Origin of the sequence: Gemmobacter fulvus (genome assembly GCF_018798885.1) — a bacterium.
GTDB classification, from domain to species: domain Bacteria; phylum Pseudomonadota; class Alphaproteobacteria; order Rhodobacterales; family Rhodobacteraceae; genus Gemmobacter; species Gemmobacter fulvus.
On the sequence record NZ_CP076362.1, the window covers coordinates 57,672 to 169,729 of the forward strand.

Below are 112,058 nucleotides of genomic sequence, written 5' to 3' on the forward strand. Positions count from 1 at the left end.
GGTTGCAATTGGGCCTTATTCCGCCAGATCGACGGTATCGAAGGTGAAATCACCCAGCGGGCTCATCACGAAGCCCGAGACCTTGGCCGACATCGGCACGAAGGCGGTGGAGTGTGCCAGCGTGGCCCACGGCGCCTGATCCTTGAAGATCACCTGTGCCTCTTCATAGAGCTTGGTGCGCTCGGCCACATCGGAGGTCTGCTTGGCTTTCGACAGCAGCGCCGAGAAGTCCTCATTGCACCATTGCGCGCGGTTGGCCCCGCCTTCGCCAGTCGCACCGCAGGACAGCAGCACGCCGAGGAAGTTGTCCGGGTCACCGTTGTCGCCGGTCCAGCCGAGGATCACCGCACCGTCGCGGGCCACTTCGGTCGACTTCTTCAGGTATTCGCCCCATTCGTAGCTGACGATTTCCACCGTCACACCGACCTTGGCGAAATCTTCCTGCATCAGTTCGGCGGTGCGGCGGGCGTTGGGCATGTAGGGACGCTGCACCGGCATCGCCCAGACCTTCATCGCCAGATCCTTGACGCCTTCTTCTTCCAGCATCTTCTTGGCGGCTTCGGGATCATAGGCGTCATCCGTCACCGCGTCGTTATACGACCACATGGTCGGCGGGATCGGGTTCTTGGCGGGCTGGCCTGCGCCCTGGAACACGGCCTCGATGATGGCGTCCTTGTTGATCGCCATGTTCAGCGCCTTACGCACCTTCGGATTGTCGAAGGGGGCAACGGTGGTGTTATAGGCGAGATAGGCAACGTTCAGCCCGGCCTGCTCGTCCATCTTCAGCGTGCTGTCGGCGCGGATCGTATCCAGATCGGCGGGCGACGGATAGGGCATCAGGTGGCATTCGCCGGCCTTCAGCTTTTGCAGGCGCACAGCAGCATCCGGGGTGATCGCAAAGATCAGATCGTCGATCTTGGCCTGTTCGCCCCAGTATTCGGTGTTCTTGGTATACCGGATCACCGCGTCTTTCTGATAGGCGACGAACTTGAACGGGCCAGTGCCGATCGGCAGGTTGTTCAGGTCTTCCTTGGTGCCTGCAGCTTCCAGCGCATCGGCATATTCTTTCGACACGATCGAGGCGAAGGGCATGGCGATATTGGCCATGAACGGCGCTTCGGGCCGGTTCAGCACGAATTTCACCGTGTAATCATCGACCTTGACGATCTCTTTGATCAGCGCGGGCATATCCATCGAATTGTAATATTCGTAGGTGATGCCGGCGATATACTGGTTCCACGGGTGATCCGCCGAAGCCTGGCGCATATAGCTGAACACCACGTCATCCGCATTGAAATCGCGGGTCGGGGTGAAGGTTTCACTGGAGTGGAACTTCACGCCCTGACGCAGCTTGAAGGTATATTCCAGACCATCGGCCGAAACTTCCCACGATTCGGCCAGACCCGGCTCGATCTCGGTCGTGCCCTTCTTGAACTCCACCAGACGGTTGAAGATCGGGTGGGCCGAGGCATCAAAGGTGCCGCCTGCCGTGTAGGGCGACGGATCGAACCCTTCGGGCGAGGCTTCCGAGCAGTAGACGAAGGTTTTGGCAAGGGCGGGCATGGCGGTGGTCATCGCCAGGGCCGAAGCCGCAATAAGGCTACGCGTCAGCAGTTTCATGTCTCAGTCCTTTCACTCTCTGTTGAGGTCTGCGCCGGCCACTTGGTTCGGGCCGGTATTCTTGTTGTCCTGTCTCGGCCACGAATGGGGCGGCCTTCAAGACATGACGGAACGTCAATCGGGATCGGGGGCGAAGGGATCCTCCAGCCGCGAGGCCGGGGGCACGAACCAGCGCGGCCCGGATTCCGTCATATATACAATGTCTTCCAGCCGAACCCCGCATTCGCCATAGACACAGAGCATCGGCTCGATGGAAAAGCACATGCCCGGCGCAAGCGGGGTTGCATTGCCCTCCACGATATACGGTTCCTCGTGAATATCGAGCCCCAAACCATGACCGGTGCGATGCGGCAGGCCGGGCACCTGATAGCCGGGGCCGAATCCCGCTTCGGTCAGCACCCGGCGCGCGGCGGCATCCACCCCGGCACAGGGCACCCCCAGACGGGCGGCGGCAAAGGCGGCAAGCTGTGCCTGCCGCTCCAGTTCCCACAACTGGCGCTGGCGGGCGGTGGGCGCGCCGAACACATAGCTGCGCGTGATGTCGGACCGATAGCCGTGCAGGATGCCACCCATATCGACCAGCACCATATCGCCCTCAACCAGCTTTTGCGGATGCGGCACGCCATGCGGATAGGCCGTCGCCTCGCCAAACTGCACGGCGGCAAACAGCGGCTTCAGGCCAAGGGCAGAATGGGCAGCGGTAATGAAATCAGCGACTTCGGTGGTCGAGATGCCGGGCCGCAGCCCGGCATGAACCGCTTTCTGCACCGACAGGCTGGCAGACATCGCAGTCTGGATCAGGGCAAGTTCGGCGGCGGATTTGATCTGGCGCTGCGCCACGATCATCGGCTGCGCCGAGGTGACTGGCCCCGCCACCGCCTGCATCAACGCCGCCGCAAAGACAAAGGGCGTGGCCGGATCCAGCGCCAGCCCCGCGCCGGGGGCAGCAAGCCCTGCCAGCCAGGCGGCGATATGGGCATAGGGGCTTTCATGCTCCTCCCACAGAAGAAACTCACCGGGAACGCGCAGCAGGGTTTGCAGCTTCGGGGCCTCGAACACCGGCGATACATAGGTCAGCGGCCCTGCCGCAGGCACCAGCGCACCATGGATACGTTCTGACAGTCCCAGCGTCAGCCCGGTATAATAGATCAGCGACGACGACGCATCCAGCCAGACCGCCTTCACACCGCCTGCCTGCATCCGCGCCTGCAATCCGGCGATCCGGGCGCGCAGTTCGGCATCCTCAATGGCAGGGGCAGTAACCGGCACAAACCGGGATAGGGCAGCAGAAAGATCTGTCATCAAATGTCCATGACCTGTGGGGGCGGGCAATTGGCCTGTGCAAGTGGAATGCGCAGCGCCCTCCCCGGCGCGTCGCCCCTAGGTCGTAACCCGGATTGGATCCGATATACAATATCAATTTGCTTCCCGTTCCGATCTGCGCAGATTAAAGCGGAATGCGGGGGAACAGGGGGGAAACGCGATGGCCTTGAAAGCTGTGGATGTATCCAAGACGGTTTCGGCGGGTGGCATCGTGTTCGAGGCCCTGCGCCGCGCCATCATCGAGGGCGAGTTGAAAGACGGCGATCCGCTGCGGCAGGATGAAATCGCCCGCCTGTTCAACACCAGCCGCATCCCGGTGCGCGAAGCCATCACTATGCTGGAACAGCAGGGGCTGGTGAAAACCCAGCGCTACAAGGGCGCGGTGGTTCTGGGCCTGTCAATGACGGATGCCGCCGAGATTTTCGATTTCCGATGTCTGGTCGAGGCGCATGTGATGCGCATGGCGGTGCCACGCATGACGCCTGCGGTGATCGAAGAGGCCCGCGCGATCTGCGCAGCCTTTTCGGCGGCGGATGATCCGATGCAATGGGGCGATCTGAACCGCGCCTTTCATGCCACGCTCTACCGCTCCAGCGCCCTGCCCTTCCATCTGGCGACGCTCGACAATGCGATGGACCGGCTGGACCGCTATCTGCGCGCGCAGCTGTTGCTGACCGAAGGCCATGGCCGCGCCAATGCCGAGCATCTGGGGATTCTGGCGGCCTGCGCCAAAGGCGATGCCGAGTCAGCGGCGGTGCTGACGGTGGCGCATATCCGCGGTGCCCATGCCTCGCTGCGTGAACACCTGTCGCGCATCAAGGCGCAGTTCAGCAGCCCGCCGCAACCATAAGGCTTTACGGCTGTGGATCGGCGGACAGCCCGTCAAAGATCGTCGGGTCCAGATCCTGCCAGAAGGCAAAGATCGCCCGCGCATTGAGCGAGCTGGCCCAGCCGAAACGGCGAAAATCCTCGCGGTCCAGTTCGTCTTCGATGCTCGACAGGAACAAACGTTTGTCGGCATCGCGCTGCGTCGGGTTTCGCCGCGAAACCGCCTGCTCCACCGCATCGAAGCGCCGCCTGCGCGCATCGCGTTCGGCGAGCCGCTGGGTAAGCGCGGCATCCGCCTCGGCTTCGGCCTGACGGCGCGCCACCACACCGGCAACCAGCGCCGGATCGACAGGCGCGGCCACCGCCTTGCCTGCCGGGCCATAGCCCTTGGCCAGCGCATCGCGCAGATAGCCCGCCGTATTGCGCACCCGGCCCTGCCCCGCGACGTAAGACAGCTTTTCGGCCACCACCGCCTCGCCATGTTCGGCCAGCCATTGCCGCGCCAGCCGGTCTGACACGCCCTGCCCGATCAGCCGCGCATAGACCGCCGTTTCGCGCACATCATCATCGCCCTTGATGTCGAACATTGCCAGTTGCGGGTTTTCTTCGATCAGAAACCGGATCTCCGACACCGCCCGGCCCATGCGGCGCAACTCCGGCGTCAGCCGGATGTTCGAGGTGCGGTTCACCTCTTCGACCGCCGGTTTGATGATCTTGGCATTCAACTGCTTGAACACCTCGTAATAGGCGCTGTCCTCCACCCCCATCAGCCGACGAAAGGTCTCGATTGGCCACCACCCGGTCGATCCGGTGCGGATGAAGCGATAGCAGTTTTCATAAAGCGCCAGCCCGTGCCCCGAGGTGAAACGCCGCTGGATGTTCAGATTGATCAGCGCATAGACTTTGGGGTCATAGAGCTTTTCCGCCAGCGCGGGCGAATAGGCATATTCGCAGATGCCGCCCTTCAGCTTGGCATAGGACAGCAGCGCCGACACGCCCCATTCCTGCCGCCCCTTGTCATCCAGCATGTCCCATTCGGCCACGGTTTCAGCCAGGCCGCGCAGCGCGTCGCGCAGCGTGTCCATATCGTTGGAATTATAGCCGATCATCAAGGACAGCGTGCGCGCGTCGATTTGGTGGCGGGTCGCGGTCAACAGCGTGTCATAGGCATTCAGCAGCAGCACATTCGACAGTTTGCGCTGCAACAGCGTCAGCTTGCCCGAGACATGGATCGCCGCCACATTCTTTTTCACCGAGCCACGCCGCATCGCGCCGGTGAAGCGCGGATCGGTGCTGAAATCTATATCCGGGCTGGGCGAATCTGCACGGGCCAAGGGGCTCTCCATTTTGTGGCAGTATCGGCAAAAAGGTATCCGGTTGCAACACGCGCAAAGGTGCCTGAATACAGGATGGCCGCCGCACCGTATCCGGGCACCTTACGCCATAGAGCGCCCGTGTTGCGCGAGGCGCGCAGGCGGCGCACGCTGCATTCACGAATCGCGCGGACGAAATTTGTCGAATCGCGGCAGTTATCCACCGTTATCTGTGGATAAGCCGCCCCTGAAACCGGGTTCCCGTCCTCCCGAAGCCGGGAACCGCTCTGCCTGACTCTGGGCACCGCTTGTCCTGCAAACGGGTACCCATGATACCGTAGGCAGATACCTGTGGCGAGATTTCTCTTTTGTACTCAATGGGATCGCATACCCAAACATCTTAAAGATTCTCAAAGACTCAAAACAGATTTGCTGTGCCTGACCGGCTGATTTTCAAGGGAAAAAGGCAGCCTTTGCCCGATCTGAAACCCGGTTTCGCCACGAAACCCTATATTCATCGAGCGGTTTTGACTTTTCAGAGGGATGTGCGATAGAATGGCAGACAAGCCCCAAAGAAGCGCACATTGAGCAGGAACCCGCACATGAGCCGCAAACCAGATTCGGCGCTGCCGCCCTATTTCAACATTGATCCGGCCCGCGCCGCAAGCAAACTGGGCGATACCGTCACCACCGAGCGTTTCGCCAAGGCCGCGGCCTTTTGCGGCCGCGGCCGCGACGATCTGGCCAAGCGCGGGTATTCCCCGGATGGCCGCAAGCATCTGCGGCGCTTTTCGATGTGGGAGGTCACGCGTTATCTGCTGCCCGTCGCCTCGGCCCATCTGCGCCGCGTGCTGAAATCGCATCCCGAATTGCCGCAGGGCGAAGGCGATGCCAATTCCCGCAGCTTCACGCTGGAAGAGGTGCTGGCCCTGCGCGACTATTTCGACCGTGAAGGATCGGCGGCCAAGGAATACCGCCCGTGGCGCCCCGAAGGCCTGCCCGCCAAGATCTGCGCCGTGACCAATTTCAAGGGCGGTTCGGGCAAGACCACCACCTGCGCGCATCTGGCGATGGCGGCGGCGCTGGATGGCTATCGGGTGCTGGTGCTGGATCTCGACAGTCAGGCCTCGATGACCTCGCTGCTTGGGGGGCAGGTGCAGGATGAATGGCAGACGGTGTTCCCGCTGATCGCGCGCGATTACGCCCGCGCCGTGACGGCGGAAAACGAGCTGCGGGCGGCGCGCGGCGAAACTGCCCTGCCGCTGGACGAAACCCTGACCGAGGCGCTGACGGTTTCGTCGCGAAACCTGATCCAGAAAACCCATTGGCCGAATATCGACCTGATCGGCGCGCAATTGAACCTCTATTGGGCGGAATTCCAGATTCCGGTCTGGCGCATGGGGCTGAAAACCTGGGCGCTCTGGGATGCGCTGCGCAACTTCCTGACCGAAGACGGCTTGCTGGACGAATATGACATCGTGTTTCTCGATACGCCGCCGGCCTTGGGTTATCTGACCATCAACTCCTTGGCGGCGGCGGATATTCTGCTGGTGCCACTGGGCGCGTCCTTCCTTGAGTTTGATTCGACCGGGCGCTTCTTCGACATGCTCTATTCCACCTTTGCGTCGATCGAGGATGGCGAAAACGCGCAGCGGCGCATTGCGGGCCTGCCCGAGATGCGCTTTGAATGGGATGTGGTGCGCGCCATCATCACCCGGTTCGACGCCAATCAGCAAACCGATCTGGCCAATGTCATCCAAGCCTATTTTGGTGATTTCATGACCGCCTACCGGCAGGAATTCACCGCGCTGGTCGGGCAGGCGGGCGAGCAGATCAATGGCATCTACGAGGCCGATTATCGCGAATTCAACCGCGACACCTATCTGCGGGGCCGCGATGCGTTTGATCGCACCTATGCCGAATTCAAGGAGCTGCTGCTGGGCACCTGGTGGCGCGATGATCAGGAACGGAAGGCGGTGTGACCATGGCAAAACGACGCAAGCTTGAAGCCCCGTCGCCCGAGGCCTTGGCCGAAATCGCGGCGGAACTGTCGCGCGCCCCGGCGCAGTCGCGCAGCCATGCCGCGCCGATTGCGCAGGTTGCCGCCGAAGTGGCCGCCGCCCGCCCGGCCACCGATCACGCCACGCAACTGGCGCGGCTGCGCGAAGGCGCGGATGCCGAGGCCTGGCGCGCCGCAGATGCGCAGGGCCGGGTGCTGCGCATGTTGCCGATTGCGTCGGTTGATCTGGACCATGTGGTTCGGGATCGCTTTGTGTCAGAGCCGGAGGCGATGGCCGAACTGAAGGCCTCGCTCAGCGCCTCTGGGCAGCGGCTGCCGGTCGAGGTGGTGGCTCTGGAGGGCGGGCGTTATGGCTTGATCTCGGGCTGGCGGCGCATCACCGCGCTGGCCGAACTGGCCGCCGAAACCGGGCAGGCGGCCGAGGTTCTGGCGCTGGTGCGGAGCGGGCGCGAGGCGGCGAGTGTCTATGCCAGCATGGTCGAGGAGAACGAGATCCGCGCCGCGCTGTCGCCCTATGAACGCGGCCGTATTGCGGCGGTGGCGGCGGGGCAGGGGGCCTTTGCCGCGATTGACGAGGCGGTCGAGGTGATCTTTGCGGCGGCGTCAAAGGCCAAACGCTCCAAGATCCGCGGCTTCGCGCTGGTGCATGAGGTTCTGGGCGATCTGCTCGCCTTTCCGGCGGCGATCAGTGAAAAGCAGGGTCTGTTGCTGGCGCAGGCGTTGCGCGATGGGCAGGCAGACCGGCTGCGCGCCGCCTTGGCCGAAACGGCCGCAAGCCCCGAGGCCGAATGGGCGCGGCTGGCCGCCGCCATGGCCCCGCCCAAGGCCGAGCCGCAAAAGGGCGGGCGTCCACGCAAACTGCCGCCGCTGGTCCGCGAAAGCCTGCCTTCGGGGGGCGCGCTGGAATTCGGCTGGTCTGCCGAAGGGCTGGTGATCAAGGCGCAGGGGGTGAATCTGCCGCGCGCCGATTTTGACCGGATGATCGCCGAGTTGCGCCGGTTGGGCCGGGCAGAGTAACGGTCAGACCGAGGGAGGCGGTGTCTGGCGCAGCACATCGCGCAGGCGGTGCAGGATCTGCGTCACCCCGGCAATCTCTTCGCCGGGCAGATCAAGGCAGGCCGCGATACATTCGGGAATCGCCGCAGCCCGTATCGCCAAGGCCTTGCCACTGTCGGTCAGTTGCACCATCACCCGGCGCTCATCCTCGGCCATGCGGGTGCGCGACACCAGCCCCAGCGCCTCCATGCGTTTCAGCAGCGGTGACAGGGTGTTGGTATCCAGCATCAGTTCTTCACCCAAGGCACCCACACCCCGCCCATCGTCGCGGCTAAGCGCCAGCAACACTAGATATTGTGGATAGGTCAGCCCCAGCGGCTCAAGGATCGGCTGGTAAAACCGGGTAAAGGCGTGGCTCGCGGCATAGAGGTTGAAGCACAGCAGCGCCTGCGGATCGGGGGCTTGGGTCATGGCATCGGCCTTTTGTGGCACCGGGACACCAGATTATATCGCAGCCGACACAACCGCAAGCGATGCAGAAATCCTTCAAGATCAAAATTTCAAGCTTGAAATTAATTCGACTCGGTGTCAGCCTGTCTGAAACGCGCCGCAGAGCATGTTGGGAGGATATACCATGAAGGTTCTTTGTCTCGGTGGCGGCCCTGCGGGGTTGTATTTCGCAATCTCGATGAAACTGCGCGATGCCACGCATCAGGTGACGGTGCTGGAACGCAACCGCGCGAATGACACCTTCGGCTGGGGGGTGGTGCTGTCGGATGACGCGCTGGGGCGGATGCAGAAAAACGATCCGGTCAGCACCGAGGCGATCCGCGCGCAATTCGCCTATTGGGACGATATCGCCGTGGTGCATGATGGCGTGCGCACGGTGTCGGGCGGCCATGGCTTTGCCGGGATCGGGCGCAAGGCGATGCTGGTGCTGTTGCAGGCCCGCGCGCGGGAACTGGGTGTGGATCTACAATTCGAGACCGAGTTCAAATCGGTCGACGACTATCGCCGCGATTATGAGCTGGTTGTGGCCACCGATGGCATCAACAGCCTTGTGCGCCGCGATTACAGTGACGTGTTCCGCCCCGACATTGATCTGCGCAAATGCAAATTCGTCTGGCTGGGCACGCATCAGAAATTCGACGATGCCTTCACCTTCATCTTCGAGAAAACCGAGCATGGCTGGGTCTGGGCGCATGTCTATCAATTCGATGACAAGACCGCGACCTTCATCGTGGAATGTCTGCCCGAAACCTGGGATCGCTGGGGTTTCGAAGCAATGTCGAAGGAGGAAACCGTCGAGACCTGCCGCAAGATCTTTGAACGTCATCTGGGCGGGCATGATCTGATGTCGAACGCGGCGCATCTGCGCGGCTCGGCGGTGTGGATGCAGTTCCCGCGGGTGATCTGCGACACATGGTATCACGACAACATCGTGCTGATGGGCGATGCGGCGGCGACGGGGCATTTTTCCATCGGTTCCGGCACGCGGCTGGCCTTCGACAGCGCGATTGCGCTGGCCGAATATCTGCACAGCGAACCGACGATGCAGGCGGCATTCCAGCGCTATCAGGACGAACGCCGGGTCGAGGTGCTGCGCCTGCAATCGGCGGCGCGCAACAGTCTGGAATGGTTTGAACAGGTTGAACGCTACCTCGACATGCCGCCGGAACAATTCGCCTATTCGCTGCTGACACGCAGCCAGCGCATCAGCCATGAAAACCTGCGCCTGCGCGATCCGGCATGGCTGCGCAAGGCCGAGGACTGGTTTCAGGCGCAGGCGGGCGGGCAGGCGGGGCGGGCCCCGATGTTCGCGCCGTTCCAGCTGCGCGGGATGCGGCTGGAAAACCGCGTCGTCGTCTCGCCGATGGCGCAATACAAGGCGGTGGATGGCATCCCCGGCGATTGGCATTTCGTGCATTATGCCGAACGCGCCAAGGGCGGGGCAGGGCTGATCTATACCGAGATGACCTGTGTGTCGCCCGAGGGGCGCATCACCCCCGGCTGTCCCGGCCTTTATGCGCCCGAACACGAGGCGGGCTGGCGGCGGCTGGTCGAGTTCGTGCATGCCGAAACGCAGGCGAAGCTCTGCTGCCAGATCGGCCATTCCGGCCGCAAGGGGTCGACGCAGCTTGGCTGGCAAAAGATGGATGCGCCGCTCGACAGCGGCAACTGGCCGCTGCTGAGCGCATCAGACATCGCCTGGCAGCCGGGCAATGCGGTGCCCAAGGCGATGGACCGCGCCGATATGGATGCGGTGACAGCGCAATTCGTGGCCGCCACCGAAATGGCGGCGCGGGCGGGCTTTGACATGGTGGAACTGCATGCCGCGCATGGCTATCTGATCTCCAGCTTCATCAGCCCGCTGTCGAACACGCGCAGCGATGCCTATGGCGGCAGCCTGAGCAACCGGATGCGCTATCCGCTGGAGGTATTTGCGGCGATGCGGGCGGTCTGGCCCGCCGACAAGCCGATGTCGGTGCGGATTTCGGCAACCGACTGGCGTGACGATGCGGGCGTGACCCCGGCAGATGCGGTGGAGATTGCGCGCCTGTTCCGGGCCGCCGGGGCGGATATCATCGACGTGTCGGCGGGGCAGACCTCGACAGAGGCGCGCCCGGTCTATGGCCGCATGTTCCAGACCCCGTTCAGTGACCGGATCCGCAACGAGGCGGGCATTGCCACCATGGCCGTCGGCAATATCTTCGAGGCCGATCACGTCAATTCGATCCTGATGGCCGGGCGCGCAGATCTGGTCTGCCTCGCGCGGCCCCATCTGGCCGATCCCTATTGGACGCTGCATGCTGCCTTGCAGATGGGCGATACCGCAACCGCCTGGCCGCTGCCCTATCTGCCGGGCCGGGATCAGGCGCTGCGCCTGCAAAAACCGGCAGAGGTGATCCGGGCATGACAGTTGCGGGCAAGCGGGTTCTGATCACTGGCGGCGGGTCCGGTCTTGGCGCGGATCTGGCGCGCGGCTTTGTGGCCGCTGGGGCCGAAGTGGTGATTGCCGGGCGCAGGCAGGCCCCGTTGCAAGAGGTGGCGGCGCGCGTCGGCGCGCGGGCGGTGGTGGCCGATGTGACGGACGAGGCCTCGGTTGCCGCGATGTTTGCGGCGGCAGGCCGCTGTGACATCGTGATCGCCAATGCCGGGGCCGCCGAGAGCGCACCCTTTGGCAAGACCACTCTGGCGCAATGGAACGCGCTGCTGGCCGTCAACCTGACCGGGGTGTTTCTGACCTTCCGCGACGGGCTGGCGCAGATGTCGGGCTGGGGGCGGCTGATTGCCGTGGCCTCCACCGCCGGGTTGAAAGGCTATGCCTATGTCGCGCCCTATGCGGCGGCCAAACATGGCGTGGTCGGCCTGACGCGCAGCCTTGCGCAAGAGGTGGCCAAACGGCCCGTCACCGTCAACGCGCTGTGCCCCGGGTTTCTGGACACCGAGATGACCGATCGTTCGATTGCCACCATCAGTGCCAAAACCGGCATGGATGCGGCGGCGGCGCGGGCGGCGCTGGCCGGGCAAAGCCCGCAAAACCGGCTGATCCAGCCCGCCGAAGTGACGGCGGCGGCACTTTTCCTGTGTGGGGCAGGGGCGGAAGGCATTAACGGTCAGGCCATCGCCATCGCCGGAGGAGAGCCATGACCGATTTTGACAAGACCGATCCGCTGTCGAAGCGCCGCCTGAAAACCTGGATCCGGCTGTTGGGTGTCACCCGCAGCGCCGAAAACCACCTGCGCGAATTCCTGCGCCTGAACCACGATACCACCCTGCCGCGGTTCGATGTGATGGCCGCGCTGTGGCGACGGCGCGAAGGCGTGACGATGAGCGAGCTGAGCCGGATGCTGCTGGTGTCGAACGGCAATGCCACGGCGGTGATGGACCGGCTGGAAAAGGACGGTCTGGCCAAGCGCACCCAAAGCGCCACCGACCGCCGCACCATCCATGTGGCGCTGACCGAAGAGGGGCTGCGCCAGTTCGAGGGGCTGGCCGCCGATCACGAACGCGAGGTGAACCGGGTGTTCGGGGCACTGACCGAGGCGGATCTGGATGCGCTGACCGACATCCTGAAACGTGCTGCCGGAAAAGGAGACAGCGCATGACCACACTGGCCGGGCTGACCCCCCGACATTTCCTGTGGCAGGTGGAGGACCGCATCGCCACGATCCGGCTCAACCACCCCGACCGCAAGAATCCGCTGACCTTCGACAGCTATGCCGAGCTGCGCGATACCTTCCGCGCGCTGGTCTATGCCGAGGATGTGGACGTGGTGATCTTTGCCTCCCATGGCGGCAATTTCTGTTCGGGCGGCGATGTGCATGACATCATCGGGCCGCTGGTGGGCATGGACATGAAAGGCCTCTTGGCCTTCACCCGGATGACCGGCGATCTGGTCAAGGCGATGATCGGCTGCGGCAAACCGATCATTGCGGCGGTCGAGGGCGTCTGCGTCGGCGCAGGCGCGATCATCGCCATGGCGAGTGACCTGCGTCTGGCCACGCCCGAGGCGAAATGCGCCTTTCTGTTCACCCGCGTCGGCCTTGCGGGTTGCGACATGGGCGCCTGTGCCATGTTGCCGCGCCTGATCGGGCAGGGCCGCGCGGCAGAGCTGCTGTATACCGGGCGGGTGATGGGCGCCGCAGAGGGCGAGCGCTGGGGCTTCTGGAACGCGCTGCACGATGCCGAGACGCTGGAGACCGAGGCGGTGAAACTGGCGCACCGGCTGGCGGCAGGCCCGGTTTTTGCGCATGGCATCACCAAGACCCAGCTCAATCAGGAATGGAACATGGGGCTGGAACAGGCGATCGAGGCCGAGGCGCAGGCGCAGGCGATCTGCATGCAGACCCGCGACTTTGAACGCGCCTATCACGCCTTTGTCGCCAAGGAAAAACCGCTGTTCCGCGGGGATTGAACGCCGGGGGCTGCGCGCCCCCGGACCCCCGCGGGATATTTTCGCCAAGATGAAAGACAGGATATGGCAGATCGCAGCTTTCTGGACTGGCCGTTTTTCGAGCCCCGGCACCGCAGCCTGAAGGCGGCGCTGGAGGCATGGTGCGGCACGCATCTGCCGGTGGATCATGGCGATGCCGATGCGGCCTGCCGCGATCTGGTGGCAGGGCTGGGGGCGGCGGGCTGGTTGCAGCACAGTGCAGCGGGGGAGGGCGAGGTGCTGGATGTGCGCAGCCTGTGCCTGATCCGCGAGACGCTGGCGCGGCACGATGGTCTGGCCGATTTTGCCTTTGCCATGCAGGGGCTTGGCATGGGGGCGGTATCGCTGTTCGGCACGCCTGCGCAGCGCGGCTGGCTGGAGCGGACGCGGAGTGGTGGGGCGATTGCTGGCTTTGCGCTGACCGAACCGGGGGCCGGATCGGATGTGGCGCAGACGGCGACCACGGCCGAGCGGGTGCCGGGTGGCTATCGGTTGACCGGCGAGAAGACCTATATTTCCAACGGCGGCATTGCCGATGTCTATGTGATCTTTGCCCGCACCGGCGAGGGGCCGGGGGCCAAGGGCCTTTCGGCCTTTCTGTTGCCGGCCGATGCGCCGGGGCTGGAGGTGGTGGCGCGGATCGCGGTGATCGCGCCGCATCCGCTGGCGCATCTGCGGCTCGACGGGGTGATCCTGCCGGACAGCGCGCGGATCGGGGCGCCAGGGGCGGGGTTCAAGATCGCCATGTCGGTGCTGGATGTGTTCCGCGCCACCGTGGGGGCGGCGGCGCTGGGGTTTGCGCGCCGCGCATTGGACGAGGCGTTGGTTCGGGTGCAGCGGTCGCGTGTGGGTGGTGGCTGTCTGGCCGATCATCAGATGGTGCAGGGCCATCTGGCCGATATGGCGCTGGAGATCGATGCGGCGGCGCTGCTGGTCTATCGCGCCGCCTGGACCAAGGACCAAGGCGCGGCGCGGGTCAGCCGCGAGGCCGCGATGGCCAAGCTTTACGCCACCGAGGCGGCGCAGCGGGTGATCGACACCGCGCTGCAACTGCATGGCGGCGACGGGGTGCGCCACGGCTTTGCGGTGGAAAGCCTGTATCGGGAAATCCGCGCGCTGCGCATCTATGAAGGTGCGAGCGATGTGCAAAAGCTGGTCATTGCGCGGAATGTGCTGGCAGAACCGGGAGGGATCGGATGACACAATCATTGCAGGGCGGCATCACGCGGGCGGTGGAAGGGCTGGAGGGGATCGAATGGAATATCCTTGGCCAGCGCTATTTCCCCAAGGCCGATTGCGGGTCGAGTTTCGCCTTTGAAACCAACAGCGAGGCGGGCCAGTTCGTGCCGGTGCATGTGCATCCGACGCAGGATGAATTCATCCTGGTGCAGGAGGGCGAGCTTCATGTGAAGCTGGATGGCGTCTGGTCGGTGGCCAAGGCCGGTGATCTGGTGCGGATGCCGCGCGGGGTGCCGCATGGCTATTTCAACAAATCCGACAAGCCGGCACGGGCGCTGTTCTGGGTTTCGCCCGCCGGGCAGTTGCGCGCGCTGTTCGAACAGCTGCACAACATGACGGATATTCCGGCGGTGATTGCCACCTCGGCCCGGCATGAGGTGGATTTCCTGCCGCCCGAGGCGAATGACTGATGTTGTATGCGCGCGAAATTCCGGTCGAATTCAACCACTGCGACCCGGCGGGCATCGTGTTTTACCCCCGCTATTTCGAGATGACCAATTCGGTTGTCGAGAATTTCTTTGCCGATGTTCTGCGCTATCCCTTTGCGCGGATCACGATGGAGGAACATGCGGGTGTGCCGACGGTGCGGATCGAGGCCGATTTTCGCGCGCCTTCGCGGCTGGGGGACCGGCTGGCCTTCACGCTGGAGGTGAAGCGGATCGGGCGGACCAGCGTTGCGGTGCAGATCCGGGCGGCGGTCGGGGCGCAAACCCGGATGGAGGTCGATCTGACGCTGGTCTGGATCACACCTGAAGGGCAGGCCGCGGTCTGGCCCGATCCGATCCGGCAGCGGCTGACAGAATTCAAGGAGGCAGAGGCATGACACATGAGGTGCTGCACCCGAAAGGGTGGAAGGCGACGCCGGGCTATTCCAATGGCATCGCCGCCACGGGCCGGATGGTGTTCACCGGCGGCATGATCGGCTGGAATGCCGATCAGGAATTCGAGACGGATGATTTCGTGGGCCAGGTGGAGGCGGCGCTGCGCGGCATCATCGCCGTGCTGGCCGAGGCCGGGGCCGGGCCGGAGCATCTGGTGCGGCTGACCTGGTATGTGACCAGCAAGGCCGAATACCTGGACAATCTGAAAGACCTGGGCCGCGTCTACAAGGCGGTGATCGGCAAGCATTATCCGGCCATGGCCCTGATGCAGGTGGTGGCGCTGGTCGAGGACCGGGCCAAGGTTGAAATCGAAGCGACCGCCGTCATCCCGTAAGCGGGGCGGCTGCACGCCATTCCGGGGCACAGGGCACGTCAGAGGCCCGGCCCCGCTGACATCCTCCAGACAGGGAGACCGAAGATGAGAGGCCATCCGCTCGGCCCGTCGGCCCATACCGACACGTTCACGCGCGACAACCTTCCGCCCGCCGATCTGTGGCCCGAGCTGCGGCTGGAGGGGTTTGCCTACCCGGACCGGCTCAATGCGGCGGTGGAGCTGACCGACCGCATGGTGGCGGCGGGGCATGGCGACCGCCCGGCGCTGATCGGCAACGGGCGGATGCGCACCTACAAGGAGCTGACCGACTGGACCAACCGCATCGCCCATGCGCTGATCGAGGATTACGGCGTCAAGCCCGGCAACCGGGTGCTGATCCGCAGCGCCAACAATCCGGCGATGGTGGCCTGCTGGCTGGCGGCAACCAAGGCGGGGGCGGTGGTGGTGAACACCATGCCGATGCTGCGGGCGGGCGAATTGGCCAAGATCATCGACAAGGCCGAAATCAGCCATGCGCTCTGTGACACGCGGCTGATGGACGAGCTGGCGCTGGCGGCCAAGGACAGCGGCTTTCTGAAAACCGTGGTCGGCTTTGACGGCACCGCCAATCACGATGCCGAACTGGACCGGGCGGCGCTGTCAAAGCCGGTGCAATTGCAGGCGGTTCAGACCGGGCGGGATGATGTGGCGCTGCTCGGCTTCACTTCGGGCACGACGGGAGAGCCGAAGGCCACGATGCACTTTCACCGCGACATCCTGATCATCGCGGATGCCTATGCCAAGGAAGTGTTGGATGTGCAGCCCGAGGATGTGTTTGTCGGCTCGCCGCCCTTGGCCTTCACCTTCGGGCTGGGGGGGCTTGCGGTGTTTCCCTTGCGCTTTGGGGCCTCGGCGGCGCTGCTGGAAAATGCCTCGCCCCCCAATATGATCGAGATCATCCAGAAATACCGCGCGACCGTCTGTTTCACCGCGCCGACCGCGTATCGTGTGATGTTGCGCGCGATGGAGGAAGGCGCGGATCTGAGCAGTCTGCGCGCGGCGGTTTCGGCGGGCGAAACCCTGCCGGGGCCGGTCTATGACGAATGGATCGCCAAGACCGGCAAGCCGATGCTTGATGGCATCGGATCGACGGAACTGCTGCATATCTTCCTGTCCAACCGCTTTGGCGACAGCCACCCCGCCTGCACCGGGCGGCCGCTGACGGGGTATGAGGCGCGCGTCATCGGGCCGGACGGGGCCGAATTGCCGCGCGGGCAGACGGGCCGTCTGGCGGTGCGCGGGCCGGTGGGGTGCCGTTACCTGAACGCACCGGAAAAGCAGCGCGATTACGTCAAGGATGGCTGGAACCTGACCGGCGACAGTTTCTGGCAGGATGAGGCGGGCTATTTCCACTTTGCCGCCCGCACCGATGGCATCATCCTGTCGGCAGGTTACAACATCGCCGGGCCAGAGGTGGAGGCGGCGCTGCTGGCCCATGCCGATGTGCTGGAATGCGCGGTCGTGGGCGCGCCCGATGCCGAGCGCGGCCAGATCGTCGAGGCGCATGTGGTGCTGCGCGCGGGCTGCGTGGGCGATGCCGCCATGGCCAAGGCCTTGCAGGATCACGTCAAATCGGTGATCGCCCCGTTCAAATATCCGCGCCGGGTGGTGTTCACCGCAGCACTGCCCAAGACCGAAAGCGGCAAGATACAGCGATTCCGCCTGCTTGAGGGGCGGAGCTGACGGTTGGGCTTGGCAAGGCCCGCAAAAACGCAAGACTGAACAAGAACCAACAGGGAGCCAACAGGATGAAACTGAAAACCGGATTGATGGGCACGATTGCGGCGCTGGCGCTTGGCCTCGGCATGGCGCAGGCCGAAGGGGTGAAGGTCGGCATGATCACCACCCTGTCGGGTGGCGGCGCGGGTCTGGGTGTGGATACGCGCGACGGCTTTCTGCTGGCGCTGAAACAGGCGGGCGATGCCGCGAAGGGGATCGAGCTGATCATCGAGGATGACCAGCAGAAACCCGATATCGCGGTGCAGATCGCCGACAAGATGATCCAGTCCGATCAGGTTGATGTGCTGACCGGGATCGTCTGGTCCAACCTCGCCATGGCGGTGGTGCCAGCAGCGGTGGGGCAGGGCAAGTTCTACCTGTCGACCAATGCCGCGCCTTCGGCGCTGGCCGGGGCGGGCTGCAATCCGCAGTATTTCTCGGTCTCGTATCAGAATGACAACCTGCACGAGGCGGCAGGGGCCTATGCCAGCGGCGCGGGCATCGACAAGACCTTCATCATGGCCCCCAACTATCCGGCAGGGCAGGATTCGCTGGCGGGCTTCAAGCGCTTCTACACCGGCGAGGTGGTGAACGAGGTCTATACCCAGGTCGGTCAGACCGATTACGCGGCAGAAATCGCTCAGATCCGCGCTTCGGATGCGGATGCGGTGTTTTTCTTCCTGCCGGGCGGCATGGGCATCGCCTTCATGAAACAATATGCGGAATCGGGTGTGGGCAAGCCGGTGATCGGCCCGGCCTTCAGCTTCAGCCAGGACATTCTGCCCGCCGTGGGCGATGCCGCCCTGGGCGTGAAGAACACCGCGCAATGGGCCAAGGATCTGGACAACGCCGCCAACAAGGCCTTTGTCGAAGGGTTTCAGGCCGAATATGACCGTCTGCCCTCGCTTTATGCCGCACAGGCCTATGACACGGCGAACCTGCTGATCTCGGCCAGTGCCAAGGCCGATGTGGGCGATACCGAGGCCTTCCGCGCCGCCCTCGCCGCCGCCGATTTTGCCAGCGTGCGCGGCAAGTTCCGCTTTGGCCCGAACCAGCACCCGATCCAGGACATCTATGTCCGCGAAGTGGTGAAAGAGGGTGATGTGCTGACCAACAAGATCATCGGCACCGCGATGACCGACCGGGGCGATGCCTACGCCGATCAGTGCAAGATGTGATCCCTGGTGGGGCCGGGGCATCCCCGGCCCGCCTTCCCCGAGCATGAGGAAAGGAAGCGCGTGATGCTTCTGGCGGAACAGGCCCTGAACGGCCTGCAATACGGGATGATGCTGTTTCTGATGGCGGCGGGCCTGACGCTGGTGTTCGGTGTCATGGGGCTGATCAATCTGGCGCATGGCTCGCTTTACATGATCGGGGCCTTTGCCTGCGCCTGGGTGGCGGCGGCGACCGGCTCGTTCTGGCTGGGGCTGGTGGCGAGCCTCGCGGCGGCGGCGGCGGCCGGCGCGCTGGTGGAAATGGTGGTGATCCGAAGGCTTTATGCCCGAGACCATCTGGATCAGGTGCTGGCGACCTTTGCGCTGATCCTGGTGTTTTCCGAAGGCACGCGCTGGGTGTTCGGCTCGTTCCCGCTGTATCTGACCCTGCCGCCGCTGCTGTCGGGGGCGATCACCTTGCCCGGCGGGTTGCAGTATCCGCTGTTCCGGCTGGTCATCATCGGCGTTGGTGCGGCGGTTGCGATCGGGCTGTGGCTGCTGATCACCCGCACGCGGCTTGGAATCCGCATCCGCGCGGGCGAGGCTGACCGCGAAATGATCGGCGCGCTTGGTGTCGATATTGCCAAGCTCTACACCATCGTCTTTGCCCTTGGCGCGGCGCTGGCCGGGCTGGCGGGGGCGCTGGTCGGCGCGATCCAGTCGGTGCAGGTGGGCATGGGCGAGCCGGTGCTGATCCTCGCCTTTGTCGTGATCGTCATTGGCGGTATCGGCTCGATCAAGGGCGCGCTGGTGGGGGCGCTGCTGGTCGGGCTGACCGATACGCTGGGCAAGGCGCTGCTGCCGGGGCTGTTTGCGCAGGTGATGGCACCGTCCAGCGCCAATACCGTCGGCGCGTCGGTCGCCTCGATGCTGATCTATATCCTGATGGCGGTGGTGCTGATCTGGCGGCCACAGGGGCTTTACGGGGCAAGGGGCTGATCCATGAACCGCGACACGATCCTGAACATCACCATTTTCGGCGCGCTGGTTGCCACGGCGCTGCTGGCGCATGTGGCGGGGCAGGGCTTTACCGTCACGCTGGCCACCAAGGCCGCGATCTTTGCGCTGGCGGGGGTGGGGCTGAACCTCGCGCTTGGCTATGGCGGCCTTGTGTCCTTTGGCCATGCCGCCTTCTTTGGCATCGGCGGTTATGTGACCGGCATCTTTGCTAGCCATGCCGCCGCAGGCACCCCGGTGCTGACATTGCCCTTCACCGTGATGGGCAGCACCGACATGCTGGGCATCTGGCCGGTGGCGATGGCGGCGGCCGGCCTTGCGGCGCTGGCAATCGGCGCGCTGTCGCTGCGCACCAGCGGGGTCTATTTCATCATGGTCACGCTGGCCTTCGCGCAGATGCTCTATTACTTCGCGATCAGCTGGCCGCGTTATGGTGGCGAAGACGGGCTGAGCTTTTACACCCGCAACAACTTTCCCGGCCTCAATCCGTTTTCGCCACTGCATTACTTTGCCATCTGCGCCACGCTGCTGGGGTTGGCGCTGATCTTCACCGCCGTGGTGACGCAAAGCCGCTTTGGCCTTGCGCTGCAAGCGGCGCGACAGAACAGCCAGCGCACCGTGGCCGTGGGCATCCGTCCCTATGCGATCCGGCTGACCGCCTTTGTGCTGTCGGGCATGATCGTCGGGCTGGCGGGCGCGCTTTATGCCGATCTCAACCGCTTTGTCAGCCCGGCGATGCTGTCCTGGCACATGTCGGGCGAGATCATGGTGTTCGTGATCCTCGGCGGGGTGGGGCGGCTGTGCGGGCCGGTGGCCGGGGCCGCGATCTTTATCCTGTTGGAACATCTGCTGGGCGGGATCAGCGATTACTGGCAGGCGCTGCTCGGGCTGCTGCTGCTGGGGATCGTGCTGTTCGCGCCCGGCGGCGTGCTGGGGCTGCTGAGCCGGAGGGGCCGTCATGTCTGAACCCGTGTTGCAAATCCAGGGTCTGCGCAAGGCTTATGGCGCGCTGACCGTCACCGATGATGTCAGCCTCGATCTGCGGCCGGGCGAGATTCATGCGCTGATCGGGCCGAACGGCGCAGGCAAATCCACGCTGATCAAACAGATCGTCGGCGAGGTGCGGCCCGATGCTGGCACCATCCGGTTCGAGGGCCAGCAGATCGACCGGCTGGATACGGCCGCCCGCGCCCGTCTGGGTCTGGCGCGCAGCTTTCAGGTGTCGTCGATCATCCCCGATTTCACCGTGCTGCAAAATGTGGTGCTGGCGGTGGCCGGGGCCAGTGGCCATGTGTTCCGCTTTCATCTGCCGGTGCTGCGCGACCGCAACCTGACGGAACCCGCGATGTTCCACATCGGGCAGGCGGGGTTGCAGGGGCGGCAGCAGACGCGGGCGGCGGAACTGTCGCATGGCGAGCGGCGCAAGCTGGAAATCGCGATGGCGCTGGCACTGCGCCCGCGCGCCTTTCTGCTTGATGAGCCGATGGCGGGCATGGGGCTGGAGGGCGGCAAGCAGCTGACCGCGATCCTGTCGGATCTGCGGACCGAAGCGCCGATCCTGCTGGTGGAACATGACATGGACGCGGTGTTCGCGCTGGCCGACCGCATTTCGGTGCTGGTCTATGGCAAGATCATCGCCAGCGGCAGCGTGGCCGAGATCCGCGCCAACCCGCAGGTGCGCCGGTCCTATCTGGGAGAAGACGCATGACGCGGCTGTTGGAGATCGAGGGGCTGACGGCGGGCTATGGCCCGGTGCAGGCGCTGTTCGGCATCTCGATGACGCTGGACGAAGGCGAGGTGGTGGCGCTGATGGGCCGCAACGGCATGGGCAAGACCACGACCATCCGCTGCATCAGCCGCTTGTTGCCCCATTCCGGCGGCAGTCTGCGGGTGGCGGGGCAGGATGTGGCGGCGCTGTCGGCCCCGCGCGTGGCCCGGCTGGGGGTGGGGCTGGTGCCCGAGGGGCGGCGCTGTTTCGCGCCGCTGACCGTGGCCGAAAACCTGACCGTCGCGGCGCGTCCCGGCGCATGGGATATGGCGCGGGTCTGCGCGCTGTTCCCGCGTTTGCAGGAACGCATGGGGCAGGTGTCGCGCACCCTGTCGGGGGGCGAGCAACAGATGCTGGCCATCGGTCGTGCGTTGATGACCAATCCGCGCCTGCTGATCCTCGATGAGGCCACCGAAGGGCTGGCCCCGGTGGTGCGGCAAGAGATCTGGGCCGGGGTGCGGCAGCTGAAGGCCGAGGGCCTGTCGATCCTGCTGGTCGACAAATCGCTGAAGGAAATCGCCTCGGTCGCAGACCGCGCCGTCATCGTGGAACGCGGCAGCACGGTCTGGCAGGGTCAGATCGCGGCACTTGGCCCCGATCTGACCGACCGGTATCTGGGCGTCTGATCCTGCCGGGCCTCAGGGGGCCAGCAGGATCTGCTGGCTGAGGCGGGTTTTGGCGAAATCGGAAATCAGGATGTCCAGCACCACTTCCCACGGGCCGGGGCCGGGCAGGGTGACGGGCGGGCTGCGCCATTGGCCATCCGGCTGGGCGGTGGCATGGGTTTCAATCGGGCCAAGGCCGCGCGCGGCATCAGTGAAGCGCAGCCGCACCTCCAGCGGAGTCAAGGAATTGAAATCGCCATCGGCAAAGCCGAGCGTGACAGTGTTGCGGCCCGCGCGCCCGGGCGACAGCTCCAGATCCGCCATGGCGGCAGTGCCGTGCAGATGCACGCTGACCGGAACCACGGCGGCGGCGATGCGCGGCGGCGGGGTCAGCCGGAAGGCCGAGGCCAGCGCCAGAATGGCGACGCACAGCACAAGTTCCGCCGTGATGCTGCGGCGCAGCCGGGCGGGCGCATCGGGTGCGGCACTGCTGAGCGCCGGGGTCAGCGCCACGCGGTTCCAGAGGGCAAGGCCGAGCAACAGCCCGACCAGCGCCAGCTTTGCCGCAAGGATCTGGCCCCAGCCACTGACCAGAAGCGCCGCCACCGACCCGGCTTGCAGCACTGTCAGTGCCGCGCCGCTGCCGATCAGCAGGATGACCATCGGCACCGCCAGCGCCGAAAACCGCCGCAACCTTGCGGTGGCATCTGTTGCGCGCAGCCCGGCCAGCAGCGGCGGCAGCGCGCCCAGCCAATAGATCAGCGCCACGCCATGCAGCGCCAGAACCGGGCCTGAAAACCAGCGCGGCGGTGCCTCGGCGGCATGGCCCGAAGCCGCGAAAGACAGCGCGGCAAGCGCCCAGGCCAGCAGCGCCAGTGCCTTGCCGCGCGTGACCAGCGCCACCAGCCCAAGGGCGGCGGCCAGCGCGGCCAGCGCGATGCTGCGCGCCACCGGGGCGGCGACGGCGGCCTGCCAGGGCGCGGCCTCCAGCAACCGGGACAGCGGCAGGCCCAGCATGTCCAGCCCATGCAGCCCCAGCGCCAGCCCGGCGGCGGGCAGCGCCAGCCCGGCTGCGACGATGCCCAGCCGCCGGGTGCCAGAGGCCAGCGGTGCGACCACCCGGTCAAACACCCCGGCGCCCACGCTGATCACCAGCAGCAGCGTCAGCGCAAACCGCCCCGCCGCCGCCCAAGCCGCCGATGCGCCCTCGGGGGCCGCAGCCGCATCGCTGCGCGACGGCGCGCCCACGGCAAACACCAGCACCCGGCCATCGGATGCCCATCGGTCGAGGCGACGCGCCAGCTCAGCAGGTAACTGCCCGCCCCGGCCTCGGTCGGGACCACAACCAGATCATTGCCGCGCAGGCTGGCTTCGGCATCGACCTCGCGGCCATCGGGCAAGATCCAGCGCAGCACCAGCGGGGCCACGGGTTCGCTGAAGGTCAGGGTCACGCTGTCGGGCAGCGCCGCGATCACCGCCTCGGCGGTGGGCAGGCTTTTCTGAAGCTGGGCATGGGCATGGGCAACAGGTGCGATGAACAGCAGCACCAGCAGCAGCAAAGAGGACAGGATACGCATGGGATCACTTTTGTCTGGCGGATCCCCGCCCGGAGCGGCTGCACCGGGCGGGGCCGAACGAAGGCAGGCGGGGCGCAGACGCCTCCGCGCCCCGCCTGCCTTCAATACGAAACATCAATGTGCGTGGGTGGCTTCGATCAGCTTCAGCCCGGGGGCCGGGCCTTCCAGATCATCGGGGTTCTGGCCTTCGGCGGGAATCTCGATCCAGCGTTCCGCGCCATTGGCACATTCCTGCACGGTCGGGAAATAGACGGTGGAGCCGACCGCCAGATCCTCGGTCAGTTTGCCGCGGAAGGTGAATTCGTCGTAGTGATCGTTCGACAATTCGCCGGTCCAGACCAGTTCCTTCACGCCTTCGGTCATCGGCGTGCCGTAGTAATCATAGGTCTTGGCATAAGCGCCCTTGACGATTTCCACCGTCCAGCCCGGCTTCGGCATCGGTTTCACCGCGATCACGCCTTCGGGGATCTGGATGCGCACTTTCAGCGTCGGCTCGGTGCCGCAGCCATGGCCGATGCGCATCACACCCTTGTAGGTGGAAGAGGCTGGGGCTTCCTGTTTTTCCAGTGTGGCATGGGCCGAGGCGACCGAGGCGGCAGCAGCAAGAACGGAGGTGAGGACAAGAGTTTTCAGCATGAGGCAAATCCTTTGCTCAGGGGTGGGAAAGAGGAGCAGCCCGACGACCTGAATGGGCCGTGCGGTGCAGCGATTTGGGATCAGGGACGGGCAGGGGACTGCGCGGCAGCGGGCCGTTGCGGGTTACACCCGCAGATCACTGCCCACAGATTGCAGGCAGATCAGGCCAACGGGGGCGCACGCCCGCCAAGCGCCGGGTCGCGGGGCGCACGGGCGGCATGGGTCTGGGCGGGAATCAGGATCGTGGCGGCAATGACGCGCTCCACCGCCACCGGGCACAGCACCGGCTCGGCCAGAACGGCGGCCCCCACCAGACGACAGGCATCGCAGCCGCCGGGCATCTGATGCGTCTTGCCGCTGTCATTGCAGATGTCGGCCAGATCGCCGCCCGCCATCACAAAGCTGGCCAGCGCGGTATCCTGTGCGGCAGGCATCTTGTGCGCAAAGCCCGACATCAGCACCGCAATGCCCAGAACCAGCGTCAGGAGGATTCCGGTCAGGTATTGGCGGGACGGCATGCGCATGGGCAAAAGTGTAGCAAGTCACGCCGCCGTGAAAAAGCCCTTTGTTGCCGCCTGCGGCAGCTTGACACCCGACCGGCGGTCGGTGTCGCAAGAAATTTCTGTGCAAAACCTTGATTTCATGTAATTTGGTAACGTGACCATCGAAATGGGATGAAAGATTACCAAAATGATGGAATTCAATACGTTAGATGCAAGAACCCTGCGCGAACAGATTGAAATGGGCCAGATCTGGTCCGCCTGGATCGACGCCGAGGATCAGAAACGCCACAGCTTTCGGGGCTCGTTGCGCTGGGAACAGCGCAGCGGCCGCGACTATCTCTATAGCCGCAAACGCGCTGTGGTGAAATCCCTTGGTCCCCGGTCCGAGGCGACAGAGCAGATCTTTGCCGCCTTTCACGCCGGCAAGGCGGCCAATGCCGCGCGCCTGTCCAGCCTTGCGACCGAGATGGAGCAGCAGGCCGCCATCCTGCGTGCGCTGGGGGCGGGGCGGCTGCCGGTGATGGCCGCGCGCACGCTGCGCAGCCTGCGCGTTCAGGGCCGCCATGTCGCCGTGCGGGTGATCGGCACCACCGCGCTTTATGCCTACGAGGCGCTGGCCGGGCTGCGCTTCAACGCCGCCAGCACCGCCACGGGCGACATCGACATTCTGGTGGACGACCGCAACAAGCTGCGGCTTCTGGCCGAGGACGATCAGGAAATCGGCCTGATCCGGTTGATTCAGGACAGTGTCGACAAGACCTTCCTGCCGCGCGGCGCGCGTGATTTCCGGCTGACCAATGACAAGGGTTACATGATCGAATTCGTGCGGCCAGAGCCGAAGCCGGTGTTCCGCAAGATGCCCGGGGCCGATCCGCTGGTGGCGGGGGATGTGGAGCCTGCGCCGGTGATCGGGCTGCAATGGCTGGTCCATGCCCCGGCGGTCGAGGTGGTGGTGCTGGACGAACGCGGTTTTCCCGCGCCGATGCGCTGCCCCGATCCGCGGCACTGGATGGCGCACAAGCTCTGGCTTGCGGGACGCGAGGACCGCGACCCGGCGAAAAAGCTGCGCGACCGCGAACAGGCGGCGGTGATGCTGCGCGTGCTGCGCCAGCACCTGCCACAATTTCCGCTGGATGCCGCCTTCCTGCGCGGTCTGCCCGGCGATCTGCGGCGGGCCCTTGCGGCAGACGATCCCCCCGCCCGCAGCACGCCGCAGTGGTAGCCGGTTATTGGGCGGCAGATTCCTGGGCGGCAGTCTGGCGCAGACGCAGATCTGCCTCGCCCGCCTGCACCGCCGTCACCGCGATGGCGGCCAGAACATCCTCGGGCGTGCAGCCGCGCGACAGGTCATTGGCCGGGCGGGCCAACCCTTGCAGGATCGGGCCGATGGCCGACAGCCCGCCCAGCCGCTGCGCGATCTTGTAGCCGATATTGCCCGAGGCGAGATCGGGGAACACAAACACATTGGGCCGCCCCGACAGACGGCTGTCCGGCGCCTTGCGCAGGCGGATTTCATCATCCAGCGCGGCGTCGAACTGAATCTCACCGTCGATCTCCAACTCCGGCTCTGCCGCGCGCACCAGCGCCAGCGCCTCGCGGATGCGGGTCAGGCTGGCATGTTCCGCCGACCCGGCGGTGGAAAAGGACAACAGCGCCACGCGCGGCGTGTCGCGCAGCAGCGCGCGGGCCGAGGCGGCAGAGGCGCGGGCAATCGCCGCCAGTTCCTGCGCATCGGGGGCGACGACCAGCCCGCAATCGGCAAAGATCATGCCGCCCTTGATGCGGGTCTCCGGGCCACAGGACAGCATCAGGAAAAAGCTGGAGACGGTCGCAATGCCGGGCGCGCGCCCGATGAATTGCAGCGCGGCGCGCACCGTATCGGCGGTGGTCGCCACCGCGCCGCCCACCGTGCCATCGGCCAGCCCCAGCCGCACCCGCAGGGCCGCCTGCACCAGCGGATCGGCGGCCAGCGTGCGCGCCTGTTCGGCGCTGACGCCCTTGGGGCTGCGCAGCCGGTGACATTCGGCGGCCAGCAGATCCAGATCGGCGGCATGGGCCGGGTCGATCACACTTATCCCCTCTGCCTCTGTCCCCAGATCGGCGGCGATGCGGGCGGGATCGCCCAGCAGGGTGATGCGTGCCAGCCCCTGCGCCGTGGCCTGCACGGCGGCGGCCTGAATCCGCGCATCATGGCCTTCGGGCAGCAGGATATGGCGGGGTTCGGCGCGGGCGGTGGCGAAGATCTGGTCCAGCGGTTTCATTGGTTCATCCCATCATGTGCAGGCCGAGAAGGACAAACGCGCCAATGAACACCGTCTCGGCGACGATCATGGCGATGGCAGCGGGGCCGACATCCAGCATCCGCGCCAGCGAGGTCTTGATGCCCACGGCGGCGATGGAGATGAGCAGCGCCCAGCGGGACAGCGCGCCCGCCGCCTCGGACACCACGGGCGGGATCAGGCCCAGCGAATTGATCGCGGCCAGCGCGATGAAGCCCAGCACGAAGCCCGGCAGCAGCGGCGGGCGCTTGCCATCCACCGCCGCTGCGCCGCTGGCACGGATCAGCAGCGAGGCCCCCAGCACCACCGGCGCCAGCATCGACACCCGGATCAGCTTGACCAGCGTCGCTGTCTCGCCGGTTTCTTGCCCGACGGAAAAGCCCGCGCCGACCACCTGTGCCACATCGTGAATCGTGCCGCCGATGAACACGCCACCTTCCAGCGGGGTCAGGCCCAGAGCGGCGGACAGCATCGGATAGACCACCATCGCCACGGTCGACAGCACCGTGACCGACAGCACGGTGAACACCAGATCGCGTTCGGATTTTTCATGTTTCGGCAGGATGGCGGCAATCGCCATGGCCGCCGAGGCACCGCAGATCGCCACGGACCCGCCGGTCAGCAGGCCAAAGCGCCAGCCGCGCCCGAAGATGCGGGCCAACAGCAGCCCGCACAGGATGGTGGCCCCCACGCCGCCCGCAACCAGCGCAATCAGCCCCGCACCCAGATCGCCCAGCATCTCGACCGAGACGCGCGCGCCCAGCAGTGCCACGCCCAGGCGCAGCACCGTGCGCGAGGTGACGGCGATGCCCGCCGCCGTGCGCGTGCCATCCTCGGCCAGAAAGTTGAGCGACAGGCCCAGCAGCAGCGCCAGCAGCATCGCCGGCGCGCCGTAATGTTCCGACAGGAACTGTGCAGTGGCGGCCACAAGGACCGAAACGATAAACCCCGGAAACAGCCCCCGGATACGGGACTGCGCGGGCGCAAGGGCGGTGATCATGGGAATGCTCCGGGGGAGGGGAGGGCGCGCGGCCACAGACGGGCCGCGCGCCGGATCGGATTACAGCGCGCCGGTTTGCGGGCGCATGTCCTCGCGGCTGATGCCTGCCACGACGACCGGCTTTTTCATCGCATCGCGGCGGAACGGCTCGCCCAGTTCCTGATTGAGCAGCACTTCGATGAAGGTGGTTTCCTTGGCCTTCATCTGACGATCGACCGCCGCGCGCAGCGCCTCGGTCAGCTCTTCGGTGCTGCGCACCTGCACGCCATGTGCGCCGCAGGCTCGCGCGATCCCGGCATACGAGGTTTCGCGGTCCAGTTCGGTGCCGACAAAGTTGTTGTCATACCACAGCGTCGTGTTGCGCTTTTCGGCACCCCACTGATAGTTGCGGAAGATCACCATGGTGATGGCGGGCCAGTCCTCGCGGCCACAGGCGGTCATCTCGTTCATCGAAATGCCGAAGGCACCGTCGCCCGCAAAGCCGATCACCGGCGTGTCGGGGCAACCGATCTTCGCGCCAAGGATCGACGGGAAGCCATACCCACAGGGGCCGAACAGGCCCGGGGCCAGATATTTGCGGCCCTGCTCGAAGGCGGGATAGGCATTGCCGATGGCGCAGTTGTTGCCGATGTCGGACGAGATGATGGCATCGGCGGGCACAGCCGCCTGAATCGCGCGCCAGGCCTGACGCGGGCTCATCAGCCCGGCATCGCGGGCGCGGGCCTCTTCGTTCCAGACGGTGCCCGGATCATCCTGCTCGTGATCGAGGCTCGACAGTTCCTGCGCCCAGCGGGATTTGGTCTGTGCGATCAGGTCGCGCCGGGCCTGACGGCCCTCGTCGCCTGCGGTGCCGGAGAGCTGCGCCAGAATCCCGCGTGCCACCTTGGCGGCATCGCCTTCGATCCCCACGGCGACCTTCTTGGTCAGGCCGATGCGGTCGGCATTGATATCCACCTGGATGATCTTCGCCTCGCGCGGCCAATAGTCGATGCCATAGCCGGGCAGGGTGGAGAAGGGGTTGAGCCGGGTGCCAAGCGCCAGCACCACATCGGCCTTGGCGATCAGCTCCATCGCCGCTTTCGAGCCGTTGTAGCCCAACGGACCCATGGCAAGCCGATGCGTGCCGGGGAAGCTGTCATTGTGCTGGTAGTTGGAGCAGACCGGCGCATCCAGCCGTTCTGCCAGCGCGGTCAGATCCGGGATGGCCCCCGACAGAACCACGCCCGCCCCCGACAGGATCACCGGGAACCGGGCCTCGGACAGCAGGCGCGCGGCCTCGGTCACCGCCCCTTCGCCGCCCGCCGGGCGTTCAAAGCGCACGATCTGCGGCAGGTCGACATCAATCACCTGCGTCCACATATCGCGCGGGATGTTGATCTGTGCCGGGGCCGAGCCGCGGAGCGCCTTCAGGATCACCCGGTTCAGCACTTCGGGGATGCGCGTCGCGTCGCGCACTTCTTCCTGATAACACACGCTGTCGGTGAACAGGCGCATCTGTTCCATTTCCTGGAAACCGCCCTGGCCGATGGTCTTGTTGGCGGCCTGCGGCGTCACCAGCAGCATCGGGGTGTGGTTCCAGTAGGCGGTTTTCACTGCGGTCACAAAGCCGGTCACGCCGGGGCCGTTCTGGGCGATGGCCATAGCCATCTTGCCGGTGGCGCGGATGTAGCCGTCGCACATCAGGCCGCCATTGGTTTCATGCGCGCAGTCCCAGAAGGTGATCCCCGCCTTGGGGAACAGATCCGAAACCGGCATCATGGCAGAGCCGATGATGCCGAACGCATGTTCGATCCCGTGCATTTGCAGCACTTTGATGAAGGCTTCTTCGGTGGTCATTTTCATGGCGTGTCTCCTCGATCCGCGCTCAGGCGCGTTCGTCGCGTTGATGGTAGATGTGATAAAGCCCCCACTGGCCGAGCCGCCGGAACGGCGTTTTCCAGCCTTCATGGGGAAGTTCGCTGCGGAAGATCGGCAGCTGCGGCACTGCCGCTTCCTGCCCGGCCACAAGCTGCGCCATGCGCCGCCCGGCCTGTGCCGAATACATCACGCCGTTGCCGCCGTATCCCAGCGCGTAATAGGCGTTGCGCAGACCCGGCACGCTGGTAATGCGCGGCATCATGTCGTGGCTGACATCGACCCAGCCCCACCACGAATAGTCCAGATCAATGCCGCGCAGCGCCGGAAACTTGCGGGCCAGCCCTTCGCGCAGACTGGCCAGATGGCGCGGGTTGGCGGCATCGCGCCCGGTGATGGCGGCGCGCGAGCCGATCTGCACCCGGTTGTCGGGCAGCAGCCGGTAATAGTGGCGCAGCGTGCGGGTATCGGTCAGCGGCGAGCCGGTGCGGAAGCCGCATTCCGCCAGTTCGGCAGGGGTCAGCGGCCGGGTGGTGATCGAATTCGACAGGATCGGCATCAGCCGGTCGCGCAGGCGCGGATGCAGCCCGCGTGGGGCATACCCCGCCGTCGCCACCGCCACCGCCTTGGCGCGCACCGTGCCACCGGGCGTGCGCAGATGGTGGATGCCGTTCTGCGTGGTCCAGCCTTCGACCGGGCTTGCCACATGCACCTTGGCACCCAGTTCGCGCGCGGCGCGCAGATAGCCGAAGGCGAGCTTGGCCGCATGGATCGCCGTGCCATCGGGTTCCCACATCGCGCCGTGGGCCTCCATGTCGCGCACCGCCGTCTCGAACAGCTCGTCCCGGCTCAGCATCCGCGCGCCATAACCGAAGGTGTCGCGCAGCAGCGCCGCTTCCTTGGCCAGCACCGGCATCATCCAGGGGCGGTGGGCGATGTAGTAATGCCCGCCGTCCTGCGGATCGCAATCAATGGCGTGATCGCGCAGCAGGCCGCGGAACAGATCAAAGGCCTCGGCCATTTCGGCATGCATGCCCTTGGCCACGTCGAGGCCCCAGCGCGCCATCCATTGCGAGCGTTTCAGCCGCCCGGCGGAAATCTGTGCCTGGCCACCATTGCGGGTGGAACAGCCATAGGCGACGCCGTTCGCCTCCAGCACATGCGCCTTGATGCCGAATTCCTTGGCCAGATGAAGAGCGCAGGACAGGCCGGTATACCCCGAGCCGATCACCACCACATCCACATCCATGTCGCCCGTCACCGGGCCGTCATCGGCAGGCGGCGTGCCTGCGGTGCCGATCCAGTAGGTGGGCGCATAGGCGCTGCCCCGTCCGACCGACGCATCGGTCATCGGATCGTATAAGGGGTTGTAGGGCTGCGACACGCGCCCCATGAAACTGCCTTGCATGGCGGTTGCTTTCCTGAAAAGTTTTGGGGGCTTACTTGGCCGCGACGACCGGGCGTTGCTTGCGGAAGGCCTGTTTCATCACCAGCTTGCCATCGCGGATGGTGAACAGATCGACGCCCTGCGCCTCGGTCCGGTTGCCTGCGGCATCGGTGCCGATGAAGGTCCATTCCGAAACGGCCCGGTCGCCCTGCACGAAATGGCTGTGCCCGGCCCATTGTGCATCGGGCATCGCGGTCCAGACCCCGACAAAGGCGCGGGCAATCGCCTCGCGGCCTTCGATGCGGGTGCCGAACACCTCGGGGCCGGCCACGGTGGTAAAGACGCAATCCTCGGCGAAATGTGTCATCACACCCGCGATGTCATGGCGGTTGAACGCATCGAACGTGGCTTTCAGATCGTCAGCGGTAAGGGTCATGGCTTTGGTCCTTTCAGTCGGTCGCATAGGGAACGATCAGCGTGGGGACGCGCGCGCGGCGCAGCACCCGTTTCGCCACCGTTCCGAGGAAGGTATGGCTGATCCCATGGGCATGGCTGCCCATCAGGATCATGTCGGCAGGCAGGCTTTCGGCCCGGCGCAGGATCGCCTCGGCGGCGAAACCTTCGATCACCTCGATCTCGTCCACCTGGTCGCGCAGCACCATTTCTTCGGGCGTCATCTGTGCCCAGAAGGTTTCCTGCCGTTCATCCAGCAGGCGGCGCGCGGTTTCCATCCGGCGGCGCAGGGCGTCTTCGCGCGCGGTGGGGTCGGTGATGAAGGCGGTCAGCGTCATGCGGGCCTCCTCGCTCATCGGTTCCACCGCGTGCAGGATATGCAGCCGCGCATCCAGCGCCTTTGACAGGCAGGCGGCATAGCGGAAGGCATAGGCCGAGGTATTGGACAGATCGGTCGCGTAAAGGATCGTGCGGATGTGTTTCAGCATGGCATTCCCCTCTCAATATCCAACCGCACGGGGCAGCCAGAGCGCGATTTCCGGGAAGACGGCGATCAGGAAGATCGCGGCGGTTCCGGCCAGGGCGAAAGGCAGGGCGCGGAGCGAGATTTCCTCGATCGACACGTTGGAGATGCCCGAAGCGATGAACAGGTTTTCCCCAAGCGGTGGCGTCTGGAAGCCGACAGACAGGGTGCAGATCATCACGATGCCGAAGTGGATCGGGTCGATGCCCATCTGATAGGCCACCGGCAGCATCACCGGGACAAGGATCATGATGGCGGCCAGCGTCTCCATGAACATGCCGATGATCAGCAGGAAAAAGATCACCAGCGCCCAGATCAGATAGAGGTTGTCCGTCAGCGACAGCATCGCATCGGCAATCACCCCCGGCACATTGTTTTCCACCAGGATGCGCCCGAAGATCGTGGCGGTGAACAGCACCAGCAACACACGGCCCGCAAGCCAGGTTGTGGTTTCCAGCGCCTCGTTCACCTTCTTGAAGTCCAACTCGCGGTAGATCACGCCGCCGACGAACAGAGTATAGACGATGGCGACGATGGCGGCCTCGGTCGGGGTGAACAGACCGGTATAGATGCCACCCAGGATCACCACCGGGGCCAGCAGCGCCCAGAAACCCTTGAGCGAAGCTTCCATGATGCGGCGCGGCGACAGCGGCTCGGCCGATCCGCGATAGCCAGCGGCGCGGCAGCGGAAGTAGTTGGTGATCAGCAGGGCTCCGGCCATCACGCAGCCCGGAAAGAAGCCGGCCATGAACAGTTTGGAGATCGACACACTCTGGAACGTGCCGAATTTCTCGATGGCTTCCGGCGGGGCTTGCAGGCCCATGGCCGAGATGCCGAAGATCACCATCGGGATGGACGGCGGAATGATGATGCCAAGCCCACCCGAGGCGGCGGTGATCGAGGCGGCATAGCCCCGTGCATAACCCGCCCGAGCCATCGCCGGGATCATCAACATGCCGACAGCCGCCGTGGTGGCCGGGCCAGAGCCGGAAATCGCGCCGAAGAACAGGCAGGCGACCACCGTTGCCGCCGAAATGCCGCCGGTGAACGGCCCGGCAAGGGTTTCGGCCACGGCGATAAGGCGGCGCGACAGGCCTGCGGCCTCCATCAGGGCGCCGGCCAGAATGAAGGCAGGCAGCGCCATCAGCGGGAAGGCTCCGACCGAGGAAAACGCGATCTGCACCATCTTGATCGGGTTGTCGCCCAGATACAGCATGGCCGCCAGCGCCGAGACGCCCAGACCCACGGTGATCGGCGCCCCCAGCGCCATCAGCAGGAAAAAGGTGCCGAACAGGATTTCTACAAGAAGGCTATCCATCACACGCGCCCTCCGGCCACAGTATCGGGCATTGCCTCGATCTCCACCTTGTCGGGGTCACGCGGGTCGCGGCCCAGCACGAGCTTGATGTAATTCACTTGCAGGATGCGGATCGTCATCAGGGTGAAGGCGATGGGCAGGATCAGGTAGACCCATTTCATCTGCCACCCGAGGGTCTGCGCCTTCACAAAGGGCTTCAGCGCGTCGATGAAGCGGATCGACTGGATGATGAACACGATGTTGAAGCCGATCCAGAACAGATCGCCCACCGCCTCGATCAGCCGGGCCACATGGCGCGGCAGGCGGTTCAGGTGGAACGACACCCGGTTGTGCGCCGCCATGCGCGCCGCATAGCTTGCGCCGAAATAGGCAAACCAGATGAACATGAAGACCGACAGCTCTTCGATCCAGGTGACCGAGACGCCCAGAACCTGACGGGCGCTGATCTGGATGAACAGCAGCGTGACGAAACCGGCCAGAAGCGCGCGGCAGAGATAGCTTTCCAGCTTGTCGAGATGGTGCCAGAACGATGCCATGGGGAACCTCGTGCGATAGGGGGAGGGGGCCGGGCTGCGCGCCCGGCCAGGGGCATCACTCGACGGCGGGGCGGCCAAGCGCGGCCAGCACGCCGTTCAGCACCTCTTTGCCGCCGATCGTGTCATAGAATTTCGGCCAGACCTGCGTGGTGGCGCGTTCGATGAATTCGGCCTCGCCATCGGCCGGATCGCTGATTTCCATGCCACGGGCCTGAAGGTCGGTCTTGATCTCGGCTTCCTTGGCGCGCAGGAATTCCGCCGAGGCCGCTGTGGCCACCTTGCCTGCCTCGCTCACCGCCGCCTGTTCTTCGGGCGACAGCGACTGGAACAGCTGTTCCGAAACGATCAGCGGTTCGATGGAAAAGATGTAGCGGATGTTGGTGACATATTTCTGCACCTCGTCGAACTTCATCGCGTTGACGGTCATGTAGGGGTTGTCCTGCCCGTCGACGACCTTCTGTTGCAGGGCGGCAAAGGTTTCAGACCAGGCCATCGGCGTCGGGTTGATGCCCCAGGACTTGTAGGTCTCGATCATGATCTCGTTTTTCGGCACGCGGATCACCAGATCCTGAAGATCGGCGACGGTGGTGACGGGGTGCTTGGAATTGGTCAGCACCCGGAAGCCGGAATAGGCCCAGCCGATGATGCGCACGCCTGCATCCTCGACCGTGCGGTCGACCATCTGCTGGCCGATCTCGCCCTGGGTGATGGTTTCGGCCTCTTCCAGCGACAGGATCACATAGGGCAGCGTCAGCGTGCCGACCGAGGGCGAAAACGGCGTGATGTTGTTGATCGCGAGGATCGAGAAATCCAGCGTGCCGGTGGCGGCGGCGGTGACGGTATCCTGCTCGTCGCCCAGCTGGCCGTTCAGGAACAGTTTGGCGCTATGCGCGCCTGCGGTCTTTTCAGCCAGCGCTGCTGTGAAGGCGAGGCCAAGCGCCTCTTGCGTGCCGCCTGCGCCGTCACCGACAGCAACGCGGAATTCCCGCGCCGAGGCTGGAAGGGCGGCGGTGATCAGCAAAAGGGCGAGGGCGGTGCGGCGCAGTGCGCGAAAGTGAAATGTCATGGTTTCCTCCCAGAACGGCCGACTCTTGCGTTCGGCCCTGCGGCACATTGTCATCCGGGGTGGCTTCTGGTTATATCCAGTTTGGATCACATTTAAGTCCAGAGGCGCAGGATGCAGATTGCGGGCGAAATGGCGGTCGAGATGTTCCGCGTTGACAAGACGCAGCGCCGCCCGTTGCAGATGCAGCTTGCCGCCTCGGTCGTGGCGGCGGTGCTGGACACGCGGGCGCTGCCCGGCACGCGGATGCCCTCCACCCGGCAGATGGCGGCGCATCTGGGCATTTCGCGTCTGACCGTGACGCTGGTGTATCAAGAGCTGGTGGCGCAGGGCTATCTGGAGCCGCAGCCGCGGTCGGGCTTTGTCGTGTCGCAGAAGGTGCCGCACCGGCGACTGACGGCGGAAGATCTGCCCACACCGCAGCGCCCGGTCGACTGGCGGCAATGGCTGCCCGATCTGACCCGCCGCCGCCAGATCACCAAACCACGCAACTGGCGCGAATATCCCTATCCGTTCATCTATGGTCAGGCCGATCCACGCCTGTTCAACCACGCCGCCTGGCGCGATTGCGCGCGGCGGGCATTGGGGGCGCGCGAGTTTGCGGAACTGGCGGATGACCGGCTGACCCAGGATGATCCGGTGCTGGTCGATTACATCTGCCGCAACACCCTGCCGCGCCGGGGCATCCGCGCCCAGCCCGAAGAGGTGCTGATCACCCTTGGGGCGCAGAACGCGCTGTGGATCGCGGTGCAGCTGCTGGCCCGGCCCGACCGCAGCGCCGCGCTGGAGGATCCGGGCTTTCCCGATTTTGCCGAAACGCTGCGGCTGGCGCAGATGCCGATCCGCTATGTGCCGGTGGATGGCGAGGGGCTGAACCCCCATCTGCTCGACCCCGATACCGGGCTGGTGATGATCACGCCCAGCCACAACATCCCCACCGGGGCCACCATGCCGCTGGCCCGCCGCCACGCCCTGCTGGCCGCCGCCGATGCGCGCGATTTCCTGATCATCGAGGATGATTATGAATTCGAGATGAGCTTTCTGGAGCCACCCAGCCCCTCGCTCAAGTCGCTGGATCGGGCCGGGCGGGTGATCTATGTCGGCAGCTTTTCCAAATCGCTGTTTCCGGGGCTGCGCATCGGCTATCTGGTGGCCCCGGCCGAATTCGTGCGGCAGGCGCGGGCCTTGCGCGCGATTATGCTGCGCCATGCACCGGGGCATATGCAGCGGGTGACAGGTTATTTCCTCGCGCTTGGTTATTACGATGCGCATATGGTCAAGCTGCGCGAAACCTTCCGCCAGCGGCGCGAGGCGTTGGTGGCGGCACTGGCCGATACCCCGTTCGAGATTGCGGGTGCGGCACGGCACGGCGGCTCCAGCCTCTGGGTCGCCGGTCCCGAAGGGCTGGATTCGGCGGCGCTGGCGACGCGGCTGATAGATGTGGGCGTGCTGATCGAGCCGGGGCTGCCGTTCTTTGCCGACCCGCCCCAGATCTGCCGCCACTTCCGCATGGGCTATTCGTCGATTGCCGAAGGTGACATCCGTCGGGGCGTCGCCCTGATGGCACAAGCGGCGGTGTGAGTGATGTCGTGATTTGCATATGAATTACAATATCTTGCTGACCTCCAGTCTTGCAGACAAATTTGCCTGCAAGACTGTCTGCATCATAGCCGCGCCACACAAAACCGCCTGAGAGCGGATGTTTTCCGCCCCCCTCCCTGCGCCCCGTCACCCTTCAGGGGGCTAGCCGCGGGGCCGCCATGCGGGGGACAGTCCGTGCTGGCATGAGGCAGCAGGGGGCAGGGCGCAAATGACGATGCAGGCGCGGATCGACGCAATCAGAAACCAGCCGGTTCCGGCACAGAGGCTGTTGATCAACGGCCAGTGGCAGGAGGGGCAGGACGCTGCAACCCCGGTGGTTTCGCCGATTGATGGCCGGCAGATCACCACGCTTGCCACAGGCAGCCCCGATGATCTGGATCGCGCGGTTGCGGCGGCACGCGCCGCCTATGTCGCGGGTCATTGGTCGCGGATGCCGCCACCTGCGCGCAAGAAGATCCTGCTGGCGATTGCAGACCGGCTGGAGGCCGAGGCGCTGGACATCGCGGTGCTGGGGGTGCGCGACAATGGCACCGAAATGGCCATGGCACTGAAGGCCGAACCTCTGGGGGCCGCCGCCACCTTTCGGTATTACGCCGAGGCGCTGGACAAGATCTATGGCGAGATTGCCCCCACCGCGCCGGATGTTCTGGGCCTGATCCATCGTGGCCCGGTGGGTGTGGTCGGGGCCATCGTGCCGTGGAACATGCCGCTGATGATCGGCGCGTGGAAGCTGGCCCCCGCGCTGGCCATGGGCAATTCGGTGGTGCTGAAACCGGCCGAACTGGCCTCGCTGTCGCTGTTGCGGCTGGCGGCACTCTGCACCGACTGCGGCTTGCCGGACGGGGTGCTGAATGTCGTCACCGGCAAGGGGGCGGTGGTGGGCGCGGCCTTGGCGGGGCATATGGATGTCGATGTGCTGGCCTTTACCGGGTCGAACGGCGTCGGGCGGCAACTGCTGCTCGCCTCGGCGCAATCGAACCTGAAACGGGTCTATCTGGAGCTGGGCGGCAAAAGCCCCAACATCATCTTTGCGGATGCGCCGGATCTGGAGCGCGCGGCCAGGGTGGCGGCGCAGGCGATCTTTCGCAATGCAGGTCAGGTTTGCGTCGCCGGTTCCCGCCTGCTGGTCGAGGCGTCGGTGCATGATGCGGTGGTGGAACAGGTTGCCCGCCATGCGGCGGCCCTGCGGGTCGGGGATCCGCTGGATCTGACGACCGAGGTCGGTGCGGTGTGCTCAGAGACCCAGCTGCGTCAGAATCTGGCGCATGTCGCACAGGCCGAGGCGGAGGGCGCGCACAGGGTGACAGGCGGCGCGCGCATCCTGTCGGACACCGGCGGCACATATATGCAGCCAACGGTGTTTGACGGTGTGACCCCCGACATGACGCTGGCGCGCGAGGAGGTGTTTGGCCCGGTGCTGGCGGTGCTGCCCTTTGCGGATGAGGCCGAGGCGGTGCGGCTGGCCAATGACACGGTGTTCGGCCTCGCCTCGGCGGTCTGGACCGGCAATCTGTCGCGGGCGCATCGGATGGTCGGCGCGGTCGAGGCCGGGGTGGTGCATGTGAACACCTATGGCGGATCGGATCTGACAGTGCCGCTGGGCGGGCATCGCCAGTCGGGCAACGGGCATGACAAATCGCTTCATGCGCTCGACAAATATGTGAACCTCAAGACCGCCTGGATTCAGTTGTGACCCTGTGCCGTCGCCGCCGCCGTTCCCCTTTTGCGGGTATATCCGGCGGACAGCACCGCCCGATATAAGAACGGAAATGCCACAATAACGAACGGAGGATGTTGTGAAACCCAGGGTAACCAAACTCGGCCATGTCGGTCTGACTGTCCGCGATATCGACCGGACCATCGACTTTTACAGCAAATATCTCGGGATGCGGCTGACCGAGAAATTCGAATATGAAGAGGTCCGTCTGGGCCACGGCGTTGCCGTGCAGGCCGGGGCCTTCATCCGCTGTGACACCACGCACCATGAATTGTCGATCTTCAAGATGCGCAAGGACATCCTGCCCGATGATGCACCGGGCGCGCCGCGTTATGGCTATGGCCTGCACCATGTCGCCTTCGAACTGGGCTCGCCCGAGGATCTGAAGGGGCTTTACACCCAGATGCGCGACGACGGGGTCGAGATCGTCAATTGCCGCAAGGGCGGGCCGGGCAATCAGCCGCGCTTTTACGCCCGCGATCCCGATGGCAACCTGCTGGAGTTCTATTGGGGCATTGATCAGGTGGGCTGGGACGGCGCCTCGCGCCCCTATGACCCGATCGAGGAGATCGACATCCTCAGCTTTGATTTCGAGGCCTATGTCGAAACCCGCGAAATCAATGCGGCCGAGGCCCGCAAGACCATCCGTTCCGGGATCAATGGCTGATCCGGCACGTCCTGTCGATCCGGTCGGGGTCAGGCTTTCACGCCGAAAGCTTGGCCCCTATCGCCTTGGCGCAGGCCACCAGCGGCCCGGCCATGCTCATCAGGTTGGTGGCCCGGCTTTGCGGCACCAGAATCCCCACCGAGGCCTGCGCGATGCCATCGGCGCCGCAGACCGGCGCGGCCAGACCATGCACACCCAGCTGCAATTCATCGCGCGAATGGGCATAGCTCAGCGCCCGCACCTTCGCCAACCGTTGCAGCGCCGCCTGTCTTTCGGCATCGGGCAGCGGGGCCAATTGCCGTTCGATCACCTTGGCGGGCAGGAAGGCCAGCAGCGACCAGCCACTCGCCCCCCGGATCAACGGATGGCGCGAGCCGGGATTGTGGCGCACCACAACCACATGCGTCAGGTCCAGCGCCTGATCCAGAACCACCGCCTCGTCGTCGGCCAGGCCATGCAGAACCACGGTTTCGCGCATGTCGCGGGCCAGCCGGGCCATTTCGGGTTTGGCAAAGCTCACGATGCTGGGCTGGGCCTGCGCGGCCACGGCCATGGCGGCGGGGCCAAGCACATAACCGCCGGTGATCTTGATGACATAAAGCCGCCGCGCCAGGGTCGTCAGCAGGCGATGCGCCACAGTGCGGTTGATGTCGCACAGCCGCGCGCATTGCGTGGCCGAAACCGGGCCGTGCGCGGCCACGGATTCCAGCACGGTCAGCATCAGATCGCCGGTGGAGCTGATCTCGCTCATGTCGGCCCTTTCTGGCCAGAGGCCTGTCGCACGCCACCCCATGTTACCCGCCGCAGGGTTTGGGATGAAGTTCAAATATCGGCCATCACAGTTCGAAAATCGGAGAAACCATGAAACTCGTCAGCTATCAATCTTTCGGTCAGGCCCGTTTCGGGGCCGTGATCGGCGCAGGTATCGTGGATATGGCGCGGGCAAGTGCCGCCCTTGCCGCCACGGATGCGGCGATCCGACCGCTGCCCGCAACGATCGAACCGTTTCTGGCGCAAACGGATGTGCTGGATGCCTCGGCCCGTGCCGTGGTGACAGCGGCAGAGGCCGGGGCGCTGGATCTGTATTGCCTGCCGCTTGACGGAACCGTGCTGCTGCCGCCGGTGCCCCGCCCGACCAAGATCATCTGCGTGGCGCGCAACTATGCCGAACATGCGCGCGAGGCGGGGCTGCAAATCTCGGACATCCCGATCCTGTTCCCGCGCTTTGCCAATACCCAGATCGGGCAGGGGGCCCCCATCGTCGTGCCCGCCGTATCGCATCAACTGGATTGGGAGGGCGAGCTGGCGGTTGTGCTGGGGCGGGGCAGCCATGGCCGCCGCATCGGCAAGGCCGAGGCGATGGATCTGGTCTATGGCTACACGATCTTCAATGATGTGTCGGTGCGGGATTATCAGTTCCGCGTGACGCAATATACCGGCGGCAAGAATTTCCGCCATTCCGGCCCCTGCGGCCCCTATCTGGTGACCAAGGATGAAATTGCGGATCCGCACAAGGTGCAGATCGTGACCCGCATCAATGGCGTGCTGAAACAATCGGCCAATACCGACACGATGATTTTCGATATTCCGACGATCCTGGAACATATCGCTGATTTCATTGATCTGGAGGCGGGCGATCTGATCCCCACGGGCACGCCGGCCGGGGTCGGCTTCAAACGCAATCCGCCCGAGTTTCTGAAGGACGGCGATGTGATCGAGGTCGAGGTGACGGGCCTTGGCATCCTGCGCAACCCGGTGGTGAACGAGGCGGTGATCTGATGTCGCAAGAGCTGTTCAATGCCGGGCTGGCGATCCGCAAAGAGGTGCTGGGGGCAGAGTATGTGGAAAAATCTCTGGGCGCAGCGGATGATTTCAACCGTGATTTTCAGAACATCGTCACCGAATATTGCTGGGGCGCAAGCTGGGGGCGTAACGGCGCGTTGAGTCGCCGCGACCGCAGCCTGCTGAACCTTGTCATGCTGGGTGCGCTGAACCGCAGCGAGGAATTCAAGCTGCATCTGAAAGGGGCGCTGACCAATGGCTGCACCCGCGCCGAAATCCGCGACACGCTGATCCACCTCGCGATCTATGCGGGCATCCCGGCAGGGGTGGAGGCCTTCCGTCTGGCGCGTCAGGTCTTTGCCGAGCTGGACGCAACCGCCTGATCCTGCCCACTGCCACCTGAAACAACCCCTGCCGACCGCGAGCGTCGGCAGGGGCAAAGCCCGGCAGCCATGCCCGATCCGTCAGGCGGTGCTGCGCAGGGGGCCGGTGGCCGCAGTCTTCGGCACGATGCCCTCTGCCACCCATGCGTCAAACACCGCGAGGGCCGCCTGCGCAAATGCCGGGGCGTTGATGTGGCAATGCAATTCCGTGCGGGACACATGCGGGCCCAGACTGCTGCGCAAGGCGGCGTAAAACCGGGCCAGATCGTCCGGCGCATGGGCCACCTCGCCCGGGCAATCCCAAGCCTCGACGCCATGCAGCGGCATCAACATATGCACCGGCCCTTTCGCCCCATTCAGCCGGACCGCGATTTCGCGCGCGACATAGGCGCGTTCTTCGGCATTGATCGTCAGGGAGGAGATCAGCTTGTTATGCACATGACGCGGGCGGTTCTGGAAGGATTCCGGCAGCGGGGCCCAGGTCGGCCAATCCACCAGATCGGCGGCGCCGGGTGCCACGATCTGCGGCACCCCGGCAGCGCCCGCACTTTCCAGCCGGGTCGCACCGCTGTTGATGATCGACCCGAACAGGCCATTGTTGAATTCCTGCAGGCACAGATCGAACACCATCACCAGTTGCCCGCTGCCAGCCAGGGCCTCGAACGCGCGCCCCCCCATGCCGGTCGAATGGAAAATCGCAACCTCATAGCCGCGCGCCTCCAGTTCCGGCTTCAGGATCTTCATGTAACGCAGGCAGGCATTGCCCAGAGAGGTGATGCCGATCAGCGGGCGTGCGGGCGATGGCGGGCGGGCCGCGCGGGCCGCCCCCAGCACCGCCCCCGCCGCCTGCGCCAGCGTGGAGATGCAGAGCGCATTCAGCCCGTAAAGCCCGCCCGCCCACAGGATCATCTGCACATCGCTGGGCAGGCGCTCTGGCGCGATGATGGCGGAAAAGGCGACGGTGGAGACGATGTATTTCGGCACGCCCAGCGGCAAGGTCAGCGCCACATCCAAGGCAAGATCCGTTCCCATCGAGCCGCCAAGCGCGATCATGCCATCAAAGGCCTCCTGTTCATGCAGGCGCAGCGCCAGCGCACAGGCGCCACGGGCCATCAGCGCCATCGCGGTGTTTTCATCGCCCGAGGCGATGACCTCTGCGATGGACGCTCCGGCGGCCGCCGCCACGTCATGTTTGGAATGGCTGACCGGGTGCCGCGTGTCCCCCAGCACCGAGACATCAAGGCTGATGGCATGACCGCCCTGCTCGCGGATCACCGTTTCGATGAAGGCCAACTCATCGGCCTTGGTGTCATAGGTGCCGATGATCAGAATGGTTTTGGTCTGGGTCATGGTGTCCGCCTGCGCTGTCGTCCGGTCCCGGAGTGCGGGCCTTTCCGGCGCAGTATTGCGGCCCCCCCGACAGGGGCATAGCCCCGCAAAGGGTGACGCAGGGCGCGGTAGCGTCACCGGCAGAGGGTATGTCGCGCCGATCCGGCGGCGGCTAAGCTGCGGGCAAATCAGGAAAAGCAATCCGGGCCGCCCCGACATTCCTGCGGATTGCCGTCCGGGTGCCCGGCGCTGCCCCATCCCCTCAGGAAAGACCGACCTATGACCACGCCCTGTTCTGCCCTTGTTCTTGATTTTGGCGGGGTGATCTCGCGCACCATGTTTGAAACGCATGACCTTACGGAACAGTCGCTGGGCCTGCCACCGGGGACGCTGGGCTGGCGCGGCCCCTTTGCCCTGCCCGGCGCGGATCCGGTCTGGGAGGCGATGCAGGCCGGGCAGATCACCGAGCGCGACTACTGGATGCGCCGCATGGCCGAAACCGGCGCTTTGGTGGGCGAAGACTGGACGGAATTCCCGCAGTTCATTGCCCGCGCCCGGGGCAATGACCCCGCCGCTGTGATCCGGCCGGAGTTTCTGCATGCCATCGCCCGCGCCAAGGCGGGCGGCAAACGGCTGGCGATCCTGTCGAACGAACTGGACCTGTTCTACGGGGCGGGTTTCCGCGACCGGCTGCCGTTCATGGCCGATTTCGAGCTGATCGTGGACGCCACCTATACCGGTATCCTGAAGCCGGACCACCGCGCCTATGGCTTTGTCACCGACGGGCTGGGGCTGGCGGCGGCGGATTGTGTGTTTGTGGATGACCAGATGAAAAACATCCGGGGCGGGCAGGCGGCAGGCATGACATGCGTGGCGTTTGATGTGACCGATCCGGCCCGCAGCTATGCCGAGGCGCTGGCTCTTCTGGGTGTGTGACGGCCTGACCCGCCCTCTGAGCCACCTGTTCGATATCCGGGCGCTTTTTCACCCGGTTTCGGGCATCCCGTGCAGTCGCCGCTTGGAAGACCGCGGCGGATCCCCTTCAATATGACCATTCCATGATACTCCGGCACACGGGGCTCAGCAACAGGGGGGTATTCCAGATGCACGCAGAATCCACGCTCGGCGCCATGTCGGAAATGGTCTCCATCATCGGCGATCCCGCCTTCGGCGACCGCTTTTTCGGAATTGTGGAACGCATGATCGGGGCCGATCACTGCACCGTGTTCGTGTCGCATGGCGGCGGGGTACAGACGCTGGTGGCCGAGGCGCAGACCGATGCCGCCGCCGCACGGGTGCGTCAACTGGCCGGTCTTTACAGCGAGCGCGGCTATCGCACCGATCCGGTGTGGAACCGCGCGTCGCCCCGCCCGACAGAAACGGCGGTCCATGCCGAAGTGATCGCGCCAGGGTATTTTGCCGATCCGGCCTATCGGCGTGAATTCTATGAAAAACCCAACATCATGGAAGAGATTGCCCTGTCGGCAGAGGTCGGTTGCGGGCGGCGGGTCTATGCGAGTTTCTACCGCGAACAGGGGCGGGCGCGCTTTTCGGAAGCCGAGATTTCGGCCTTGCAGGCCAGCGCGCCGGTGACAATGCAGGTGCTGGCCAAACACGCGGACCTCACACATGCCGTGGCTGCGCCCAGCCGGTCGCTGTCGCGCGAAGACCTGCTGCGGCGTGTGCAGCAAGCGATGATGGACGAGAACAGCCTGCTGACCCAGCGCGAGGCCGAAGTCTGCACCGGGATCGTGCTGGGATACACCATTCTCGGGCTGAGCCTGAATATGGGGATCAGCGTGAACACCGTGGCGACCCATCGCAAGCGGGCCTATGCGAAACTGCGCATCTCCAGCCAGAACGAGCTGTTTGCGCATTATTTCTCGTTGGTCGAAAACCTGTCGTGATCTGCGCCGGGCTGCCGCCCGTCACCCGCGATACTGGCGGGCCAGCTGCCGCAGGGCGGTGGCAAACAGCGTCACATCGATGCCGACACCGACGAAATTCGCCCCTGCCGCCGTGCAGTCGGCGATGAAGCCCGCATCGGTGCTCAGCACCCCGGCGCTGCGTCCGGCGGCGCGGATCCGGCGCAGCGCGTCGAGCACCGCCGCCTTCACCTCGGGGTGGCCGGGGTTGCCCAGATGCCGCAGATCCGCGGCCAGATCCGACGGGCCGATGAACACGCCATCCACCCCCGGCACCGCCAGAATATCGTCCAGCGCCGCGAGGCCCGCCCGGCTTTCCACCTGAAGCAGCAGGCAGATCTGCGCATTGGCGCTGGTCAGGTAATCCGGGATTGCCGCAAAGCGCGAGGCGCGGGCCAGGGCAGAGCCGACACCGCGGATGCCTTCGGGTGCATAGCGGGTGGCGCGCAGAATCGCTTCGGCCTGCGCCCCGGTTTCCACCATCGGCACCAGCAGCGTCTGCGCGCCGATATCCAGCGCCTGTTTGATCTTGGCCGGATCATCATCGGGCAGGCGCAGGATCGGCACCGGGCCTTTGCCCTCGATCACCGCCAGTTGGGCCGACAGCGAGCGGATGTCGTTGGGCGCATGTTCGCCATCGATCAGCAGCCAGTCGAAATCGGCACTGGCGGCAATTTCGGCGGCATAGGCATCGGCCAGACCGAGCCAGATGCCATGCAGCACGTCGCCTTTTGCAAGGCGGTGTTTCAGCGTGTTCACGGGGGCAGGCATGGGCACCTCAGAAGCTCAGGGAAACATGGCCGAAGCGGCCGAAATCGGCGGCAAACCGGCTGCCGGGCGGGGCCTCGATGGGGCGGATGAAGCTGCCCGACAGCAGGATGTCACCCGCCGCGATGCCCTGACCATACCGCGCCAGCCGATGTACCAGCCACAGGATGCCGGTGACCGGATCGTTCAGCACGCCCGCGCCCAGCCCGGTTTCCTCCACCACGCCATCGCGGCTGACAATCGCCCCGATCCAGCGCAGATCGAAGGTCTCGACGGCATGGCGCTGCGGCCCCAGCACGATCCCGGCATTGGCGGCATTGTCGCTGACGGTATCAAAGATCACCCGCGCGCGGCCTGTGGCCGGATCGGCGCGCAGGATGCGGGTATCGAGGATCTCAAGGCTGGGGGCCACGTAATCGGTGGCGGCCAGCACCTCGTCGCGCGTGACCTGCGCCCCCGCAAGCGGTGCCTTCATCACAAAGGCAATCTCGGCCTCGATCCGCGGCTGGATGAACCGGCCCGGCGGGATGGAGGCGCCATCGGCAAACAGCATGTCGGCCAACAGCACCCCGGAATCCGGTGTGGTGATGTTCAGCGCAGTTTGCATGGCGCGCGAGGTCAGGCCGATCTTCCAGCCGATCACCCGCCCGCCCGCCGCCTGTTTGCGCGCAACAAGGGCTGCCTGCACCGCATAGGCATCGTCCAGCGTGATCGCGGGATAGAGCAGCGACAGCAGCCCGCATTGGCGGCCCGTCAGCTCGGCCTGCAACAGCATTCCGGCAGCGGCGTCGATCTGATCGGGGGTCATCATTCGTCGGCCACCCCATTGCGCAGCAGGCCGATGCCCGGCACCTCTACCTCGACCACATCACCGGGGCAGAGCCAGACCGGCGGATCAAACCGCGCGCCTGCGCCGGTGGGCGTGCCGGTCACGATGATGTCACCCGGCACCAGCGTGGTGAAGGTCGAGATATAGGCGATCTGCCGCGCCACCGGAAACAGCATCCGCCCGGTGCGGTCGCTTTGCCGCACTGCGCCATTCACCCGTGTTGTCAGTTCCACATCCACGATCTGCGCCGGATCGGTGAAGGGCACCAGCCACGGCCCGATCGCGCCCGAGGCATCCCAGTTCTTGCCCTGCGTCACGTTGAATTTCGCATGGCGCACCCAATCGCGGATCGTGCCTTCGTTGCACAGGGTCAGCCCCGCGATATGCGACAGCGCCTGATCTTCAGCGATGCGGCGGCCGCCCCTGCCGATCACCACCGCAATCTCGCCCTCGTAATCCAGTTGCGGGCTTTCGGGCGGGCGGATCAGCGGCGCGCTATGGCCGGTAAAGCTGCGGGCAAAGCGCGGGAACAGGCTCATGTTCGGGGGCGCGTCCTGCCCGTCCTTGTATTCGGCATTGCGGTCAGGAAAGTTGACGCCGACGCAGATGATCTTTTCGGGGTCGGGCACCGGAATGTCATGGCGATAACTGCCATCGGCATGGGTGATGGCGCGGCCCTCTGCGGCGGCCAGAACCTGCCCGATGGCCTGCGCCTCGATCACGTTGCGCAGGGTTTTCCACTGCGGAAACGCATCCGACAGCGCGATGACGCCGCCCGGCGCGGTGACGCCCCAATGCTGGCTGCCGGTGGCGGTAAAGGTGACAAGGTTCATGCGGTGCCCCTGGGGCAAAATGGTTTCAGATCATCATCACGCCGATGGCGCAGCAGGGTCACGGCGCGATGATGGGTTGCGCTGTCAGATCGCTGTCGACCAGCGCCGCCCCGTCAAAGGCAGACCCCAGTTCAAACCAGCTGCGCGGTGCGGGGGCACCCCAGAGCGTCTGGCGTTGCGGGTCTTTCAGATCCCATTTGATCGGTTCCAGATCCGGGTCGCAGGTCTGGTAATCGGAGCAATAGATCTCGGTCCGGTGGCCGTCGCGGTCGCGGATATACAGGAAGAAGGCGTTGGAAATGCCATGCCGCCCCGGCCCGCGTTCGATATTGTCAAGATAACCCGAGGTTGCCATCAGATCCATCAGGTCGATGATGTTCAGCGGCGTCGGCACCCAGAAGGCGGTGTGGTGCAGGCGCGGCCCGGTGCCATTGGTAAAGGCGATGTCATGCACGCCGCCCTTCCGGTGCATCCAGGCCGCCCAGATGCGCCCGCTGTCCTCGTCGGCGGTATATTCGGTCACGCGAAAGCCCATCTCGCCATAGAACGCGACGGCGGCGTCGACATTGGCCGAGAACAGGTTGAAATGGTCGATGCGCAGCGGTTTCACGCCACGATAGAGCTTGTATTGCTGGTGGATCGGCGGCAGCCGGTCCATTGCCGCATAGAACTCCAGCGGCACGCCCCAGGGATCGCGCGTCGCCAGAACCCGGCCCATGAAGGGGCGGCTGATCCAGGCGGTGGGCAGGCCCCTGGCGCGGAACCAGTGTTCGGCGCGGTCCAGATCCTCCTCGGACCAGACCTTGAACCCCAGCACCCCGACCGAGCCTTCCCCGGATTTGCGCAGGATCATGCAATGGTGGCCGCGTTCCTCCATCGCGCGCAGATAGATGCTGTCGGCATCCTCATGCGTCACTTGCAGGCCCAGCGTGTCGACATAATAGCCCCGGCTCCAGGCCAGATCGGTCACGCGCAGTTCGACATGCGACAGGCGGACGATGTTGAAGGGCGGGGTCAGGGTTGGTGCGGGAAGGGGCATCGGGGTTCCTCAGCTAACGGGGAAATCAGGTCCGGGGGCGGACTGGGCTAGGGGGCGCTCAGGCGCCCAGCCGGGGGATCGTGTGCGCGCCAAGCGCGAAGGCGGTGTTCTTGGTTTCCATGTAGAATTCGAATGACCAGTCGCCGCCGTCGCGGCCAATGCCGCTGGCCTTCACCCCGCCAAAGGGCGTGGGCAGATGGCGCACGTTTTCGCTGTTGACCCAGACCATGCCGGCCTCCAGCCCGTCGCTGATGCGCAGCGCGCGGGTCAGGTCATTGGTCCAGACATAGCCGGTCAGCCCGTAGGCCACGCCATTGGCGATCTTCAGCGCCTCGGCCTCGTCGGCAAAGCGGATGGAGGTGAGGAAGGGGCCGAACACCTCTTCCTGCGCGATGCGCATCTCGGGCGTGGCATCGGTGAACAGGGTGGGGCGGATGAACCAGCCCGCATCGCCCTGCCGGGTGCCGCCCACCGCCAGCGTGGCGCCATCCTGTTTGCCGATCTCCACATAACCCGCCACCTTGTCGAAATGGGTCTGGTGGATCAGCGGGCCGATTTCGGTGGCGGGATCAAGCGGATGCCCGACCTTGAGGCTGTTCACCCGGTCGATCAGCTTGGCGTGGAAAGTATCGGCAATGCTGTCCTGCACCAGCAGGCGCGAGGACGAGGTGCAGCGCTCGCCGTTCAGCGAATAGATCATGAAGATGGCGGCATCCAGCGCGCGGTCCAGATCGGCATCCGCAAACACGATGCAGGGGTTCTTGCCGCCCAGTTCAAAATGCACCCGCTTCAGGGTCTCCGATCCCTGCCGCATGATCATGCTGCCGGTGCGGCTTTCACCGACAAAGGCGATGGCCTTGATGTCGGGATGTTCGGTCAGCGCGCGGCCCGCGCCTTCGCCCATGCCGTTCACTAGGTTCAGCACCCCGTCGGGTAGGCCTGCGTCGCGGCAGATTTCCGACAGGAGCCGGGCTGTCAGCGGGCTGAACTCGGCGGGTTTGTGGACCACGGTGCAACCCGCCGCAAGCGCCGGCGCGATTTTCCAGGTGGAGAGCATGAACGGCGTGTTCCACGGCGTGATCACCCCTACCGGCCCGATCGGCTTGCGCGAGGTGACATTCATGTGGTCCTTGGTTGGCAGCGCCTGCCCGTCGCGCGCCGAAGGTGCCAGATCGGCAAAAAAGCGGAAATTCTCGGCACCGCGCAGCGCCGCCTTGGACATGAAGCGCCAGGCCTGCCCGGTATCCCAGCATTCGCACAGCGCGATTTCTTCGGCGCGCTCTTCGATCAGATCGGCGATGCGGTGCAGGATTGCCTTGCGTTTGGCCCCCTCCATCGCCGCCCAGGCCGGAAAGGCGTCTTTCGCGGCTTTTGCGGCGGCGTCGATGGTGGCGGCATCACCCAGCGCCACCTTCGCGATCAGGCTTTCATCCACCGGCGAGCGGGTTTCGAACCATTCAGCCCCGGCCACATCCTGCCCCGCGATCAGGTTCAGGATGCCGTTGTCGCGAAAGCGCGCAAGGTGGCGGTCCAGTGTGGCCAGATGGGTGGCGAGGGCGGTCGCAGAGGCGGTCATTGGGTCTCTCCCGGCAGGTAGCGGCGGATGGACGAGGTTTTCGGCGAAAGGGCGGGGTCGATCTCGCGCAGCTCGAACGACAGCATAAAGGATGAGGTGGCGAGCAGGTCGGCACAGAAGGCCTCGGCGGCGGCAAAGATCTGCGCGGTGGCCAGCGCCTTCGCCTCGGGGCTGCGGCCCGCGCGCAGACGCAGCGAGATATCGAGGAAGGCGTGATCGGGATTGCCATCCGCGATCACCACATGGGTGCAGGCGGTGCCCCGGAGGCGCAGGCCCGCGAGCGGCAGAACCCCGGTGGCCACGGCGGCATCGCGCAGCGCGCGGCACAGCCCCGCCACATCCAGCCGGGGTTCGAGATTTGGCGAATAGTCGATCTGGATATGTGGCATCCGATCCTCCCTGATACTTGCTTTGTTAAATATAATACTTGCTCTGTCAACTAATTTTCGGCCGGGGTTGAGCCTTTCGGCGAAAGCCGCGATAACCCTTGCATGACCGAACCCGCCCGCCCCCTTCGCCAGACCCGCCGGTCGCTGCCCATTGCCCTGCTGCGCGCACGCGAAGCGGTGATGGGGCCGATCCGGGAAATGCTGGCCACCTCAGGCGTGAACGAACAGAAATGGCGGGTGCTGCGGGTGTTGCAGGAAAAAGGCCCGCAAGATCTGAGCCTTGTGGCGGCAGAGGCGTGCCTCTTGCTGTCCAGCCTGACGCGCATGGTCCGCCCGATGGAAGAGGAGGGCCTGATTGCCCGCCACACCCCGCCCGAGGACCGGCGCAAGACCATCATCGCCATCACCGAAGCGGGCGAGGCGCTGGTGCGCGCCCATGCGGCGGAAAGTGCCGCGATTTTCGCGCAGATCGAGGCGGAGTTCGGGGCCGAGCGGCTGGAGCAACTGCTGGACCTGTTGCAGGATCTGCAGGCGCTGGACCTGCGGCAGCGGCGTCAGCCCTGACCGGACGGCGCTGGGGTCAAAGCCTCTGCGCCCTGTTCAGACCGGATGATTCGGCCCCGCTAGCCTTCCCTCCGCGTCACAAATAGGCGTCTGACAGGCGCTGGCGGTCGGCGCGCACCATATCGGGATGCACGGACAGGCGCACTGTGCCCTTGCGCAGCACCACGACATGCGCGGCCAGTTGTAGTGCCACTTCCACGAATTGCTCGACCAGCAGGATGCCGATGCCACGCGCGGCCAGATCTGCAACCACCCGGGTCAGGCGTTTGACGATCAGCGGCGCAAGGCCCAGCGACATCTCGTCGATCAGCAGATAACGCGGGCGGCACATCAGCGCGTGACCGATGGCCAGCATCTGTTGCTGCCCGCCCGACATGGTGCCCGCCATCTGCCGCTTGCGCTCGGCCAGTTCGGGGAAGATCGCCCAGACCTCGGCCATCACGCCGTCAACCGCGCGGGCGGGCAGCAAGGCCGCCGCGACGCGCAGGTTTTCCTCGACCGTCAGCGCGGTCAGCACCTGATGGCCTTCGGGCACAGCGGCGATGCCTGTGGCGCGGATCCGGTCGGGGCGGGCGGCGGTCAGATCCTGCCCGTCGGCCCGCACCCGCCCGCCGGTCACGGGCAGCAGCCCCGCCACCCCCAGCACCAGTTCCGATTTACCGGCACCATTGGCCCCCAGCAGCGCCGTCACCTTGCCGGGGGCGACGGTCAGGCTGACGCCATCCACCACCGTCTTGCCCTCGCGCGTTACCTTCAGGCCGGTCAGTTCAAGCATGGTCCACCCCCAGATAAGCGGCCTTCACCGCCGGATCGTCCAGCACGGCGCGGGTCGGGCCAAAGGCAATGCGGCGGCCAAAATCCAGCACCAGCGTGTCGGCGCAGATCCGGGTGATCAGATCGACATCATGGTCGATCACCAGCACCTGCGCGCCGCAGATCTGCGGCAGCCGCAGGATCAGATCGCCCAGACGGGCGGTTTCGTCCGGGGTCAGCCCGCCTGCGGGTTCGTCCAGCAGGATCACCCGGGGCCGCCCGGCCAGACAGCGCGCCAGATCGGTCAGCCGTCGTTCAAAGCTGTTCAGCGCGGCCCCCGGCGTGGCGCGCAGCGCGGTGATGCCCGCAACCTCCATCGCCTCTGCAGCCTCGGCCCGCCGCGCGCTGCGTGACAGCGGCAGATTGTCGGTCATGGCCAAGATATTCTCCCACACGGTCAGATCATCCGCGATCTGTTCGCGCTGAAAGCTGCGGCGCAGGCCCCAGCGGGTGCGGCGATGTGGCGGCAGGGCCAGCAGGTCGGTGCCATCCACCAGCACCCGGCCCGACGCCGGGGTCAGAAAACCCGACATCACGTTCATCGTGGTGGTCTTGCCCGCGCCATTCGGGCCGATGATGCCCGAAACCGGGGCGGTAAAGCGCGCCGAGATGGCGTCCAGCGCCACAAGCCCGCCAAAGCGCAGCGTCAGGGCGTCAAGCGCGATCATGCCGTGCCTCCCGTGACAACAGGGCCGCAATCTGGCCGCCGATCCCGTCGGGGGCGGTGATGACGGCGTGCAGCAGGGCGGCGCCAAAGAACACCAGCGCCAGATCAGCATCCACGCCCCAACTGTTCAGCAGGCCGGGGGCCACGCGATACAGGATGGCGGTCAGGATTGCGCCATACCAGAACCGCGCGCCCCCCACGATCACCAGCGCGAACAGCAGCACGCTTTCGCTGGCGCGGAAGGTCGAGGCATCCAGCAGACCCAGGCTTGCCGCCAGCAAGCCGCCGCCCAGCCCCGCCAGCAGCCCCGACAGGCCAAAGGCCCAGGTTTTGTAGAGTGTGACATTGACACCCGAGGCCAGTGCCGCCGCCTCGGACCGCCGGATCAGCGCCCAGGCCCGGCCCGGCGCGGTGCGGCGATGCGCCTCGATCAGCAGAAAGCCAAGCGCGGTGACGACCAGCGCATAACGCAGAAAGGCGGGATCGCCGGTCGCCAGTACGGGCCGCCGCATCGGTGCGGAAAACGAGGTGCCGACGCCCCAGAAGCCGGGGCCGCCATTGGGAAACTGAAAGGCGGTGAACACCACCTCGAACCCGCCCGCCACCATCAGCGTGACCAGTGCCAGATACAGCCCTCGCATCCGGAGCGCGGGCAGCGCCAGCGCCACGCCAAGCGCCGAGGCCGCCATGCCGCCAAGCGCCAGATTGATCTCGAACGGCAGGGCGGTGGCGTGGTTGAGCCGCAGCGTCACCCAGCCGCCCACGCCCATCAGCGCCACCTGCGCAAGGCTGACCATGCCCAGCCGGGCATACATGAACCCCGCGCCCATGGCGGCCAGCGCGAAACAGGTGGTGGAGGTGAAGATCTTCACCCATTGCCCGCCTGCCAGTGCGGGCAGCAGGCCAAGGATCAGCGCGGCAGTACTCAGGGCGGTGATTTGGGATGGGCGCATCAGTCCTCTCCGGCAAAGGTCAGGCGGCGGCCCCGGTTCATCGCCACCAGCACCAGCACGGCAATGACAAAGGGCGCGACCGGGCGAATGGTCTTGAACAGGTCGGACAGCGTCAGCAGGCTTTCGATCACACCCATGGCCAGCCCGCCCAGCAGCACATCGGGCAGCGACTGCATCCGCCCGGCGATGGCGGCGGCAATGCAGGGGATGACAAGGAAGGTGATCACCGCAGGCTCCAGCCGCACCAGATCGCCGAACATCAGCCCGGTAAAACCGAACAGCAGCCCCGAAAGCGCCCAGGCCACCGTCTCCACCCGCGCGACCTGCACGCCGATCAGCGCGGACAGGCGGCGGTTGCCCGCCAGCGCCCGCATCTGCAAACCGATCCGCGTGCGGTTCAGCCCCAAGGTGATCAGAACCACCGCCAGAATGGCGAAGCCGATCACCAGCAGCCGGGTCAGCGTGACGCGCAGCCCCAGGATCATCACCGCCGTCTTGTCGGTCGGCAGTTCGAACTTGCGTGGATCGTCGGACCACAGGAACGACGCCGCTCCCAGCAGCACCAGCGCAAAGCCAAGGCTGGCCACCGCCTTGACCACCGGCTCGCGCCATTCCATGCGTGGCGCGATGCCCCGGCCATAGCCGACCGCCAGCGCGACCGACAGGCCCAGCCCCAGAGCCCAGGCCAGCGGCGCGGGCAGGCCCCATTGCACCAGTTGCCAGGCCAGCATCACGCCCGCCATGCCGATGGCGCCCGCCGCAAGGTTCAGCACGCCGGTTGCGCGATAGAGCAGCACCAGCCCGATGCCCCCCAGCGCATAAAGCGAGCCGACGGCCAGCCCCGACACCACGAACATGCCGACCACCGGCACGGGTTTGCCCCAGCCCAGCCAGACGGCCAGCCCCAGACAGGCCGCACCCCATAGGGCCAGCGATTGCAGGAGATCCCGCATATACCATCCTTTCCGAAAGGGGTGCCCCCACGGGGCACCCGGCATGGGTCAGCGCAGGCCGAGCGCGGCTTCCTGTTCCAGGATCGGCGCGAAATAGGGGCTGTCATATTCATAACAGTCGCGCACCGTCTCGAACCCGTCGCCCTTGACCACGACCATGGTGCCCGCATGGTTCGGCATGTGTCGGTCGGCGGTGCCGACGTAATAGGGGCCGCAGGTCAGATCGGAGGTATAGCCATTGATCGCGGTGATGGCCGCCGTCACCGCCGCGCGGTCATCCAGCTGCGCCGGATCCAGCTTCAGCGCGGTTTCCACGAAATACCGCGCCGCCAGATAGCCCGACTGGCTGAAGGTGTCGCGCGGTGCCCCTGCGGGCGCATGGGCATCCATCACCGCCAGCCAGTTGGTCGCATCCGGCCCGCCCTTGTCCCATGGCGTCAGTTCGGCATTGATGAACATCTTGCCGTCCCAATAGGGCCCCAGTGCCGCCGGCACCGTGCGGTCATAAAGCGGGGTGGACGAGGCCCATTGATAGGCATCGCCGAGGCCCTGTTCCTCTGCCGCCTTCAGAAAGGCGATGGCGAGGCCCGCAGGCAGGTTCACCACCATGGTATCGGCCCCGGTCGCCACCGCCTCCAGCAGGCCCGAATTCACATCCGGGCTGGCCGGGTTCAGCAGCACCGACGATCCGGTCAGGCCCTTTGAGGCCATATATTCCTCCATCGCGCCGCAAGACCAGTTGCCGACATTCGGAATGGTCAGGCCGATGCAGACGGCGTGCTGTGCCGCCTTTTCCTCGACCATGTATTGCGCCGCCCCGATGGTCGAGGGCAGCGGCCCCTGATTGGTCGACACGATGTTCGGGGATTCAAAACATTCCGAGACGGCACAGCCCGCCGCCATCGCCATGATGCCCTCGGCCTTGTAGGTCGGCGCATTCACCGCCATTTCGACGAACGACCCGTTGCCGACCATGGCCACCACCTTGTCATCGGTCAGCAGTTTCGAGGCCGCCTGTGCCGCCAGTTCGGGGTTCCACTGGTCGTTTTCCACCAGATAGGCAATGGGCCGCCCGTTGAGGCCGCCATTGGCATTCACACAATCGAAATAGGCGCGGGCGGCGGTGGTGGAGGACGAAAAATCCCCCGGCGCGGCATTGCCATGGATGCCGCCCACCTTGACCGGCACGCCGGTTGCGGGCTGTCCGGTGCCCGCGCCACAGACGGGCGCGGCCAGGGCTGTGCTGCCGATCAGGGCCAGCGTGATCGTGCCTGCGGCAAGCAGGATAGGGTTCGTCATGGTCTCTCCTCCCAGATCGAGACGTTTGCGGGGCGCGGTTCAGGCCGCCGCCACCTTGTGCTGCGCGGTGATGAACCGCGCGGCGCGTTCGGCAATCATCATGGTCGGCGCATTGGTATTGCCGGAAATCAGCGTCGGCATGATGCTGGCATCGGCCACACGCAGCCCGGTCACGCCCCGCACCCGCAAGGTGCCATCCACCACGGCCAGCGGATCGCCGTCCGGGCCCATCTTGGCGGTGCCGCAGGGGTGGAACACGGTCTTGGCGGTCTGGCGCACATAGTGGCGCAGCGCTTCGGGGTCGTTCTCGACGCCCGGTTCGGGCAGGGCGCGGCGTTTGATCAGCTTTGCCAGCGCCGGGGCCTCCAGGATGCGGATCGCCAGTTGCACGCCGCGCACCAGCACCTCCAGATCGTCGCTGTCGCGGAAACTGGCGGCATCGAACAGCGCCCGGTCGCGCGGATTGGCCGAGCGCAGCCGCACCGTGCCGCGCGATTTGGGCCGCAGGAAGCAGGGGCCGATGGCGATGCCGTGTTTCTGGATCGGGGCGCGGTCGGCCCAGCCGACCATGAAGGGGATGACGTGGAACTGCACATCCGGCTGCCCCTTGCCCGACACATCGGCAAAGCCGCCCGATTCCACCACATTCGAGGTCATCAACCCGCTGCGGCTGGTCAGGTATTGCAGGAAATGCCGTGCGGCGCGCAGCCCCTTGTCCTCACCCAGAAAGCTGATCGGATCATGGGTTTCGCCCTGCACCGTGCTTTCCAGATGGTCCTGATAATTCTCGCCCACGCCGGGCAGATCGGCCACGACCGCGATGCCATGCGCTTGCAGATGCGCGCCCGGCCCCACGCCCGACAGCTGCAACAGGCGCGGTGTCTCGATCGCTCCTGCACAAAGCACCACTTCGCGCCGGGCCAGAATCCGCGTGCCATCCTCCAGCTGCACCCCTGTGGCGGCCCGGCCCTCGAACAGCACGCGCGCCACGCGGGTCTGCGTGCGGATCGTCAGGTTGCCGCGCCCTTCGGCCTTGCGCAGAAAGGCCTGCGCCGCCGACCAGCGCCGCCCGTCATGGGTGGTGGATTGATAGAAGCCCACGCCGTCCTGCTGCGCGCCGTTGAAATCGGGGTTATAGGGCAGGCCCGCCTCTTGCGCCGCGCGGATGAAGGCGCGGCTGAGCGGGTGCTTGAACCGCGCCTCTGACACATGCAATTCGCCGCCGGTGCCGTGGAAGGCATCGGAATGGACCATGTTGTCTTCCAGATCCCGAAACACCGGCAGCACATCGTCATAACTCCAGCCCCGGTTCCCGAGCTGCGCCCAATGGTTATAGTCATTGGCATGGCCACGCACATAAAGCATGGCATTCACCGATGAGCCGCCGCCGATGACATGGCCCTGAATGACCACGCTGTCGCGGTTGTTCACATTGGGATCCTTTTCTCCGACATAGGCCACGATGTCGCGGCCCTTTTCGATCACCTTGAAGAAGGTGGACGGGATATGGATCCAGGGGTGGCTGTCACGCCGTCCGCTTTCGATCAGCAGAACCCGATGTGCCGGATTTTCCGACAGCCGCGCCGCCATCACACAGCCGGACGAACCACCGCCGACGACGATGAAATCAAAATCGTTCATGGGCGGCTCCTCAGCAGAACACGGTTTGCAATTCGGTCATTTCGGCCAGACCCTGCTCGCCGAATTCGCGCCCGAAGCCAGAGCGTTTCACACCGCCAAACGGCGCATTGGGCTGGATCGCGCCATGCCGGTTCACCCAGACCGACCCGCAGTCGAGCCGCAGCGCGATGTCGCGGGCGCGGTCGGCATCGCGTGACCAGACCGACCCGCCCAGCCCGTTGTCGCTGTCATTCGCGGCCGCCACCGCCTCTTCGACATCGTGGTAGCGGATGATCGGCAAGGCCGGACCGAACTGTTCTTCGACGATCAGCGGCGCATCGGCGGGCAGATCGGCCACCAGTGTCACCGGAAAGAACAGCCCGTCATCGGGCGCGCCACCCAGCAAGACAGTGCCGTCGCGCGCGGCATCGGCCACCAGCCGCGCCACCTTGTCGAACTGCATCCGGTTGTTGATCGGGCCAAGCGCCATGCCCTCCACGATGCCATCGCCCATCGGCACCGTGCGGGCATAGGCCACCAGCGCATCACAGACCGCATCATGCAGGCTGTCATGCACATATAGCCGTTTCATCGCGGCACAGGTCTGGCCATTGTTGATGAAAGCGCCCCAGAACAGGCCTTCGGCAATCGCCGCCGGGTCACAATCGGGCAGGACGATGCCCGCATCATTGCCGCCCAGCTCCAGCGTCAGGCGTTTCATCGTGGGCGCGGCCCCCTGCATCACCCGCGTGCCGGTGGCGCAGGAGCCGGTGAACACGATCTTGCCGATCCCCTCATGGGTGGCCATCGCCGCACCGATATTGGCCAGCCGGTCATCGCTGGTCACCACATTCAGCACGCCGGGCGGCAGCAGGGTGTTCAGGATCGCCACCGTGCGCAGGGTGGACAGTGGCGTATAAGGCGAGGGTTTGATCACCACGCAGTTTCCGGCCCTGAGCGCGGGCAGGATGTGCCAGATGGCAATCATCACCGGCCAGTTCCACGGCGTGATCGAGCCGACGACGCCGATGGGTTTGTGATGCAGCTCGATCCGCCCGGCACTGTCATCCTGGATCACCGCCATCGGCAAGGACAGGCTGGCGGTATGCCCGGCCCAGGCCTGCGCACCGCCCATTTCGAACCGGGAGCCGAGCGCGCCCAGCGGTTTGCCCTGTTCCAGCGTGATCAGGCGGGCAATCTCCTCGGCATGCTCGCCCAGCTTGCCCGCCAGCGCGGCACAGGCGGCGGCGCGCTGGTCATCGGGCAGGGCGGCCCAGCCCGGAAAGGCAGCCCGCGCCGCCGCCACCGCCGCATCCAGATCGGCCAGTGTCGCATTGGGGGCATGGCCCACCACCGCGCCGCTGGCCGGATTGTGAACGGCAAAAACATCGCGCCCGGCGACCTGACGGCCGCCGATCGTCATGCTGAAATCCAGCATGGCATCCTCCCTCGAAATTCCCTGCGCTCAGGCTGCGGCACAATGCCGCGCAATTCTTGGACTGGCGCGACGGCAAAGACGGACTCGGGCGACAGGAGGCGATATACTTAACCTGTTCAATTTTGCATTTGCAGCAAGGCCGCGCGCTGTCGCATGATCTTCACATGCTGACGCGAATCCGTGCATCCGAACTTCCGGTCGACCAATTTCACGCCGATCTTCACCGGATCTGTGGCCAGTTCGACCTGCGCGCCGCCGATGCGCGCGGGCGGATGCGCGGCGGGGTGCATCTGGAGGAACGGGCCGGCATCGAATGCGCGCATGTCGCTGCCGATGTGCAACAGGTGTTCCGGTCGTCGCGCCAGATCCGCAAGGACAATGGCGAGAATTACTTTCTGATCCTTCAGGAAGAGGGGCGCGCGCTGATGAACCAGAACGATGTCGCCTGCCTGCTGCACCCGGGCGACATGGTGCTGATCGACAGCGCCTGCCCGTCGGAATTCACCTTTTTCGGCCATTACACCCGGCAGCTGTCGCTGCATCTGCCGCGCGCCGAAATGCACGCGCGTTTCGGCTATGATTTGATCCGGGGGGGCATCAGCCTGCCGCGCCATGATCCGACCAATACCGCGCTTTGCGCCGTGCTGGGCAAGGTGTTTTCCGCCCCCGACAATGCCGCGACCCAGGGTTATCTGCGCGAGGCGATGTTCGGGCTGATCGGTGCAATGCTGCACGAACGCACGGGCCACGAAGGCTTTGCGGGCATCGACAGCGATATTGGCGGCGCGCGGGCGCTGGCACAGGGGCAGGCCTATATCGACGCGCATTACCGCAATCCCGATCTGACGATTGCCGATATTGCCGAGGATCTGGGCATGTCGCTGCGCCAGTTGCAGCGCGGCTTTGCCGCCATCGGCACCACCCCCACCAAATATCTGCTGGTGCGGCGGATCGAACATGCGCGGCGTGGCCTTGATGACCGCCGCGCCGGGCGCCGCGCCGATCTGATTTCCTCCATCGCCTATGAGGCGGGGTTTTCGGATCTCAGCTATTTCCAGCGCTGTTTCCGCAAGGCCTTTGGCACCAGCCCCAAAGGCTATGCGCTGGGGCTGACCACAGAAGACACCACCGAGGATGAGGCCGATTTTCCCGTGCAGTAAGCGCGCGCTACGGGCGCGGCAGCGTGCCGTCGGTGATCCAGCCATCCACCACGGCCAGCGCCGCATCGGCAAAGCCCGGATCATTGATGTGGCAGTCCAGATCGCGCAGCACCACCTGCGGCGGGCAGGCCTGGCGCAGTTCGGCCAGAAACTCGGCCAGCGCTGCCGGATCGCGCAGCGGCCCGCCGGGCCTGTCCCATTCATGCGCGCCCTGCTGCGGCAACAGCAGCGTCACCGGGCCGCGTGCCTGCGCCAGCCGTTCGGCCAGACTGCGGGCCACCGCGCGGCGTTCGTCGGGGCGCAGCACGACGGACGAAAGGATGCGGTTATGGGCGTGGAAGGTGCTGTCGGCAAAGCGGGCGGGGCGCGGGTGCCAGCCGACCAGATCCACCAGATCATGACAGCCGATCGACACGATCTGCGGGATGCCGCGCCGCCCGGCGGCGGTCAGACGATCCGGGCCTGCGCTGATCGCCGAGCCGAACAGGTGGTTGCCCACCTCTTGCGGCGCGAAATCCATCACGGCGGCAAAGGCACCTTCGGCGGCCAGCGCCTCGAAGGCGCGCCCGCCCATGCCGGTGGCGTGAAAAACCGCCACCTCGAAGCCCCGCGCCTCCAGCGCCGGTTTCAGCGGCACCATATACCGCAGCACCGTCTTGCCAAAGCTGGTCATGCCGATCAGCGGCCGGTCGCGGCGGGGCGGCTCTGCCGCGCGGGCCGCGCCCAGCACCGCCCCTGCCGCCTGTGACAGCGCCGCCTTGCAGATCGAGTTCAGCCCATAGAGCCCGCCGGCCCAGAGGATCATCTGAATATCGGCGGGCAGGCGTTCGGGTGGCAGCATCGGTGAAAAGCTGACGGTGGAGACGACATATTTCGGCACGCCCAGTGGCAGGGCGGCACAGAGATCGAGCGCGAGATCGGTGCCCATGGTGCCGCCCAGCACGATCAGCCCGTCAATCCGCCCTTCGGCATGGAGCCCCGCGGCCAGCCGCGCCGCGCCGAGGGCCATGATCTGCATCGCGGTGTTTTCATCCTGCGCCGCGATGGCCGCCGCAATGGAGGAGCCTGCGGCGGCGGCCACGGCGTGTTTGTCGATGTCGACCGGCTGCCCCGGATCGCCCAGCACCGAGACATCCATCGCCAGCACCTCGCCGCCCTGGGCGCGGATCACATCGCGGATATACCCGAGTTCGTCTGTCTTGGTGTCCCAGGTGCCTGCGACAAGGATGCGGTTGCCCATGCGGATCTCCTGTTGGCGGGGGTGCCTCTGGCGGGCCGTGACCGGGGGCTTCACGCCCCCGGACCCCCGTGGGATATTTTGGCCAAGATGAAGGGATCAGAGCTGGATCCAGGCGGTTTTCAGATCGGTGTATTTGTCGAGCGCGTGCAGCGATTTGTCATGGCCATTGCCGGATTGCTTGACGCCGCCGAGCGGCACGGTGCCATCGGCGCCGCCATAGGTGTTCACATGCACCACCCCGGCGCGCAGGCCGTGCACCATGCGATGCGCGCGCGACAGCGCGCCGGTCCAGACGCCGGCGGCGAGGCCGAATTCGGTGGCATTGGCGAGGTGCAGCGCCTCGGCCTCGGTGGTGAAGGGGGTGACGGCGAGCACCGGGCCGAACACCTCTTGCCGGAACAGCCGGTGATGCGGGGCGACGCCGGTGACGATGGTGGGCTGCATATACCAGCCGCCGCTGTCTTGCCGGGTCTGTGCGCCGCCGGTGACGATGGTGCCGCCGTCGCGGATCGCCTCGGCGATGAAACCGAGGTTGCCCTGCAACTGCGCGGGGGAATTGATCGCGCCGATCTGGGTTGCCAGATCGAGCGGATTGCCGAGGGTCATGGCTTTGGCCGCGCGGGCGACCTCGGCTACAACCTCATCATGGATGCTGGCCTCGACCAGCAGGCGCGATCCGGCGACGCAGACCTGGCCCGCGTTGCGGAAGATGGCGGTGGCGGCGGTTTTTGCGGCCAGTGCCAGATCGGGGGCATCGGCGAAGATTATGTTGGGGGATTTGCCGCCGAGTTCGAGATAAACGCGTTTCAGGTTGGACTGGGCGGAATATTGCAAAAGCCGCCGCCCGGTGGCGCCCGAGCCGGTGAACACCAGCACATCCACGTCATGCGACAGGGCCAGCGCCTCGCCCGTCACGCGGCCCGGCCCTGTCACCACGTTGAACACGCCCGGGGGCACGCCTGCCTCCAGCGCCAGTTCGGCCAGCCGCAGCAGCGACAGCGAGGCGGTTTCGGCGGGTTTCAGCACCACCGAATTGCCCATGGCAAGGGCGGGCGCGATCTTCCACGCGCCGATCATCAGCGGGAAGTTCCACGGCACGATGGCCGCGACCACGCCGACCGGCGCGCGGTGGATCAGGCCCAGCACCGTGTCGGCGGTGGGGGCGATCTCGCCATAGACCTTGTCCAGCGCCTCGGCGTAATAGCGGAAGGTGGCGGCGGCGCTGCCGGGTTCGGCCTTCAGCGCCATGGAAATCTCGGTGCCATTGTCGCGCACGCCCAGCACGGCGAGGTCGAGCGCATGGGCGTCGATCAGATCGGCCAGCCGGTGCAGCACCGCCTTGCGCGCGGCGGGGGCGAGCCCGGACCAGCGGCCATCGTCAAAGGCGGCGCGGGCGCTGGCGGTGGCGCGGGTGACATCCTCGGCGCTGGCGCTGGCGAGGTGGGTCAGGGTGCTGCCGTCGATCGGGGAGAGCACCGGAGTCGGCGTGTCCTGCCCGGCGACCCATTGGCCATTGATCAGCAGGCGCGCCTCGGGGATCGGGCGAGTGGCGAGGGCGGTGATGTCGGATTGCGTCGGGCGTGCCATGTCATGCGTCCTGAGGAAATGCGGGCGGGCCGGGTGGCCCGCCCCGAGGCCTTAGCGGTGCTGGCCGAGTTTGCCGAAGCGGATGGAATCGCGGGTCTTGAGGTTCCAGGCGAGCGCCAGCCCGATCAGCCCGGCCAGCGGCACCAGCGAAGGCAGCGCCACGCCGAGCCAGCCTTCGGCCCCGGTCAGCGCGCCGAACTGAACAAAGATCACCCCGAACAGCAGCAGCATGGCAAGGCCCGAGATCAGCGGCAGCACCTTGGTGGCCATCACGGATTCGCCCTGCGCGCCTTTCCGGACGAAAAAGCCGATCACCGCGAAGGAGACCACGCCCATCAGGCCCAGAATACCCAGGGTGCCAAGCTGTGTCAGCCAGGTGAAGAGTTGCAGCACCGGATCCATGCCCTTGGCAGCGAAGAGGCCGATGACCAGAATGGCGATCAGGGTCTGGATTACCGAGCCGACATGCGGGCTTTGGAAATCGGCATGGGTACGGCCCACGCGATCCGGCAGCAGGCCCTCGCGCCCGGCGACGTATTTGTAGCGCGCAACGCCATTGTGAAAGGCCAGAACGGCGGCAAACAGCGACGAGATGAACAGGAAGCCCATGATCGTCGGCACCGGCCCGCCGACATAGCGCGCCGCCAGATCGAACAGGAAGGTGGTCGGGTCGCTCAGGCCTTGCAGCGTCGGCAGCAGCTTGTCGACGCCCGCGCCATTCGCCATCAGCCAGGCGGTGATCATGTAGAACACACCGATCAGCAGCACCGAGCCATAGGTGGCCTTGGGGATCGAACGCTGCGGGTCGCGCGCTTCTTCGGAATAGATCGTTGTTGCCTCGAAGCCGATGAAGGCGGCAAAGCAGAACAGGATGCCGATCGAGGGCACGCCCGAAAACACCTGCGAGGGTTCAAACGGGGCCATCGACAAGCCACTGTCACCCCCGGAAAACAGGATCGCGCCGTCGATGATCAGCACGATCAGATATTCCAGCGCCACCAGAACCACAAGAATCCTGGCCGACAGATCGACCTGCCGGTAGCCCAGCACTGCCGTGGCGGCGATGGCGATATAGGACCAGACCCACCAGGGCAGATCGAGGCCGAGGGTGGCGAAGGTTGCCGAGGAGGCCGCGCCCAGCAGGCCGAGGATGCCGATCTGCATGCAGTTGTAGGACAGGATCGCGACCAGTGCTGCCGCACCGCCGAAATGGCCGCCGAGGCCCTGTGCGGCAAAGGCATAAAACGCCCCGGCATTGCGCACATGGCGCGACATGGCGACATAGCCCACCGCGAACAGCAGCAGCATGACCGAGACGATGGCAAAGCCGCCCGCCACGCCCACGCCATTGCCCAAGAGCATCGCCAGCGGCACGCCGCCCGCCACGGCGGTCAGCGGTGCGGCGGCCGAGACGACCAGAAAGGTGATCGCAGCCGCGCCAAGGGTATTGGGTCTGAGCTGGTTGGTTTGGGTGCCCTCAGCCATGGTGCGCGCCTCGGGTTGTGCCGGTTGGTGCCAGATTGGTCATTGCGTTCCCCTGTCGTGTTGGTTTATTATATGAACCGATGGTTCGAATTTAGATTGACAGGAGGGGCCTCCTTCTGTCAACAAAAATACATGAACCGGAATCGAAGCTTTTCGCCGGGGGAACGGGATCCATGGGCACGACATCGAAAGCACTTGCTTTGCTTGAGTTTTTTACGCGTCAGCGGCCCAGTATCGGCCTGTCTGATCTGGCGCGGCTGTCGGGGGCCAACAAGGCGACCTGCTTTCGGCTGATGTCGGAACTGGTGGAGCATGGCATCGCGGAACAGCTGCCGACGACCAAGGAATACCGAATCGGCCCGGCTGTGCTGCGGCTGGCGGCGCTGCGCGAGGCCAGTGTGCCGACGCGTGAAGCGGCCCTGCCGGTGCTGCAAGCGCTGGCGGTGGCGACGGGCGAGACCGCGCATATGTCGCATCTGGTGGCCGGGCAGCTGGTGACGCTGGCCTTTGCTTACAGCTCGTCGCACGGGATGCGGGTGATGATGGAAGATGCCGATGTGCTGCCCTTCCATGCCACGTCCTCGGGCTTTGCGACGCTGGCCTGGATGGGTGAGGCAGAGGTCGCGCGAATCCTGGCCGCCCCCTTGCCCGCGCGCACCACGGCCACTCCGGCCACGCCCGAGGCGGTGCGTGACCGGCTGGCGGCCACGCGCCGCGACGGATTGGCCCAGACCGCCGCCACCTTCGAGGCGGATGTGAACAGCTTTGCCGTGCCGCTGTTTGATGCGCAGGGCATTGTGCAGGGTGCGATGGCCGTGGCCGCGCCGGCGCTGCGCATGACAGACGTGGCGCGTGACCAGATCCCCCGGCAGCTGATTGCGGCGGCGGTGCAGGTCATGGCGCTCTGGGGCGGGCAGATCCCGCCGGACCTCGCGGCGCTGTGGCGCGGCAGAACAGACCCAACAGGACAAAAGGTGCAGGAATGAAGGACGAAAACTATCTGAAGGCCAATAACGCGCGCAGCCTGTGGCACCCGATGACGGCGCCGTCGGACAGTCTGAACAACCCGCCCACCATCATCACCGGCGCGTCTGGCACCCGCATCCGCGATGTCGACGGGCATGAGGTGGTCGATGGCGTCGGCGGGCTGTGGAATGTGAACCTTGGCTATTCCTGCCAGCCGGTGAAGGACGCGATTGCCGCGCAGCTGGACCGACTGCCCTATTATTCGATCTTTCGCGGCACCTCGAACGACTGCGTGATCGAACTGGCCGAAGAGCTGCGCGCCTTTTTCGAACCCGATGGGCTGACGCGGGCGTTCTTCACCTCGGGCGGGTCGGATTCGGTGGAAACGGCGCTGCGGCTGGCGCGGCAATATCACAAGATCCGCGGCGAGGCCGGGCGCACCAAATTCCTCAGCCTGAAGAAGGGCTATCACGGCACGCATATTGGTGGCGCTTCGGTCAATGGCAATGCCAATTTCCGCACGCAATACGAGCCGTTGTTGCCGGGCTGTTTTCACATTCCCGCCCCCTATACCTATCGCAACCCGTTCAACGAATCTGACCCGGAAAGGCTGGCGCAGCTGTGCCTGCAGGCGCTGGAGGACGAGATCGCGTTTCAGGGCGCGGGCACCATTGCCGCCTTCATCATGGAGCCGGTTCTGGGCGCGGGCGGCGTGATTGTGCCGCATCCGTCCTTCATGCCGGGGGTGGCGGCGCTTTGCCGCAAGAACGGCATCCTGCTGATCGCGGATGAGGTGATCACCGCCTTTGGCCGCACCGGGGCGTGGAGCGGCAGCCGTCTCTGGGGGGTGCAGCCCGACTTCATGTGCACCGCCAAGGCGATCACCAATGGGTATTTCCCGTTCGGCGCGGTGATGATTGCCGAAAGCGTGGCGCAGGTGTTCGAGACGGACGAAAGCGGCCGCGCGGCGATTGGGCATGGGTATACCTATTCCGGGCATCCGGTGGGCGCGGCGGCGGCGCTGGCCTGTCTGGCCGAAACCAAGCGCCTGAACGTGATCGATAATGCCACCGCGCGCGGCGCGCAGCTGTTCGACGGGCTGATGCGGCTGAAAGACAAGCATGACGTGATCGGGGATGTGCGTGGCGGCAAGGGCCTGATGCTGGCGGTCGAGCTGGTGGGCGACCGGGCCAGCAAATCCGCCCCGCCCAAGGCACAGCCGGGGCAGGTGCAGGCGGTGGCCTATCAGCAGGGCGCGATGGTGCGGGTCTCTGGCCCCAATGTCATCCTGTCGCCGCCGCTGGTGCTGACCGCCGAGGATGCCACGGTGATCCTCTCGGCGCTCGATGCGGGCTTTGCTGCGCTGTGAGCGAGTTTGTGGCATTTCTGGGCACCAAGGGCGGGCCTGCGATCCGCAAGGGTTCGCCCATGCCGACGGCCTCACTGCTGTCGCTGGCGGGGCAGCAGGTGGTGGTCGATTGCGGGCTGGGGGTGACGCGCGGACTGGCCGATCAGGGCTTTGCGCTGAAAGACCTGTCGGCCATCGTCATCACCCATCTGCATTCCGATCATTATCTGGAACTGGGGCCGCTGATCCACACCGCCTGGACCGCCGGGCTGAAAACCCCGGTGCAGGTCTGGGGGCCAGCCGGGTTGCAGGCCTGTTGGGACGGGTTTCTGGCCAGCATGGCGGCGGACATCGCCTATCGCATCCACGAAGAGGGGCGCCCCGATCTGGCCGGGCTGGTGCAACTGTATCCGCTGCGGTTGGGCGACCGGGTGCAGATCGGCGCGCTGGCGCTGGCGGTGGGGCAATCGCTGCACCCGCCGCTGACCGAGACCTTCGCCCTGCGCTTTGAAGGCGCGGGCAGGGTGGTGGTGTTTTCGGGTGATACCGCGCACAACCCAGCCTTGGCCGACTTTGCGGCGGGGGCGGATCTGCTGGTGCATGAGGCGATGCTGGCCGAAGGTCTGGTGCCGCTGCTGGCCCGCATCGGCAATGGCGACGGGCGGCTGATGGCGCATTGGCAGCGTGGGCACACGCTGGCGCATGAGGCGGCGGCGCTGGCCCGGGCGGCGGGGGTCAAGGCGCTGGCGCTGCATCACCTGATCCCGTCGGATGATCCCGATTTCGGGCCAGTGGTCTGGGCCCGGCATCTGGCCGCGCATTGGCAGGGCCCGCTGCATATCGGGCAGGACGGGCTGCGGATCGCGCTTTGATCCGGTGTCGGTCGGGCTGGCACTAGACCGGCAGACCAGCATCCACCTTGGGCTGATCCATCACGATCTGGCTTTGCACCCGCGCCACGGCGGGGTGCGGCAGCAGCCGGTGATGGATCAGCGCATTGAGCGCGGGCAGATCGGCGCACCAGACCCGCAGCAGATAATCGGCCTCGCCGGTCATCGTCCAGCAACTGACCACCTCGGGCAGTTGCGCCATCAGACTGGCAAAGCTGCGCGCATTGTCGGCGCTGTGCGCGGCCATCTGCACCTGCACGAAGGCCTGCACCGTCAGCCCCAGCTTGCCCGGATCCAGCCGCGCGCCATAGCCGCGGATGACGCCCTCGGCCTCCAGCCGCTGCCGACGCCGCGCCGCCTGACTGGGCGACAGGTTCAGCACCGCGCCCAGATCCTGTGCGGTGATGTCGGCGCGTTTCTGCACCTCGGCCAGCAGGCGGGAATCAATCTCATCCATGATGCGGGTTTCTCGCGTTATCTTGGGTAATGATGAGTATCACGCGCATGAATACCCGGACACAAGCTCAACTTTGCGCACATTGCGCCGCGATCCGGTGTCACACTGATCCCCAAGCCAGAGGAGGATACCATGGGCCCGTTTCCGCACAGCGCACCGCGCGCCACCATCAGCGCCGAAAACCCGGCGGGCACAGATGGGTTTGAATTTGTCGAATTCGCGCATCCGAACCCAGAGGAGCTGCGCGCCCTGTTTGGCCGCATGGGCTATACGCTGACCGCGCGGCACAAGACCCGCGCCATCGAGCTGTGGCAGCAGGGCGATATCACCTATATCCTGAATGACGAGCCGGGCAGCCATGCGCGCGATTTCGTCGATCAGCACGGCCCCTGCGCCCCCGCGATGGGCTGGCGCGTGGTCGATGCGCAGCACGCCTTTGCCCATGCGGTGCAGAATGGCGCCACGCCCTATGACGGGCCGGGCAAGACGCTGGATCTGCCCGCGATCCTTGGCATCGGCGGCTCGCTGATCTATTTCACCGATGCCTATGGCGACGGCGCGCATCCCTATGCGGATTTCGACTTCATTGCCGCCGCCAAGCCTGCGGGCGTGGGCTTCCATTATCTGGACCACCTGACCCATAATGTGCAGCGCGGCAATATGGACACCTGGTTTGAGTTTTACGGGAAACTGTTCAACTTTCGCCAGATCCGCTTCTTTGACATCGAGGGCAAGTTCACCGGCCTGTTCAGCCGCGCGCTGACCTCGCCCTGTGGCCGCATCCGCATCCCGATCAACGAAGACCGGGGCGAGACCGGGCAGATTGTCGAATACCTCAAACGCTACAAGGGCGAGGGCATCCAGCATATCGCGGTGGGCAGCCAGGATATCTACAGCGCCACCGATGCGATTGCGGCACGCGGGCTGACCTTCATGCCGAAACCGCCGATGGCCTATTACGAGCTGTCGAAAACCCGCGTGGCGGGCCATCAGGAGCCGATTGACCAGATGGCGAAACACGGGATCCTGATCGACGGCGAGGGTGTGGTGGATGGCGGCGAGACCCGCATCCTGTTGCAGATCTTTTCGAAAACCGTGATCGGGCCGATCTTTTTCGAATTCATCCAGCGCAAGGGTGATGACGGTTTTGGCGAAGGCAATTTCCGCGCGCTGTTCGAAAGCATCGAGCAGGATCAGATTGATCGCGGTGTGCTGAAGGCGGGCTGAGCGCCAAAGGACGGGGGCTGTCTGCCCCCGCACCCCCGAGGATATTTGCGCCAGGTGATCTAGGACGGGTGGCGCGCCAGTTCCATCGCTTGTGCCAGCACCTGCGGATCACCGATATGGTTCATCAGGATCAGGATCAGCCGGGCGTTGAGCGCATGGCTTTCGGCCTCGGTCAGGCCATCATGGGTGGCGATCAGCCGGGCGTAGCTTTCATCCGGCCGGTGCAGATTGGGGGCGGTGGTCAGCATGATCAGGCCTTTCCAAGGGCGCGGGCGAGGGCGGCGGTGACGGAATCTGCGTCATAGCCGGTCCAGCGGGCGGCGACGTGCTGATCCGGGCGGATCAGGTAGACGGCGGTGGTGGCGGTGCCGAGGTAGCGGTCGCGCAATTCCGGTGTGGCGGTCAGGGCGATGCGCGGCACGGTCAGGCCATGGGCGACATGTTGGGGCGGGGCCTCGGCATCAAGGGTCAGCAGGGTGAAACCGGGGGCGAGCCGGGGCAGCAGCCAGCCCTCTGCGAGCGGGGCATCGGGGCAGGGGCTGCCGGGGCGGCTGCGGGCGGGCATCTGCGCGCTATCCGGGCCGTTCAGCGCCGATCCGTCATAGGTGCAGGGCAGCGACAGCCGGCCGGAATTGACGATGCTGCGTGCGAAGGGCTGGGTTTCGGCCAGATGCAGCACCGCATTGCGGAACAGCTGCGACACCGGGGTTTTCGGGGTGATGAAATCGGTGGCGCGGGTGGAATTGAGGATGTTTTCATCCGCCGCCTGTTCCCGTTCCGCCGCATAGCTGTCGAGCAGGCTGTCAGGGGCGTGGCCTTGCAGGACGGCGGCCAGTTTCCAGCCCAGATTGTCGGCATCCTGAAGGCCGGAATTCGCGCCACGCGCGCCGAAGGGCGAGACCTGATGCGCCGCATCGCCCGCGAACAGCACGCGGTCATGGCGGAACGCCTCCATCCGGCGGCACTGGAAGGTGTAGATCGAGCACCAGTCCAGTTCGTAGGAGACATCCGGCCCCAGCATGGCATCGACACGGGCGCGGATATTGGCGGGCTCCAGTTCCTTTTCGCGGTCGATATTCCAGCCGAGTTGAAAGTCGATGCGCCAGATGTCATCGGGCTGTTTGTGCAGCAGCGCCGAGGCACCGGATTTGAAATGCGGCTCGAACCAGAACCAGCGTTCGGTCGGGAAATCGGCCTTCATCTTCACATCGGCGATCAGGAAGTTGTCCTCGAACACCCGGCCATCGAAGCTCAGCCCCAGCAGGCTGCGCAGCGGGCTGCGCGCGCCGTCGCAGGCGATCAGCCAGTCGGCCTCCAGCCGATAGGGGCCATCGGGGGTCATCACCGCAAGTCCAACGTGATCGGCGGCGGGGGTGACGGCATCCACCCGGTTGCGGCCCCGGATCTCGATCGGGGTGCCTGCCGCCTGGGCGGTGACGATGGCGTCATGCAGGAATTTCTCGAACCAGGGCTGTTGCAGATTGATGAAGGCGGGGAAGGCATGGCCGCCCTCGGGCAGCAGGTTGAACTCGTAAAGCAGCCGGTCGTCGTGAAACACCTTGCCGACATTCCATTGCACGCCCTTGGCCAGCATCGGGGCGGCGGCCCCCAGCCGGTCGCAGATCTCCAGCGTGCGTTTGGCAAAACACAGCGCGCGACTGCCCAGCCCGACGCCCTCATGGTCATCCAGCACCAGCACCGGGACACCGCGCAGGCCCAGATCCAGCGCTGTGGCCAGACCGACCGGCCCGCCGCCCACGATCACCACCGGATGGCGCACCGGCGTGGCGGCGGCCTGATCGGGGGATCTGACATAGGGGTAAAGGCGGAACGCCAGCTTGTAGCGTTCCCCGACGTGATCATTCATCTTGTCCTCCCTCCGGCTGGGCTCAGCCCTGAAGTGCTGCCCACATTTCCAGATCACGCGCGGCGGTCCAGATGCGGGGGTGGCTGATGCCGCGCGCCTCGTCATAGGCGCGGGCCACGTTGAACGGCAGGCAATGCTCGTAAATCGCGTAATCCTTGAACTTCGGATCACATTCCGCACGGCAGGCGTCCCAGGCTTCGCGCAGGGTGCCGTTGCGGGCAGCGACGCGGGCGACCGGGCGATAGGTGCTTTCGACAAAATCCTTGGTGCGGTCGAGTGCGGCATTCACCGCCGCGCGGCCCAGCACGGCATCGCCCCGGCCCGGCGCGATGGCATCCAGATCATAGGTGCGGATCGCCTCCAGCGTGGCGCCCCAATCGGCAAAATGCCCGTCGCCGCAATAGCAGGCCGAATGGGCCTCCACGATATCGCCGGTGAACATCACATTGGCATCGGGCACATGGATCACCGCATCGCCTGCGGTATGGGCGCGGCCCAGTTGCAGGATGTCCACGCGGCGATGGCCCAGAAACACGCTCATCCTGCCGGTGAAGGTGGTGGTGGGCCAGGTCAGGCCGGGGATCGATTCATGCCCTTGGAACAGGCGGGGGAAGCGCTGGAACTCGCTGTCCCAATCCTCCTGCCCACGTTCGGCGACCATATTGCGCGCCGCTTCCGACATGATGATCTGCGGCGCGCCAAAGGCCGAGGCCCCCAGCACCCGCACCGCATGGTAATGGGTCAGCACCACATGGCTGATCGGCTTGTCGGTGACGCTGCGGATGCAGTCGATCACCTTTTGCGCCAGACGCGGCGTGGCCTGCGCCTCCACCACCATCACGCTGTCATCGCCGATGATGACGCCGCTGTTCGGGTCGCCCTCGGCGGTGAAGGCGTAAAGCCCGTCGCCCACCTCGGTAAAGCTGATGGTCTTTTCCGACAGGTCGCCCTGCGATGCGAATGCCTTGGTCATGTCAGGTCCTTTTGTAGGGGTCGGCCAGCGCCGGGATCACCTTGCCCGTGCAATCGCCAAACCCGAGGCTGTATCCATCGCCCCGCGCCATACCGCGCAGGGTGAGCGTGTCATTGTCTTCAATGAAGCTGCGGCTGCCCCCTGCGATGGCAAAGGGCTCTTTCCCGCCCCAGCTCAGCTCCAGCAGCGAACCACGGCTGTCCTTGGTCGGCCCTGAAATTGTGCCCGATCCCAACAGATCGCCCGTGGTCATCGGACAGCCGCAACTGCTGTGATGCGCCAGTTGCTGGGCGGCGGAATAATAGAGCTCAGCCGCATTGGTCCGGCTGATCACGGTTTCGGCGCCGCCTTCGGGGCGCAGCGCCACCTCCAGCGCGATGTCATAGAGCATCGGGCCGGGCTCCTGCAGATACGGTAGCAGCGGCACGTCGCGCGGCGGCCCTGCTACGCGGAACGGCTCCAGCGCGGCGCTCATCACCACCCAGGGGCTGATCGTGGTGGCCGTCGCCTTGGCCTGAAACGGCCCGAGCGGCTGATATTCCCAGGCCTGAATGTCGCGCGCCGACCAATCGTTCAACAGCACATAGCCAAAGATCATCGCATCGGCCTCGGCCACCGTCACCGGCCCCTGCGATGGCGTCCCGACCACAGCGCCCAGCTCCAGCTCGATGTCAAACCGGGCCGAGGGCGCAAAGCGCGGCGCTGCATCCTCCGGCCCCTTCAGCTGCCCCCAGGGGCGGCGCACCTCGGTGCCCGACACCACGACCGAGGACGCCCGGCCATTATAACCGATGGGAATATGCAGCCAGTTCGGCGGCAGCGCGTTGTCCGCGCCCCGGAACATGGTGCCGACATTGGTGGCATGATGCCGCCCGGCATAGAAATCGGTATATTCGCTGACCAGAAACGGCAGATGCAGCTCTACCTCAGCGCGGGGCACCAGATAGGGCGCAGCCATGCGGCCCCCCCCCTCAGCCAAAAGCCGCGTCACCTGCGCCCGCAGATCGGCCCAGACCTGCGGCCCCGCCGCCATCACCTCGTTCCAGAACGGCACATCCAGCAGCGGGCCGCCCGACAGCGCAATCAGACCTTCGGCCTCCAGCCCCGCCAGATCCAGCACGAAATCGCCAATCGCCATGCCACAGCGCGGCTCCTCATCAGGCCGCGAAAACACCCCGCAGGGCAGATTGTTCAGCGGAAAGGGGCCTTCCGGCGCATTCGCGCTTTCCACCCAGCTGCGGATCAAAGCCATCGTTTATCCTTCATCTTGGTCCAAATATCCCGGGGGTGCGGGGGCTGGCCCCCGCCGCCGTCATTTCACCCCGGGCGTGCCGTCGAATTTCTTCACAAGGCTGCCCCAGCAGTCGATGTAATCTTCCTGCAAATGCCCGGCCTGCGCGGCAAAGGGGGTCAGGTGCTGCGGAAAGCGGGTTTCGAACATGAAGCTCATGGTGTCGCTCAGCTTTTCCGCCTTCAGTTCGGCGTTGGAGGCGCCCTCGAAGGCGGTCTTGTCCGGCCCGTGCGGCAACATGCAATTGTGCAGGCTCATGCCGCCGGGCACAAAGCCTTGTGGTTTGGCATCATACTGGCCATAGATATTGCCCATCAGCTCCGACATGACGTTCTTATGATACCACGGCGGGCGGAAGGTGTTCTCGGCCACCATCCAGCGCTCGCGGAACAGCACGAAGTCGATATTCGCCGTGCCTTCGATGCCGCTGGGCGCGGTCAGCACGGTGAAGATGCTGGGATCGGGGTGATCGAACAGGATCGCGCCGACCGGGCAATAGGTCCGCATGTCATATTTGCAGGGCGCGTAATTGCCATGCCAGGCCACCACATCCAGCGGGCTGTGGCCGATCCGGGTTTCGTGGAACTGGCCGCACCATTTGACGGTGACGGTCGAGGGCACTTCACGATCCTCGAAGGCCGCCACCGGCGTCTTGAAGTCGCGCGGGTTGGCCATGCAATTGGCCCCGATCGGCCCACGCCCCGGCAGAGTGAATTTCTGGCCGTAATTCTCGCAGACAAAGCCCCGCGCCGGGCCTTCCAGCACCTCGACCCGGTAGACCAGCCCGCGCGGCAGGATGGCGATCTCTTTCGGTTCCAGATCAATCACGCCCAGTTCGGTGCAGAACCGCAACCGGCCTTCCTGCGGCACCACCAGCAATTCGCTGTCGGCCGAAAAGAAATAGGCGTCCTGCATGGATTGCGTCACCAGATAGACATGGCTCGCCATGCCGACCTGCGTGTTCACATCGCCCGCCGTGGTCATCGTCCGCATGCCGGTGATCCAGGTCAGCGGCTGATCCGGTATTGGCAGCGGATCCCAGCGGTATTGGCCGAGGCTGAGGATATCAGGGTCGATGCAGGGTGCCGATTTCCAATGCGGCATGTCGATCTTGGTGAAGCGGTGGGTGTGCTGCACCGAAGGACGGATGCGATAGCACCATGTCCGTTCGTTCTCATGGCTGGGCGCGGTGAAGGCGGTGCCCGACAGCTGTTCGCCATAAAGGCCGTAATTGCACTTCTGCGGGCTGTTCATGCCCTGCGGCAGCGCGCCCGGGAGCGCCTCGGTTTCAAAATCATTGCCAAAGCCCGGCATATAGCCTGCGTGCGGCCCGGCCAGGGACGGCGCACGGATCATGTCGGCGGGAAGCGAATGGGCGGTCATCTGTCCTCCTCCTCGGGCCGGTCGCGGCCTTGTGAGTCGGATTAATAGTTGCGTATGCAACCAAGTCAAGATAAAGTTGCATCTGAAACCAATATTCCGGTGAAGAGGGCGAAGATGATCCTGCATGACTACTGGCGCTCCTCGGCGGGCTATCGGCTGCGCATCGCGCTCAATCTGCTCGGGCTGGACTATCAGCGCCACGCGGTCGATCTGCTGGCGGGCGAACAGCGCAGCGCGGACCATCTGGCGCGCAATCCGCAGGGGCTGGTGCCCGCACTGGAGATCGACGGGCGGATGCTGACGCAATCGCTCGCCATACTCGAATATCTGGACGAGACCCGCGCAGCGGGCTTTCTGCCGCAAGAGCCGGGCGCGCGGGCGCGGGTGCGGGCGCTGTCTTATGCGATTGCGATGGATATTCACCCGGTCTGCAATCTGCGCGTGGCACGCCATGCTGTCGGTCTTGGCGGGGCGGTGACGATGGAAGGCTGGATGCAGCATTTCATCAGGCTGGGGCTGGACGGGGTGGAGGGGCTGCTGGCGCAGGGCGGGACGGGCCTGTTCTGCCATGGCGATCAGATCGGCATGGCCGATATCTGTCTGGTGCCGCAGGTCTATAACGCCCGCCGCTGGGGCGTGGATCTGGCGGCCTTCCCGCAGGTTGCGGCGATTGCGGCACGGGCCGAGGCGCTGCCCGCCTTTGCCGCCGCCCATCCCGACCGGGTTCAGCCTGCGGGGTGACTTGGCCGCGCGGCTATGGCAGGGTCTGGCAGAGGTTTTGACACGGATCGGGGCAATGCAGGGCGACGCAACAGACGGGGATGCCGCAGGCGGGCAAGAGGATTTCGATCTGGACGGGTTTCTGCCCTATCTGTTGAATCAGGCCGCCGAGGCCACGTCGAAATCCTTTCACGCCACCTATAAATCCGCCTATGGCATGACGCGCACGCAATGGCGGGTGATGGCCAATCTGGGCCGGTTCGGGGCCATGACCGCGCGCGACATCTGCGCCATTTCTCATATCGAAAAAACCAAGGTCAGCCGGGCGGTGGCGGCGCTGGCCGAAGATGGGCTGCTGGCGCGTGCGCCCAGCCCGCAGGACCGGCGGGCCGAGATCCTGTCGCTGACCGAGGCGGGGCAGGCGGTGTTTGCCGATCTGGGGCGCCAGGCCATCCTTTATGATCGCGACCTGCGCGCCGAGCTTGGCCCCGATCTGGCGGGGCAACTGGACGCGGTGCTGCGCCGCCTGATCGCGCAGGGCGCGCGGCTGACCGACGAGGCCTGAGGGCGGTTCACCCCGTGGCGCGATGGCCGAGGGCCGCCGAAATATCGGCCGTCAACTGACACAGCCGCGCCACCAGTTCTGGCTGCGGGTCATCCAGAATATGCTGCACCGACCCGATCAGGCCCACGCTGCCGATCAGCGTATTGTCGTAATTATAGACCGGGGCGGCAATGGCATTCACCCCCAGCAAGGATTGTTCGGGCGCCGTGGCATAGCCGCGCTGCCGGATCAGCGGCAGTTCGGCGGCCAGTGCGGCGGGATCGGTGATCGTGCGCGGTGTGATGCGGGGCAGCGGGCCTTGCCGCAGCTTTTGCATCAGCTCCGGCGCGCCGAAGGCCAGAAACACCTTGCCCTGCGCCGAGGCATGCAGCGACAGCTGGCTGCCCGGCTTGACCCCGATCTCGATCTGCTGGTTGCTGGCAACGGTTGACAGCACAAAGGCCGACTGCGGTGTCGGTGCCGACAGCACCACCGCCACGCCAAGCGCATTGCGGGCGGCCAGCATCAGCGGCAGCGCCACGGCGGCAATATCATCAAGGCTTTGCGCGTGCCGGCTGAGCAGCCAGCTTTTGGGGCCAAGCCGATAGCGGGTAGTCGCCGTGTCCTGCACCACAAACCCATGGTCGATCAGGGTTTGCAGATGTTTGAACGCGGCGCTTTTGGCGATGCCCGCAAACTCCGCGATCTGTGTCACGCCTGCGGGTTCAGGTTCAAACGCCACATATTCCAGGATTCGCAGACACAGATCTGCCGCCTTCACCCCTTCAACAGCTGCCATCGGTTCCACCCTTTCTGAATTCCGTTTTGCCCGGAGTTTCCGACGGCGTCGCCGGTTATCCGTGCTGTCATTGACAAACTATAGCAAATCGACATTATAGAGAACAGCGTTCTTTTAGAGAGAACGATGGGAGGGAAGAGATTCGATGAAAAAGACAGTTGCGCTTGCAGCCCTGCTGATCGGCACCACCACGATGGCCTGGGCCGAGCCGGTGACCCTGCGACTTGGACATGCCGTGTTCGAGGCGCATCCGAACCACGATACCGCCGTGCGCTTCAAGGAAGCGGTGGAGCGGTTGTCGGGGGGCGATGTGACGATCAACATCTTTCCGGCGCGTCAGCTGGGCGATGTGAAAGAGCTGATGGAGGGGGTTCAGTTCGGCACGGTCGACATGACGGTCAATTCATCTTCGGCGCTCGCCACGCTGGAGCCGTCGATTGATGCGTTCCAGCTGCCGGGGGTGATCCCGGATTATGCCGGTTTCGCCAAACTGGCGCTGTCGGCCCCGGCGCGGGCGATCATGGATACCGTCGCCAATCACGACATGGTGGCGCTTGGCCTTTATGACGGCGGGCAACGGCACTTCCTGACGGTGAAAGAGCCGGTCACCAGCATGGAAAGCCTGACCGGGCTGAAAACCCGCGTGGCGCCGGTGAAGCTGTTTCTGGATGTCTGGGCCGCTGCCGGGGTGAACCCGACGCCGATGGCCTATGGCGAGGTGTATTCGGCGCTGGAAACCGGCACGCTGGATGCGGTTGAAATCAACCTGACCTCGATCGAATCCGAAAAATACTACGAGGTTGCGGGCGGCGTCACGCTGACCGGGCATTACTTCTGGCCCAGCTTCCTGCTGATCAACAAGGGCATCTTCGAGGGGCTGACCCCCGAACAGCAAAAGGCGATGCGCGATGCCGCCGCCGAAATCACCGAACCGCAGGTGATGGCCGTGGCGGCGCTGGATGAAACCGTCAAGGCGCATCTGGCCGAGCTGAAGGTGCCGGTGGTAGAACCGTCGGCCGAGTTTCTGGCCGCCTTCCGCGCCGCCACGGCCCCGGTGGTCGAGGCCTACAAGGCCGCCGATCCGCGGATTGCCGCCTTTGTCGATGAAGCCGCCAGCCTCAGCCCGACCCAGAACTGACGCCGACAACTGACGTGCCGCCGGGGGTCAGCCCCCGGCCTGCGCGGCCCATGGGAGGGTATGGACATGACATTGATATGGCGCAGTTATCTGCGCGCGGCGGAAAGCCTGTGTATTGCGGGCATCGCCCTTGTGCTGGTGCTGGGGGGCGCGCAGGTGTGGTTCCGCTATGTGGCGGGCACCTCGCTCGTCTGGTCGGAAGAGCTGATGCGCGTCACGATGCTGTGGCTGGTGATGATCGGGTCCGGGCTGGCCTATTCGCAGCGGCAGTTCATGGGGATGCGCTTTGCCGTCAACGTGATGCCGCCGCGGATGCAGCGGGCCTGTGATCTGCTGTCGGCGGCTTTGATGCTGAGCTTTCTGGCAGTGATCGGCTGGTATGGCGCGATCTTTGCCTGGAAAACCCGGCTGCAAAGCTCGACCACGCTGGATGTGAGCCTGCTCTGGGTGCATGGCGCGATTGTGGTCGGGGCGGCGCTGATGGCGCTGCATATCGTGCTGGTCGAGGTGTTCGGCGTCAAATCCGAGGCCAACCCGCATGGCGACGGGGGGCTGGCATGATCTGGCTCGGTTCCATCTTCCTGTTCCTGCTGCTGATCGGGATGCCGATTGCCTTTGTGCTGGGCGTCTCGGCGCTGGGGTATTTTCTGGCCACCGGCCAGACGCAGTTCATGCTGGTTCTGCCGCAGCGGATGCTGGCGGGCATGGATCACTTTGTGCTGCTGGCGATTCCGCTGTTCGTGCTGGCGGGTAATATCATGGATGTCGGCGGGCTGACCCAGCGGCTGATCGGGCTGGCCAATTCCATGGTCGGGCGGTTTCGCGGCGGGCTGTCGCTGACCGCCGTCTGGGGGGCCTTCCTGTTCGGCGGGGTCAGCGGATCGGCGGCGGCGGATGCGGCGGCGCTTGGCACGGTGATGGTGCCCGACATGAAGCGGCAAGGCTATGACGTGGATTATTCGGCGGCGCTGATTGCCGTTTCGTCGCTGATGGCACCGCTGGTGCCGCCGTCGATTGCGATGATCATCTATGGCGCGCTGTCGGGCACGTCGATTTCGCAACTGCTCATCGCCGGGGTGGTGCCGGGGGTGATGCTGGCGGTGGCGCTGTCGGCCTATGCCATCTTCATCGCCCATAAACACCAGTATCCGCGCGCCGCACCGCAATCGCTGCGCGAGATCGGTCTGGGCTTTGTCTATGCCGGGCCGGTGCTCATGCTGCCGGTGATCATCATCGTCGGCATCCGGGGCGGTGTGTTCACCGCAACCGAGGCGGCGGCGGTGGCCGCGATCTATGCGCTGCTCGTTTCCGGGCTGATCTACCGCGCGCTGACCTGGCCCTTCCTGCGGCGGGCGCTGCTGAATACGGCGATCATCACCTCGGCCATATATGTGCTGATTGCGATGGCCAATATCGCAGCCTTCATCTTTGCCATCGAGCAATTGCCGCAGCATGCGGTGGCCGGTCTGACCAGCCTGACCGACAACCCCTATCTGATCCTGCTGATGGTCAATATCATCCTGCTGATCCTCGGCATGTTCCTCGACACCATCGGCATCCTGATCCTGACCGTGCCCGCCCTGACCGCCATCGGCACCACGCTGGGCATGGACCCGGTGCATCTGGGGGTGATGGTGGTGTTCAACGTGCTGATCGGCTTTGTCACGCCGCCGGTGGGTCTGTGCCTGTTCGTCATCGCCTCTGTCACCGGGCGGCCGATGGAAAAGATTGCCGTCAAGGCCCTGCCGATGATCGGGCTGGCGCTGGTGATCCTTGGCCTGATTTCGGTGTTCCCCGACATCGTGCTGTTCCTGCCGCGCCTGTTGAACGGGGGGGCGTGATGGCGGATCTGTCGACACGGATCGGGCGGCTGCGGTTGAAAAACCCGGTGATCGCGGCGGCGGGCGAACATCTGATGGATGCGGCGGGCATCCGGTCGGCCATTCTGGCCGGGGCCGGGGCGGTGGTGGGCAAATCCACCAACGAATCCGACGCGGCAAAGGATCAGCTGACGCGCGCCGAATATGTGGCGCTGGGGCCGGACTGGCAGCCGGTGCTCTGGGGGCCGGATGCGCCCCGCGCCACCATCCTGACCCGGTCGGGCCTGAGCCCGCTGGGGTTTGACGCCTGGCTGGCGCAATGTGTGGCGATGGCGGAGTTCGCGGCGGCGCATGACTGTCTGTATGTGCCGTCGCTGATCCTCGCCGCGCCCGAACCCGCCGTGCAGATGGCGCGGTCGGTGCAGGCGGCGGGGCTGCGCGTGCTGGAGTTCAACATCGGCACGCCCTATGCCTCGCAGGCGGCCAAGGGGGCGGTGGCCACCGAATTGTCACCCGAACGGGTGGCGGCGCTGACCGCAATGATGGTGCAGGCGCTGGAGATCCCGGTCTGGGTCAAGATCACCGGGCAAAGCGAGCGGGTGCCCGATCTGGCCGCCGCCGCCTTCGGGGCCGGCGCTGAAAGCGTGGTGATGGCGGGCCGCGCGCTGGGGATGCTGCCGGATCTGGACACGATGCAGCCGGTGCTGGGCACAAGCTGCGGCATCGGCGGCTGGTGGAACCTGCCGCTGACCTGTCACTGGCTGGCCGCAACCCGCGCGGCGCTTGGGCCGGACCCGGCGCTGATCGGCATCAACGGGGCCACCAACGGCCAGGATGTGGCGCGGATGCTGCTGGCCGGGGCCTCGGCTGTCGGTCTGTCCTCCGAGGTGATGCTGCGCGGCTGGCCGGTGATCACCGAGGCGGTGGCGGCGCTGGATGCCTATTGCACCGCCCGGAACCTGACGGTGGCCGCGCTGATCGGCCGGGCCGCCGACACCCGCAAACGCTTTGCCGATATGCCCGTGCTTGCAGAGCATTGGCGTCAATTCATCCCCGCGCCGCTGCCAGCGGCGGAAACGGAGTAAATCCCATGGCTGATTTTCAGTATGACCCGGCGCTTGCCGACCGCGTGACCGCGCTGATGCAGGGGGCGGTGGATCTGCACATCCATTCCGGCCCCTCGCTACACCCGCGCAAGGTGGACCATATGGAGGTGCTGCGCGCGGCGGATGCGGCTGGAATGCGCGCCATCCTGATCAAGGATCACTATTATCCGACGATGCCGGTGACCACCCTGATGAACACCAACCTCGGGCTGAAAACCGAGGCGCTGGGGGCCATCGTGCTCAACAATCCGGTGGGCGGGCTGAACCCTTCGGCGGTGGATTATGCGCTGAAACAGGGGGCGAAAGTCGTCTGGATGGCCACGGCCCATGCGAAAAACCACATGGACCACGAGGCGAAAGAGGCGGATTTCAAGAACAAGTTTCCGGTGAATTCCAAAAAGACCGTGACGGCGATTCCGGCCACGCTGATCAATGACGCGGGCGTGGTGCATGACGCGGTGAAGCTGATCCTTGATCTGATTGCCGAAGCGGATGCCGTTGTGTCTGCCGGGCACCACCATATCAGCGAGTGTTTCCCCTTTTATGAAGAGGCGAAGGCGCGCGGCGTGACGCGGCTGTTCCTGAACCATCCGACCTATGTCAACGATGGCACGATGGAGGATGTGGCGTCGCTGGTGCGCATGGGCGTGAAGATGGAACATTCGATCTGCATGTTCGTGCCCTCGACCTTCCATCTGTTCGACGACGATCACCTGAAAGCGGTGATTGCGGCGGCGGGGGTGGAGAACACCTTCTTCGGATCGGATCTGGGCCAGCGCAACAACCCGACGCCGGTTGAAGGGATGCGCCAGATGATCGAGTTGCTGTTGCGGCTGGGCTATACCGATGCCGAGGTGCGGCAGATGACCACGACAACGGCGGCCACACTGGCGGGGCTGCAATGACCGATCTGCGGGCACGGATCCTGCGCGGCGACCGGCTGGTGGGGTGTTTTCTGAAAACCCCCAGCCCACAAGTGGCCGAGTTGCTGGGGCTGGCGGGGCTGGATTTCATCGTGGCCGATCAGGAACACGCGCCGGTCGATCTTGCCACGCTGGATCTGATTGCGCTGGCGGGGCGGGCGGTGGGGCTGCCGGTCCTGATCCGGGCCAGCCATGGCGCGGCCCCGGCGATCTGGCCCGCGCTGGACATCGGCTGCACCGGCGTGATGGTGCCGCATGTCCGCACCGCCGAAGAGGCGGGGCAGGTGGCCGATGCGGTGAAGTATGCGCGGGGGCAGCGCGGCTTTTCGCCCTCGGGGCGGGCGGGGGGCTATGGCACCGTTCCGGCGGCCGACTATCGCAGGCAGGCCGATGCGGCCTCGGTGATCCTGACGCAGATCGAGGATGCGGCGGCGCTGGCGCAGCTGGATGCCATCGCTGCGGTGCCGGAGGTGGATGTGCTGTTCGTGGGGCCTGCCGATCTGGCGCTGTCGCTGGGCTGCGCGCCCGATGCGCCCGCGCTGGAGGCGGCGATCCTGCAGGTGGCCGAGGCGGCGCGCCGGGCGGGCAAGGCGGCGGGGCTGTTCGTGACCGATGCCGCGCAGATCGGCCCCTGGGCGGCACGCGGTATCAGCGTGTTCGTCTGCGGATCGGATCAGGGACTTTTGATGCAGGGCGCGCGGCGGCTGATGGCCACCGGACGCGCAGGATAGGAGCAAACATGCAGGTTCATCAGATCGACTGGTCGGCACTGGAGTGGAAGACCATCCGGCCGGGGGTGGAGCAGAAGGCGTTCTCGGGCACCGGGGCGACCATCGCCTTGCACCGGCTGCAACCGGGGCACGAGCCGAAGCCGCATCGCCATGTCAACGAACAGATTGCCTATATCGTGTCAGGCGTGGCCGATTTTCACATCGGGGAGACGGTGCTGCGGCTGGGGCCGGGCGGCATTGCGGTGATCCCGCCGAATGTGCTGCACCACGCGGTCGTGGTCGGGGATCAGGAGGTGATCAACCTCGATGTATTCACCCCGGCCCGCCCGGAATATGCGGCCCTGCCGACCGGCTGACGGGACCAGAAAATATCTGAAATGCGCCAGATCACACGCCTATGGGCGGTGCCTTGGCATGACGGGAGACGACCATGACCGACAACCTATATATCAACGGCCAGTGGACCTCCGGGTCCGGCACGCGCCGGGGTGCGGTGATCAACCCGGCCACGGGAGAGACCATCGGCGCGGTGACCTTTGCCGAAGCCGCCGATCTGGATGCGGCGCTGGCGGCGGCCAACGCCGCCTCTGCCGGATGGGCGCGCACCTCGGCCTATGACCGGGCGGCGATCCTGAAACGCGCGGCGGCCAATGCGCGGGCGCAGGCCGAAGCGATGGCGCAGGCCATTACGCGGGAGCAGGGCAAACCCCTGTCCGAAGCGCGGATGGAGGCCGGATCGGCGGGCGATCATATCGAATGGTATGCCGAAGAGGCCCGCCGCACCTATGGCCGCGTGATCCCCAGCCGCCAGCCCGAGGTGATGCAGAGCGTGATGCTGGAGCCTGTCGGCCCGGTGGCGGCGTTCAGCCCGTGGAACTTTCCCATCGGGCAACTTGTGCGCAAGCTGGCCGGGGCGCTGGCGGCAGGCTGCACCATCATTGCCAAGGCCCCCGAAGAAACCCCGACCTGCGCGATGATCCTGATCCAGTGTTTTGTCGATGCCGGGGTGCCTGCGGGCGTGCTCAATCTGGTGTTCGGTGTGCCGGCCGAGATTTCGGCGCATCTGATCCCGTCGCCAGTGATCCGCAAGATCTCGTTCACCGGGTCGGTGCCGGTGGGGCGGCTGCTGGGCGAACTGGCGGCGCGGCATCTGAAACGCACGACGATGGAGCTTGGCGGCCATGCGCCCTTCATCGTCTGTGACGATGCCGAGGCCGAAAAGGTGGCGCTGCTGGGGGCGGCGCTGAAATTCCGCAATGCCGGGCAGGTCTGCGCCTCACCCACCCGCTTTCTGGTGCAGGATGCGGTGGCCGAGCGGTTTACCACGGCGTTTGTCGCGCGCGCCCGTGCCCTGCGGCTGGGAGATGGCGCGGCAGAGGGCACCGAGATGGGGCCGCTGGCTCATGCCCGGCGGCTGGACATGATGCAGGCGCTGGTCGCCGATGCGCTGGACCAAGGCGCGCGGTTGCTGACTGGCGGGGCGCGCCACGGCAATACCGGCTTTTTCTTTGAACCGACGGTTCTGGCCGATGTGCCGCTGTCGGCGCGGATCATGCAGGAAGAACCCTTTGGCCCCATCGCCATCGTCAACCGCTTTGCCGATCTGCCCGAGGCCATCGCCGAGGCGAACCGTCTGCCTTACGGGCTTGCCGCCTTCGGTTTTTCCACCCGCACCGACCGCACCCATGCTATGGCGCGCGGCATCGAGACGGGCATGATGTCGATCAACCATTTCGGTCTGGCCGCGCCCGAAACGCCCTTCGGCGGCATCAAGGACTCGGGCCACGGGTCGGAAGGCGGGTCCGAGGGCATCCTGTCCTATCTCACCCCCAAATTCGTTTCGCAGTTCAACGGCTAGGCATGGAACAGGTGGATTACATCGTGGTCGGCGCCGGATCGGGCGGGGCGGTGGTGGCGCACCGTCTGGTTGCGGCCGGAAAATCGGTGCTGCTGCTGGAGGCCGGGCCGAGCGACCGGGTGCCCTTCGTGCATATTCCGGGCACCTTCGTCCGAGTGATCGGCACCAAGCGCACCTGGCCCTATGCGACGGAACCGGAGCCGGGGGCCATGGGCCGCGTCATGCACGTGCCGCAGGGGCGGATGCTGGGCGGCAGTTCATCCGTCAATGCCATGATCTATATCCGGGGCGACGCGGCGGATTATGATGGCTGGGCGGCGGCAGGGGCGACCGGATGGGGTTATGCCGATGTGCTGCCCTTCTTCCGGCGGGCCGAGGCGAACCAGCGGCTGGCCGATGCCTTTCACGGCACCGACGGGCCGCTGCGCGTATCGGACCCCGGCCACCGCCATCCGCTTGCCTATGCCTTTCTGCGCGCGGCGCAACAGGCGGGGTTGCCGCTGACGCAGGATTTCAACGGCGCGACCCAGGAAGGGGTGGGCTTTTACCAATCCACCACGTTCAAGGGGCGGCGCGGCTCGACCGCGGTGTGTTACCTGAACCCGCTGCGCGGCCATCCGCGCCTGACCATCCGCACCGGGGCGCAGGTGGAACGGCTGCTGCTGGAGGGCGATCAGGTGCGCGGGGTTCTGTGCCGGATGGCGAACGGGCAGCTGCTGACGCTGCACGCCCGTGAAGAGGTGGTGCTGGCGGCCGGTGCGGTCAGCACGCCCAAGATCCTGCTGCTGTCGGGCATTGGTGGCGAGGCGGCGCTGGCCCCGCACGGGCTTGCGGTGCAGCACCGGCTGGAGGGGGTGGGGCAGAACTTTCAGGATCACGTCGCGGCATCGGTCTATGGCGCGCTGCGCGACCCGATCAGCCTGTTTGGCGCGGATCGGGGCCTGACGGCAGTGCGGCACATGCTGCAATATCTGCTGACGCGCACCGGATTGCTCAGCTCCAACGTCATCGAGGCGGGCGGGTTTCTGGATACGGCGGGCACGGGCCGCCCGGATGTGCAGATCCATGTGGTGCCGACGCTGGTGGGCGATGCCGACCGGCAGGCCCCGCAGCGGCATGGCCTTTCGCTCAACCCCTGTTGCCTGCGGCCCAGCTCGCGCGGAACCGTGGGCCTGCGCAGCGCCGATCCGGCCGACCTGCCGGTGATCCGTGCGAACAACCTGACAACCGATCAGGATATTGCCACCCTGATGCGCGGCGTGGCGCTGTGCCGCCGCATCCTGCAAGCCCCGGCGCTGCGCGCGCTGGTCAGCGAAGAGCTGGCTCCCGGCCCGGCGGGGGACAGCCCGGCAGGGCTGGAAGCGCATTGCCGCCGCTTTGCCAAGACGGTCTATCATCCGTCCTGCACCGCGCGCATGGGCAGCGATGCCCTTGCCGTCACCGATCCGCAGCTGCGGGTGCGCGGGCTGAAGCGGCTGCGCATCGCCGATGCCTCGGTGATGCCCGCGCTGGTCAGCGGCAATACCAATGCGCCCACGATCATGATCGGGGAACGCTGCGCCGATTTCATCCTGCGCGGGGCCTGACGATGCGCCGCCGCCTACCGCGCCAGAATGCGGTCGGCGGTGCGCAGCGCCTGCGCCACCATCATGAAGGTCGGGTTGCCGGAGTTGGAGCTGCCGATCACCGAATTGTCGGCCACATACAGATTGTCATAGCCCCAGACGCGGCCCCCGCCATCCACCACCGATGTGCCGTCATCGACAGCACCCATGCGGCACGATCCCATGAAATGCGTCGATCCGCCAAAGGCATAGAGGCTCGGGCTCCAGCCCGGCTCCATCTCGCCCACATCAGAGGCAATCAGGAAGTGTTCGGCCATAGCCTGACCGATCCGCAGCCGGTCTGCCGCGGTGAAACCATAGCTTGCGGTGACATGCGGCAGGCCCAGCGGATCCTTGCGGACCGGATCGAAGTGCAAGCGGTTCTCGGGGCGCACGTCGATCGACACAAAGGTGAAGATGTCAGAACTGTCCACCTCGCGGATACCGGGGGCCAGACGGCTGCCGCCCGAGCCGAGCGTGAAGCGGCACAGCTGGTTCTGCCAGGGTTGCGCCGCATTGGCGGGGATCCAGATCGAATAGACCGGCTCGTCATCGCGGATCAGCTGGCGGATCTCGGGCAGCAGGGTCACGCGCGACCCGATGCAGGCATGTTCATGGATATAGGCGCCAAGTGCCGCCCGCTGTTCCAGCCGCGATGCGGCCAGCAGCTTGGGCGAACCGACAGTGCCACAGGACACGACAACCGTGTCCGCCGAAACCTCGACCGTCTCGCCCGTCACCCGGTCGCGCGCGTGCAATCCGGTGGCGCGGCTGCCCTGTGTCATCACCTCCAGCGCCACGCAATCGGGCAGGATGGTCAGATTGGCGGGCGGCGGGGCATCGCGGAAGAACAGATCATCCGATGCGCAGATCTTGAACACGCCGTTCACCCGCCGTGCCGCCACCGGCATGGGCCGCACATGGCGGCCATCGGGGCGCGGGCCGATGGCGCGGCGGGTGCGCTCCAGCAGCATTTCGAACATCTCCCCCGACCCGCCGCCGTTCAGGTCGATGTGCATGAGCTGTTCGGCGCGGGCAAAATACGGCTCCCAGGCTGCGGCGGGCAGCCAGTCGGGCAGTTCGCTGGCATCGGGGCGCGGGCAATTGCCCATCCACAGGGCGAACATGCCGCCCGTGGCATGGCTGACCCGCAGATCCCGGATATTCTCGACCGGGGTATCGGTAAAGCCGGGGTTCACCAGCATCTCGGTGTAGATCAGATCCCCGACCTTCGACAGATCCGCCTCCGAGGTAAAAACGCTGCGCACATGGGTGCCCAGCGGCGAGAATCGCTGCGGCCCCGCCTCCAGCACCAGAACACGCAGCCCCGCCGCGGCCAGTTCGCCCCCCACCGCCGATGCCCCGGCGCCAGAGCCTGCAATCACCACATCTGCGTTCAGTTTCCGTGCCATGCCTGCCTCATTTCATAATCGTTGACAGCCTGATGTTGCCTTGATATTTTACTGAAATATTAAAGAAGTCAACCGCGACAAAGCGGTGACAACAGGGAGAACGGGAATGAAACTGCGGATGAATGCCGTTCGTGGCAGCACGGCTGCTGCGCTGCTGGGTGTGCTGGGACTGTTTGCGCCGCTGACGGCCGCTGCCGAAAGCTGGACATTTCCGGTCATGGCGATGGATACGCTGCGCGATACGGCGGTGGCCCCCTTTGATGCCAAGCCGGTGGACTATACGGCGCTGGATGCCGCCGACGTGACGAAAAAGTGGAACCTGTGTTTCCTTGTGCCGCACACCACCAATGACATCATCCGCGCCTATCTTTACGGCACGGTCGAAGAGGTGAAGCGCCTGGGGGCCAGCCTGACGGTGTTCGATGCCGGGGGCTATGGCAATCTGGATGCGCAGCTGTCGCAGTTCGATGATTGCGTGACGCTGGGGGCGGATGCGATCCTGATCATGGCCGTGTCGCCGACGGCCTTCAACCAGAAGATCTCGGAAGCGCGCGCCAAGGGCGTGAAAGTGGTGGATGTGAACATCGGCATTGACGGCCCGGCAGATGGCCGCGTGGTGGTGACCTACAAGGCGGTGGGCGATGTCATCGGCAAGACGCTTGCCGCCGCCCATGCTGCCGGTTCGGGCAAGGTGTCGACCGTGGTCCTGCCCGGTCCTGCGGGTGTGGCCTGGTCCGAAGATACGCAGCTTGGCTTTGCCGCCGCCGTGGCGGGCAGCGATGTGGTGATCGAGAAGGTGGCCTATGGCGGCTCCAGCCGTCTGGATCAGCAGCCGCTGATCGAGGATGTTCTGGTGACATATCCCGAGCTGGATTTCATCGTCGGCATGGGCACCAGCATCGAATCCGCGTTGAACGCCCTGCGGGAACAGGGCCGGGTCGGTGACATGGCGCTGTATGGCAGCTTCATCACCCCGGATCTGATCGAACCGATCAAGGCGGGGGATGTGGCCGGGGTTGTGGTTGAAAACTCCATCATCATCAACCGGCTGGCGGTGGATATGGCGGTGCGCTTGCTGGAAGGCAAGGCCACGATCACCGATGCGGTGCCTGCCGTCACGCTGGTGAATGCCGCCAATGTGGATGTGGTGCCGGAGGCCAATTTCGCCCCCGCCGACTGGCAGGCCACGATGTCCGTTGAATAACGGCATCTGACGCCGTGACGGGTGGTGCCACACGCTCCTCGGTGCCACCCGTTTCCCTTTTTCTTCTGAGCCTGTGAGACCCCGATGCCCCGTATAGACCCGCTGCCGCGCCAGGACCTTGCCGAATACGAACCGATCTTTCAGGGCATGGTCAATTCCATCGGCTATGTGCCGAATTCATTCCTCACCATGGCCCGCGATCCCGGTCTGTTGAACGCCGTGGGGGCGATGTCGGATGCGATCTGGTATCCTGACACGGTGGACGAGCCGCTGCGCCGGTTGGTCACTTTTGCCTACAGCCATTACGCCGGGTCGTATTATTCGTCGGCGCATTGCGCCTGCGGCGCCGAAGAGCTGGGACTGGCGCGGGAAAAGATCATGGCGATCTTCGAATATGAAACCGCGCCGGTCTATACCGAGGCAGAGCGCGCCGTGCTGCGCCTGTGCCGCCATGCCGCGCGCATTCCGGGCGAAGTGACCGATGCCGATGTCGAGGCGGTGAAGGCCCATTACGGTGTGCAGGTGGCCACCTTCATTGCGGGCATGATCTGCTACATGGCCTTCCTGAACAAATGGAACGAAATCGCCGGAACGCGGCTGGAAGATGTGCCCTATGAATGGGCCTCGGCCAATCTGCGCGGGCTTGGCTGGACCTTGACCCAGTGAAGAACGGGGGGCAGGGATCACGCTGATGTCACGCTTCGCACCTTTGGCACCGGCCGATCTGCCGGAGTTTGCGGCGGCGCTGGCCGCCATCCGCGCCGATCACGGCTATATCCCCAATTCGTTCCTGACCCTTGGCCATCACCCGGCTTTCCTGCGCGCGACCGACGCGCTGGCCGGGGCGCTGTGGTATGATGACCGTCTGCCCCAGCCGATCCGCCGCCTGACCGGCTTTGCGTTTTCATGGTTCAGTGGGGCCATGTATTCCGCCGCGCATCTGGCGCATGGGGCGGAAGAACTGGGCCTGTCGCCCGCGAAGCTGCAGGCGGTGGACGATTGGGAAACCGCGCCGGTCTATAGCCCGGCAGAGCGGGCGGTGCTGCGCCTGTGCCGCAACGCCGCCCGGATGCCGGGCGAGGTGGGCGACGCGGATATGGCGGCGCTGCGCGCGCATTTTCCCGCGCCGCAGATCCTGCTGATCGTTGGCCTGATCTGCTGGCACGCCTTTCTGAACCGCTGGAACGACATGGCCGCCACCACTCTGGAAGCGGCCCCGCGCCAGACTGCCGAAACCCTGCTTGTCCCGATGGGGTGGACGCTTCACCCCCACGCCTGATCCCGCCTTCGTGCCCGATGGAGCCTGACCCGATGACCGACACCCCGCTGCTTGAGGCCAAAGGCATTTCGAAACGCTTCGGCGCGGTTCAGGCGTTGAAACGCATGGATTTCACGCTGCGTGCCGGTGAAGTGCATGTGCTGTTCGGAGAAAACGGCGCGGGCAAATCCACGCTCATCAACGTGATCTGCGGCGCGCTGCGCCCCGATGAGGGGGTGATCCTGCGTGACGGACAGCCGGTGGCGTTCCGCGATGTGCAACACGCCCGCAGCCATGGTGTTGCGGCCATGTTTCAGGAATTCAGCCTCGCGCCGCAATTGACGGTCGAAGAGAATGTGTTTCTGGGTGCTGAACCCCGATGTGGCATCCTGTTGAAAACCGGCGACAGGCGGGCGCGGGTCCGCGCCGCATTGGACCGCTTCGGGTTTGACATCCCGACCACGGCCACTGTGGCGCATCTGTCGCGCGCCGAACAGCAGATGGTCGAAATGACCAAGGCCCTGCTGACCGATCCGCGGGTTCTGATCCTGGATGAACCCACGGCATCGCTGTCGCAGAAGGAAACTGAGGCGATGTATGGCCTGATCCGGGCGCTGAAGGCGGCGGGGGTTGGCATCATCTACATCACCCATCGCATGAAAGAGATCGAGGCGATCGGCGACCGGGTTACCGTGATGCGCGATGGCGGTTTCATCGCCACGGTCGATGTGGCGGGCACATCGCAGACAGCACTGGTCGAGCTGATGACCGGCCGCAGCTTCGAGCAGTTTTATCCCGACATCGCCCATCGTCCGGGCCAGACCCTGTTGCAGATTGCCGGTCTTACCGCCGCCAACGGCGCCATCCGCGAGGCCAGTCTGGAGCTGCGCGCGGGCGAGATTGTCGGCATTGCCGGGCTGGTCGGCTGCGGCAAATCCGAAATCCTGCGCGCCTGTTTCGGGCTGCACCCCTTTGCGGCGGGTCAGATCACCGTGAAGGGGCAGGCGGTCGCCAGCCCGACGCCGCGCGGGATGCTGGATCTGGGGGTGGCCTATATCACCTCTGACCGCCGCAGCGAGGGGCTGATGCTGATGCGCCCCACACGGGAAAACCTGACCCTGTCGGCGCTTGGCCAAAAGGTGCTGTCCTGGTGGGGCTGGCTCAAGACCCGGCAGGAAAGCGGTTTTGCCGAAGGTCTGGGCACGCGGCTGCGGGTGCATCCGCTGGATCTGGACAAGCTGGTGGTCAAATACTCTGGCGGCAACCAGCAAAAGATCATGATCGCCAAGGCGATGGCGCGCGATACGGCGGTGTTCCTGTTTGATGAACCGACCGTGGGCATTGATGTGTCTGCGCGGGTCGAAGTCTACGCCTTTCTGAAGGCGCTGGTCGAGGCCGGCGGGGCGGTGCTGATGGTCAGCTCTGACCTGCCCGAAGTGCTGAACCTCAGCCATCGCCTGCTGGTCGTCAGCAATGGCCGCATCGTCGACGAGATGGCGCGGGATGACATCTCGGAAGCGCGTGTGCTGCACGGCTTTTTCGGCACCTCCGCCGCCTGACCCCCTCTTCTCCGATCCGAAAGGACATCCGATGACAACAGCCCCGCTCGCCACCGTCAGACCCGGCACCTTGCTGAAGACGGCCTTCATCCATCTGGGAATCCTGCCGTTCCTGCTGGTGGGTGTGGTCATTTTCTTTGCGCTGAATGAGAGCCGTTTCCTGTCGTCGCTGAACATCTTCAACGTGGCCCGGCAATCGACCTTCCTGATCATCATCGCCATGGGGCAGGCGGTCGTGTTGCTGACGGCGGGGCTTGACCTGTCGGTGGGGGCAGTTGTCGGCTTTGCCGGGGTGGTGACGGCGCTGATCCTGAAATCCATGGGCCTCGCCTTCCCCGAGGCAACGGCGCTTGTCTTTGCCACGGCTATTGCCGGGGGGATCGCGGCGGGGTTGGTGGTTGGCCTGATCAACGGCATTGGCGTGGCCTTGCTGAATGTGCCGCCCTTCATGATGACGCTTGGCACGATGACAAGTCTGGTCGGCGTGGCGCTGAGCATGACCAAGGGCCTGCCAGTGACGCAGATCCCCGACGATTTCATGCGCTTTCTGGGCTATGGTCGGGTGTTGGGCATGGCGCCTGCGGTCTTTGTCACGCTGATCCTGTTTGCCGCGATGTGGCTGTTGCTGAACCGCACGACGGTGGGCCGCTATTTCTACGCGGTGGGATCAAACATCCGCGCTGCACAGCTGTCGGGGATCAATACCAGACGGCAATTGATGCTGGCCTATCTGCTGTCCAGCCTGATGGCGGCGATTGTCGGGGTGTTGTTTCTGGCCCGCACCGGCTCTGCCGAGGCGTTGAACGGCCAACCCTACGGCCTGCAATCGGTCGCCGCCTGTGTGATTGCCGGTGTGTCGCTGTTCGGGGGCAATGGCAAGGTGCGTGATGTGCTGCTGGGGGCCTTGTTCATCGTGATCCTGACCAATGGCATGAACCTGATCCGGGTCGAAAGTTATGTGCAGCAGATCGTGCTGGGGGCCATTCTGATCCTCGCGCTGATTGCCGACCAGATCCGCACCCGTCTGATTGCAGGCTGACCGATGACCGCCGCAAACAAAGCCGTTGTCGCCGATTTCATCGCCACCGTGTTCAATGGTCATCGTGTGGACGAAGGGATCGACCGGTGTCTTGGCCCCTATTACATCCAGCACAACCCCGAGGTGGCGGATGGAAAAGAGGCCTTTCGCGCGCATTTTCTTGCGTTTTTTGCCGCGCATCCACAGTCTGTCTTTACCGTGAAGCGCATGTTCAGCGAAGGGGATTTCGTGACCGTCCATGCCCATTGGCAAGACACGCCAGAAGATGGCGGCGCGGCGGTGATGGACATTTTCCGGCTGGAACAGGGCCGTATCGTGGAACACTGGGACTGTGTTCAGCCGGTCCCGCCCAGGCTGGCCCACACCAATACCATGTTCTGAAACGGAGATTGCGATGACATCCCCCGAGATCCTCAACCTGATTGGCCGCCTCTGCGTGGCAGGCTATTTCCTGTGGTCGGTGCCTTTCAACCTGGGTGCGCGCGGGCATCATCTGGCCGAATTCCGGCGCATCGGGGTGCCGGGGGGGCCAGTTCTGTTCGCGGGAGGAATTGCGCTCAGCCTGGTGGGCAGCGTGTTGCTGCTCTATACGCCGACGGCGATGATCGGGGCGCTGATGCTGATCCTGTTCACCCTGACCGCGGACGCGCTGTTCCATCGGTTCTGGACCTATGCCGACCCGCATGAGGCGGTGATCCACAAGTTTTTCCTGATCGAGCATATCGCGCTCTGCGGTGGTATCCTCGGGCTGGCGGCGGCAACGCTGTGAGCGCGCTGTCACCGCAAACGCAGGCGCAGCTGCGGGCCGTGAGCATTTCCACCCTGTCGACCGTGCTGTTCAAACGGGGCTTTCGCAACCGCGTGATGCAGGGGGTCGGCCCTTTGTCCCCTTCGGCGGTGCGTATGGTCGGCCCCGCCTTCACGCTGCGGTTCATTCCCGCGCGCGAGGATCTGGACACGATGGAGGATTACGCGCTGCCAACCCATGTGCAGCGCCGCGCCATCGAGGAATGCCCGGCAGAGCATGTGCTGGTGATCGACGCGCGCGGCGACAGGGGGGCGGCCTCGGCAGGCGATATCATGATCGCGCGGCTGAAGGCGCGCGGCTGCGCCGGGGCGGTGACGGATGGCGGCTTTCGTGACACCGCCGATATCGCGGCCCTTGGGTTTCCGGCATTTCACAGCGGACCGGCCACGCCCTCCAGCCCGATCCGGCACCATCCGGCTGATCTGAACCTGCCGATCGGCTGTGGCGGGGTTGCGGTCTATCCCGGTGACATCGTGGTGTCAGACAGCGACGGTGTGATTGTCATCCCCCGCCATCTGGCCGATGAGGTCGCCGCCGAGGCGATGGCGATGACGGAATACGAGACTTTCGCGGCAGAGCAGGTGGCGCAGGGGCGTTCGATCTTCGGGTTGTTCCCGTCGACAGAAGAAAGCCGCGCCGAATTCGCATTGTGGAAAGACGGCCCGGCTGTGTAGCGGGATGGCGCCTGCGCGCCATCCGGTCTGTCAATGCGGCGAGGCCGAGATGATCCGCTGGCGCAGGCTGTCGACATGCGCCCGCATCGCAGTGGCGGCGGCCTGACCGTCGCGGATGCGGATCGCCTCAAGGATTGCGCCGTGTTCGCTGCCGGTCATGTTGAAATCATGGAAATGCCAGGTGGGCAGAAACCAGATGCGCGACATGCGGTCATGGATGGCACTCTGGAAATCGCCCACCAGATGATTGCCTGAAAACTGACCGATCTTGTTGTGAAACAGCCTGTCCCATTCCATCAGGGTCTTTTTGTCCAACGTCTCGTGACCGGAATCAAACCGGGCGCAAATCGCTGCCAGCTCGGCAAATTCCGCCTCGGTCCGGCGTTCGGCACAGAGCTGGGCACAGAAGGGTTCCACCAGCGCGCGCGCTTCCAGGGCCAGATGGATCTCGGAAAGAGAATCCGACCGAACCAGAATCCCCTTGCGGGCGATGATCTCGACCAGACCTTCCTGTTGCAGGCGGTGCAGGGCCTGATTCACCGGCGTGCGGCCAAGGCCAAGATCTTCGGCCACCTGGCTTTCCTGCAAGAACTGGCCCGGCACATATTGCGCCGAGATCAGCAATTCCTTCAGCATGTCATATGCCGTTTCGGAAAGGGTTTTGGAGGCGGCCGAAAGCGGCCTGCCTGAACGCTGCGCGAGGGTGGGTTTCTGCGACTCGGTCATTTTATCCTGCAACCTTATACTTTGCTCTGAAACACGCCTGATACTTTGATAATATATCAGAGCAAAGCCAAAGCGCATAAAAAAATCGCGCTCTGCGAACGGATTTTCCTGCGACCTTCCGTCACGGATCACACCTGCTGTGTCAACAGAAGGGCGATCAGGGCAAATACCGCCGCCGTGGCCCAGCCGGCCAGCGCAAAGTTGCGCCAGCTGACCCCGGCGACGGCAGCCATGGGCACCACAGCACCGGGCGCGGGTATCCGCAGGGTGGCGGGGGCAGGTGTCGCGGAAACCTCGCCGCCGGTGACTACTTCGGAAAAGCGCTGAAAGAACTGGCCCGCCAGCGCATTGGCCACGCCCTTGATCATCCGTGAACCCAGTTGCGCGATCTTGCCGCCCAGGGCTGCCTCGACGGTATAGGACAGTTTCGTGCCCCCCTCGACCGTTTCCAGCCGGATCAGCGCCGAGCCTTTGGCGAAACCGGCCACACCGCCCGATCCCTGCCCGGTGATGCGATACGACTGCGGCGCGTCAATCTCCGACAGGGTGACATGGCCGGTAAAACTGGCGCTGACCGGGCCGATCTTCTGGACCACACGCGCCGTCATCTCGGTCGGGCTGACCCTATCCAGCGCTTCACAGCCCGGAATGCAGGCGCGCAGGATGGCGGGGTCGTTCAGCCCGGCCCAGACGGTCTGGATCGGGGCGGCAATGACGGTTTCACCGGAAAGTTCCATTCCACGCTCCTTCAGCGGCGGCCCTTGCCGATATGGGCGATGCCTTCGATTTCGACATAGATCGTCGGCCCGGCAAGGTTTGACACCTCCACCAGCGAGCAGGCCGGAAAATCACCGCTGAAAAACTCGGCGCGGGCTTTCCACACGCCCTGACGGTGCTGCATCCGGGTGACATAAATGGTCAGTTTGGTGAAATCCGACATCTGCCCGCCCGCAGCCTCGATCAGGGCCTTGTGTTTGCCGAGGATGATCTTTGTCTGCTCATATTCATCCGCCCCATCAATGGTAATCAGATCGGCATTGCGCGAGGTGAGGCCCGACAGATAGGCGATTCCATCCACCACAAGGCAGTTGGACCACATGCCGGCAATGGGTTCGGCAACAAGTGGGCTGGTGTAACGGGTAATGGTCATCGGATGTCCTTTCGGGAGGGTCAGGCCAGCGCACGGATCACGGCGCGGCGGATGACATGGGGCAGGATCTGCGCACGGTAGGTTTTGGCGGCGTGCAAATCTTCGTTGAGCTCTTCGGGATCAAAGCGCAGGGTCCGTGCGATGTCCGGTGTGAAATCGGCCGAAAGTGTGGCTTCGGCGGCGCTGTCGCGGAACACGCAAGGACCGGCCCCGTTGATCGCAACGCGGGTAATTGCACCGAACCGCGCGACAAAGGCACCGCAGGTCACATAGCCCGATGCCGGGTTCGGCACCTTGAAATAGCCCGCCGCATCCGGCCTGCGAAAGCTGATGGCGGTCAGGATTTCATCCCGTTGCAGCGCGGTGGAAAACATGCCGGTAAAGAACGCGTCCGCCGCGATCTGGCGGCGGTCGGTGTGGATGGTGGCACCCAGGGCCAGCACCGCCGCCGGATAATCCGCTGCGGGATCATTATTGGCCACCGATCCGCCCAGCGTGCCCATATTGCGCACCAGCGGGTCGGCAATGCCGCCTGCCAGCGCCGACAAGGCCGGGATCCGCGCCAGAATGTCAGCCGAGGCCGCCACTTCGGCATGGCGGGTCATCGCGGCGATGGTGATCGTGGTGTCCTGCACGGTGATGCCGCACAGCGCGGTGATTGCCTGAAGGTCGATCAGCGTGGAATGGGCGGTCAGGCGGTGTTTCATCGCCGGCAGCAAGGTTTGCCCCCCGGCCAGCAGGCGGGGTTCGACATCGGTGCGCAGGATCTCCAGCGCCTCGGACAAGGTGGTGGGGCGCTGATAGTCAAACGGATACATCGTCCCCCCCCTGCATCCTCGCCTGCCCGTCCAGCAGGGCGGCCACGATGTTGTTGTATCCGGTGCAGCGGCAGATATTGCCTTCCAGCTGGCGCCGCGCCTCGGCCTCGGTCAGGGGGGCGTGGTCGCGGGCCACCGCGATGCAGGTCATGATCATGCCGGGGGTGCAATAGCCGCATTGCAGCGCGTGATGGTCGATGAAGGCCTGTTGCATCGGATGCAATGTTGCACCGGCCATGCCTTCGATGGTCTGCACCACATGCCCCTGCGCCTGCATCGCCAGCACGGTGCAGGCTTTCACCACCTGCCCGTCCAGATGGACCGCACAGCAGCCGCATTGCGTGGTATCGCAGCCGACATGCGGGCCGGTCAGGCGCAATTCCTCACGCAGGAATTCGACCAGCAGCATCTGCGGCGGGATGGTGCGGCTGACCTCGCGGCCATTCACGGTCAGGGTGAGGGGGGCATTGCGGGTCATGTCACAGGTTCCGCGTCTGCCAGCGCCACGCATCGACATGCACGGTCGCAAACAGGCCCGCCAGCACGAAAGGGTCACGCGCGGCAATGGCCTCGGCTGCGGCCAGACTGTCGGCCTCCAGCACATACATGCCGCCAAGCTTCTCTGCGCCATCCGGGCCGAGCAGCGGGCCGCCGATTATGGCGGCGCTGCCCAGCGATTGCATGAAGGCGATATGTGCGGGCCGTGTGGCATCGCGCAGAGCCGCAAGCCCCGGCGCATCGCGCGTATAGACAACAAAATGCCCCATGGTTCAGCCCTTCTGCTGGCCGTCAAGAAAGCCGCCGATGGTGTCATCGGTGTGGAACGAGGGCTTTTCGTAATAATGCGGGCCGTCATAAATCTCGACCAGACGGCATTTGGTCACCGCCACGGTCGGGCCATGCGGATGATCCTTGGGGTTCATGTAAAAGGCCCCCGGTTTCAGCACGATGTCGCTGTCGGTATAGGCATATTCGCCTTCCAGACAGTACATGAACTGGTTCGACGCATGTGAATGCTTGATCGGGATCCCGCCGCCCACATCATATTCCAGCAGGGCGATGCTTGCCCCAGTGGCCGGGTTTTTCCACAGGAAATACTGCCGGAAGCCGTATTCGGGAAAGTTGAGCCAGTTTTCGGCCTTCAGGTCTTTGTCGTGGATCAGAACTTCCAGAGTGTCGGGGGTCATGGGGTTTCCTCCTCTTGTCGTGGCGCCGGGGTCAGGGCGCGCAGGATCTGCGCGGGGGTGACCGGCATGGTCAGGGTGCCTGCGGCCTGTGGCCCCAGCGCGTGTTCAATGGCTTGCACGATGGCGGGCGGGGCGGCGATCGTACCGACCTCGGCCCCGCCCTTGACGCCAAGCGGGTTGGTTCTTGTGGGCGTGAGGTGCAGCGCCGAGACGATCGGCGGCATGTGATGCGCGCGTGGCATCGCATATTCGGTGAAGGCCGCTGTCAGAAGCTGGCCTTCCGCATCATAGACCACCTGTTCCATCAGCGCGGCCCCGATGCCCTGCGCCGCCGATCCGTGCAGCTGGCCCTCCAGCAGCATGGGATTGGCGACCACCCCCACATCATCGGCCGCTGCATAGCGGGCCAGATGCACCGTGCCCAGATCCGGGTCGATCTCGACCTCGACGATATGGCAGCCATTGGGGTAATTCTGCGGGGTGGCGGTATAGGTTCCGACCGCCTCAAGTCCCACGCCCAGATGGGCGGGAAAGCCCATGGTGCGGTAACTGGCCTTGGCAACCTCGGTCAGCGACAGCGCCGTGTTGCTGCCGGTGGCGGTGAACATGCCGTCGGCAAAGCTGAGCGTTTCGGGCGCAACCTCCATCAGCCAGGCGGCAATCGGGGTGGCTTTGGCCAGAATGGCGTCACAGGCCTGACGCAGCGCCGATCCGCCCACCGTCAGCGACCGTGAGGCGTAGGTGCCGCCGCCATAGGGCACCTGATCGGTGTCGCCTTCGACAAAACCGATCTGATCATAGGGCAGGCCCAGCCAGCCATGCACCATCTGGGTATAGACGGTATGGTGGCCTTGCCCGTGGCTGAACGTGCCTGCGATGATGGTGGCATGTCCGGTCGGATCGAACTGCACCGCCATGCGTTCATTGCTGATCGCCGACACTTCGACAAAAAAGCTGAGCCCGCGCCCGCGCAGCCTGCCTTGCGCCGCCGAGGCGGCCCGGCGGGCGGCAAAGCCGTCCCAATCCGCCAGCTTCAGCGCCGTGTCCAGCACACCGGCGAAATCACCGCAGTCATAGGTATCCAGCAGCGCCGTCTTGTAGGGCATGTCTGTGGCGGCAATCAGGTTGCGGCGGCGGATCTCCACCGGATCAAGCCCGATCTGCGCCGCCGCCTTGTCCAGCATCCGCTCCAGAAAATATGTGGCTTCCGGCCGGCCTGCGCCGCGGTAACTGGTGGTGGTGCGGGTGTTGGAAAAGACGCCCTGCACCCGCACATGCGCGGCGGGCATGGCGTAAGGCCCGGCCAGCATCCGCGCCGACAGGAACGGCGACACGCCGGTCGCCGGGCCAAGCCGACAGCCCAGATTGTGCTGCGTCAGGGCCTCCAGCGCCAGAATGTGCCCTTCGGCATCAAAGGCCATCCGCCCGCTGCCGATCTGATCGCGGCCCTGAAAATCGCTCAGGAACGCTTCAGAGCGCGAGGCCACCCATTTCACCGGCCGCCCGGTATGCCGGGCCGCCCACAGCACCAGCACATCCTCAGGGTAAAGCCGGCCCTTCAGCCCGAAGCCGCCACCAACATCCTGCGCCGAGACGCGCACCTGATGGGCGGGCACCTGCAACACGTTTTCGGCCAGCAAGCGCCGCACCGAATGCGGATTCTGGGTGGATGTGATCAGATGCCAGCGCTGGTCACGCGCATCATGGATGCCGATGGAGCCGCGCGGCTCCAATGCGGCATGGGCAATGCGGTGCTGCCGGGTTGTCAGGCTGACGACATGGGCCGCCCCGGCAAAGGCGTCTGCCACCTTGGCCGCATCGCCGATGGTGGCGTCAAAGCACAGGTTGCCTGGCGCGTCGGGATACAGCTGCGGCGCGCCTTCGGCCAGGGCCGCCTCCAGCGTGGCCACCAGCGGCAAGGGCTCATAGGCGCAGTCGACCAGCTCTGCCGCGCTTTGGGCCTGCCTGCGGGTTTCGGCGATGACAAGCACCACCGGATCGCCGATGACCCGCACCCGGTCCATCGGCAGGGCGGGAAACGGGGTGCGGATCCACTGGCCCCGGGTGATCGCGGGCACCATGCTTTCGCAAGGCAGATCGCCCCAGCCAAGTGCGGCGAAATCGGCCCCGGTCAGCACCGCCACCACGCCATCCGCCGCAGCCGCCACCGTGGTATCGACCGACAGGATGCGCGCATGGCCGTGATCGCTGCGCACCAGCGCCATGTGCAACATGCCCGGCAGCACCACATCATCGACGTAGCGCCCGGCGCCGGTCACCAGCCGTGCGTCCTCGCGCCGGGTAACTGGCTGTCCGAAGATACCTGTGTCGGGGGCATGTGTCATCACAGCTCACATTCTCTGGTGCGGGCGGGCAGGGGGGCGGTCCTCAGGCGCCGGGGGCGCCTTGGGCAGGGCGTCAATCGAAGAAGGTATCGGGCGGGGCCATGCCCCATTGCGTCGTTTCATGCGCGCCACCGACAAACCGCACCGGGACATAGGCGTCATTGATGACATCGGTGTCGGTATAATGTTCGATCCGGTTGCCGAACGGGTCCAGCCAGTAATCATAGATCAGGCTGCCAAGATAATGGCGGCCCACACCGGCATCCAGCGTCCAGCCCTTCGCGACCAGATGATCGTGGCCTGCGGCGACGGCATCCAGATCCAGCACCTCGTAAGACGAATGGTGGCAGCCGAAGTGCTTGGATTTGTTGATCAGGATACAGTGGTGTTCGACAAATTCCGCCCCACGGTCAAAGCGCAGGAAAGTGCCCACGGTGATCGGCTCCGGCTCTGCCGGGGCGCAGATGTAATCGGCGGGGCAAAGCGCGAAATGATCGGTGAACCAGGTGATCTCGGACAGCGCATCCGGCACCCACAGCACGAAATGCCCGATCCGCAACACCGGCGTTGCTTCGGGCCGCTGCCGCACCGCCGAATTGTGGCGCAGGTGTTCCGACGCAAAGTTCATGCGATACGAGCGCCGCACAGGCATTTCCGGCACGGTGGCCACGCCATGCTCGATCCAGATCGTGTGTTTGTTGGGGGTGGTCAGCGTGACACGAAACCCGCCACCGGGATCGGTGATCGCGGTGACAGGGGACGCGCCGGGGATGCGGGCCGCCTTGTCCAGCTCTGCCCGTGTTGCCACGGTGAAGGCACCCCCCAGAAAGCGATTGTCAGGCCCCAGCCGCGCCACATGCACATGGTGGTTGGCCCCCGAGCCGCGCATGTAAAGCGCATCGGCGGTGCGGGCAGAGCGGGTCATGCCGAAATCAATCAGAAACCGTTCCATCAGATCAAGGTCGGTCACCTGATAGGCGGTATAACCGACGTCGAGCAGGTTCACTTTATCCATCATGCCCTCACAGATACTGGCCGGAAACGCGGCTGCCGCCGGGGGCGGCCCCTTCGCCGTGGCGCAATGCCCACAGCACCTTGTCCGCCGCCATCGGCAGCGAATGGATGCGCACGCCAATGGCGTCATAAATCGCATTGGCGATGGCCGGGGCGGGGTTCACCAGCCCCGCCTCACCGCAGCCCTTGGCCCCGAATGGCCCGGCCTCCAGCGGATCCTCGACCAGCAGATGCGCCATGTCCGGCACATCCATCGTGGTGGGCAGGCGATAGGTCAGCAGACTGTCGGACAGCACGCGCCCGGTATCGGGATCAATCACGAAATCCTCGGTCAGCGCAAAGCCGATGCCCTGCACAAGGCTGCCCTCCATCTGTGCCTCGACCAGCAGCGGGTTGATCGCCCGGCCGATGTCATGCGCCGAGACATAGTTCAGCACCGTGACCAGCCCGGTTTCGGTATCCACCTCCACCTCGGCAAAGGCCGCCTGATGATTGGGGTGGTGCGAGGTGGACAGATAGGAGCCAGAGGCATTGAGCTGGCTGCCCCCCGATCCGAAATCATAGATCGCGGCATAGGCCACCTGCGCCACGTCAAACGCCACGCCGGGGGCGGCATCGCTGGTGATGCGTCCGGCCCGCACCTCGATCTGGTCGGGCGTCACCCGCACCTGATGCTCTGCAAACAGCGCGACCGCGCGGTCGCGGATCTGCTCCTTGATCTTCACCCCCGCTGCCGCCACGGCGTTGCCGATCACCAGCATCGACCGGCTGGCATGGGAGCCGATGTCGAACATCGTCACATCGGTATCGCCGGTCGACACGCGGATCTGTTCATAGCGCAGACCGCTGGATTCCGCCGCCACCTGCGCCAGCGCGCCGATGATGCCTTGCCCCATCTCGCAGGGGCTGACGATCAGATTGAGCGCGCCATCCGACAGCACCTTCATCACGCAGCTGGAATGTTCCAGCAGAAACCCCCCTGCGCCCGAGGCATGGGTCAGCACCGACATGCCGATCCCGCGTTTGTAGCGGCCCGGCTTGGCCACGCCCCAGCCTTGCCATTTGTCCTTGTAGCCGATTTTTTCGGCGGCCAGATGGATACATTCCTCCAGTTTGGTATGTTCCAGCGGCACGGGCACAAAACAGCTGGGATCGCCGGGCACCTTCAGGTTTTTCAGGCGGAACTCCATCGGGTCCATGCCGATCTTTTCGGCCAGACGATCCAGCGCCTGCTGAAAGACAAAGGCCCCTTCGGGATTGCCATAGCCGCGGAAACCGCTGGTCGTGGGGGTATTGGTATAGGCCACGGTCAGATGGCCGCGGATATTGTCACATTTCAGAACACCCAGCGTTTTCTGCATGTTGACAGTGGCGGTGGTGGCGGAATGGGACAGATAGGCGCCGCTGTCGGCCACGATGATCTGTTCGATCGCCAGCAGCTTGCCGTCCTTGTTGGCGGCGACGCGGATGGTCTGATGCTGATCGGTGCGCGATGAGTAGCCCGAGAAATCCTCTTCGCGGGTGGTGGTCACCCGCACCGGACGCTTGCAGGCCCGTGCCAGCAGCACGGCCACCGGCTCCACGCCCAGGGCAAGGCGCGCGCCGAACCCGCCGCCGATGGTGGGCGACAGCCAGCGGATGTCACCATCCGACAGATCGGGGAACACACGTTTCGTCAGGTGCTTTTTCGCCAGATGCGGCCCCTGCGACGGTGAAATGATGACCAGCCGCCCATCGGATTCGTGATAGGCGATGGCGATGTCTGTCTCCAGATGCAGGTGCTTCTGGCGCGAGTTCACGCCGGTAAACTCGACCACGGCCTCGGCCTCGGCAAAGGCGCGGTCCACGTCGCCGCTGTTGAACGGATGGTCCATCTCGAAGGCGATATTGCCCGCAACATCGTCATGCACAGAGGGTGCGCCGGGTTCCAGCGCCTTGTGCGGATCAAGGATCATCGGCAGCAGCTCGTACTCCACCTCGATCAGCTCCAGCGCCGCTTCGGCGGTGTAGATGTCTTCGGCGGCGACAGCGGCGATCCAGTCCCCGACATAGCGGGCCTTGTCCGTCAGGATATACTGATCCTGACGTTCGCCGGTGAAGGCAAATTCCGGCAGGGCCTCGGCCATGGTCGACCGGGAAAAGCGGCTGTCGGGGCAATCCTTGTGTGTCAGCACGCACAGCACCCCGGGCAGGGCGGCGGCCTTGCTGGTATCAATGCGCAGGATGCGGGCATGGGCATGCGGGCTGGCGAGGATCCGGCCCTCGACCATGCTGGGCACGGTCATGTCATCGGTATATTTGGCCTCGCCCGTCACCTTGCCGTAAATGTCGGGCTTGGTCAGGCGTTTGCCGACATAAGCGAATTCGGTCATGCTGCCACCTCACGCGCGGCGTTGATCTTTTGGGCGGCATCCATCACCGCATCGAGGATTTTCACATAGCCGGTGCAGCGGCAGATATTGCCCGACAGCGCCCGCTTCACATCCTCGCGCGAGGGGCGGGGATTGGCATCCAGCAGCGCCTTGGCGGTCATCAGCATCCCGGCGGTGCAATAGCCGCATTGGGCGGCGCAATGGTCGATGAAGGCCTGTTGCAGCGGATGCAGCGTGCCATCGGCACTGCGCAATCCTTCGACGGTTTCCAGCGCGCGGTCCTGGGCGGTGACGGCCAGGGTCAGGCAGGAGCAGATCGGCTGATCGTCGGCCAGCACCGTGCAGGCCCCGCAATTCCCCGAGGCACAGGCCCGTTTTGTGCCGGTCAGCCCGATATGATCGCGGATCACATCGACCAGCAGCATATGGGGTTCGATGATCGCGTCGCAGTGCTTGCCGTTTACGCGGAAGGTTCCGATTTGTTTCATGGTGCGGTCCTTCAATAAGCCAGATGAGCGTCTTCGGCGGGGTCATGGCGGGATCTGGCGCGGCTTGCGGCCTGTTGCAGCACGTCGCGCGCCAGAATGCGGATCCACTCCGACCGGATTTCCTCGACCCAGGGGGCATCGGTCATCGGGGCCACGGCGGCCATCGCCTGTGCCGCCGCCGCGTCGAACACCGCTTCATCCGCCAGTTGCCCGACAAGGGCGGCCTCGGCCGCCGGAATACGGATCGGATGCGCCCCGATGCAGCCGAGCGCCAGTGTCGCATCAAGGATGCGCTCGCGGGCCGGGTCCAGCGCGATATAGGCGGCGGCATTGATCTTGTGCAGATCGCCCTCGCGGCGGCGGGCCTTGTAGATCTTCTTGAAGGCCGATCCGGCATCGGGGCCGGGCGGCGGCAGGAACATGGATGCGACCATTTCCCCCGGCTGCACGGCGGTCTGCCGGTCTGCGCCATAGAAGGCCTCGATGGGAACGATGCGGGTGGCCGTGCCATCGGTGATGCGCAGCTCTGCCCGATGTGCAAAGAGCGCGGTCGGCAGATCGTAATAGTTCACCGCCGCGCAGACATTGCCGATCAGCGTGCCCATATTGAGGATATGCGGCGGGTGCAGCTGTTCGATTGCCTCATGCAGCGCCGCCCACCGCTTGCCCACCCAGATATGGCTGGCCAGCCGGTTGATGCGCACTTGCGCGCCCACTTCGACCCCTATCTTGGGATGGGCGGTGAACGTGTCCAGCCCCGGCAATTTCATGATGCTGACAAGGTTCTGATACCGCACCGCACCACGCCGCATCGCCAGAACCAGTTCACATCCCCCGGCAAACAGCCGCGCGCCCGGGGCCTGTGCCAGTGCAAGCGCCTCTGTCATGCTGGTTGGTTCGTGAAAGTCGAAAGGCTGGATCACCCGTCCCAATTCAATACCCCTCTGAGTTGCTGCACGCCTTGGTGCTGCGATGGGCAGCCTAGCACGCTTAACTGAAATTCTACAGATGTTCGGTTGATATTTCAAGCGTTGACTTTGCTGATGGGCAGAGTATCGGTGAGGCAGGCTCACCAAGGAGGCGGCAGGATGAAGCTATTGCGATATGGCCCGGCTGGGGCAGAACGGCCCGGTCTGCTGGATGCGGACGGCATCCTGCGCGACCTGAGCGGGGTTGTGCCCGACATTGGCGGCGATACGCTGTCCGACGCCGGGCTGGCCCGCCTGCGGGAGCTTGACCCCGCGCAACTGCCTGCCGTGCCCGGTCAGCCGCGCATCGGCCCCTGTGTGGCGGGTGTGGGCAAGTTCATCTGCATCGGCCTGAACTACGCCGATCATGCCGCCGAAACCGGCAAATCCGTGCCGCCAGAGCCGGTGATCTTTCTGAAGGCCACCTCGGCCATCTGCGGCCCGAACGATCCGATGGAAATTCCGCAAGGCGCCGTGAAGGCGGATTGGGAGGTGGAGTTGGGCATCGTCATCGGCGCGCGGGCAAAAAACATCCCGCAGGCGCAGGCGCTGGATCATGTGGCGGGCTATTGCACCATCAATGACGGATCAGAGCGCGCCTTCCAGTCTGACATGCAGGGCCAGTGGACCAAGGGCAAAAGCCATGACAGTTTCGGCCCGATCGGGCCGTGGCTGGTGACGCGAGACGCGGTGCCCGATCCGCAATCACTCGATCTGTGGTGCGAGGTGGACGGCATCCGCCATCAGGCGGGCAATACCCGCACCATGGTCTATGGCGTGGCCTATCTTGTGGCCTATCTCAGCCGGTTCATGACGCTGCATCCCGGCGACATCATTGCCACCGGCACACCGCCCGGTGTCGGGCTGGGCCTGAAGCCGCCGGTCTTCCTGCGGGCAGGCCAGCGGATACGGCTTGAGGTGCAGGGTCTTGGGATGCAAGATCACCTGACCGTCGATGTTCAACCCTGAAATGCGGATCGGAGACCCCTGACATGGCCGCCTATTTCATTGCCCATGGCACCGTGAAGGATGCCGCGAAAATGCTGGAATATGTTGATCGGTCCGGCCCCTGCGTTGCGGCCTTCGGCGGGGAATTCCTGACCGTGGGCGAGGTGAAATCCGTGCTGACCGGACGGCACGATCACAAGCGCACCGCAATTTTCAAGTTCCCCGACGTGGCTGCCGCCGAAGGCTGGTACAATTCCGACGCCTATCGCGCGCTGTGGCCGCTGCGCAATGCGGCGGGGGACTTCGATTTCATCGTGATGGAAGAATTCTGACGCCCGGCGGGCGCAGCACTCCAGATCCCTGACCTGATCTCTGCCAAGGCGCTCACCTGTTGAGGGCATTGGCCGGGCTTTGGCTTGCCCGCATAACCCGCTTTTTCCCCCCTTTTGGAAAGGACACACCATGTCTTTGCTTCCCGGCCAGACCGAGGCCATTGCCGCAGTGGATGCCCTGCGCGCGCGCATCGGCACGGCGGATGCCGATACGCTTGCGCTGCTGCTGACCGAGGCGCGCACCCATTCCGCCTTTACGGATCAACCCGTCAGCGATGCGCTGTTGCATCAGGCGGTGGCCATGGCGGCGATGGGCCCGACCTCGATGAACTGTCAGCCGCTGCGGATCCGCTTCGTGCGCAGCGCCGCAGACAAGGCGCGACTGGTGCCGCTGCTGGCGCCGGGCAATCAGGCCAAGACAGCGGCCGCGCCGGTGACGGCCATCGTGGCCTATGACGCCGCATTTTATGAACAGATGCCCAAGGTCTTTCCGATCAATGCCGGGGCGCGCGATATGTTTGCGGGCAATCCGGCGCTGGCGCAGAGCACCGCCTTTCGCAACGGATCGCTGCAAGCTGCCTATTTCCTGATCGCGTTGCGCGCCGCCGGGCTGGATTGCGGCCCGATGTCGGGGTTTGACCCGGCGGGTGTCGATGCCGCTTTCTTTGCGGGCAGCACCGTTCGGACAAACTTCCTGATCAACATCGGGTATGGCGATACGGCGGGCGTGTTTCCGCGTTTGCCGCGCCTGTCGGTGGCCGAGATGGTGCTGGAAGGCTGAGGTCAGCGGATCTGGGCGGTCTGATCGGAAAAGCGCAGCGTGACGGTCAGGCCGCCTTCATTCATCATCCAGGGCCGAAGGGTATAACGCCGCACGCCCCGTGCGTGCATCGGATCGGCATCTCGCACAGCGCGCGGGCCTGCTCTGCCCCGTCGGCCCGCAGGATGAACATGCCCTCGCCGGTGTGGTGCAGGCCATCCTCGGTCCAGAACGGTCCGGCGGCCAGCAGCGCGCCTGCACGCTCCAGCCGCACCTGATGCGCCAGATGGTCAGGCGTGACCGCATCCAGCAGATGTTCCTGGCCGGGCACCGGCGTGGTGAACACCACAAAAAGCTGCATCTGCAACATGCCGGCACATTCCTGTTCGATCATCGCGCGGGTGGGTTTGTAGGGCATGATCAGCCTTTCAGCTTGCGCGCGCGGTGCTGCATGCCGGTGAAAACCAGCAGCAGGGACGCCGAGAACAGGATCAGCAGGGTCGCCACGGCCATGACCGTCGGATCAAGGTTTTCGCGTGTCCCGCTCAGCAGCTCACGGGGCAGGGTGCGTTGTTCCGGCCCGGTCAGCAGGATGGCCACGACCACTTCGTCAAACGAGGTGGTGAACGCGAAAATCGCACCGGATACCACGCCGGGCAGGATGAGCGGAAAGGTGACGGCCCGGAAGGTGGTGACCGGGTTCGCCCCGAGGCTGGATGCCGCGCGGGCCAGGACCGGGTCCAGCTGCGCGACGGATGCGGTGACGGTGATCACCACAAACGGCACCGCCAGCGCCACATGCGCGAGGATCAGGCCGAGCAGGCTGTTCACCAGCCCGATGGCCGAAAACGCGAAATAGATGCCCACGGCGGTGATGATGGTGGGCACGATCATCGGTGACATCAGCGCCGCCACCAGCACGGATTTGCCACGAAAGCTGACCATCGACAGGCCAAGCGCGGCAAAGGTGCCAAGCGGCGTTGCAATCAGCACCGTGGCAGCGCCCACGATCAGGCTGTTGCGGATCGCTGCCCACCAGCGCCCGTCGGAAAACAGCTTGGCATACCATTGCAGCGAAAACCCCTCCAGCGGGTAGGTGAGGATGCTGGAGGTGTTGAACGACAGCGGAATGATGGCAAGGATCGGCGCGATCAGGAACAGCAGCACCAAGGCGCCGCAGATCTTGGTGGCAAGCCGCCAGAGTTTTGGGGTGTCGATCATCTCAGCCAAGCCCGATCCGGTCCACGCCGACCAAGCGGACATAGACGCCATACAGAAGGAAGGTGGCGGCCAGCAGAATGGCGCCCAGCGATGCGGCAAGCCCCCAGTTCACCGTCTGCGTGGTGTTGAAGGCGATGTAATAGGGCAGCAGCTGGTCGCCCGCGCCGCCCAGCAAAAGCGGGGTGATATAGTACCCCAGCGCCAGAATGAACACCAACAACCCGCCCGCCGAAATGCCCGGCACGATCTGCGGCAGGTAGACGCTGAAAAAGCTGCGCAGGGCACCGGCCCCCAGCGAACTGGCGGCCAGTGTCTGATTGCGCGGCACATTGCGCATCGCCGCCAGAACAGGCAGCACCGCATAGGGCAGCAGGATATGGGTCAGCGCGATCAGCACGCCGGTGCGGTTGAACACCAGCTCCAGCGGCTCGGCGATCAACCCGGTTTTCAGCAGGGCGCTGTTGACCAGCCCGTTCTTCTGCAAGATCACCATCCAGGCAGCAGAGCGCACCAGCAGCGATGTCCACAGCGGCAGCAGCAGCACGATCATCAGCAGCGATGACAGCGTAAGGCCCGCCGTCTGCAACAGATAGGCGCAGGGCAGCGCCAGCAGCAGGGCAATCACCGTGACAGTAAAGGCGATGGACAGCGTGCGCAGCAGGACATCCACATAGAGACGGCTTTCGGCGGGGGCGCGGGCAATCTCGCCTGCCGCATCGCGCCGCAGATCCAGCGCCACCAGCAGAAAGAAATCGCTGGCCGGGCCGCGCGCCCGGTGGATCGCGGTCCAGATGGCGGGCTGGCCCCAGGCCGGGTCCAGCGCGGGCAGATCGGTGGTCCAATCCCGGTCTTCGGGAAAGGCCCCCGACAGCGCGCGGGCGGTGTTGCTGATGACCGCGCGGAATTCCGGCCTGTCATAGGACAGGCGGCGGGCCGGAACGCCGGCGGTTCTGGTCTGGCGCGCGGCGTGCAGATCACGGGCCAGGGCTTCGAACACCGGGGCATCCGGCAGGCCGCGGCCATCCCATGTCCCGATGCGGTCGGTGGTCAGCGGCATCACCGAGGCCAGTTCGGTATCGCGGACTGACAGGCCCAGCATCCCGCCGATCGGCACGAAAAACACGGCCAGCAGGAAGGCGGCAAGCGGCAGGATCAGCAGCGCCGCGCCAGCCTTTCGAACGGAATCAGAGCGGAGGGAAGGGGCCATGGCGGCGTCAGTCTTTCTGATGGCAAGGGGTGCGGCACCGGCACGGCAGCCGGGGCCGCAATCAGATCAGTTACCCGACCAGGTGGCGAAACGCGTGTTCAACGCGTCGATATTGGCGATCCAGAAGCCGGTATCCAGCGGCAGCGCCACCGAGACATTGGCCTCGGCCGTGGGCAGGCTTGCGGCCAGCGCCGGGTCGAGCATCGCTTGCGCCTCGGTCACACCCACGCCACCGCCCAGCTGTTCCGGCCATTTCACCTGCACCTCGGGGCGGCTCATGAACTCCAAGAGCTTGTAGGCCGCTTCCAGATTTGGCGAGCCTTTCATCACCACCCAGCTGTCGACCAGAAACATCGAGCCATCATAGATCAGCTTGAAATTCGTGCCGTCGCTGGTGTTCGAATTGCCGACGCGGGTGTGATACGTGGTGGTCATTGCCACTTCGCCAGACCCCAGCAGCTGCATCGGCTGATTGCCCGAGGTCCACCACACGATATCGCCCTTGATTTCGTCCAGCTTGGCAAAGGCGCGATCCACACCTTCAGGGGTGGACAGAACGCTGTAGACATCGGCAGGCGCGACGCCATCGGCCATCAGCGCGAATTCCAGGTTCATCTTCGGGCCATTGCGCAGGGCGCGTTTGCCCGGAAACTTCGTGGTGTCCCAGAAATCGGCCCAGCCCTTCGGCCCTTCGGGCATCTTGTCGGCATCATAGGCGATGACAAGGCTGTAGATATTCGCCGGGATGCCGCAATCGGTGGCGGTGCCCGGCAGATATTTTTCATAACCGCCCAGCTTGGCGGGATCCAGCACTTCGAACAGGCCCTCTTCGCAGCCGATCTCCAGCTCGTCGCCTTCCACCTCGATCACATCCCAGGTGTTGGCGTCGCCGCCCTGTGCCTTGGAGCGCAGGACGCCGACACCGCCTTCCCAGCTGTCTTCGGCCAGCGCCGTGCCGGTTTCTGCCGCAAACGGCGCAAAGAACACGGTGCGTTGCGCATCCTGAAAGATACCGCCCCAGGATACCACGGTCAGATCCCGCGCGGCGGCAAGGTTTGGCACGGTGGCAAGCGCCGCGACAGCGGCACAGTGCAACAAGCTTCTCATGTCAGTCTCCCTATGATCATCCGGTTCAGGCCGGTTTGCGTTGTTCCGGCGATTTGCTGCCGGTCGTGTGAGGCGTCAGGCACATGCCAGCAGGCGGCAGGCGCTGACGGGCATTTCGATGGTCACGCTGTCGCCCGGTGCAACGGCGGTGGCGTCCTCGGCATTGGCTTTCAGCACCAGCCTGCCAATGCCTGTCGCCTCCAGAACCACGCGGTTCTGATCGCCAAGATAGACGGTATCCACCACCCTTGCGGCGGCCTGCTGCGTGCCGGGCAGGGGCTTTGGCCCGGCAAGGCGGATGCTTTCGGGCCGCAGGTTGAAGGTCACACCGGCCCCGACAGAACAGCCCGTCTGCTGCGGCGCGAACAGGGTGCCGCCGTCGGCAAAGCGGACAACCGCATGGCCGCGCTCATGGCCGACAACCGTGCCGACCAGCCCGTTGTTTTCGCCGATAAAGGAGGCAACAAAAGGGGTTGCCGGGCGTTTGTAAAGCTCTTCCGGGGTGCCGATCTGTTCGATCTTGCCCTTGTTGAACACCACCACCCGGTCCGAAAGCGTCAGCGCCTCTGACTGGTCATGGGTGACAAACACCATCGTGGTGCCCAGCTCGCGGTGCAGGGTCTTCAGCTCTGATTGCAGATGTTCCCGCAGGTTCTTGTCCAGCGCGCCCAGCGGTTCATCCAGCACGATCAGCCGTGGCTTGAAGATCATCGCGCGGGCCAGGGCGACACGTTGCTGCTGCCCCCCCGAAAGCTGCACCGGGCGGCGATGGCCCATCGTCTCCAGATGCACCACGGCCAATGCGGCATCGACGCGGCGGGCCATCTCGGCCCGTGCCATGCCGCGCACCTTCAACGGAAAGGCGAGGTTTTCGCGCACGGTCATATGCGGAAACAGCGCATAGTTCTGGAACACCACGCCGATGTTGCGTTTGTGCGCGGGCAGCTTTTCAATGCGCTTGCCATCCATTTCGATGCTGCCATCCGTCGGGCTTTCAAACCCGGCCAGCATCATCAGCGTGGTGGTTTTTCCCGACCCGGACGGGCCCAGAAAGGTGATGAATTCACCGTTCAGGATATCGAGGTCGATCGTGTCGATGGCGGTGTAGCTGCCATAGACCTTGGACACGCCACGGAGGCGGACAATGGGGGTGGGTGTCATGTCAGGGATCTTTCACACGCAAGCAGGTGGTCAGCAGGAAACAGCAGAGAGGCGTCTGGCATCGGGCAAGAGGCGGCGGCTGTGCCGGGCCTGTGGAGACGCGCGGCGGGTTCGGAGTGGGTCAGGTCAGGCCATCCGGGGCCTGCGGCGGTTTGGTTTTCTGTTCGGTCAATCTGCCGCCGGGGCCAGTCTCGCACCATACCCTTAATAGGCTACAGGTCTGGCGGTGGCGGGCTGGGGCGGGGATGAAGACCGCCGCACAGCCTACTGGTTTCATTCGGATAGTCAGGATGAAGCAGCACGGTTTTGCGGCCTCCTGTCGGGGTTCAAAGGCGGATCAATCTGCCATTCGTATAATATATCACAGGAACATCAAAGAATCGCAGCCAAAATTCTCCCCTTGGATCGCCGGATCAGAGCCCGCGCTGATAGGCATCGGCCAGATCGAAAGCATCGCAGAGGAAGCGCGCCATCCGGTCCCGGGTGCCGGATTCCTCCAGCCGGGCTGCGGCCCAGCCGATATAGGACAGCGCACGCAGCAACAGGAACAGCGGCAGGGCTTGCAGATCCTGCGCGTGCAAAGCCCGCGCAGTGCGATACCCGGCAATCAGCGCGGCCTCGATCCGGCGATAATTCGGTTCGCGCCGGTTCTTGATCAGCGCCGTCGCAATGTCGAACATGCGCCAGCCGGGGCCTGAATCGTCGAAATCAATCATCTCGACCGTGGTGCCTGTCAGAAGCACATTCTCGCGCACCAGATCGGCGTGGATCAAGCCATAATCCAATCTGCCAAGGCGCGACAGGCCGGTTGCGGCCAGCGCCCGGATGGCCTGCAAGCGTGCCGCCTCCTCTGCGCGCAGGCCTGCGCAATCCCAGAACCGGCCCCAGAGTGGTGCTGCGCCAAGCAGCCCCTCGCCGTCCCAGGCCTTGCGGGCAAAGCCGGGCGGTGGCTGCCACCGATCCAGCGCGCTGTGCATCTGCGCCATGGTCCGGCCAAGGGCGGTGAACACCGATGTCAGCTGCGCGGCGGTCATGCCCAGCGGGATGCCCGTCTGGCCCAGCGGCGTGCCCTCCATCCACGAGACAATATCGGCGTGAAGCGCGGGTTGCCCCACG

At 65.1% G+C, this 112,058-nt stretch carries 114 protein-coding genes (1 of these 114 only partly in view); 53 read left to right on the top strand and 61 right to left on the bottom strand.

Going from position 1 to position 112,058, the window contains the following annotated elements:
* Positions 1–15: 15 nt before the first annotated feature.
* Entirely contained in the window at positions 16–1,620 is a 1,605-nt protein-coding gene (locus KM031_RS16635) for an ABC transporter substrate-binding protein (protein WP_215505385.1), read from the bottom strand.
* Between the two features lie 114 nt (positions 1,621–1,734).
* Positions 1,735–2,922 carry a M24 family metallopeptidase gene (locus tag KM031_RS16640; protein WP_215505384.1) on the bottom strand — a complete coding sequence of 396 codons (1,188 nt, stop codon included), beginning with the start codon at positions 2,920–2,922 and terminating at the stop codon, positions 1,735–1,737.
* A 181-nt stretch (positions 2,923–3,103) separates the two neighbouring features.
* Between KM031_RS16640 and KM031_RS16645 the strand changes: the two genes are divergently transcribed.
* Positions 3,104–3,793, top strand: coding sequence for a GntR family transcriptional regulator (locus tag KM031_RS16645; RefSeq protein ID WP_215505383.1), 690 nt, complete (start codon positions 3,104–3,106; stop codon positions 3,791–3,793).
* 4 nt (positions 3,794–3,797) lie between these two features.
* Here KM031_RS16645 and KM031_RS16650 read toward each other — a convergent pair whose 3' ends face one another.
* A complete protein-coding gene (locus KM031_RS16650; RefSeq protein ID WP_246567091.1) occupies positions 3,798–5,039 on the bottom strand; it encodes a replication initiation protein in 1,242 nt (413 codons plus the stop codon).
* Between the two features lie 647 nt (positions 5,040–5,686).
* Between KM031_RS16650 and KM031_RS16655 the strand changes: the two genes are divergently transcribed.
* On the top strand, positions 5,687–7,066 hold the full coding sequence (locus KM031_RS16655; RefSeq protein WP_215505381.1) for an AAA family ATPase: 1,380 nt from the start codon (positions 5,687–5,689) through the stop codon (positions 7,064–7,066).
* A 2-nt stretch (positions 7,067–7,068) separates the two neighbouring features.
* Positions 7,069–8,121, top strand: coding sequence for a ParB/RepB/Spo0J family partition protein (locus KM031_RS16660; protein ID WP_215505380.1), 1,053 nt, complete (start codon positions 7,069–7,071; stop codon positions 8,119–8,121).
* Between the two features lie 3 nt (positions 8,122–8,124).
* Here the strand turns inward: KM031_RS16660 and KM031_RS16665 are convergent, their stop codons facing one another.
* The gene (locus KM031_RS16665) at positions 8,125–8,571 is read right to left on the bottom strand and encodes a MarR family winged helix-turn-helix transcriptional regulator (RefSeq protein ID WP_215505379.1); all 447 of its coding nucleotides are present in this window, start codon (positions 8,569–8,571) and stop codon (positions 8,125–8,127) included.
* A 163-nt stretch (positions 8,572–8,734) separates the two neighbouring features.
* Between KM031_RS16665 and KM031_RS16670 the strand changes: the two genes are divergently transcribed.
* From KM031_RS16670 to KM031_RS16735, 14 genes are all read left to right on the top strand, one after another.
* A complete protein-coding gene (locus tag KM031_RS16670) occupies positions 8,735–11,017 on the top strand; it encodes a bifunctional salicylyl-CoA 5-hydroxylase/oxidoreductase (protein ID WP_215505378.1) in 2,283 nt (760 codons plus the stop codon).
* A complete protein-coding gene (locus KM031_RS16675) occupies positions 11,014–11,751 on the top strand; it encodes an SDR family NAD(P)-dependent oxidoreductase (protein WP_215505377.1) in 738 nt (245 codons plus the stop codon). Before KM031_RS16670 ends, KM031_RS16675 begins: the two co-directional genes overlap by 4 nt.
* Complete coding sequence (locus KM031_RS16680; RefSeq protein WP_215505376.1) at positions 11,748–12,209, top strand: MarR family winged helix-turn-helix transcriptional regulator; 462 nt, start codon at positions 11,748–11,750, stop codon at positions 12,207–12,209. Before KM031_RS16675 ends, KM031_RS16680 begins: the two co-directional genes overlap by 4 nt.
* A complete protein-coding gene (locus KM031_RS16685) occupies positions 12,206–13,018 on the top strand; it encodes an enoyl-CoA hydratase family protein (RefSeq protein WP_215505375.1) in 813 nt (270 codons plus the stop codon). Before KM031_RS16680 ends, KM031_RS16685 begins: the two co-directional genes overlap by 4 nt.
* A 63-nt stretch (positions 13,019–13,081) precedes the next feature.
* Complete coding sequence (locus tag KM031_RS16690; RefSeq protein ID WP_215505374.1) at positions 13,082–14,236, top strand: acyl-CoA dehydrogenase family protein; 1,155 nt, start codon at positions 13,082–13,084, stop codon at positions 14,234–14,236.
* Entirely contained in the window at positions 14,233–14,685 is a 453-nt protein-coding gene (locus KM031_RS16695) for a cupin domain-containing protein (protein WP_215505373.1), read from the top strand. The genes KM031_RS16690 and KM031_RS16695 overlap by 4 nt, the downstream gene beginning before the upstream one ends.
* Positions 14,685–15,098, top strand: coding sequence for an acyl-CoA thioesterase (locus KM031_RS16700; RefSeq protein ID WP_215505372.1), 414 nt, complete (start codon positions 14,685–14,687; stop codon positions 15,096–15,098). Before KM031_RS16695 ends, KM031_RS16700 begins: the two co-directional genes overlap by 1 nt.
* The gene (locus KM031_RS16705; RefSeq protein WP_215505371.1) at positions 15,095–15,490 is read left to right on the top strand and encodes a RidA family protein; all 396 of its coding nucleotides are present in this window, start codon (positions 15,095–15,097) and stop codon (positions 15,488–15,490) included. Before KM031_RS16700 ends, KM031_RS16705 begins: the two co-directional genes overlap by 4 nt.
* Positions 15,491–15,574: 84 nt before the next feature.
* Positions 15,575–17,212 (top strand): AMP-binding protein, encoded by a 1,638-nt coding sequence (locus tag KM031_RS16710; protein ID WP_215505370.1) that lies wholly within the window; start codon positions 15,575–15,577, stop codon positions 17,210–17,212.
* A 65-nt stretch (positions 17,213–17,277) separates the two neighbouring features.
* On the top strand, positions 17,278–18,426 hold the full coding sequence (locus KM031_RS16715; protein WP_215505369.1) for an ABC transporter substrate-binding protein: 1,149 nt from the start codon (positions 17,278–17,280) through the stop codon (positions 18,424–18,426).
* 63 nt (positions 18,427–18,489) lie between these two features.
* A complete protein-coding gene (locus KM031_RS16720) occupies positions 18,490–19,401 on the top strand; it encodes a branched-chain amino acid ABC transporter permease (RefSeq protein ID WP_215505368.1) in 912 nt (303 codons plus the stop codon).
* Positions 19,402–19,404: 3 nt separating this feature from the next.
* Positions 19,405–20,385, top strand: a complete 981-nt coding sequence (locus KM031_RS16725; RefSeq protein ID WP_215505367.1) for a branched-chain amino acid ABC transporter permease — start codon at positions 19,405–19,407, stop codon at positions 20,383–20,385.
* Positions 20,378–21,127 carry an ABC transporter ATP-binding protein gene (locus KM031_RS16730; protein ID WP_215505366.1) on the top strand — a complete coding sequence of 250 codons (750 nt, stop codon included), beginning with the start codon at positions 20,378–20,380 and terminating at the stop codon, positions 21,125–21,127. The genes KM031_RS16725 and KM031_RS16730 overlap by 8 nt, the downstream gene beginning before the upstream one ends.
* Positions 21,124–21,813, top strand: coding sequence for an ABC transporter ATP-binding protein (locus KM031_RS16735; RefSeq protein ID WP_215505365.1), 690 nt, complete (start codon positions 21,124–21,126; stop codon positions 21,811–21,813). Before KM031_RS16730 ends, KM031_RS16735 begins: the two co-directional genes overlap by 4 nt.
* A 12-nt stretch (positions 21,814–21,825) precedes the next feature.
* On the opposite strand, the gene KM031_RS16740 is transcribed toward KM031_RS16735, so the two are convergent.
* The 4 genes from KM031_RS16740 to KM031_RS16755 form a co-directional block, all read right to left on the bottom strand.
* On the bottom strand, positions 21,826–23,055 hold the full coding sequence (locus KM031_RS16740; protein WP_215505364.1) for a CopD family protein: 1,230 nt from the start codon (positions 23,053–23,055) through the stop codon (positions 21,826–21,828).
* Positions 22,956–23,369: a copper resistance CopC family protein gene (locus tag KM031_RS16745; protein ID WP_215505363.1), complete on the bottom strand. Its 414-nt coding sequence runs from the start codon at positions 23,367–23,369 to the stop codon at positions 22,956–22,958. The genes KM031_RS16740 and KM031_RS16745 overlap by 100 nt, the downstream gene beginning before the upstream one ends.
* A 114-nt stretch (positions 23,370–23,483) precedes the next feature.
* Positions 23,484–24,005 (bottom strand): YcnI family copper-binding membrane protein, encoded by a 522-nt coding sequence (locus tag KM031_RS16750; RefSeq protein ID WP_215505362.1) that lies wholly within the window; start codon positions 24,003–24,005, stop codon positions 23,484–23,486.
* 161 nt (positions 24,006–24,166) lie between these two features.
* The gene (locus KM031_RS16755; RefSeq protein ID WP_215505361.1) at positions 24,167–24,529 is read right to left on the bottom strand and encodes a hypothetical protein; all 363 of its coding nucleotides are present in this window, start codon (positions 24,527–24,529) and stop codon (positions 24,167–24,169) included.
* Positions 24,530–24,695: 166 nt separating this feature from the next.
* Here KM031_RS16755 and KM031_RS16760 point away from each other — a divergent pair, with 166 nt between their 5' ends.
* Complete coding sequence (locus KM031_RS16760; protein WP_215505360.1) at positions 24,696–25,730, top strand: GSU2403 family nucleotidyltransferase fold protein; 1,035 nt, start codon at positions 24,696–24,698, stop codon at positions 25,728–25,730.
* 4 nt (positions 25,731–25,734) lie between these two features.
* Here the strand turns inward: KM031_RS16760 and pta are convergent, their stop codons facing one another.
* From pta to KM031_RS16805, 9 genes are read right to left on the bottom strand one after another with little or no spacing between them, the layout of a single operon-like run.
* Positions 25,735–26,769: a phosphate acetyltransferase gene (gene pta / locus KM031_RS16765; RefSeq protein ID WP_215505359.1), complete on the bottom strand. Its 1,035-nt coding sequence runs from the start codon at positions 26,767–26,769 to the stop codon at positions 25,735–25,737.
* 4 nt (positions 26,770–26,773) lie between these two features.
* Positions 26,774–27,787: a YeiH family protein gene (locus KM031_RS16770; protein ID WP_215505358.1), complete on the bottom strand. Its 1,014-nt coding sequence runs from the start codon at positions 27,785–27,787 to the stop codon at positions 26,774–26,776.
* A 60-nt stretch (positions 27,788–27,847) separates the two neighbouring features.
* Positions 27,848–29,629, bottom strand: a complete 1,782-nt coding sequence (gene xsc / locus KM031_RS16775; RefSeq protein ID WP_215505357.1) for a sulfoacetaldehyde acetyltransferase — start codon at positions 29,627–29,629, stop codon at positions 27,848–27,850.
* A 22-nt stretch (positions 29,630–29,651) separates the two neighbouring features.
* Entirely contained in the window at positions 29,652–31,049 is a 1,398-nt protein-coding gene (locus KM031_RS16780) for an NAD(P)/FAD-dependent oxidoreductase (RefSeq protein WP_215505356.1), read from the bottom strand.
* A 31-nt stretch (positions 31,050–31,080) separates the two neighbouring features.
* The gene (locus KM031_RS16785; RefSeq protein WP_215505355.1) at positions 31,081–31,464 is read right to left on the bottom strand and encodes a nuclear transport factor 2 family protein; all 384 of its coding nucleotides are present in this window, start codon (positions 31,462–31,464) and stop codon (positions 31,081–31,083) included.
* A 13-nt stretch (positions 31,465–31,477) separates the two neighbouring features.
* Positions 31,478–31,969 carry a universal stress protein gene (locus tag KM031_RS16790; protein ID WP_215505354.1) on the bottom strand — a complete coding sequence of 164 codons (492 nt, stop codon included), beginning with the start codon at positions 31,967–31,969 and terminating at the stop codon, positions 31,478–31,480.
* A 12-nt stretch (positions 31,970–31,981) separates the two neighbouring features.
* Entirely contained in the window at positions 31,982–33,322 is a 1,341-nt protein-coding gene (locus KM031_RS16795; protein ID WP_215505353.1) for a TRAP transporter large permease, read from the bottom strand.
* The gene (locus tag KM031_RS16800; RefSeq protein ID WP_215505352.1) at positions 33,322–33,858 is read right to left on the bottom strand and encodes a TRAP transporter small permease; all 537 of its coding nucleotides are present in this window, start codon (positions 33,856–33,858) and stop codon (positions 33,322–33,324) included. Before KM031_RS16800 ends, KM031_RS16795 begins: the two co-directional genes overlap by 1 nt.
* Positions 33,859–33,913: 55 nt before the next feature.
* The gene (locus KM031_RS16805) at positions 33,914–34,924 is read right to left on the bottom strand and encodes a TRAP transporter substrate-binding protein (RefSeq protein WP_215505351.1); all 1,011 of its coding nucleotides are present in this window, start codon (positions 34,922–34,924) and stop codon (positions 33,914–33,916) included.
* A 117-nt stretch (positions 34,925–35,041) separates the two neighbouring features.
* Here KM031_RS16805 and pdxR point away from each other — a divergent pair, with 117 nt between their 5' ends.
* The 3 genes from pdxR (at position 35,042) to KM031_RS16820 (ending at position 38,907) form a co-directional block, all read left to right on the top strand.
* Entirely contained in the window at positions 35,042–36,502 is a 1,461-nt protein-coding gene (pdxR, locus tag KM031_RS16810) for a MocR-like pyridoxine biosynthesis transcription factor PdxR (protein WP_371879022.1), read from the top strand.
* Between the two features lie 235 nt (positions 36,503–36,737).
* The gene (locus KM031_RS16815; RefSeq protein ID WP_260692175.1) at positions 36,738–38,216 is read left to right on the top strand and encodes an aldehyde dehydrogenase family protein; all 1,479 of its coding nucleotides are present in this window, start codon (positions 36,738–36,740) and stop codon (positions 38,214–38,216) included.
* Between the two features lie 103 nt (positions 38,217–38,319).
* The gene (locus KM031_RS16820; RefSeq protein WP_215505349.1) at positions 38,320–38,907 is read left to right on the top strand and encodes a VOC family protein; all 588 of its coding nucleotides are present in this window, start codon (positions 38,320–38,322) and stop codon (positions 38,905–38,907) included.
* Positions 38,908–38,944: 37 nt separating this feature from the next.
* On the opposite strand, the gene KM031_RS16825 is transcribed toward KM031_RS16820, so the two are convergent.
* On the bottom strand, positions 38,945–39,658 hold the full coding sequence (locus tag KM031_RS16825; RefSeq protein ID WP_215505348.1) for an IclR family transcriptional regulator: 714 nt from the start codon (positions 39,656–39,658) through the stop codon (positions 38,945–38,947).
* A 110-nt stretch (positions 39,659–39,768) separates the two neighbouring features.
* On the opposite strand from KM031_RS16825, the gene KM031_RS16830 reads away from it, so the two are divergent.
* Both KM031_RS16830 and KM031_RS16835 read left to right on the top strand, forming a co-directional pair.
* The gene (locus tag KM031_RS16830; protein WP_215505347.1) at positions 39,769–40,686 is read left to right on the top strand and encodes a fumarylacetoacetate hydrolase family protein; all 918 of its coding nucleotides are present in this window, start codon (positions 39,769–39,771) and stop codon (positions 40,684–40,686) included.
* On the top strand, positions 40,686–41,072 hold the full coding sequence (locus KM031_RS16835; protein WP_215505346.1) for a carboxymuconolactone decarboxylase family protein: 387 nt from the start codon (positions 40,686–40,688) through the stop codon (positions 41,070–41,072). The genes KM031_RS16830 and KM031_RS16835 overlap by 1 nt, the downstream gene beginning before the upstream one ends.
* 81 nt (positions 41,073–41,153) lie before the next feature.
* Here KM031_RS16835 and KM031_RS16840 read toward each other — a convergent pair whose 3' ends face one another.
* Positions 41,154–42,422 (bottom strand): Tm-1-like ATP-binding domain-containing protein, encoded by a 1,269-nt coding sequence (locus tag KM031_RS16840; RefSeq protein ID WP_215505345.1) that lies wholly within the window; start codon positions 42,420–42,422, stop codon positions 41,154–41,156.
* A 258-nt stretch (positions 42,423–42,680) separates the two neighbouring features.
* On the opposite strand from KM031_RS16840, the gene KM031_RS16845 reads away from it, so the two are divergent.
* On the top strand, positions 42,681–43,337 hold the full coding sequence (locus tag KM031_RS16845; protein WP_215505344.1) for an HAD-IA family hydrolase: 657 nt from the start codon (positions 42,681–42,683) through the stop codon (positions 43,335–43,337).
* A 167-nt stretch (positions 43,338–43,504) separates the two neighbouring features.
* A complete protein-coding gene (locus KM031_RS16850; RefSeq protein ID WP_215505343.1) occupies positions 43,505–44,308 on the top strand; it encodes a helix-turn-helix transcriptional regulator in 804 nt (267 codons plus the stop codon).
* A 21-nt stretch (positions 44,309–44,329) separates the two neighbouring features.
* On the opposite strand, the gene KM031_RS16855 is transcribed toward KM031_RS16850, so the two are convergent.
* From KM031_RS16855 to KM031_RS16880, 6 genes are read right to left on the bottom strand one after another with little or no spacing between them, the layout of a single operon-like run.
* On the bottom strand, positions 44,330–45,097 hold the full coding sequence (locus KM031_RS16855; RefSeq protein ID WP_215505342.1) for an aldolase/citrate lyase family protein: 768 nt from the start codon (positions 45,095–45,097) through the stop codon (positions 44,330–44,332).
* A gap of 7 nt (positions 45,098–45,104) precedes the next feature.
* Entirely contained in the window at positions 45,105–45,902 is a 798-nt protein-coding gene (gene hpaH, locus KM031_RS16860) for a 2-oxo-hept-4-ene-1,7-dioate hydratase (protein WP_215505450.1), read from the bottom strand.
* Positions 45,902–46,756, bottom strand: coding sequence for a fumarylacetoacetate hydrolase family protein (locus tag KM031_RS16865; protein WP_215505341.1), 855 nt, complete (start codon positions 46,754–46,756; stop codon positions 45,902–45,904). The genes hpaH and KM031_RS16865 overlap by 1 nt, the downstream gene beginning before the upstream one ends.
* A gap of 58 nt (positions 46,757–46,814) precedes the next feature.
* Positions 46,815–47,795: a 3,4-dihydroxyphenylacetate 2,3-dioxygenase gene (gene hpaD / locus KM031_RS16870; protein WP_215505340.1), complete on the bottom strand. Its 981-nt coding sequence runs from the start codon at positions 47,793–47,795 to the stop codon at positions 46,815–46,817.
* Between the two features lie 58 nt (positions 47,796–47,853).
* The gene (gene hpaE, locus KM031_RS16875; RefSeq protein ID WP_215505339.1) at positions 47,854–49,371 is read right to left on the bottom strand and encodes a 5-carboxymethyl-2-hydroxymuconate semialdehyde dehydrogenase; all 1,518 of its coding nucleotides are present in this window, start codon (positions 49,369–49,371) and stop codon (positions 47,854–47,856) included.
* Positions 49,368–49,760 (bottom strand): 5-carboxymethyl-2-hydroxymuconate Delta-isomerase, encoded by a 393-nt coding sequence (locus KM031_RS16880; protein ID WP_215505338.1) that lies wholly within the window; start codon positions 49,758–49,760, stop codon positions 49,368–49,370. Before KM031_RS16880 ends, hpaE begins: the two co-directional genes overlap by 4 nt.
* Positions 49,761–49,862: 102 nt before the next feature.
* On the opposite strand from KM031_RS16880, the gene hpaR reads away from it, so the two are divergent.
* Positions 49,863–50,324 (top strand): homoprotocatechuate degradation operon regulator HpaR, encoded by a 462-nt coding sequence (gene hpaR, locus KM031_RS16885; protein WP_215505337.1) that lies wholly within the window; start codon positions 49,863–49,865, stop codon positions 50,322–50,324.
* Between the two features lie 76 nt (positions 50,325–50,400).
* Here hpaR and KM031_RS16890 read toward each other — a convergent pair whose 3' ends face one another.
* From KM031_RS16890 to KM031_RS16920, 7 genes are read right to left on the bottom strand one after another with little or no spacing between them, the layout of a single operon-like run.
* Positions 50,401–51,099, bottom strand: a complete 699-nt coding sequence (locus KM031_RS16890) for an ABC transporter ATP-binding protein (protein ID WP_215505336.1) — start codon at positions 51,097–51,099, stop codon at positions 50,401–50,403.
* Positions 51,092–51,805 (bottom strand): ABC transporter ATP-binding protein, encoded by a 714-nt coding sequence (locus KM031_RS16895; RefSeq protein WP_215505335.1) that lies wholly within the window; start codon positions 51,803–51,805, stop codon positions 51,092–51,094. The genes KM031_RS16890 and KM031_RS16895 overlap by 8 nt, the downstream gene beginning before the upstream one ends.
* Positions 51,792–52,757: a branched-chain amino acid ABC transporter permease gene (locus tag KM031_RS16900; RefSeq protein WP_215505334.1), complete on the bottom strand. Its 966-nt coding sequence runs from the start codon at positions 52,755–52,757 to the stop codon at positions 51,792–51,794. Before KM031_RS16900 ends, KM031_RS16895 begins: the two co-directional genes overlap by 14 nt.
* Positions 52,757–53,710, bottom strand: coding sequence for a branched-chain amino acid ABC transporter permease (locus KM031_RS16905; RefSeq protein WP_215505333.1), 954 nt, complete (start codon positions 53,708–53,710; stop codon positions 52,757–52,759). Before KM031_RS16905 ends, KM031_RS16900 begins: the two co-directional genes overlap by 1 nt.
* 48 nt (positions 53,711–53,758) lie before the next feature.
* Positions 53,759–55,009 carry an ABC transporter substrate-binding protein gene (locus KM031_RS16910; protein ID WP_215505332.1) on the bottom strand — a complete coding sequence of 417 codons (1,251 nt, stop codon included), beginning with the start codon at positions 55,007–55,009 and terminating at the stop codon, positions 53,759–53,761.
* 39 nt (positions 55,010–55,048) lie between these two features.
* A complete protein-coding gene (locus KM031_RS16915; protein WP_215505331.1) occupies positions 55,049–56,650 on the bottom strand; it encodes a GMC family oxidoreductase in 1,602 nt (533 codons plus the stop codon).
* Positions 56,651–56,660: 10 nt separating this feature from the next.
* A complete protein-coding gene (locus KM031_RS16920; protein ID WP_246567073.1) occupies positions 56,661–58,067 on the bottom strand; it encodes an aldehyde dehydrogenase family protein in 1,407 nt (468 codons plus the stop codon).
* Between the two features lie 164 nt (positions 58,068–58,231).
* On the opposite strand from KM031_RS16920, the gene KM031_RS16925 reads away from it, so the two are divergent.
* On the top strand, positions 58,232–59,227 hold the full coding sequence (locus KM031_RS16925) for a helix-turn-helix domain-containing protein (RefSeq protein WP_215505330.1): 996 nt from the start codon (positions 58,232–58,234) through the stop codon (positions 59,225–59,227).
* A 7-nt stretch (positions 59,228–59,234) separates the two neighbouring features.
* Here KM031_RS16925 and KM031_RS16930 read toward each other — a convergent pair whose 3' ends face one another.
* The 3 genes from KM031_RS16930 to KM031_RS16940 form a co-directional block, all read right to left on the bottom strand.
* A complete protein-coding gene (locus KM031_RS16930) occupies positions 59,235–60,467 on the bottom strand; it encodes a Tm-1-like ATP-binding domain-containing protein (RefSeq protein WP_215505329.1) in 1,233 nt (410 codons plus the stop codon).
* Positions 60,468–60,563: 96 nt separating this feature from the next.
* Complete coding sequence (locus KM031_RS16935; protein WP_215505328.1) at positions 60,564–62,054, bottom strand: aldehyde dehydrogenase family protein; 1,491 nt, start codon at positions 62,052–62,054, stop codon at positions 60,564–60,566.
* A 51-nt stretch (positions 62,055–62,105) separates the two neighbouring features.
* The gene (locus KM031_RS16940) at positions 62,106–63,539 is read right to left on the bottom strand and encodes an APC family permease (protein WP_215505327.1); all 1,434 of its coding nucleotides are present in this window, start codon (positions 63,537–63,539) and stop codon (positions 62,106–62,108) included.
* Between the two features lie 173 nt (positions 63,540–63,712).
* On the opposite strand from KM031_RS16940, the gene KM031_RS16945 reads away from it, so the two are divergent.
* Genes KM031_RS16945 through KM031_RS16955 form a run of 3 tightly spaced genes read left to right on the top strand, consistent with a single transcriptional unit; the run spans position 63,713 to position 66,725 of the window.
* Complete coding sequence (locus KM031_RS16945) at positions 63,713–64,525, top strand: IclR family transcriptional regulator (protein WP_215505326.1); 813 nt, start codon at positions 63,713–63,715, stop codon at positions 64,523–64,525.
* The gene (locus KM031_RS16950) at positions 64,522–65,874 is read left to right on the top strand and encodes an aminotransferase class III-fold pyridoxal phosphate-dependent enzyme (RefSeq protein WP_215505325.1); all 1,353 of its coding nucleotides are present in this window, start codon (positions 64,522–64,524) and stop codon (positions 65,872–65,874) included. The genes KM031_RS16945 and KM031_RS16950 overlap by 4 nt, the downstream gene beginning before the upstream one ends.
* A gap of 59 nt (positions 65,875–65,933) precedes the next feature.
* The gene (locus KM031_RS16955; protein WP_215505324.1) at positions 65,934–66,725 is read left to right on the top strand and encodes an MBL fold metallo-hydrolase; all 792 of its coding nucleotides are present in this window, start codon (positions 65,934–65,936) and stop codon (positions 66,723–66,725) included.
* 22 nt (positions 66,726–66,747) lie between these two features.
* Here the strand turns inward: KM031_RS16955 and KM031_RS16960 are convergent, their stop codons facing one another.
* The gene (locus KM031_RS16960) at positions 66,748–67,200 is read right to left on the bottom strand and encodes an Lrp/AsnC family transcriptional regulator (RefSeq protein ID WP_215505323.1); all 453 of its coding nucleotides are present in this window, start codon (positions 67,198–67,200) and stop codon (positions 66,748–66,750) included.
* 132 nt (positions 67,201–67,332) lie between these two features.
* On the opposite strand from KM031_RS16960, the gene hppD reads away from it, so the two are divergent.
* Complete coding sequence (hppD, locus tag KM031_RS16965) at positions 67,333–68,427, top strand: 4-hydroxyphenylpyruvate dioxygenase (RefSeq protein WP_215505322.1); 1,095 nt, start codon at positions 67,333–67,335, stop codon at positions 68,425–68,427.
* 59 nt (positions 68,428–68,486) lie between these two features.
* On the opposite strand, the gene KM031_RS16970 is transcribed toward hppD, so the two are convergent.
* Genes KM031_RS16970 through hmgA form a run of 5 tightly spaced genes read right to left on the bottom strand, consistent with a single transcriptional unit; the run spans position 68,487 to position 73,941 of the window.
* A complete protein-coding gene (locus KM031_RS16970) occupies positions 68,487–68,675 on the bottom strand; it encodes a DUF2783 domain-containing protein (protein ID WP_215505321.1) in 189 nt (62 codons plus the stop codon).
* A 2-nt stretch (positions 68,676–68,677) separates the two neighbouring features.
* Complete coding sequence (locus tag KM031_RS16975; protein WP_215505320.1) at positions 68,678–70,294, bottom strand: FAD-dependent oxidoreductase; 1,617 nt, start codon at positions 70,292–70,294, stop codon at positions 68,678–68,680.
* A 22-nt stretch (positions 70,295–70,316) separates the two neighbouring features.
* Positions 70,317–71,267, bottom strand: coding sequence for an MBL fold metallo-hydrolase (locus KM031_RS16980; protein WP_215505319.1), 951 nt, complete (start codon positions 71,265–71,267; stop codon positions 70,317–70,319).
* Between the two features lies 1 nt (position 71,268).
* A complete protein-coding gene (gene fahA, locus KM031_RS16985) occupies positions 71,269–72,519 on the bottom strand; it encodes a fumarylacetoacetase (RefSeq protein ID WP_215505318.1) in 1,251 nt (416 codons plus the stop codon).
* 60 nt (positions 72,520–72,579) lie between these two features.
* Positions 72,580–73,941, bottom strand: coding sequence for a homogentisate 1,2-dioxygenase (hmgA, locus tag KM031_RS16990; RefSeq protein ID WP_215505317.1), 1,362 nt, complete (start codon positions 73,939–73,941; stop codon positions 72,580–72,582).
* Positions 73,942–74,055: 114 nt separating this feature from the next.
* On the opposite strand from hmgA, the gene maiA reads away from it, so the two are divergent.
* Together maiA and KM031_RS17000 are read left to right on the top strand one after the other, a co-directional pair.
* Positions 74,056–74,682: a maleylacetoacetate isomerase gene (maiA, locus tag KM031_RS16995; protein ID WP_215505316.1), complete on the top strand. Its 627-nt coding sequence runs from the start codon at positions 74,056–74,058 to the stop codon at positions 74,680–74,682.
* Between the two features lie 55 nt (positions 74,683–74,737).
* A complete protein-coding gene (locus KM031_RS17000; RefSeq protein WP_215505315.1) occupies positions 74,738–75,226 on the top strand; it encodes a MarR family winged helix-turn-helix transcriptional regulator in 489 nt (162 codons plus the stop codon).
* Positions 75,227–75,233: 7 nt separating this feature from the next.
* Here the strand turns inward: KM031_RS17000 and KM031_RS17005 are convergent, their stop codons facing one another.
* A complete protein-coding gene (locus tag KM031_RS17005; RefSeq protein ID WP_215505314.1) occupies positions 75,234–76,004 on the bottom strand; it encodes an IclR family transcriptional regulator in 771 nt (256 codons plus the stop codon).
* 145 nt (positions 76,005–76,149) lie between these two features.
* On the opposite strand from KM031_RS17005, the gene KM031_RS17010 reads away from it, so the two are divergent.
* The 9 genes from KM031_RS17010 to KM031_RS17050 all read left to right on the top strand — a co-directional run bounded on the left by KM031_RS17010 (position 76,150) and on the right by KM031_RS17050 (position 85,166).
* Positions 76,150–77,142 (top strand): TRAP transporter substrate-binding protein, encoded by a 993-nt coding sequence (locus KM031_RS17010; protein ID WP_215505313.1) that lies wholly within the window; start codon positions 76,150–76,152, stop codon positions 77,140–77,142.
* A gap of 66 nt (positions 77,143–77,208) precedes the next feature.
* Positions 77,209–77,703 carry a TRAP transporter small permease gene (locus KM031_RS17015; RefSeq protein WP_215505312.1) on the top strand — a complete coding sequence of 165 codons (495 nt, stop codon included), beginning with the start codon at positions 77,209–77,211 and terminating at the stop codon, positions 77,701–77,703.
* The gene (locus KM031_RS17020) at positions 77,700–78,983 is read left to right on the top strand and encodes a TRAP transporter large permease (protein WP_215505311.1); all 1,284 of its coding nucleotides are present in this window, start codon (positions 77,700–77,702) and stop codon (positions 78,981–78,983) included. Before KM031_RS17015 ends, KM031_RS17020 begins: the two co-directional genes overlap by 4 nt.
* The gene (locus tag KM031_RS17025; protein WP_215505310.1) at positions 78,983–80,047 is read left to right on the top strand and encodes a beta/alpha barrel domain-containing protein; all 1,065 of its coding nucleotides are present in this window, start codon (positions 78,983–78,985) and stop codon (positions 80,045–80,047) included. Before KM031_RS17020 ends, KM031_RS17025 begins: the two co-directional genes overlap by 1 nt.
* 5 nt (positions 80,048–80,052) lie before the next feature.
* Positions 80,053–80,973: a DUF6282 family protein gene (locus KM031_RS17030; protein ID WP_215505309.1), complete on the top strand. Its 921-nt coding sequence runs from the start codon at positions 80,053–80,055 to the stop codon at positions 80,971–80,973.
* Entirely contained in the window at positions 80,970–81,722 is a 753-nt protein-coding gene (locus KM031_RS17035; RefSeq protein ID WP_215505308.1) for an HpcH/HpaI aldolase family protein, read from the top strand. The genes KM031_RS17030 and KM031_RS17035 overlap by 4 nt, the downstream gene beginning before the upstream one ends.
* 8 nt (positions 81,723–81,730) lie before the next feature.
* On the top strand, positions 81,731–82,078 hold the full coding sequence (locus KM031_RS17040) for a cupin domain-containing protein (RefSeq protein ID WP_215505307.1): 348 nt from the start codon (positions 81,731–81,733) through the stop codon (positions 82,076–82,078).
* Positions 82,079–82,152: 74 nt separating this feature from the next.
* A complete protein-coding gene (locus KM031_RS17045; RefSeq protein WP_215505306.1) occupies positions 82,153–83,580 on the top strand; it encodes an NAD-dependent succinate-semialdehyde dehydrogenase in 1,428 nt (475 codons plus the stop codon).
* A gap of 2 nt (positions 83,581–83,582) precedes the next feature.
* A complete protein-coding gene (locus tag KM031_RS17050) occupies positions 83,583–85,166 on the top strand; it encodes a GMC family oxidoreductase (RefSeq protein WP_215505305.1) in 1,584 nt (527 codons plus the stop codon).
* Positions 85,167–85,180: 14 nt separating this feature from the next.
* Here KM031_RS17050 and KM031_RS17055 read toward each other — a convergent pair whose 3' ends face one another.
* Positions 85,181–86,596: a GMC oxidoreductase gene (locus tag KM031_RS17055; RefSeq protein ID WP_215505304.1), complete on the bottom strand. Its 1,416-nt coding sequence runs from the start codon at positions 86,594–86,596 to the stop codon at positions 85,181–85,183.
* A gap of 106 nt (positions 86,597–86,702) precedes the next feature.
* Here KM031_RS17055 and torT point away from each other — a divergent pair, with 106 nt between their 5' ends.
* The 8 genes from torT (at position 86,703) to KM031_RS17095 (ending at position 93,138) form a co-directional block, all read left to right on the top strand.
* The gene (torT, locus tag KM031_RS17060; RefSeq protein ID WP_215505303.1) at positions 86,703–87,800 is read left to right on the top strand and encodes a TMAO reductase system periplasmic protein TorT; all 1,098 of its coding nucleotides are present in this window, start codon (positions 86,703–86,705) and stop codon (positions 87,798–87,800) included.
* A gap of 84 nt (positions 87,801–87,884) precedes the next feature.
* Positions 87,885–88,466, top strand: a complete 582-nt coding sequence (locus KM031_RS17065) for a carboxymuconolactone decarboxylase family protein (protein WP_215505302.1) — start codon at positions 87,885–87,887, stop codon at positions 88,464–88,466.
* 25 nt (positions 88,467–88,491) lie between these two features.
* Positions 88,492–89,079 (top strand): carboxymuconolactone decarboxylase family protein, encoded by a 588-nt coding sequence (locus tag KM031_RS17070; protein WP_215505301.1) that lies wholly within the window; start codon positions 88,492–88,494, stop codon positions 89,077–89,079.
* A gap of 32 nt (positions 89,080–89,111) precedes the next feature.
* A complete protein-coding gene (locus tag KM031_RS17075; RefSeq protein WP_215505300.1) occupies positions 89,112–90,617 on the top strand; it encodes a sugar ABC transporter ATP-binding protein in 1,506 nt (501 codons plus the stop codon).
* A gap of 31 nt (positions 90,618–90,648) precedes the next feature.
* Positions 90,649–91,656 (top strand): ABC transporter permease, encoded by a 1,008-nt coding sequence (locus KM031_RS17080; RefSeq protein WP_215505299.1) that lies wholly within the window; start codon positions 90,649–90,651, stop codon positions 91,654–91,656.
* A gap of 3 nt (positions 91,657–91,659) precedes the next feature.
* Positions 91,660–92,037 carry a nuclear transport factor 2 family protein gene (locus KM031_RS17085; RefSeq protein ID WP_215505298.1) on the top strand — a complete coding sequence of 126 codons (378 nt, stop codon included), beginning with the start codon at positions 91,660–91,662 and terminating at the stop codon, positions 92,035–92,037.
* A 13-nt stretch (positions 92,038–92,050) separates the two neighbouring features.
* Positions 92,051–92,425, top strand: coding sequence for a hypothetical protein (locus KM031_RS17090; protein WP_215505297.1), 375 nt, complete (start codon positions 92,051–92,053; stop codon positions 92,423–92,425).
* 38 nt (positions 92,426–92,463) lie between these two features.
* Positions 92,464–93,138, top strand: coding sequence for a ribonuclease activity regulator RraA (locus KM031_RS17095; protein ID WP_260692171.1), 675 nt, complete (start codon positions 92,464–92,466; stop codon positions 93,136–93,138).
* 30 nt (positions 93,139–93,168) lie between these two features.
* On the opposite strand, the gene KM031_RS17100 is transcribed toward KM031_RS17095, so the two are convergent.
* The 12 genes from KM031_RS17100 to KM031_RS17155 all read right to left on the bottom strand — a co-directional run bounded on the left by KM031_RS17100 (position 93,169) and on the right by KM031_RS17155 (position 104,125).
* Positions 93,169–93,996, bottom strand: coding sequence for a GntR family transcriptional regulator (locus KM031_RS17100; protein WP_260692172.1), 828 nt, complete (start codon positions 93,994–93,996; stop codon positions 93,169–93,171).
* Entirely contained in the window at positions 93,993–94,601 is a 609-nt protein-coding gene (locus tag KM031_RS17105; protein ID WP_215505295.1) for an SRPBCC family protein, read from the bottom strand. Before KM031_RS17105 ends, KM031_RS17100 begins: the two co-directional genes overlap by 4 nt.
* A gap of 11 nt (positions 94,602–94,612) precedes the next feature.
* Positions 94,613–95,014 (bottom strand): RidA family protein, encoded by a 402-nt coding sequence (locus KM031_RS17110; RefSeq protein ID WP_215505294.1) that lies wholly within the window; start codon positions 95,012–95,014, stop codon positions 94,613–94,615.
* A gap of 20 nt (positions 95,015–95,034) precedes the next feature.
* Positions 95,035–95,832: an FAD binding domain-containing protein gene (locus tag KM031_RS17115; protein ID WP_215505293.1), complete on the bottom strand. Its 798-nt coding sequence runs from the start codon at positions 95,830–95,832 to the stop codon at positions 95,035–95,037.
* On the bottom strand, positions 95,819–96,310 hold the full coding sequence (locus KM031_RS17120) for a (2Fe-2S)-binding protein (protein ID WP_215505292.1): 492 nt from the start codon (positions 96,308–96,310) through the stop codon (positions 95,819–95,821). Before KM031_RS17120 ends, KM031_RS17115 begins: the two co-directional genes overlap by 14 nt.
* Before the next feature lies 1 nt (position 96,311).
* Entirely contained in the window at positions 96,312–96,599 is a 288-nt protein-coding gene (locus tag KM031_RS17125; RefSeq protein WP_215505291.1) for a YciI family protein, read from the bottom strand.
* Between the two features lie 3 nt (positions 96,600–96,602).
* Positions 96,603–97,019, bottom strand: a complete 417-nt coding sequence (locus KM031_RS17130) for a cupin domain-containing protein (RefSeq protein WP_215505290.1) — start codon at positions 97,017–97,019, stop codon at positions 96,603–96,605.
* Positions 97,016–99,364 carry a xanthine dehydrogenase family protein molybdopterin-binding subunit gene (locus KM031_RS17135; protein WP_215505289.1) on the bottom strand — a complete coding sequence of 783 codons (2,349 nt, stop codon included), beginning with the start codon at positions 99,362–99,364 and terminating at the stop codon, positions 97,016–97,018. The genes KM031_RS17130 and KM031_RS17135 overlap by 4 nt, the downstream gene beginning before the upstream one ends.
* 73 nt (positions 99,365–99,437) lie before the next feature.
* Positions 99,438–100,379 (bottom strand): VOC family protein, encoded by a 942-nt coding sequence (locus KM031_RS17140; protein ID WP_215505288.1) that lies wholly within the window; start codon positions 100,377–100,379, stop codon positions 99,438–99,440.
* 7 nt (positions 100,380–100,386) lie between these two features.
* Positions 100,387–102,750: a xanthine dehydrogenase family protein molybdopterin-binding subunit gene (locus KM031_RS17145; protein ID WP_215505287.1), complete on the bottom strand. Its 2,364-nt coding sequence runs from the start codon at positions 102,748–102,750 to the stop codon at positions 100,387–100,389.
* A complete protein-coding gene (locus KM031_RS17150) occupies positions 102,747–103,238 on the bottom strand; it encodes a (2Fe-2S)-binding protein (protein WP_215505286.1) in 492 nt (163 codons plus the stop codon). Before KM031_RS17150 ends, KM031_RS17145 begins: the two co-directional genes overlap by 4 nt.
* Positions 103,239–103,249: 11 nt before the next feature.
* Positions 103,250–104,125, bottom strand: a complete 876-nt coding sequence (locus tag KM031_RS17155; RefSeq protein ID WP_215505285.1) for an FAD binding domain-containing protein — start codon at positions 104,123–104,125, stop codon at positions 103,250–103,252.
* 201 nt (positions 104,126–104,326) lie between these two features.
* Between KM031_RS17155 and KM031_RS17160 the strand changes: the two genes are divergently transcribed.
* The 3 genes from KM031_RS17160 to KM031_RS17170 all read left to right on the top strand — a co-directional run bounded on the left by KM031_RS17160 (position 104,327) and on the right by KM031_RS17170 (position 106,267).
* The gene (locus KM031_RS17160) at positions 104,327–105,175 is read left to right on the top strand and encodes a fumarylacetoacetate hydrolase family protein (protein ID WP_215505284.1); all 849 of its coding nucleotides are present in this window, start codon (positions 104,327–104,329) and stop codon (positions 105,173–105,175) included.
* A gap of 23 nt (positions 105,176–105,198) precedes the next feature.
* Positions 105,199–105,486 carry a DUF1330 domain-containing protein gene (locus tag KM031_RS17165; protein ID WP_215505283.1) on the top strand — a complete coding sequence of 96 codons (288 nt, stop codon included), beginning with the start codon at positions 105,199–105,201 and terminating at the stop codon, positions 105,484–105,486.
* A gap of 130 nt (positions 105,487–105,616) precedes the next feature.
* Positions 105,617–106,267, top strand: a complete 651-nt coding sequence (locus tag KM031_RS17170) for a malonic semialdehyde reductase (RefSeq protein ID WP_215505282.1) — start codon at positions 105,617–105,619, stop codon at positions 106,265–106,267.
* Positions 106,268–106,331: 64 nt separating this feature from the next.
* Here KM031_RS17170 and KM031_RS17175 read toward each other — a convergent pair whose 3' ends face one another.
* From KM031_RS17175 to KM031_RS17200, 6 genes are all read right to left on the bottom strand, one after another.
* Entirely contained in the window at positions 106,332–106,664 is a 333-nt protein-coding gene (locus KM031_RS17175) for a YciI family protein (protein WP_246567072.1), read from the bottom strand.
* Between the two features lie 2 nt (positions 106,665–106,666).
* A complete protein-coding gene (locus tag KM031_RS17180; protein ID WP_215505281.1) occupies positions 106,667–107,467 on the bottom strand; it encodes an ABC transporter permease in 801 nt (266 codons plus the stop codon).
* Between the two features lies 1 nt (position 107,468).
* On the bottom strand, positions 107,469–108,674 hold the full coding sequence (locus KM031_RS17185; protein ID WP_215505280.1) for an ABC transporter permease: 1,206 nt from the start codon (positions 108,672–108,674) through the stop codon (positions 107,469–107,471).
* Between the two features lie 66 nt (positions 108,675–108,740).
* The gene (locus KM031_RS17190; protein ID WP_215505279.1) at positions 108,741–109,781 is read right to left on the bottom strand and encodes an ABC transporter substrate-binding protein; all 1,041 of its coding nucleotides are present in this window, start codon (positions 109,779–109,781) and stop codon (positions 108,741–108,743) included.
* Positions 109,782–109,856: 75 nt separating this feature from the next.
* On the bottom strand, positions 109,857–110,942 hold the full coding sequence (locus KM031_RS17195; protein WP_215505278.1) for an ABC transporter ATP-binding protein: 1,086 nt from the start codon (positions 110,940–110,942) through the stop codon (positions 109,857–109,859).
* A gap of 413 nt (positions 110,943–111,355) precedes the next feature.
* Positions 111,356–112,058, bottom strand: the 3' portion of a protein-coding gene (locus KM031_RS17200; RefSeq protein WP_260692173.1) for a phosphotransferase enzyme family protein. 296 nt of this gene lie beyond the right edge of the window; 703 of the gene's 999 nt are visible here — the last part of the coding sequence; its start codon lies off the right edge, out of view; its stop codon occupies positions 111,356–111,358.

Bases quoted from the DNA above. Each gene is read 5' to 3' on its own strand.
- KM031_RS16635 (WP_215505385.1), bottom strand. From the start codon at position 1,620: ATGAAACTGCTGACGCGTAGCCTTATTGCGGCTTCGGCCCTGGCGATG.
- KM031_RS16640 (WP_215505384.1), bottom strand. From the start codon at position 2,922: ATGACAGATCTTTCTGCTGCCCTATCCCGGTTTGTGCCGGTTACTGCC.
- KM031_RS16645 (WP_215505383.1), top strand. From the start codon at position 3,104: ATGGCCTTGAAAGCTGTGGATGTATCCAAGACGGTTTCGGCGGGTGGC.
- KM031_RS16650 (WP_246567091.1), bottom strand. From the start codon at position 5,039: ATGCGGCGTGGCTCGGTGAAAAAGAATGTGGCGGCGATCCATGTCTCG.
- KM031_RS16655 (WP_215505381.1), top strand. From the start codon at position 5,687: ATGAGCCGCAAACCAGATTCGGCGCTGCCGCCCTATTTCAACATTGAT.
- KM031_RS16660 (WP_215505380.1), top strand. From the start codon at position 7,069: ATGGCAAAACGACGCAAGCTTGAAGCCCCGTCGCCCGAGGCCTTGGCC.
- KM031_RS16665 (WP_215505379.1), bottom strand. From the start codon at position 8,571: ATGACCCAAGCCCCCGATCCGCAGGCGCTGCTGTGCTTCAACCTCTAT.
- KM031_RS16670 (WP_215505378.1), top strand. From the start codon at position 8,735: ATGAAGGTTCTTTGTCTCGGTGGCGGCCCTGCGGGGTTGTATTTCGCA.
- KM031_RS16675 (WP_215505377.1), top strand. From the start codon at position 11,014: ATGACAGTTGCGGGCAAGCGGGTTCTGATCACTGGCGGCGGGTCCGGT.
- KM031_RS16680 (WP_215505376.1), top strand. From the start codon at position 11,748: ATGACCGATTTTGACAAGACCGATCCGCTGTCGAAGCGCCGCCTGAAA.
- KM031_RS16685 (WP_215505375.1), top strand. From the start codon at position 12,206: ATGACCACACTGGCCGGGCTGACCCCCCGACATTTCCTGTGGCAGGTG.
- KM031_RS16690 (WP_215505374.1), top strand. From the start codon at position 13,082: ATGGCAGATCGCAGCTTTCTGGACTGGCCGTTTTTCGAGCCCCGGCAC.
- KM031_RS16695 (WP_215505373.1), top strand. From the start codon at position 14,233: ATGACACAATCATTGCAGGGCGGCATCACGCGGGCGGTGGAAGGGCTG.
- KM031_RS16700 (WP_215505372.1), top strand. From the start codon at position 14,685: ATGTTGTATGCGCGCGAAATTCCGGTCGAATTCAACCACTGCGACCCG.
- KM031_RS16705 (WP_215505371.1), top strand. From the start codon at position 15,095: ATGACACATGAGGTGCTGCACCCGAAAGGGTGGAAGGCGACGCCGGGC.
- KM031_RS16710 (WP_215505370.1), top strand. From the start codon at position 15,575: ATGAGAGGCCATCCGCTCGGCCCGTCGGCCCATACCGACACGTTCACG.
- KM031_RS16715 (WP_215505369.1), top strand. From the start codon at position 17,278: ATGAAACTGAAAACCGGATTGATGGGCACGATTGCGGCGCTGGCGCTT.
- KM031_RS16720 (WP_215505368.1), top strand. From the start codon at position 18,490: ATGCTTCTGGCGGAACAGGCCCTGAACGGCCTGCAATACGGGATGATG.
- KM031_RS16725 (WP_215505367.1), top strand. From the start codon at position 19,405: ATGAACCGCGACACGATCCTGAACATCACCATTTTCGGCGCGCTGGTT.
- KM031_RS16730 (WP_215505366.1), top strand. From the start codon at position 20,378: ATGTCTGAACCCGTGTTGCAAATCCAGGGTCTGCGCAAGGCTTATGGC.
- KM031_RS16735 (WP_215505365.1), top strand. From the start codon at position 21,124: ATGACGCGGCTGTTGGAGATCGAGGGGCTGACGGCGGGCTATGGCCCG.
- KM031_RS16745 (WP_215505363.1), bottom strand. From the start codon at position 23,369: ATGCGTATCCTGTCCTCTTTGCTGCTGCTGGTGCTGCTGTTCATCGCA.
- KM031_RS16750 (WP_215505362.1), bottom strand. From the start codon at position 24,005: ATGCTGAAAACTCTTGTCCTCACCTCCGTTCTTGCTGCTGCCGCCTCG.
- KM031_RS16755 (WP_215505361.1), bottom strand. From the start codon at position 24,529: ATGCGCATGCCGTCCCGCCAATACCTGACCGGAATCCTCCTGACGCTG.
- KM031_RS16760 (WP_215505360.1), top strand. From the start codon at position 24,696: ATGATGGAATTCAATACGTTAGATGCAAGAACCCTGCGCGAACAGATT.
- pta (WP_215505359.1), bottom strand. From the start codon at position 26,769: ATGAAACCGCTGGACCAGATCTTCGCCACCGCCCGCGCCGAACCCCGC.
- KM031_RS16770 (WP_215505358.1), bottom strand. From the start codon at position 27,787: ATGATCACCGCCCTTGCGCCCGCGCAGTCCCGTATCCGGGGGCTGTTT.
- xsc (WP_215505357.1), bottom strand. From the start codon at position 29,629: ATGAAAATGACCACCGAAGAAGCCTTCATCAAAGTGCTGCAAATGCAC.
- KM031_RS16780 (WP_215505356.1), bottom strand. From the start codon at position 31,049: ATGCAAGGCAGTTTCATGGGGCGCGTGTCGCAGCCCTACAACCCCTTA.
- KM031_RS16785 (WP_215505355.1), bottom strand. From the start codon at position 31,464: ATGACCCTTACCGCTGACGATCTGAAAGCCACGTTCGATGCGTTCAAC.
- KM031_RS16790 (WP_215505354.1), bottom strand. From the start codon at position 31,969: ATGCTGAAACACATCCGCACGATCCTTTACGCGACCGATCTGTCCAAT.
- KM031_RS16795 (WP_215505353.1), bottom strand. From the start codon at position 33,322: ATGGATAGCCTTCTTGTAGAAATCCTGTTCGGCACCTTTTTCCTGCTG.
- KM031_RS16800 (WP_215505352.1), bottom strand. From the start codon at position 33,858: ATGGCATCGTTCTGGCACCATCTCGACAAGCTGGAAAGCTATCTCTGC.
- KM031_RS16805 (WP_215505351.1), bottom strand. From the start codon at position 34,924: ATGACATTTCACTTTCGCGCACTGCGCCGCACCGCCCTCGCCCTTTTG.
- KM031_RS16815 (WP_260692175.1), top strand. From the start codon at position 36,738: ATGCAGGCGCGGATCGACGCAATCAGAAACCAGCCGGTTCCGGCACAG.
- KM031_RS16825 (WP_215505348.1), bottom strand. From the start codon at position 39,658: ATGAGCGAGATCAGCTCCACCGGCGATCTGATGCTGACCGTGCTGGAA.
- KM031_RS16830 (WP_215505347.1), top strand. From the start codon at position 39,769: ATGAAACTCGTCAGCTATCAATCTTTCGGTCAGGCCCGTTTCGGGGCC.
- KM031_RS16835 (WP_215505346.1), top strand. From the start codon at position 40,686: ATGTCGCAAGAGCTGTTCAATGCCGGGCTGGCGATCCGCAAAGAGGTG.
- KM031_RS16840 (WP_215505345.1), bottom strand. From the start codon at position 42,422: ATGACCCAGACCAAAACCATTCTGATCATCGGCACCTATGACACCAAG.
- KM031_RS16845 (WP_215505344.1), top strand. From the start codon at position 42,681: ATGACCACGCCCTGTTCTGCCCTTGTTCTTGATTTTGGCGGGGTGATC.
- KM031_RS16850 (WP_215505343.1), top strand. From the start codon at position 43,505: ATGCACGCAGAATCCACGCTCGGCGCCATGTCGGAAATGGTCTCCATC.
- KM031_RS16855 (WP_215505342.1), bottom strand. From the start codon at position 45,097: ATGCCTGCCCCCGTGAACACGCTGAAACACCGCCTTGCAAAAGGCGAC.
- hpaH (WP_215505450.1), bottom strand. From the start codon at position 45,902: ATGACCCCCGATCAGATCGACGCCGCTGCCGGAATGCTGTTGCAGGCC.
- KM031_RS16865 (WP_215505341.1), bottom strand. From the start codon at position 46,756: ATGAACCTTGTCACCTTTACCGCCACCGGCAGCCAGCATTGGGGCGTC.
- hpaD (WP_215505340.1), bottom strand. From the start codon at position 47,795: ATGCCCCTTCCCGCACCAACCCTGACCCCGCCCTTCAACATCGTCCGC.
- hpaE (WP_215505339.1), bottom strand. From the start codon at position 49,371: ATGACCGCCTCTGCGACCGCCCTCGCCACCCATCTGGCCACACTGGAC.
- KM031_RS16880 (WP_215505338.1), bottom strand. From the start codon at position 49,760: ATGCCACATATCCAGATCGACTATTCGCCAAATCTCGAACCCCGGCTG.
- hpaR (WP_215505337.1), top strand. From the start codon at position 49,863: ATGACCGAACCCGCCCGCCCCCTTCGCCAGACCCGCCGGTCGCTGCCC.
- KM031_RS16890 (WP_215505336.1), bottom strand. From the start codon at position 51,099: ATGCTTGAACTGACCGGCCTGAAGGTAACGCGCGAGGGCAAGACGGTG.
- KM031_RS16895 (WP_215505335.1), bottom strand. From the start codon at position 51,805: ATGATCGCGCTTGACGCCCTGACGCTGCGCTTTGGCGGGCTTGTGGCG.
- KM031_RS16900 (WP_215505334.1), bottom strand. From the start codon at position 52,757: ATGCGCCCATCCCAAATCACCGCCCTGAGTACTGCCGCGCTGATCCTT.
- KM031_RS16905 (WP_215505333.1), bottom strand. From the start codon at position 53,710: ATGCGGGATCTCCTGCAATCGCTGGCCCTATGGGGTGCGGCCTGTCTG.
- KM031_RS16910 (WP_215505332.1), bottom strand. From the start codon at position 55,009: ATGACGAACCCTATCCTGCTTGCCGCAGGCACGATCACGCTGGCCCTG.
- KM031_RS16915 (WP_215505331.1), bottom strand. From the start codon at position 56,650: ATGAACGATTTTGATTTCATCGTCGTCGGCGGTGGTTCGTCCGGCTGT.
- KM031_RS16920 (WP_246567073.1), bottom strand. From the start codon at position 58,067: ATGCTGGATTTCAGCATGACGATCGGCGGCCGTCAGGTCGCCGGGCGC.
- KM031_RS16925 (WP_215505330.1), top strand. From the start codon at position 58,232: ATGCTGACGCGAATCCGTGCATCCGAACTTCCGGTCGACCAATTTCAC.
- KM031_RS16930 (WP_215505329.1), bottom strand. From the start codon at position 60,467: ATGGGCAACCGCATCCTTGTCGCAGGCACCTGGGACACCAAGACAGAC.
- KM031_RS16935 (WP_215505328.1), bottom strand. From the start codon at position 62,054: ATGGCACGCCCGACGCAATCCGACATCACCGCCCTCGCCACTCGCCCG.
- KM031_RS16940 (WP_215505327.1), bottom strand. From the start codon at position 63,539: ATGGCTGAGGGCACCCAAACCAACCAGCTCAGACCCAATACCCTTGGC.
- KM031_RS16945 (WP_215505326.1), top strand. From the start codon at position 63,713: ATGGGCACGACATCGAAAGCACTTGCTTTGCTTGAGTTTTTTACGCGT.
- KM031_RS16950 (WP_215505325.1), top strand. From the start codon at position 64,522: ATGAAGGACGAAAACTATCTGAAGGCCAATAACGCGCGCAGCCTGTGG.
- KM031_RS16955 (WP_215505324.1), top strand. From the start codon at position 65,934: ATGCCGACGGCCTCACTGCTGTCGCTGGCGGGGCAGCAGGTGGTGGTC.
- KM031_RS16960 (WP_215505323.1), bottom strand. From the start codon at position 67,200: ATGGATGAGATTGATTCCCGCCTGCTGGCCGAGGTGCAGAAACGCGCC.
- hppD (WP_215505322.1), top strand. From the start codon at position 67,333: ATGGGCCCGTTTCCGCACAGCGCACCGCGCGCCACCATCAGCGCCGAA.
- KM031_RS16970 (WP_215505321.1), bottom strand. From the start codon at position 68,675: ATGCTGACCACCGCCCCCAATCTGCACCGGCCGGATGAAAGCTACGCC.
- KM031_RS16975 (WP_215505320.1), bottom strand. From the start codon at position 70,294: ATGAATGATCACGTCGGGGAACGCTACAAGCTGGCGTTCCGCCTTTAC.
- KM031_RS16980 (WP_215505319.1), bottom strand. From the start codon at position 71,267: ATGACCAAGGCATTCGCATCGCAGGGCGACCTGTCGGAAAAGACCATC.
- fahA (WP_215505318.1), bottom strand. From the start codon at position 72,519: ATGGCTTTGATCCGCAGCTGGGTGGAAAGCGCGAATGCGCCGGAAGGC.
- hmgA (WP_215505317.1), bottom strand. From the start codon at position 73,941: ATGACCGCCCATTCGCTTCCCGCCGACATGATCCGTGCGCCGTCCCTG.
- maiA (WP_215505316.1), top strand. From the start codon at position 74,056: ATGATCCTGCATGACTACTGGCGCTCCTCGGCGGGCTATCGGCTGCGC.
- KM031_RS17000 (WP_215505315.1), top strand. From the start codon at position 74,738: ATGCAGGGCGACGCAACAGACGGGGATGCCGCAGGCGGGCAAGAGGAT.
- KM031_RS17005 (WP_215505314.1), bottom strand. From the start codon at position 76,004: ATGGCAGCTGTTGAAGGGGTGAAGGCGGCAGATCTGTGTCTGCGAATC.
- KM031_RS17010 (WP_215505313.1), top strand. From the start codon at position 76,150: ATGAAAAAGACAGTTGCGCTTGCAGCCCTGCTGATCGGCACCACCACG.
- KM031_RS17015 (WP_215505312.1), top strand. From the start codon at position 77,209: ATGACATTGATATGGCGCAGTTATCTGCGCGCGGCGGAAAGCCTGTGT.
- KM031_RS17020 (WP_215505311.1), top strand. From the start codon at position 77,700: ATGATCTGGCTCGGTTCCATCTTCCTGTTCCTGCTGCTGATCGGGATG.
- KM031_RS17025 (WP_215505310.1), top strand. From the start codon at position 78,983: ATGGCGGATCTGTCGACACGGATCGGGCGGCTGCGGTTGAAAAACCCG.
- KM031_RS17030 (WP_215505309.1), top strand. From the start codon at position 80,053: ATGGCTGATTTTCAGTATGACCCGGCGCTTGCCGACCGCGTGACCGCG.
- KM031_RS17035 (WP_215505308.1), top strand. From the start codon at position 80,970: ATGACCGATCTGCGGGCACGGATCCTGCGCGGCGACCGGCTGGTGGGG.
- KM031_RS17040 (WP_215505307.1), top strand. From the start codon at position 81,731: ATGCAGGTTCATCAGATCGACTGGTCGGCACTGGAGTGGAAGACCATC.
- KM031_RS17045 (WP_215505306.1), top strand. From the start codon at position 82,153: ATGACCGACAACCTATATATCAACGGCCAGTGGACCTCCGGGTCCGGC.
- KM031_RS17050 (WP_215505305.1), top strand. From the start codon at position 83,583: ATGGAACAGGTGGATTACATCGTGGTCGGCGCCGGATCGGGCGGGGCG.
- KM031_RS17055 (WP_215505304.1), bottom strand. From the start codon at position 86,596: ATGGCACGGAAACTGAACGCAGATGTGGTGATTGCAGGCTCTGGCGCC.
- torT (WP_215505303.1), top strand. From the start codon at position 86,703: ATGAAACTGCGGATGAATGCCGTTCGTGGCAGCACGGCTGCTGCGCTG.
- KM031_RS17065 (WP_215505302.1), top strand. From the start codon at position 87,885: ATGCCCCGTATAGACCCGCTGCCGCGCCAGGACCTTGCCGAATACGAA.
- KM031_RS17070 (WP_215505301.1), top strand. From the start codon at position 88,492: ATGTCACGCTTCGCACCTTTGGCACCGGCCGATCTGCCGGAGTTTGCG.
- KM031_RS17075 (WP_215505300.1), top strand. From the start codon at position 89,112: ATGACCGACACCCCGCTGCTTGAGGCCAAAGGCATTTCGAAACGCTTC.
- KM031_RS17080 (WP_215505299.1), top strand. From the start codon at position 90,649: ATGACAACAGCCCCGCTCGCCACCGTCAGACCCGGCACCTTGCTGAAG.
- KM031_RS17085 (WP_215505298.1), top strand. From the start codon at position 91,660: ATGACCGCCGCAAACAAAGCCGTTGTCGCCGATTTCATCGCCACCGTG.
- KM031_RS17090 (WP_215505297.1), top strand. From the start codon at position 92,051: ATGACATCCCCCGAGATCCTCAACCTGATTGGCCGCCTCTGCGTGGCA.
- KM031_RS17105 (WP_215505295.1), bottom strand. From the start codon at position 94,601: ATGGAACTTTCCGGTGAAACCGTCATTGCCGCCCCGATCCAGACCGTC.
- KM031_RS17110 (WP_215505294.1), bottom strand. From the start codon at position 95,014: ATGACCATTACCCGTTACACCAGCCCACTTGTTGCCGAACCCATTGCC.
- KM031_RS17115 (WP_215505293.1), bottom strand. From the start codon at position 95,832: ATGTATCCGTTTGACTATCAGCGCCCCACCACCTTGTCCGAGGCGCTG.
- KM031_RS17120 (WP_215505292.1), bottom strand. From the start codon at position 96,310: ATGACCCGCAATGCCCCCCTCACCCTGACCGTGAATGGCCGCGAGGTC.
- KM031_RS17125 (WP_215505291.1), bottom strand. From the start codon at position 96,599: ATGGGGCATTTTGTTGTCTATACGCGCGATGCGCCGGGGCTTGCGGCT.
- KM031_RS17130 (WP_215505290.1), bottom strand. From the start codon at position 97,019: ATGACCCCCGACACTCTGGAAGTTCTGATCCACGACAAAGACCTGAAG.
- KM031_RS17135 (WP_215505289.1), bottom strand. From the start codon at position 99,364: ATGACACATGCCCCCGACACAGGTATCTTCGGACAGCCAGTTACCCGG.
- KM031_RS17140 (WP_215505288.1), bottom strand. From the start codon at position 100,379: ATGGATAAAGTGAACCTGCTCGACGTCGGTTATACCGCCTATCAGGTG.
- KM031_RS17145 (WP_215505287.1), bottom strand. From the start codon at position 102,750: ATGACCGAATTCGCTTATGTCGGCAAACGCCTGACCAAGCCCGACATT.
- KM031_RS17150 (WP_215505286.1), bottom strand. From the start codon at position 103,238: ATGAAACAAATCGGAACCTTCCGCGTAAACGGCAAGCACTGCGACGCG.
- KM031_RS17155 (WP_215505285.1), bottom strand. From the start codon at position 104,125: ATGACAGAGGCGCTTGCACTGGCACAGGCCCCGGGCGCGCGGCTGTTT.
- KM031_RS17160 (WP_215505284.1), top strand. From the start codon at position 104,327: ATGAAGCTATTGCGATATGGCCCGGCTGGGGCAGAACGGCCCGGTCTG.
- KM031_RS17165 (WP_215505283.1), top strand. From the start codon at position 105,199: ATGGCCGCCTATTTCATTGCCCATGGCACCGTGAAGGATGCCGCGAAA.
- KM031_RS17170 (WP_215505282.1), top strand. From the start codon at position 105,617: ATGTCTTTGCTTCCCGGCCAGACCGAGGCCATTGCCGCAGTGGATGCC.
- KM031_RS17175 (WP_246567072.1), bottom strand. From the start codon at position 106,664: ATGCCCTACAAACCCACCCGCGCGATGATCGAACAGGAATGTGCCGGC.
- KM031_RS17180 (WP_215505281.1), bottom strand. From the start codon at position 107,467: ATGATCGACACCCCAAAACTCTGGCGGCTTGCCACCAAGATCTGCGGC.
- KM031_RS17185 (WP_215505280.1), bottom strand. From the start codon at position 108,674: ATGGCCCCTTCCCTCCGCTCTGATTCCGTTCGAAAGGCTGGCGCGGCG.
- KM031_RS17190 (WP_215505279.1), bottom strand. From the start codon at position 109,781: ATGAGAAGCTTGTTGCACTGTGCCGCTGTCGCGGCGCTTGCCACCGTG.
- KM031_RS17195 (WP_215505278.1), bottom strand. From the start codon at position 110,942: ATGACACCCACCCCCATTGTCCGCCTCCGTGGCGTGTCCAAGGTCTAT.